This is a genomic window from Variovorax sp. LG9.2 (assembly GCF_035018885.1).
Lineage (GTDB): Bacteria > Pseudomonadota > Gammaproteobacteria > Burkholderiales > Burkholderiaceae_C > Variovorax.
In genome coordinates, this window is the sequence record NZ_JASJXB010000006.1 from 57,672 (window position 1) to 170,175 (window position 112,504).

At 63.6% G+C, this 112,504-nt stretch carries 111 protein-coding genes, 1 tRNA gene and 1 pseudogene (1 of these 113 running past the window's edge); 51 read left to right on the forward strand and 62 right to left on the reverse strand.

Features of this window, described 5'->3' with window-relative positions:
• Positions 1 to 229: 229 nt before the first annotated feature.
• The gene (locus tag QN413_RS08115; protein ID WP_323496119.1) at positions 230 to 778 is read left to right on the forward strand and encodes a TetR/AcrR family transcriptional regulator; all 549 of its coding nucleotides are present in this window, start codon (positions 230 to 232) and stop codon (positions 776 to 778) included.
• Positions 779 to 815: 37 nt separating this feature from the next.
• On the opposite strand, the gene QN413_RS08120 is transcribed toward QN413_RS08115, so the two are convergent.
• Complete coding sequence (locus QN413_RS08120) at positions 816 to 2,177, reverse strand: aspartate aminotransferase family protein (RefSeq protein ID WP_416352160.1); 1,362 nt, start codon at positions 2,175 to 2,177, stop codon at positions 816 to 818.
• Between the two features lie 132 nt (positions 2,178 to 2,309).
• Here QN413_RS08120 and QN413_RS08125 point away from each other — a divergent pair, with 132 nt between their 5' ends.
• From QN413_RS08125 to QN413_RS08135, 3 genes are all read left to right on the forward strand, one after another.
• The gene (locus QN413_RS08125) at positions 2,310 to 3,305 is read left to right on the forward strand and encodes a LysR family transcriptional regulator (RefSeq protein WP_323496121.1); all 996 of its coding nucleotides are present in this window, start codon (positions 2,310 to 2,312) and stop codon (positions 3,303 to 3,305) included.
• 85 nt (positions 3,306 to 3,390) lie between these two features.
• Complete coding sequence (locus QN413_RS08130) at positions 3,391 to 3,960, forward strand: hypothetical protein (RefSeq protein ID WP_323496122.1); 570 nt, start codon at positions 3,391 to 3,393, stop codon at positions 3,958 to 3,960.
• 24 nt (positions 3,961 to 3,984) lie between these two features.
• Complete coding sequence (locus QN413_RS08135) at positions 3,985 to 4,575, forward strand: hypothetical protein (protein WP_323496123.1); 591 nt, start codon at positions 3,985 to 3,987, stop codon at positions 4,573 to 4,575.
• 102 nt (positions 4,576 to 4,677) lie between these two features.
• On the opposite strand, the gene QN413_RS08140 is transcribed toward QN413_RS08135, so the two are convergent.
• The 4 genes from QN413_RS08140 to QN413_RS08155 form a co-directional block, all read right to left on the reverse strand.
• Positions 4,678 to 5,088 (reverse strand): hypothetical protein, encoded by a 411-nt coding sequence (locus QN413_RS08140; protein WP_323496280.1) that lies wholly within the window; start codon positions 5,086 to 5,088, stop codon positions 4,678 to 4,680.
• Positions 5,089 to 5,147: 59 nt separating this feature from the next.
• Positions 5,148 to 5,339 carry a hypothetical protein gene (locus QN413_RS08145; RefSeq protein ID WP_323496124.1) on the reverse strand — a complete coding sequence of 64 codons (192 nt, stop codon included), beginning with the start codon at positions 5,337 to 5,339 and terminating at the stop codon, positions 5,148 to 5,150.
• A gap of 98 nt (positions 5,340 to 5,437) precedes the next feature.
• On the reverse strand, positions 5,438 to 6,856 hold the full coding sequence (locus QN413_RS08150) for a sensor histidine kinase (protein ID WP_323496125.1): 1,419 nt from the start codon (positions 6,854 to 6,856) through the stop codon (positions 5,438 to 5,440).
• 3 nt (positions 6,857 to 6,859) lie between these two features.
• Entirely contained in the window at positions 6,860 to 7,534 is a 675-nt protein-coding gene (locus tag QN413_RS08155) for a response regulator (protein ID WP_323496126.1), read from the reverse strand.
• 133 nt (positions 7,535 to 7,667) lie between these two features.
• Here QN413_RS08155 and QN413_RS08160 point away from each other — a divergent pair, with 133 nt between their 5' ends.
• The 13 genes and pseudogenes from QN413_RS08160 to arsH all read left to right on the forward strand — a co-directional run bounded on the left by QN413_RS08160 (position 7,668) and on the right by arsH (position 21,682).
• Positions 7,668 to 8,693: an ABC transporter substrate-binding protein gene (locus tag QN413_RS08160; protein ID WP_416352156.1), complete on the forward strand. Its 1,026-nt coding sequence runs from the start codon at positions 7,668 to 7,670 to the stop codon at positions 8,691 to 8,693.
• 2 nt (positions 8,694 to 8,695) lie between these two features.
• On the forward strand, positions 8,696 to 9,481 hold the full coding sequence (locus QN413_RS08165; RefSeq protein WP_323496127.1) for an ABC transporter ATP-binding protein: 786 nt from the start codon (positions 8,696 to 8,698) through the stop codon (positions 9,479 to 9,481).
• Positions 9,482 to 9,524: 43 nt separating this feature from the next.
• The gene (locus QN413_RS08170) at positions 9,525 to 10,391 is read left to right on the forward strand and encodes an ABC transporter permease (protein ID WP_416352157.1); all 867 of its coding nucleotides are present in this window, start codon (positions 9,525 to 9,527) and stop codon (positions 10,389 to 10,391) included.
• Between the two features lie 77 nt (positions 10,392 to 10,468).
• Positions 10,469 to 11,459 (forward strand): annotated as a pseudogene (locus tag QN413_RS08175) (IS3 family transposase).
• Positions 11,460 to 11,670: 211 nt separating this feature from the next.
• Positions 11,671 to 12,588, forward strand: coding sequence for a GNAT family N-acetyltransferase (locus QN413_RS08180; protein WP_323496128.1), 918 nt, complete (start codon positions 11,671 to 11,673; stop codon positions 12,586 to 12,588).
• A 412-nt stretch (positions 12,589 to 13,000) separates the two neighbouring features.
• Complete coding sequence (locus QN413_RS08185) at positions 13,001 to 14,677, forward strand: ShlB/FhaC/HecB family hemolysin secretion/activation protein (RefSeq protein ID WP_323496129.1); 1,677 nt, start codon at positions 13,001 to 13,003, stop codon at positions 14,675 to 14,677.
• 15 nt (positions 14,678 to 14,692) lie between these two features.
• The gene (locus QN413_RS08190) at positions 14,693 to 17,953 is read left to right on the forward strand and encodes a filamentous hemagglutinin N-terminal domain-containing protein (protein ID WP_323496130.1); all 3,261 of its coding nucleotides are present in this window, start codon (positions 14,693 to 14,695) and stop codon (positions 17,951 to 17,953) included.
• A gap of 6 nt (positions 17,954 to 17,959) precedes the next feature.
• On the forward strand, positions 17,960 to 18,463 hold the full coding sequence (locus tag QN413_RS08195) for a hypothetical protein (RefSeq protein ID WP_323496131.1): 504 nt from the start codon (positions 17,960 to 17,962) through the stop codon (positions 18,461 to 18,463).
• Positions 18,460 to 18,849 (forward strand): hypothetical protein, encoded by a 390-nt coding sequence (locus QN413_RS08200; protein WP_323496132.1) that lies wholly within the window; start codon positions 18,460 to 18,462, stop codon positions 18,847 to 18,849. The genes QN413_RS08195 and QN413_RS08200 overlap by 4 nt, the downstream gene beginning before the upstream one ends.
• Before the next feature lie 70 nt (positions 18,850 to 18,919).
• Positions 18,920 to 19,243 carry a metalloregulator ArsR/SmtB family transcription factor gene (locus QN413_RS08205; protein ID WP_323496133.1) on the forward strand — a complete coding sequence of 108 codons (324 nt, stop codon included), beginning with the start codon at positions 18,920 to 18,922 and terminating at the stop codon, positions 19,241 to 19,243.
• On the forward strand, positions 19,237 to 20,517 hold the full coding sequence (locus tag QN413_RS08210; protein WP_323496134.1) for an arsenic transporter: 1,281 nt from the start codon (positions 19,237 to 19,239) through the stop codon (positions 20,515 to 20,517). The genes QN413_RS08205 and QN413_RS08210 overlap by 7 nt, the downstream gene beginning before the upstream one ends.
• Before the next feature lie 30 nt (positions 20,518 to 20,547).
• On the forward strand, positions 20,548 to 20,979 hold the full coding sequence (arsC, locus tag QN413_RS08215; protein WP_323496135.1) for an arsenate reductase (glutaredoxin): 432 nt from the start codon (positions 20,548 to 20,550) through the stop codon (positions 20,977 to 20,979).
• Positions 20,963 to 21,682: an arsenical resistance protein ArsH gene (gene arsH / locus QN413_RS08220; protein ID WP_323496136.1), complete on the forward strand. Its 720-nt coding sequence runs from the start codon at positions 20,963 to 20,965 to the stop codon at positions 21,680 to 21,682. Before arsC ends, arsH begins: the two co-directional genes overlap by 17 nt.
• Before the next feature lie 139 nt (positions 21,683 to 21,821).
• On the opposite strand, the gene QN413_RS08225 is transcribed toward arsH, so the two are convergent.
• Positions 21,822 to 25,448 (reverse strand): patatin-like phospholipase family protein, encoded by a 3,627-nt coding sequence (locus QN413_RS08225; RefSeq protein ID WP_323496137.1) that lies wholly within the window; start codon positions 25,446 to 25,448, stop codon positions 21,822 to 21,824.
• A 301-nt stretch (positions 25,449 to 25,749) separates the two neighbouring features.
• Between QN413_RS08225 and QN413_RS08230 the strand changes: the two genes are divergently transcribed.
• The 4 genes from QN413_RS08230 to QN413_RS08245 are packed head-to-tail and all read left to right on the forward strand — an operon-like array spanning position 25,750 to position 28,917.
• Entirely contained in the window at positions 25,750 to 26,805 is a 1,056-nt protein-coding gene (locus QN413_RS08230) for an acyl-CoA dehydrogenase (protein ID WP_323496138.1), read from the forward strand.
• Entirely contained in the window at positions 26,793 to 27,563 is a 771-nt protein-coding gene (locus QN413_RS08235) for a PIG-L family deacetylase (protein WP_323496139.1), read from the forward strand. The genes QN413_RS08230 and QN413_RS08235 overlap by 13 nt, the downstream gene beginning before the upstream one ends.
• Before the next feature lie 14 nt (positions 27,564 to 27,577).
• Positions 27,578 to 28,189 carry a class I SAM-dependent methyltransferase gene (locus tag QN413_RS08240; RefSeq protein WP_323496140.1) on the forward strand — a complete coding sequence of 204 codons (612 nt, stop codon included), beginning with the start codon at positions 27,578 to 27,580 and terminating at the stop codon, positions 28,187 to 28,189.
• Entirely contained in the window at positions 28,186 to 28,917 is a 732-nt protein-coding gene (locus QN413_RS08245) for a glycosyltransferase (protein WP_323496141.1), read from the forward strand. Before QN413_RS08240 ends, QN413_RS08245 begins: the two co-directional genes overlap by 4 nt.
• 68 nt (positions 28,918 to 28,985) lie before the next feature.
• Here the strand turns inward: QN413_RS08245 and QN413_RS08250 are convergent, their stop codons facing one another.
• From QN413_RS08250 to QN413_RS08265, 4 genes are read right to left on the reverse strand one after another with little or no spacing between them, the layout of a single operon-like run.
• Complete coding sequence (locus QN413_RS08250) at positions 28,986 to 29,162, reverse strand: hypothetical protein (protein WP_323496142.1); 177 nt, start codon at positions 29,160 to 29,162, stop codon at positions 28,986 to 28,988.
• Positions 29,163 to 29,184: 22 nt separating this feature from the next.
• Entirely contained in the window at positions 29,185 to 31,596 is a 2,412-nt protein-coding gene (gene parC / locus QN413_RS08255) for a DNA topoisomerase IV subunit A (protein ID WP_323496143.1), read from the reverse strand.
• A gap of 28 nt (positions 31,597 to 31,624) precedes the next feature.
• Positions 31,625 to 32,611 carry a lytic transglycosylase domain-containing protein gene (locus QN413_RS08260; protein ID WP_323496144.1) on the reverse strand — a complete coding sequence of 329 codons (987 nt, stop codon included), beginning with the start codon at positions 32,609 to 32,611 and terminating at the stop codon, positions 31,625 to 31,627.
• Positions 32,589 to 34,586 (reverse strand): DNA topoisomerase IV subunit B, encoded by a 1,998-nt coding sequence (locus QN413_RS08265; protein ID WP_323496145.1) that lies wholly within the window; start codon positions 34,584 to 34,586, stop codon positions 32,589 to 32,591. Before QN413_RS08265 ends, QN413_RS08260 begins: the two co-directional genes overlap by 23 nt.
• 83 nt (positions 34,587 to 34,669) lie before the next feature.
• On the opposite strand from QN413_RS08265, the gene QN413_RS08270 reads away from it, so the two are divergent.
• The 6 genes from QN413_RS08270 (at position 34,670) to QN413_RS08295 (ending at position 39,529) form a co-directional block, all read left to right on the forward strand.
• On the forward strand, positions 34,670 to 35,884 hold the full coding sequence (locus QN413_RS08270; protein WP_323496146.1) for an MFS transporter: 1,215 nt from the start codon (positions 34,670 to 34,672) through the stop codon (positions 35,882 to 35,884).
• A 5-nt stretch (positions 35,885 to 35,889) separates the two neighbouring features.
• On the forward strand, positions 35,890 to 36,030 hold the full coding sequence (locus QN413_RS08275; RefSeq protein WP_323496147.1) for a hypothetical protein: 141 nt from the start codon (positions 35,890 to 35,892) through the stop codon (positions 36,028 to 36,030).
• 29 nt (positions 36,031 to 36,059) lie between these two features.
• The gene (locus tag QN413_RS08280; RefSeq protein WP_323496148.1) at positions 36,060 to 36,605 is read left to right on the forward strand and encodes a class I SAM-dependent methyltransferase; all 546 of its coding nucleotides are present in this window, start codon (positions 36,060 to 36,062) and stop codon (positions 36,603 to 36,605) included.
• Between the two features lie 40 nt (positions 36,606 to 36,645).
• Complete coding sequence (gene dapA, locus QN413_RS08285; RefSeq protein WP_323496149.1) at positions 36,646 to 37,536, forward strand: 4-hydroxy-tetrahydrodipicolinate synthase; 891 nt, start codon at positions 36,646 to 36,648, stop codon at positions 37,534 to 37,536.
• Between the two features lie 119 nt (positions 37,537 to 37,655).
• The gene (bamC, locus tag QN413_RS08290) at positions 37,656 to 38,741 is read left to right on the forward strand and encodes an outer membrane protein assembly factor BamC (protein ID WP_323496150.1); all 1,086 of its coding nucleotides are present in this window, start codon (positions 37,656 to 37,658) and stop codon (positions 38,739 to 38,741) included.
• Between the two features lie 11 nt (positions 38,742 to 38,752).
• Positions 38,753 to 39,529: an MBL fold metallo-hydrolase gene (locus QN413_RS08295; protein WP_323496151.1), complete on the forward strand. Its 777-nt coding sequence runs from the start codon at positions 38,753 to 38,755 to the stop codon at positions 39,527 to 39,529.
• An 89-nt stretch (positions 39,530 to 39,618) separates the two neighbouring features.
• On the opposite strand, the gene QN413_RS08300 is transcribed toward QN413_RS08295, so the two are convergent.
• The 3 genes from QN413_RS08300 to QN413_RS08310 all read right to left on the reverse strand — a co-directional run bounded on the left by QN413_RS08300 (position 39,619) and on the right by QN413_RS08310 (position 41,619).
• Entirely contained in the window at positions 39,619 to 39,870 is a 252-nt protein-coding gene (locus QN413_RS08300) for a hypothetical protein (protein ID WP_323496152.1), read from the reverse strand.
• A 104-nt stretch (positions 39,871 to 39,974) separates the two neighbouring features.
• Positions 39,975 to 40,535, reverse strand: a complete 561-nt coding sequence (locus tag QN413_RS08305) for a hypothetical protein (RefSeq protein WP_323496284.1) — start codon at positions 40,533 to 40,535, stop codon at positions 39,975 to 39,977.
• A complete protein-coding gene (locus tag QN413_RS08310) occupies positions 40,480 to 41,619 on the reverse strand; it encodes a cupin domain-containing protein (RefSeq protein ID WP_323496153.1) in 1,140 nt (379 codons plus the stop codon). Before QN413_RS08310 ends, QN413_RS08305 begins: the two co-directional genes overlap by 56 nt.
• Positions 41,620 to 41,633: 14 nt before the next feature.
• Here QN413_RS08310 and QN413_RS08315 point away from each other — a divergent pair, with 14 nt between their 5' ends.
• Positions 41,634 to 42,158: an FKBP-type peptidyl-prolyl cis-trans isomerase gene (locus tag QN413_RS08315; RefSeq protein ID WP_323496154.1), complete on the forward strand. Its 525-nt coding sequence runs from the start codon at positions 41,634 to 41,636 to the stop codon at positions 42,156 to 42,158.
• Positions 42,159 to 42,229: 71 nt separating this feature from the next.
• Here the strand turns inward: QN413_RS08315 and QN413_RS08320 are convergent, their stop codons facing one another.
• From QN413_RS08320 to coaBC, 4 genes are all read right to left on the reverse strand, one after another.
• Complete coding sequence (locus QN413_RS08320) at positions 42,230 to 42,730, reverse strand: glycine zipper 2TM domain-containing protein (protein ID WP_323496155.1); 501 nt, start codon at positions 42,728 to 42,730, stop codon at positions 42,230 to 42,232.
• Positions 42,731 to 42,941: 211 nt separating this feature from the next.
• A complete protein-coding gene (gene dut, locus QN413_RS08325; protein WP_323496156.1) occupies positions 42,942 to 43,388 on the reverse strand; it encodes a dUTP diphosphatase in 447 nt (148 codons plus the stop codon).
• On the reverse strand, positions 43,385 to 43,879 hold the full coding sequence (locus QN413_RS08330) for a hypothetical protein (RefSeq protein ID WP_323496157.1): 495 nt from the start codon (positions 43,877 to 43,879) through the stop codon (positions 43,385 to 43,387). The genes dut and QN413_RS08330 overlap by 4 nt, the downstream gene beginning before the upstream one ends.
• A complete protein-coding gene (coaBC, locus tag QN413_RS08335; RefSeq protein ID WP_323496158.1) occupies positions 43,876 to 45,114 on the reverse strand; it encodes a bifunctional phosphopantothenoylcysteine decarboxylase/phosphopantothenate--cysteine ligase CoaBC in 1,239 nt (412 codons plus the stop codon). The genes QN413_RS08330 and coaBC overlap by 4 nt, the downstream gene beginning before the upstream one ends.
• A 91-nt stretch (positions 45,115 to 45,205) precedes the next feature.
• On the opposite strand from coaBC, the gene QN413_RS08340 reads away from it, so the two are divergent.
• From QN413_RS08340 to QN413_RS08375, 8 genes are read left to right on the forward strand one after another with little or no spacing between them, the layout of a single operon-like run.
• Positions 45,206 to 46,885: a CTP synthase gene (locus QN413_RS08340; protein WP_187051397.1), complete on the forward strand. Its 1,680-nt coding sequence runs from the start codon at positions 45,206 to 45,208 to the stop codon at positions 46,883 to 46,885.
• 10 nt (positions 46,886 to 46,895) lie between these two features.
• A complete protein-coding gene (gene kdsA / locus QN413_RS08345; RefSeq protein ID WP_323496159.1) occupies positions 46,896 to 47,753 on the forward strand; it encodes a 3-deoxy-8-phosphooctulonate synthase in 858 nt (285 codons plus the stop codon).
• On the forward strand, positions 47,750 to 48,037 hold the full coding sequence (locus QN413_RS08350) for a DUF1330 domain-containing protein (protein WP_323496160.1): 288 nt from the start codon (positions 47,750 to 47,752) through the stop codon (positions 48,035 to 48,037). Before kdsA ends, QN413_RS08350 begins: the two co-directional genes overlap by 4 nt.
• A 42-nt stretch (positions 48,038 to 48,079) precedes the next feature.
• Complete coding sequence (gene eno / locus QN413_RS08355) at positions 48,080 to 49,363, forward strand: phosphopyruvate hydratase (RefSeq protein WP_187051394.1); 1,284 nt, start codon at positions 48,080 to 48,082, stop codon at positions 49,361 to 49,363.
• A gap of 27 nt (positions 49,364 to 49,390) precedes the next feature.
• Positions 49,391 to 49,666, forward strand: coding sequence for a cell division protein FtsB (gene ftsB / locus QN413_RS08360; RefSeq protein WP_323496161.1), 276 nt, complete (start codon positions 49,391 to 49,393; stop codon positions 49,664 to 49,666).
• Positions 49,667 to 49,701: 35 nt separating this feature from the next.
• Positions 49,702 to 50,343, forward strand: coding sequence for a nicotinamide riboside transporter PnuC (pnuC, locus tag QN413_RS08365; RefSeq protein ID WP_323496162.1), 642 nt, complete (start codon positions 49,702 to 49,704; stop codon positions 50,341 to 50,343).
• Positions 50,340 to 51,089 carry an ATP-binding protein gene (locus tag QN413_RS08370; RefSeq protein WP_323496163.1) on the forward strand — a complete coding sequence of 250 codons (750 nt, stop codon included), beginning with the start codon at positions 50,340 to 50,342 and terminating at the stop codon, positions 51,087 to 51,089. Before pnuC ends, QN413_RS08370 begins: the two co-directional genes overlap by 4 nt.
• Positions 51,086 to 52,093, forward strand: coding sequence for a hypothetical protein (locus tag QN413_RS08375; RefSeq protein WP_323496164.1), 1,008 nt, complete (start codon positions 51,086 to 51,088; stop codon positions 52,091 to 52,093). Before QN413_RS08370 ends, QN413_RS08375 begins: the two co-directional genes overlap by 4 nt.
• A gap of 31 nt (positions 52,094 to 52,124) precedes the next feature.
• Here the strand turns inward: QN413_RS08375 and QN413_RS08380 are convergent, their stop codons facing one another.
• Both QN413_RS08380 and QN413_RS08385 read right to left on the reverse strand, forming a co-directional pair.
• Complete coding sequence (locus QN413_RS08380) at positions 52,125 to 53,123, reverse strand: Hsp33 family molecular chaperone HslO (RefSeq protein ID WP_323496165.1); 999 nt, start codon at positions 53,121 to 53,123, stop codon at positions 52,125 to 52,127.
• A 22-nt stretch (positions 53,124 to 53,145) separates the two neighbouring features.
• Positions 53,146 to 53,670, reverse strand: a complete 525-nt coding sequence (locus tag QN413_RS08385) for a gamma carbonic anhydrase family protein (RefSeq protein WP_323496166.1) — start codon at positions 53,668 to 53,670, stop codon at positions 53,146 to 53,148.
• 37 nt (positions 53,671 to 53,707) lie between these two features.
• Here QN413_RS08385 and QN413_RS08390 point away from each other — a divergent pair, with 37 nt between their 5' ends.
• Positions 53,708 to 54,538: a ferritin-like domain-containing protein gene (locus tag QN413_RS08390; RefSeq protein WP_323496167.1), complete on the forward strand. Its 831-nt coding sequence runs from the start codon at positions 53,708 to 53,710 to the stop codon at positions 54,536 to 54,538.
• A 98-nt stretch (positions 54,539 to 54,636) separates the two neighbouring features.
• Here QN413_RS08390 and xerD read toward each other — a convergent pair whose 3' ends face one another.
• From xerD to queG, 3 genes are all read right to left on the reverse strand, one after another.
• Complete coding sequence (gene xerD / locus QN413_RS08395) at positions 54,637 to 55,554, reverse strand: site-specific tyrosine recombinase XerD (protein WP_323496168.1); 918 nt, start codon at positions 55,552 to 55,554, stop codon at positions 54,637 to 54,639.
• A 35-nt stretch (positions 55,555 to 55,589) separates the two neighbouring features.
• Positions 55,590 to 56,585, reverse strand: a complete 996-nt coding sequence (locus tag QN413_RS08400) for a tripartite tricarboxylate transporter substrate binding protein BugE (protein ID WP_323496169.1) — start codon at positions 56,583 to 56,585, stop codon at positions 55,590 to 55,592.
• Positions 56,586 to 56,695: 110 nt separating this feature from the next.
• The gene (queG, locus tag QN413_RS08405; RefSeq protein WP_323496285.1) at positions 56,696 to 57,742 is read right to left on the reverse strand and encodes a tRNA epoxyqueuosine(34) reductase QueG; all 1,047 of its coding nucleotides are present in this window, start codon (positions 57,740 to 57,742) and stop codon (positions 56,696 to 56,698) included.
• A gap of 42 nt (positions 57,743 to 57,784) precedes the next feature.
• Between queG and tsaE the strand changes: the two genes are divergently transcribed.
• From tsaE to QN413_RS08420, 3 genes are all read left to right on the forward strand, one after another.
• Positions 57,785 to 58,354, forward strand: coding sequence for a tRNA (adenosine(37)-N6)-threonylcarbamoyltransferase complex ATPase subunit type 1 TsaE (gene tsaE, locus QN413_RS08410; protein ID WP_409053759.1), 570 nt, complete (start codon positions 57,785 to 57,787; stop codon positions 58,352 to 58,354).
• Positions 58,351 to 59,889, forward strand: a complete 1,539-nt coding sequence (locus tag QN413_RS08415) for an N-acetylmuramoyl-L-alanine amidase (protein ID WP_323496170.1) — start codon at positions 58,351 to 58,353, stop codon at positions 59,887 to 59,889. The genes tsaE and QN413_RS08415 overlap by 4 nt, the downstream gene beginning before the upstream one ends.
• Before the next feature lie 147 nt (positions 59,890 to 60,036).
• Positions 60,037 to 60,306, forward strand: a complete 270-nt coding sequence (locus QN413_RS08420; protein ID WP_323496171.1) for a glycine zipper 2TM domain-containing protein — start codon at positions 60,037 to 60,039, stop codon at positions 60,304 to 60,306.
• A gap of 24 nt (positions 60,307 to 60,330) precedes the next feature.
• Here the strand turns inward: QN413_RS08420 and QN413_RS08425 are convergent, their stop codons facing one another.
• The 8 genes from QN413_RS08425 to QN413_RS08460 form a co-directional block, all read right to left on the reverse strand.
• A complete protein-coding gene (locus tag QN413_RS08425) occupies positions 60,331 to 61,002 on the reverse strand; it encodes a DedA family protein (RefSeq protein WP_323496172.1) in 672 nt (223 codons plus the stop codon).
• A 52-nt stretch (positions 61,003 to 61,054) separates the two neighbouring features.
• A complete protein-coding gene (locus QN413_RS08430; RefSeq protein ID WP_323496173.1) occupies positions 61,055 to 61,786 on the reverse strand; it encodes an SDR family oxidoreductase in 732 nt (243 codons plus the stop codon).
• Between the two features lie 15 nt (positions 61,787 to 61,801).
• A complete protein-coding gene (locus tag QN413_RS08435; RefSeq protein ID WP_323496174.1) occupies positions 61,802 to 62,650 on the reverse strand; it encodes an ATP-binding cassette domain-containing protein in 849 nt (282 codons plus the stop codon).
• Positions 62,643 to 63,578 (reverse strand): ABC transporter ATP-binding protein, encoded by a 936-nt coding sequence (locus QN413_RS08440; protein ID WP_323496175.1) that lies wholly within the window; start codon positions 63,576 to 63,578, stop codon positions 62,643 to 62,645. The genes QN413_RS08435 and QN413_RS08440 overlap by 8 nt, the downstream gene beginning before the upstream one ends.
• A gap of 14 nt (positions 63,579 to 63,592) precedes the next feature.
• Positions 63,593 to 64,441 (reverse strand): ABC transporter permease, encoded by an 849-nt coding sequence (locus QN413_RS08445; RefSeq protein WP_323496176.1) that lies wholly within the window; start codon positions 64,439 to 64,441, stop codon positions 63,593 to 63,595.
• Positions 64,438 to 65,430 carry an ABC transporter permease gene (locus tag QN413_RS08450; RefSeq protein ID WP_323496177.1) on the reverse strand — a complete coding sequence of 331 codons (993 nt, stop codon included), beginning with the start codon at positions 65,428 to 65,430 and terminating at the stop codon, positions 64,438 to 64,440. Before QN413_RS08450 ends, QN413_RS08445 begins: the two co-directional genes overlap by 4 nt.
• Before the next feature lie 4 nt (positions 65,431 to 65,434).
• Positions 65,435 to 66,991 (reverse strand): ABC transporter substrate-binding protein, encoded by a 1,557-nt coding sequence (locus QN413_RS08455; protein ID WP_323496178.1) that lies wholly within the window; start codon positions 66,989 to 66,991, stop codon positions 65,435 to 65,437.
• Between the two features lie 76 nt (positions 66,992 to 67,067).
• Complete coding sequence (locus QN413_RS08460; protein WP_187051377.1) at positions 67,068 to 67,604, reverse strand: VOC family protein; 537 nt, start codon at positions 67,602 to 67,604, stop codon at positions 67,068 to 67,070.
• Positions 67,605 to 67,735: 131 nt separating this feature from the next.
• Between QN413_RS08460 and QN413_RS08465 the strand changes: the two genes are divergently transcribed.
• The 8 genes from QN413_RS08465 to QN413_RS08500 all read left to right on the forward strand — a co-directional run bounded on the left by QN413_RS08465 (position 67,736) and on the right by QN413_RS08500 (position 76,878).
• Positions 67,736 to 68,965 carry a dienelactone hydrolase family protein gene (locus QN413_RS08465; RefSeq protein WP_323496179.1) on the forward strand — a complete coding sequence of 410 codons (1,230 nt, stop codon included), beginning with the start codon at positions 67,736 to 67,738 and terminating at the stop codon, positions 68,963 to 68,965.
• A 36-nt stretch (positions 68,966 to 69,001) separates the two neighbouring features.
• Complete coding sequence (gene mutL, locus QN413_RS08470; RefSeq protein WP_323496180.1) at positions 69,002 to 70,882, forward strand: DNA mismatch repair endonuclease MutL; 1,881 nt, start codon at positions 69,002 to 69,004, stop codon at positions 70,880 to 70,882.
• Positions 70,883 to 71,019: 137 nt separating this feature from the next.
• A complete protein-coding gene (locus QN413_RS08475) occupies positions 71,020 to 71,904 on the forward strand; it encodes an alpha/beta hydrolase (RefSeq protein ID WP_187051374.1) in 885 nt (294 codons plus the stop codon).
• A 129-nt stretch (positions 71,905 to 72,033) separates the two neighbouring features.
• Positions 72,034 to 73,248 carry a multidrug effflux MFS transporter gene (locus QN413_RS08480; protein WP_323496181.1) on the forward strand — a complete coding sequence of 405 codons (1,215 nt, stop codon included), beginning with the start codon at positions 72,034 to 72,036 and terminating at the stop codon, positions 73,246 to 73,248.
• Positions 73,249 to 73,324: 76 nt separating this feature from the next.
• Positions 73,325 to 74,224: a tRNA (adenosine(37)-N6)-dimethylallyltransferase MiaA gene (gene miaA / locus QN413_RS08485; protein ID WP_416352161.1), complete on the forward strand. Its 900-nt coding sequence runs from the start codon at positions 73,325 to 73,327 to the stop codon at positions 74,222 to 74,224.
• Positions 74,221 to 74,886 carry an ABC transporter ATP-binding protein gene (locus QN413_RS08490; protein ID WP_323496183.1) on the forward strand — a complete coding sequence of 222 codons (666 nt, stop codon included), beginning with the start codon at positions 74,221 to 74,223 and terminating at the stop codon, positions 74,884 to 74,886. Before miaA ends, QN413_RS08490 begins: the two co-directional genes overlap by 4 nt.
• Before the next feature lie 7 nt (positions 74,887 to 74,893).
• A complete protein-coding gene (gene otnK / locus QN413_RS08495) occupies positions 74,894 to 76,183 on the forward strand; it encodes a 3-oxo-tetronate kinase (protein ID WP_323496184.1) in 1,290 nt (429 codons plus the stop codon).
• Between the two features lie 2 nt (positions 76,184 to 76,185).
• Positions 76,186 to 76,878: an aldolase gene (locus QN413_RS08500; protein ID WP_323496287.1), complete on the forward strand. Its 693-nt coding sequence runs from the start codon at positions 76,186 to 76,188 to the stop codon at positions 76,876 to 76,878.
• Between the two features lie 16 nt (positions 76,879 to 76,894).
• Here QN413_RS08500 and QN413_RS08505 read toward each other — a convergent pair whose 3' ends face one another.
• Entirely contained in the window at positions 76,895 to 77,869 is a 975-nt protein-coding gene (locus QN413_RS08505) for a threo-3-hydroxy-L-aspartate ammonia-lyase (RefSeq protein ID WP_323496185.1), read from the reverse strand.
• A 90-nt stretch (positions 77,870 to 77,959) separates the two neighbouring features.
• On the opposite strand from QN413_RS08505, the gene QN413_RS08510 reads away from it, so the two are divergent.
• On the forward strand, positions 77,960 to 80,602 hold the full coding sequence (locus QN413_RS08510; protein WP_323496186.1) for an FtsX-like permease family protein: 2,643 nt from the start codon (positions 77,960 to 77,962) through the stop codon (positions 80,600 to 80,602).
• Between the two features lie 122 nt (positions 80,603 to 80,724).
• Positions 80,725 to 81,738, forward strand: a complete 1,014-nt coding sequence (locus QN413_RS08515) for a carotenoid 1,2-hydratase (protein ID WP_323496187.1) — start codon at positions 80,725 to 80,727, stop codon at positions 81,736 to 81,738.
• A 17-nt stretch (positions 81,739 to 81,755) separates the two neighbouring features.
• Here QN413_RS08515 and QN413_RS08520 read toward each other — a convergent pair whose 3' ends face one another.
• From QN413_RS08520 to QN413_RS08565, 10 genes are all read right to left on the reverse strand, one after another.
• Positions 81,756 to 82,733, reverse strand: coding sequence for a branched-chain amino acid ABC transporter permease (locus QN413_RS08520; protein WP_187051367.1), 978 nt, complete (start codon positions 82,731 to 82,733; stop codon positions 81,756 to 81,758).
• A 10-nt stretch (positions 82,734 to 82,743) separates the two neighbouring features.
• Positions 82,744 to 83,619 (reverse strand): branched-chain amino acid ABC transporter permease, encoded by an 876-nt coding sequence (locus tag QN413_RS08525; protein WP_323496188.1) that lies wholly within the window; start codon positions 83,617 to 83,619, stop codon positions 82,744 to 82,746.
• Between the two features lie 45 nt (positions 83,620 to 83,664).
• Positions 83,665 to 84,864, reverse strand: coding sequence for an ABC transporter substrate-binding protein (locus tag QN413_RS08530; RefSeq protein WP_323496189.1), 1,200 nt, complete (start codon positions 84,862 to 84,864; stop codon positions 83,665 to 83,667).
• An 11-nt stretch (positions 84,865 to 84,875) separates the two neighbouring features.
• Positions 84,876 to 86,069 carry an ABC transporter substrate-binding protein gene (locus QN413_RS08535; protein WP_323496190.1) on the reverse strand — a complete coding sequence of 398 codons (1,194 nt, stop codon included), beginning with the start codon at positions 86,067 to 86,069 and terminating at the stop codon, positions 84,876 to 84,878.
• 36 nt (positions 86,070 to 86,105) lie between these two features.
• Positions 86,106 to 86,813, reverse strand: a complete 708-nt coding sequence (locus QN413_RS08540; protein WP_323496191.1) for an ABC transporter ATP-binding protein — start codon at positions 86,811 to 86,813, stop codon at positions 86,106 to 86,108.
• Positions 86,810 to 87,583 (reverse strand): ABC transporter ATP-binding protein, encoded by a 774-nt coding sequence (locus QN413_RS08545; RefSeq protein WP_187051363.1) that lies wholly within the window; start codon positions 87,581 to 87,583, stop codon positions 86,810 to 86,812. Before QN413_RS08545 ends, QN413_RS08540 begins: the two co-directional genes overlap by 4 nt.
• Before the next feature lie 184 nt (positions 87,584 to 87,767).
• Positions 87,768 to 89,333, reverse strand: a complete 1,566-nt coding sequence (locus tag QN413_RS08550; RefSeq protein ID WP_323496192.1) for a DHA2 family efflux MFS transporter permease subunit — start codon at positions 89,331 to 89,333, stop codon at positions 87,768 to 87,770.
• 63 nt (positions 89,334 to 89,396) lie between these two features.
• Positions 89,397 to 90,782 (reverse strand): efflux RND transporter periplasmic adaptor subunit, encoded by a 1,386-nt coding sequence (locus QN413_RS08555; RefSeq protein ID WP_323496193.1) that lies wholly within the window; start codon positions 90,780 to 90,782, stop codon positions 89,397 to 89,399.
• A gap of 55 nt (positions 90,783 to 90,837) precedes the next feature.
• A complete protein-coding gene (locus tag QN413_RS08560; RefSeq protein ID WP_323496288.1) occupies positions 90,838 to 92,250 on the reverse strand; it encodes an efflux transporter outer membrane subunit in 1,413 nt (470 codons plus the stop codon).
• Positions 92,251 to 92,305: 55 nt separating this feature from the next.
• Entirely contained in the window at positions 92,306 to 92,863 is a 558-nt protein-coding gene (locus tag QN413_RS08565) for a MarR family winged helix-turn-helix transcriptional regulator (protein ID WP_323496194.1), read from the reverse strand.
• A 77-nt stretch (positions 92,864 to 92,940) separates the two neighbouring features.
• Here QN413_RS08565 and QN413_RS08570 point away from each other — a divergent pair, with 77 nt between their 5' ends.
• Complete coding sequence (locus QN413_RS08570; RefSeq protein WP_323496195.1) at positions 92,941 to 94,794, forward strand: ABC transporter transmembrane domain-containing protein; 1,854 nt, start codon at positions 92,941 to 92,943, stop codon at positions 94,792 to 94,794.
• An 80-nt stretch (positions 94,795 to 94,874) separates the two neighbouring features.
• On the opposite strand, the gene QN413_RS08575 is transcribed toward QN413_RS08570, so the two are convergent.
• From QN413_RS08575 to QN413_RS08675, 21 genes are all read right to left on the reverse strand, one after another.
• Positions 94,875 to 95,321, reverse strand: a complete 447-nt coding sequence (locus QN413_RS08575) for a DUF1178 family protein (protein WP_323496196.1) — start codon at positions 95,319 to 95,321, stop codon at positions 94,875 to 94,877.
• An 8-nt stretch (positions 95,322 to 95,329) separates the two neighbouring features.
• Positions 95,330 to 95,923: an NUDIX hydrolase gene (locus QN413_RS08580; protein WP_323496197.1), complete on the reverse strand. Its 594-nt coding sequence runs from the start codon at positions 95,921 to 95,923 to the stop codon at positions 95,330 to 95,332.
• Positions 95,923 to 96,243 (reverse strand): DUF2818 family protein, encoded by a 321-nt coding sequence (locus tag QN413_RS08585; RefSeq protein ID WP_187051355.1) that lies wholly within the window; start codon positions 96,241 to 96,243, stop codon positions 95,923 to 95,925. The genes QN413_RS08580 and QN413_RS08585 overlap by 1 nt, the downstream gene beginning before the upstream one ends.
• Positions 96,244 to 96,252: 9 nt before the next feature.
• Positions 96,253 to 97,743 carry an NADH-quinone oxidoreductase subunit NuoN gene (nuoN, locus tag QN413_RS08590; RefSeq protein WP_323496198.1) on the reverse strand — a complete coding sequence of 497 codons (1,491 nt, stop codon included), beginning with the start codon at positions 97,741 to 97,743 and terminating at the stop codon, positions 96,253 to 96,255.
• Between the two features lie 13 nt (positions 97,744 to 97,756).
• Positions 97,757 to 99,235, reverse strand: a complete 1,479-nt coding sequence (locus QN413_RS08595; RefSeq protein ID WP_323496199.1) for an NADH-quinone oxidoreductase subunit M — start codon at positions 99,233 to 99,235, stop codon at positions 97,757 to 97,759.
• A 27-nt stretch (positions 99,236 to 99,262) separates the two neighbouring features.
• Positions 99,263 to 101,350 (reverse strand): NADH-quinone oxidoreductase subunit L, encoded by a 2,088-nt coding sequence (gene nuoL, locus QN413_RS08600; protein ID WP_323496200.1) that lies wholly within the window; start codon positions 101,348 to 101,350, stop codon positions 99,263 to 99,265.
• 11 nt (positions 101,351 to 101,361) lie between these two features.
• Positions 101,362 to 101,670 carry an NADH-quinone oxidoreductase subunit NuoK gene (nuoK, locus tag QN413_RS08605; protein ID WP_187051351.1) on the reverse strand — a complete coding sequence of 103 codons (309 nt, stop codon included), beginning with the start codon at positions 101,668 to 101,670 and terminating at the stop codon, positions 101,362 to 101,364.
• Positions 101,667 to 102,341, reverse strand: coding sequence for an NADH-quinone oxidoreductase subunit J (locus QN413_RS08610; RefSeq protein WP_323496201.1), 675 nt, complete (start codon positions 102,339 to 102,341; stop codon positions 101,667 to 101,669). Before QN413_RS08610 ends, nuoK begins: the two co-directional genes overlap by 4 nt.
• 36 nt (positions 102,342 to 102,377) lie before the next feature.
• Positions 102,378 to 102,920: an NADH-quinone oxidoreductase subunit NuoI gene (nuoI, locus tag QN413_RS08615; protein WP_187051349.1), complete on the reverse strand. Its 543-nt coding sequence runs from the start codon at positions 102,918 to 102,920 to the stop codon at positions 102,378 to 102,380.
• An 11-nt stretch (positions 102,921 to 102,931) separates the two neighbouring features.
• Entirely contained in the window at positions 102,932 to 104,008 is a 1,077-nt protein-coding gene (gene nuoH, locus QN413_RS08620; protein WP_323496202.1) for an NADH-quinone oxidoreductase subunit NuoH, read from the reverse strand.
• Positions 104,005 to 106,170 (reverse strand): NADH-quinone oxidoreductase subunit NuoG, encoded by a 2,166-nt coding sequence (gene nuoG / locus QN413_RS08625; protein ID WP_323496203.1) that lies wholly within the window; start codon positions 106,168 to 106,170, stop codon positions 104,005 to 104,007. Before nuoG ends, nuoH begins: the two co-directional genes overlap by 4 nt.
• Positions 106,171 to 106,186: 16 nt before the next feature.
• The gene (gene nuoF, locus QN413_RS08630; protein ID WP_323496204.1) at positions 106,187 to 107,527 is read right to left on the reverse strand and encodes an NADH-quinone oxidoreductase subunit NuoF; all 1,341 of its coding nucleotides are present in this window, start codon (positions 107,525 to 107,527) and stop codon (positions 106,187 to 106,189) included.
• Positions 107,527 to 108,057 carry an NAD(P)H-dependent oxidoreductase subunit E gene (nuoE, locus tag QN413_RS08635; RefSeq protein ID WP_323496205.1) on the reverse strand — a complete coding sequence of 177 codons (531 nt, stop codon included), beginning with the start codon at positions 108,055 to 108,057 and terminating at the stop codon, positions 107,527 to 107,529. The genes nuoF and nuoE overlap by 1 nt, the downstream gene beginning before the upstream one ends.
• A gap of 8 nt (positions 108,058 to 108,065) precedes the next feature.
• Positions 108,066 to 109,319 carry an NADH-quinone oxidoreductase subunit D gene (locus tag QN413_RS08640; protein WP_323496207.1) on the reverse strand — a complete coding sequence of 418 codons (1,254 nt, stop codon included), beginning with the start codon at positions 109,317 to 109,319 and terminating at the stop codon, positions 108,066 to 108,068.
• Positions 109,319 to 109,927 (reverse strand): NADH-quinone oxidoreductase subunit C, encoded by a 609-nt coding sequence (locus QN413_RS08645; protein ID WP_323496208.1) that lies wholly within the window; start codon positions 109,925 to 109,927, stop codon positions 109,319 to 109,321. The genes QN413_RS08640 and QN413_RS08645 overlap by 1 nt, the downstream gene beginning before the upstream one ends.
• Before the next feature lie 13 nt (positions 109,928 to 109,940).
• Positions 109,941 to 110,420 carry a NuoB/complex I 20 kDa subunit family protein gene (locus QN413_RS08650; RefSeq protein ID WP_012748606.1) on the reverse strand — a complete coding sequence of 160 codons (480 nt, stop codon included), beginning with the start codon at positions 110,418 to 110,420 and terminating at the stop codon, positions 109,941 to 109,943.
• Between the two features lie 15 nt (positions 110,421 to 110,435).
• The gene (locus QN413_RS08655; protein ID WP_187051342.1) at positions 110,436 to 110,795 is read right to left on the reverse strand and encodes an NADH-quinone oxidoreductase subunit A; all 360 of its coding nucleotides are present in this window, start codon (positions 110,793 to 110,795) and stop codon (positions 110,436 to 110,438) included.
• A 68-nt stretch (positions 110,796 to 110,863) separates the two neighbouring features.
• A tRNA-Leu gene (locus tag QN413_RS08660) sits at positions 110,864 to 110,948 on the reverse strand.
• 118 nt (positions 110,949 to 111,066) lie between these two features.
• On the reverse strand, positions 111,067 to 111,465 hold the full coding sequence (gene secG, locus QN413_RS08665) for a preprotein translocase subunit SecG (RefSeq protein ID WP_187051341.1): 399 nt from the start codon (positions 111,463 to 111,465) through the stop codon (positions 111,067 to 111,069).
• 29 nt (positions 111,466 to 111,494) lie between these two features.
• Positions 111,495 to 112,247: a triose-phosphate isomerase gene (gene tpiA / locus QN413_RS08670; RefSeq protein WP_323496209.1), complete on the reverse strand. Its 753-nt coding sequence runs from the start codon at positions 112,245 to 112,247 to the stop codon at positions 111,495 to 111,497.
• A 5-nt stretch (positions 112,248 to 112,252) separates the two neighbouring features.
• Positions 112,253 to 112,504 carry the 3' portion of an NAD(P)H-quinone oxidoreductase gene (locus tag QN413_RS08675; protein WP_323496210.1) on the reverse strand. 747 nt of this gene lie beyond the right edge of the window, so the window shows 252 of its 999 coding nt (coding positions 748-999); the start codon falls outside the window, past its right edge; the stop codon is at positions 112,253 to 112,255.

The window sequence follows — 112,504 nt, forward strand, 5'->3', positions numbered from 1 at the left end:
ACTACCTACGCAACAAACATGCCGGATTTAGGCGGACTTTGAAAGCCGTCGTGAGCGGCTTTGGTGCATTCCCCGCCGACATCGGCAACGACGCAGCCGATAACATCGGGACGCTATTCCAAGCGCTGCATGACCGGCGCTGCATCCACCGACGCTTCAGGACGCCCGCATGCCCCATCCCCTTGCCAAGCCTCGCGGTAGACCCCGTTCTGAACTCGCCGCCACGGCGGTGCTCGAAGCTGCGTACCGGCTGTGTGCATCGGGCGGCCTGCGCGGCGCGACCATCCAGGCGATCTGCGCTGAATCCGGCGTCTCGAAGATGACCATTTACAAGTGGTGGGACGGCCGGCTGCAACTGCTCATCGATGCCTACATGCGCCAGGCAACGCTGCTACTTCCCCTGTCGGAAACAGAGCCCCCGGCCAAGGCCATCAGGGCGCATGCGCAGAGTTATGTCACCGCCTTGCAGGGCGATTTGGGCCGCGTGCAAATGGCGGTGCTGGCCGAATGCATGGCGGAAAATGGGAACTCTGCCGTGTTCGTCGAACGGTATCTGAGCATCCGGCGCAAGCTGGGTGTCAGCGTGATCCGGCGCGGCCAAGCCGATGGCAGCATCTTGTCTCCGCGCCCGGCCGAGGCGTTATACGACCAGATCTACGGCACGATCTGGTACCGCTTCCAGTTTGGCCTCAGGGCATTGAACAAAGCTTTTGTCGATGGACTGGTTGAAGCGGTCCTGGCTGACGGCGCCGAAAAAAAACAGTCGAAGCCGGCCTGAATGTGGCGGCGCATCGGCAGCAAATTTCCAGAGCCGGTCAAGCCGTCTCGGCCAGGGCATCACCCAGCGCGTTGACCATGCGGTCGATCTCCGCCGGCTCGGCAACAAACGCCGGCGCCAATTGAATCGTGTCGCCGCCGTAGCGCACGTAGAAGCCCTTTTTCCAGCACGCCATGGCCACTTCATACGGCCGCCGCGCCGGCTCGCCGGGCAATGCCGCCAGCGTGAAGCCGGCCGCCAAGCCGTAGTTGCGGATGTCCACCACATGCTTGCTGCCCTTCAGGCTGTGCACCGCGTTCTCGAAGTACGGCGCGAGTGCCTGCACGCGCCCGACCATGTCTTCGGACACCAAAACGTCCAGCGCGGCGATGCCGGCAGCGCACGCCACGGGATGCGCCGAGTAGGTGTAGCCGTGCGGGAACTCGATCATGTACTCGAGCCCACCGGCGTCCATGAAGGTGTCGTATATCTCGGTCTTGGCGATGACGGCGCCCATCGGTTGCGCGCCGTTGGTGACCTGCTTGGCGATGTTCATGATGTCCGGCACGACGCCGAAAGCCTCGGCACCGGTCATCGCACCGCAGCGGCCGAAGCCGGTGATGACCTCGTCGAATATCAGCAGGATGTCGTGCGCCGTGCAGATGTCGCGCAAGCGTTGCAGGTAGCCCTGCGGCGGCACCACAACGCCGGCAGAGCCCGACATCGGCTCGACGATCACGGCGGCAATGTTCGACGCGTCGTGCAGCGTGATGAGGTCGAGCAGGCGGTCGGCCAGCTCGGCGCCTTGCGTCGGCATGCCGCGGCTGAAGGCATTGGAAGCCAGTTGCGTGTGCGGCAGGTGGTCGGCCTCTATGCCCTGTCCGAACAGCTTGCGATTGGCGCCGATGCCGCCGACCGAAATACCACCGTAGTTGACGCCGTGATAGCCCTTCTCGCGGCCGATCAGGCGTGTCTTGCTGGCCTTGCCCTTGGTGCGCCAGTAGGCGCGCGCCATCTTGAGCGAGGTGTCGGCCGCGTCCGATCCCGAGTTGGTGAAGAACACGCGATCCAGGCCAGCGGGCATCAGGCCCTTGATCTTGTTCGCCAGCTCGAAGGCCAGCGGATGCCCGAACTGGAACGGCGGCGCGTAATCGAGCTTGGCGATCTGGCGGCTCACCGCTTCGGTGATTTCCGGACGGCCGTGGCCCAGCCCGGTGCACCAAAGGCCGGACAACCCGTCGAACACCTTGCGCCCGTCGCCATCGGTGAAGTAGCAGCCCTTGGCCTCCACGATCATGCGCGGATCGGCCTTGAAGTTGCGGTTGCCGGTGTAAGGCATCCACCAGGCGTCGAGCGAGGTCGAGTCGGAATGCGTCCTGCTCTCGACCGCTGCGACAGCCGCAGTCGGAACATGTGAAATCACGGGGACGGCGGTGGATGCGGGCATTGGCAACTCCGCGCACGGCGCGGCCTCGGTGGATGGAGATGGCGCATTGTTCGGCCAGCCGTTAGTCTTGCAAATGGCCCGATATCACTGTTCACTTGGCAATTCATGAAAGTAAAGCAACCAACCGGCACTTCCGGCAAATTCCGCGCGGTGCTCGGCCAGCTGAGCGACATCGACCTGCGGCTGCTCAAGGTGTTCAAGAGCGTGGTCGAGTGCGGCGGCATGGCGGCGGCGGAGCTGGAGCTCAACATCGGCACCTCGACGGTGAGCCGCCACGTCAAGGATCTTGAAACCCGGCTGGCAATGGTCCTGTGCCGGCGTGGCCGGGCCGGCTTCGCGCTCACGCCCGACGGCCAGCGCGTCTACGACGAAACGCTGCGGCTGCTGGCATCGGTCGACGCCTTCCGCGACAGCATCGACGACATCCACCACCGCATGGGCGGCCAGCTCGAAGTGGCGATCTTCGACAAGACTGCGAGCAACCCGCAAGCGCACATCGGTGCGGCCATCGCGCTCTTCTCCGCCAAGGCACCGGACGTGGGTTTGAACATGCACGTCGCGAACATCAACACCATCGAGCGCGGCATCATCGACGGGCGCTTTCACATCGGCGTCATTCCGTCGCACCGTAGCTCGGGCAGCCTAGCGTATGCGGACCTCTTCGGCGAAACGATGCTGCTCTATTGCGGTGTTGGCCATCCGTTATTCGGCGCGTCACACGTCGGGCTGACATGGGAAAAGCTGCGCGCCCACGCTTTCGCCGGCCTGGGCTATCACTCGCCCAACATGGAACTGAGCCACCGTGCGCGGCTGCCGCGCAAGGCCACCGGCTTCGACCAGGAAGCGATCGCGACGCTCATCCTGTCAGGGCAGTACCTCGGTTTTTTACCGGACCACTACGCGGAGGCATTCGTGCAACGCGGGCAGATGCAGGCAGTGGCGCCGAAGCGCTTTCACTACGCGTGCCGTTTCGTCAGTCTGTTGCGCCGGTCGCCGACACCGTCCCGGGCGACGCAGCTGTTCGCGGAGTGCCTGGTGGTGGCGCATGCGGGCAAGGCGCTGCGCGGTGAAGATGCGGTGCGTCGGGTCGGGCGTTCCTGAACGCAAGGCAGTTGGGCGCAGTCACTACCGCTATTGCATCCAGCGCACTACACTCCGCGGCATAACGATTTCCGGGGAGGAAACAATGAAGACACTGCGTTTACATTGCGGGGCGATCTGCGCTCTTGCGATTTTCGCGACGGGGTGTGCGCAACTGAAAGCACCACCGTACGCAGCTGACTACGAAGCGCTTGACCGCCTTCATGCCAGCAAGCCCGGCACTGTTGCGGTAGCGACGACGCAGCCGACAGACCCCACCCAGGCCGTCAACAAGCTGTCACTGCGCGGCGCTGCGCTGCTGTCACCGAGTGGCAGCTTCGCCAAGTATTTCGAAGATGCGCTCATACGCGACCTCAAGGAGGTTTCGTCCTTCGACTCAAGCGCTGCTACACGCCTGGACTCGCGCATCCTGAAAAATGAAATCAGCGTTGGCGGCTTTGTGACCGGCACCGGCGTCATGGAGGTCGAGTTGACCGTGACGCGCAACGCACAGCAACGGCTGCACAAGATCTACCAGGTCAACACCACCTTCGACTCCAGCTTCGCGGGCATCGTCGCGATTCCTGCAGGTCAAGCGGCCTACCCTGATCTCGTTAGAACCATGTTGCGCGCGATCTATTCGGACCCGCTCTTCATCGCCGCTGTTGGCAAGTAATAACGCATAGCAAGAAACAACATCATGTCCATCATTCGAATTGGTCGCATCGTCGCCGCACTCGCATTCGTCGCAGTTCTGGCCGGCTGCGCGCACCCTATCGTCATGAACACCGACGGTGCTCCTGAGCGGATCGAGTCAAAGCTGCTTCAGAAGAAGGTGGCCTACGCCATGAACGACGCGGACCGAGCCAAGCAGGTCATCACGCCGGGTGGCGGAGGCGATCGTGTGAGCTACTACCCCTATCGTGATCTTGAAAAGTCGATCCGCGATGCACTGCGTTCCGTCTACCAAGACGTCGTCGTAGTCAAGACCGCGACCGATGCCAAGGCGATTGCAGACTCAGGTGCCGTCCTGGTGTTCACGCCTGAAATCAAGACCACCTCCAGTTCGCCGTCACCTTTCACATGGCCACCCACTGTCTTCTCGACCGAAATCTCGTGCCAGGTCACCGATGCCGCCGGTGTCGAAGTGACGCGCGTAAAGGCAACAGGAAATGGCATTGCCGAGTTCAGCGAATTCAAGGGCAACTTCGGTCTGTCTGCAAAGCGTGCAGCGGCGGATGTCACCGACAAGCTGGGTACTGCGATTTGGAAGAACGACAAGCTGCGGTGATCGGACGGCTTGCGGGCCAAACCCGGACACTCCCGTCTGTTGTCCGGCTTCCCCTGAGAGGAACGCCCTACGACATCAGACCAGAGGGGACCGCGCGCAGGCTCATTTTTCGAACAACTTGGTCACGCGCTGCCATGAGCGCAGCATCAGGCCCGCGCGTTCCACATCGGCCTGCGCGACCAGCGGGGTTTCTCCGACCTGTTTGCCATTCGAGCTCGCAACCACCTTGCCGATCACCGCGCCCTTGGTCACTGGCGCCTCCAGCCCAGGTTTGATCTGCACTGCGGTCTGCACCTTTTGACCGCGCGGCACGGTCACTGTCCATGGTGACCCCAGAACCGCGGGAACCGTGTCGGCCTTGCCGAAGTTGACCTTGGCAGCTGTCACCGCCGTGTTGGGCTGGATGGGCGTGGCCTGCTCGAAGTTGGCGAAGCCCCATCCGAGCAGCGAGCGCGTCTCGTCTGCACGTGCCTTTGCGCTGCTGGTGTTGAGGATCACCGTGATCAGACGCATCCCGTTGCGCTTGGACGACGTGACAAGACAGTAGCCCGCTTCCTCGGTGTGGCCGGTCTTCAGTCCGTCGACCGTGGGATCGGTGTAGAGCAGCGCAGGATGTCGATCACCGTCGCCTGGCTGTTGAGCGGCAGGTACATGCACGACTCGGTGCTCGATCCGCGGCACCAGGCGTACTCACTGACCGAAACAAGGTCTTCCTTCTTGAGCTTGCCCGATCGAAGCGCCTGCTCGACCAGGAAGCTGGTCATCATCTTGGTCAGTGACGCCGGCGGCAGCGCTTCATCGGGGTTGTCCGAGCGCGCTCTTGCCGTGACGGTGATCCACCAGAAGACAGCGCCGGTAAAACTCAGACCGTTGCTCGCCTGAACTGCACCGTCACCAACAGACCCTGCTTTTCAACAGGATGCGGACGCAACTGGACCGTGGCGTGAAACGCGCGGGCGATCTCCTGGACGATGGCAAGTCCCAGCCCTGTTCCATCGGGGCTGTCGGACGCTCGATAAAAGCGCTCGAACACGCGCCCTATCGCCTCGGCCGGAATTCCAGGTCCGTTGTCTTCCACCGACAGCTCGATGCCGTCCGCCGACTGCCGTACGCCGACCGTGACCCTGCCGCCTTCCTGCGTATAGCGCAGCGCGTTGTCGAGGAGGTTGGACACCAGCGCATCCAGGAGCGCGGGCTGGGCCATCACGTGCACGCCGTCGGCCGGCTCCGAAGCCTCCATGCCGAGATCGATCCGGCGGCGGTCTGCCAAAGCCGCCAGATGCTCGATAGCCCGCACCACAGTCGCGATCAGGTCCACCGTCTCCAGCTGCGTATGCGCATCGCCATGTTCGGCTTGTGCCAGCAACAGCAGTTTGTTGGTCACATCCACGAGTCGGCGGTTGCTCGTCTGCATGGCCAGCCACAGAGCGTCCATGTCTTCGCGACGCGTGCTCCAGTCGGTTCGGTGGCGCCGTGTGAAGCGGGCATATTCGATCTGAGTGGCCTGCATCATCAGGGGGGTGCGCAACTGGTGCGCCGCATCGGCGATGAAACGGCGCTGTGCCTGCGCATGCCGTCTCAGCTGGGCCACGAACCGATTGATCGTCTCGGCGACCGGGCGAAGCTCGCTGTGCAACTTTCCGGGGTCTACCACCAGATCGAAGTGCAGCGGATCGCTCGCAGCCAGCTGCTTGCTGAGACCGACGATCGGCCGCAACTCGAGCGTCAATGCCGCCGCACTCAACAAGACGGCGAGGAGCAATGCCACCAGCAGATACCCCATCGTCGGCCACCAGAGCGTGCGGATCATGTGATCCCTGCTGCGCGTGGTCTTTCCGACGGCGACGGTGATGCCTTGCGCTCCGGCAACGTCGTACATCGACCGCGTGGTCACGACGGCGCGCAATGCCAGTCCCTCGAAATGGGTGTCGTACCACTGTGCCTGGTCCACGCCTTCGGGCTTTCGTACCGACGGCAGCGGAAAGGCAGGCGAGCCCGCGAGCAGTTCGCCGTCTGCGCCCGAAACGCTCAGGACCACGCGGTCGCGATCGGGCGATACGAACAGGCTCAACGCCGACGGCGGAACGCTGGCCTGCACGGCATCGCCTTCCCAGATCAATCGGTCGGACAGCACCTTCGCGGACGCGAGAAGATCGTGGTCCTGCACGTAGTCCGCCACCTGCGCGGCGTTCTGCCAGCTGAGCAGGCCGCACACCGCGACGAACACGGACAGTGGCAGCAGCAACCAGACGGCCAGCCGGAGTCGCAGGCTGGCGAACACGCTTCAGCCCTCTTCGCGTTCACGCAGCAGATAGCCGATGCCGCGCAGTGTGATGATGGTGGCCCGGCTTCCTTCGAGCTTCTTCCGAAGGCGGTGGATGTAGATGTCGACTGCGTCGGCACTGGCCTCTTCGTCAAGGCTGAAGATGCCGTCCATCAACGACTGCTTCGATACCGTGCTCCCCACCTTGAGGATGAGCGTCTCGAGCAGCGCACGCTCGCGTGGCGGCAGCGTGAGCTCCTGGTCCAAAAGCAAAAAAAGGCGCGTGCGCAAATCGTATTTCAGGTCGCCGCAAGCCACATCATTGGCTTTGCCGGACATCTGACGCCGCACCAGCACCTTGATGCGCGCGACGAGTTCGCGGATCTCGAAAGGCTTCACCAGGTAGTCGTCGGCACCGATCTCCAGACACAGCACCTTCTGGTCGAGCGATGCCGTCGCGGTCAGCACAATGACCGGCACCGGATCCATGCGTTCGCGCAGCCGACGCAACACGCCTTTGCCCGACAGGCGTGGCACGTTCAAGTCGAGCAGCACGACGTCGTAGCGGGTCTGCTGCAGAAGCCGGTCGGCAGCGTCGCCGTCGTCCACGTGATCGACCAGAAAGTCTTGCTCCCGCAGCAGGCTGACGAGCCAAAGGGCAAGCTGGGCGTTGTCTTCGAGCAGGAGCAGTTTCATGGGGCGAACGGGCCTTCGATTTTAGGGAGAAGCCACTCGCGCTAGGGATAACCATGACAAAACAGACCAGCAAGCGAAAGCTCGCTGAAAGATCGCGCTTCCTAGACTGGGGCACATTCACAGGAGACGCTCCATGCTTCGTTCACGCTCAGTACTTCACCGCGCGCTGTTGGCGGCCACTTCAGGCGCCTTGGTGCTCATGGCGCCACTGGCCCAGGCGGCCGACGCGCCCATCACGATCATGGTGGGCGGCATCAACAAGATCATCTATCTGCCGGCCAAGCTGACCGAGGCGCTCGGTTACTTCAAGGACGAGGGCCTGAATGTCGAACTCCAGTCGCAACCTACCGGCGTCGATGCAGAAAACCAGCTGATCGCCGGTGCCGTACAAGGTGTGGTCGGCTTCTATGACCACACGATCGACCTGCAGAGCAAGGGCAAGGAGATCCAGGCGATTGCGGTGTTCTGCAAGGTGCCCGGCGAAGTGGAACTGGTCTCGACCAAGGCGGCCGCGGCCGGCTTCAAGAGCATGGCCAACGCCAAGGGAATGACGCTGGGTGTGACCGGGCTCGGATCCTCGACCGACTTCCTGACCAGGTACCTTGCCGACCGCCAGGGCATCGCGCAAAAAGACTATTCGTTGCTGCCCGTGGGTGCCGGCAACACTTTCGTTGCAGCCATGAAGCAGGACCGCATCCAGGCGGGCATGACCACCGAACCCACCATCTCCGAGATGCTGAAGAGCGGCGAGGCCAAGGTGCTGGTCGACCTGCGCACCGAGAAAGACACCGCCGCGGCATTGGGCGGGCTGTATCCGGCAGCCAGCTTCTACGTGCAGAACACATGGGCCGAGGCACACAAGGACCAGGCGACCAAGCTGGCCCACGCTTTTGCGCGCACCATGGAGTACCTGCACACCCACAGCGCGGAAGAAATCGCGGAGAAGGTGCCGCGCGACTACTACGGCAGCGACAAGGCCCTCTACGTCCAGGCGCTGGCTTCATCGCTGTCCATGTTCACGACCGACGGGAAGATGCCCGCCGGCGGCCCAGAGACGGTTCTCAAGGTGCTCGCCACCTACAAGCCACTGGTCAAAAGCAAGAACATCGATCTGTCCAAGACCTACACCAACGCCTACTTGGCAGCTGCGGCCAAGTGAGCATGGCAGACAATTCTCCCGCCATCGTCTTCAAGGACGTCTCGCTGCGGTTCATCTCCAATGACGGCAACGCGACGGTGGCACTGCGCAACTTCAACATGTCCGTGGCGCGCGGTGAGTTCGTTGCCATCGTGGGGCCGACCGGTTGCGGCAAATCGACCACGCTGAACATGATCACTGGCTTGCTTCGTCCCACCGTGGGCGAAGTCAAGGTGATGGGGCAACCGGTCCAGGGAATCGATCCGCGCATCGGTTTCGTCTTTCAGGCCGACGCCGTGTTTCCATGGCGCAGCGTGATCAACAACATCGCCGCCGGCCCGATGTTCCGCGGCATGGCCAAGAAAGAGGCGATGGAACTCGCCACGGAGTGGCTGCATCGCGTGGGCCTCGGCAAGTTCGGTGGCCACTATCCGCATCAACTGTCCGGTGGCATGCGCAAGCGCGTGGCGCTGGCGCAGACCTTCATCAACAACCCTGAAATTCTGTTGATGGACGAGCCTTTTTCTGCGCTCGACATGCAGACACGCACTTTGATGCAGGACGAGCTGCTCAAGCTCTGGTCGGGTACCGGCGGCTCGGTCGTGTTCGTCACGCACGACCTCGAGGAAGCCATCGCGCTGGCCGACCGCGTGTTCGTTCTGTCAGCGCGACCCGGCACGCTCAAGCGCGTGTACGAGATCGACCTGCCGCGACCGCGGGTGACCTCCGAGGTGCGCTACGACCCGCAATTCATCGAGCTCTCCAAGCACATCTGGGATGACTTACGCCAGGAAGTGGTGCTGACATGACAGCCAATACCCTTGTTTCCACACGTCTTGCGGAGCCCATTCGATGACTGAACTTGTTCTTCCCGCCGCGCTGCCAGCCATGCTGAGCGACGAGGCGCTCGCCCGCGAATCGGAGGCGGCCCAGCGCCGTATCCGCCAACGCCGCAGCATGATCATCGGCCTGCGCGTGCTGGTGCTGGTGATCGTGCTCGGCGGCTGGGAACTGGCCGCTCGCAACAAATGGATCGATCCGTTTTTCTACTCGATGCCCTCCATGATCTGGGACCAGATCGTCGAGTGGGCGCGCGACGGTACGTCGCAAGGCTCGCTATGGCGACAGGTCGCGGTCACGCTGGAGGAAACGGTGATCGGATTCCTGATCGGGTCCATTGCCGGGGTCATCTGCGGCATCCTGCTGGGCCGCAACAAGCTGCTGTCGGATGTGTTCAGCCTCTACATCCAGATCGCCAACTCGATCCCGCGTGTGGTGCTGGGCTCGATCTTCGTGATCGCGCTTGGTCTGGGCATGGCCTCCAAGGTGGCGCTGGCGGTCGTGATGGTCTTTTTCGTGGTGTTCGGCAACGCGTTCCAGGGTGTGCGCGAAGCGGACAAATACATGATCGCGAATGCCCAGATCCTGGGTGCCTCGCCCCGCCAGGTGACGATGTCGGTCGTTATTCCCTCGGCCATGTCGTGGATCCTCGCGAGCCTGCACGTGAGCTTCGGTTTCGCACTGGTCGGCGCAGTCGTCGGTGAATTTCTCGGCGCCAAAGAAGGCATCGGTCTCCTGATCTCGACGGCGCAAGGTGCGTTCAACGCCAGCGGCGTGTTCGCAGCCATGATCGTGCTCGCAGTGGTCGCACTGCTGGCGGACTTTCTGCTGACCTCACTTGAGAAACGCCTGCTCAAATGGCGACCCGCAGCGTTCTAGGAGGTGTTTATGTGTGACTTTGCCCCCGAAAAACGTACCCCTTGCTGAGTGTTTCAATTCAAGCAAGGAGAACGCAGATGACGAAGACGGCAAGAGCGCGCTACACGTTCGAATTCAAGCAGGAGGCGGTGCGGCTGGCCGAGGGTGGTCAGAGCATCGCGGTAGCGGCACGCACTTTGGGGCTGGTCGAGTAAACCCTGTTCAATTGGGTCAAGGCCAAGCGCGAAGGCAAGCTCAGCGGGGCTGACAGCAAGGCCATGAGCGCCGAGCAGATGGAGATCAGCTGGCTGCGAGCCGAGCTGGCGCGCGTGAAGATGGAGCGCGACATCCTGGAAAAAGCGACGCCGTACTTCGCGAAAGCGCAGCGGTGAAGTACGCCTTCATTTAACGCCAACACCCACGCCACCGACGCGTGTGGCCGATCTCGGTGCAATGCCGGGTGCTGCGGATTGGCTTGGCGGGATATTGGTGCAAAAGCTCATGCAACGTCATGGCATCCGGGCCCGAGGCAAGCGCCGCTTCAAGGTCACAACCGACAGCAGGCAGGATCTGCCGATCTCGCCCAACCTGCTGAACCGCGAGTTCACCGTGCACGAGCCCGACCGGGTCTGGGCAGGCGGCATCACCTACATCGCCACCGACGAAGGCTGGTTGTTCCTGGCGGTGGCCAGGTGATCGGTTGGTCGCTGCGAAGCGACATGACGCGAGACATCGTGATCGATTCATTGCGCATGGCGTGGTTCAAGCGTCATCCGGGTAAGGAGACCGGGCTGATCTTCCACAGCGACAGGGGCACCCAACGCCAGCCACGACTTCAGGGCGATGCTGGCCGAGTACGGCATCACCAGCTCGATGAGCCGAAAGGGCAACTGCTGGGACAACGCTTGCAGTGAGACGTTCTTCGGGTCGTTGAAGGTGGAGCGGCTGCACGGCAAACGGTTCAAGACCCGGCGTGAGGCGAAGGACGAAACCATCGATTGGCTGCTCTGGTACAACCGCGACCGGCTGCACTCGACGCTGGCATACGTCAGCCCGATGCAGTTCGAGCAGGACTGGCTTGCCAATTAGCCACAGCAAGCCAACTCATGAACTCGGCTATGGGGTACGGATTCCAGGGGCAAGGTCACTAGACCGTTGTGCTCCACCCCTGGTTGCGTACTGGGCCAAACCTTGAATGAGACCTCATGGCGCCTATCAGGCCATAACCGGACAACCAATGGAAAACCTTCAACCTGGCCTTTGCTTGCGGCCATTTGCCGGCGACGAGGATTTTCCAGCGATGGCCGATGTGGCCAACGCAGTGTTTGCAACCGACAACATGGGATGGGTCCGAACGCCTGAACACATACGTCAAGACTACGCCCGGTTCACTGACTTCGACCCCGTTCGCGACATCATCATGGCCGAGGTAGACGGCAAGTTGATGGGCTACGTGCGCACCTCGCACTGGATCGACGAAAACGGCTTGCTAGCTCAAGGGCAGGTTGGTTTCGTACATCCGGCCTTCAGACGTCGCGGCTTCGGCACGGAGTTGTTGCGCTGGGTCGAGGAGCGACAACGTAAGGTTGCGCGCCATCACGAAGCTGTATTCGTACATCACGTTTTCGTGACCGAAGGCGAAATAAGCCGCGTAGCAATGCTGCGTAGGGCTGGCTACGTATCCGTGCGCCACTTTCTGCTCATGGAGCGAGAAACGCTCGCTGACATACCTGATGTAGCACTGCCCGAGGGCTTCGAGGTGCGTCCGGTGCATCCGGATCATTTGCGCGCGATCTTCGATGCCCACATGGAAGCTTTGCAAGGACACTGGGGCGTCGCACCGCCAAAGCTAGGCGACTTTGAGCGCTGGACCACGCTGCCGACTTTCCAGCCGCACCTGTGGCAAGTGGCATGGCACGTTGAGAGCGGGCGGGTGGCCGGACAGGTCAAGCCCTTTATCAATGAAGAGCAGAACCTGACACAGAACCGTCGGCGCGGTGAAACTGAATTTATCAGTGTCGGCGCACCATGGCGTCGGCGTGGCTTGGCGCGCGCCCTTATCGCCAAGGCACTCCATGCACAACGCGATGCTGGCATGAGCGAGTCCGTGTTGGGCGTAGACGCCGACAACGCACACGACGCCGCACGACTCTATGAAAGCTGTGGCTTTCGCGTGACCCGGCGCAACATGGTCTTGCGCAAACCTTTGGTTGGATAACAAGGCGGCCATCGGCCAGAAACAGACGTTTTATCTGCCCTCGCAGGGCACGACGAGAAGCGGATCACGATCTCCCCAGGCTCTCTCAGCCCCATCAAATACCGGGCGAGTTTCGGACACGAGTGAGAAAAGTCGCCTGCATGAGCCACTGCACAACTTTCACCGCCCAGAACGAAGCGCCCGCATGTTACCGTTGGTAACTTTTGTCAGGTGCGCTGGTTCGCGCTGAAAACGGGTTTCGCACGTTCTCCTATCGAGCAAGGAAAGACGCCGACGGATTGGGGCCGGTTCTTTGAACGTGTCAGAAGGCGGGAGGCAAGGGTCGCGGCTCATGGTTGCTCCAGCGTTGGCTCTTGTGCGACTTCAACAATCACGGCGGCCGTCGTTCACGCCGCCATCCGTAAAAGATGCGATGAATTCATGCAGTTTCCCGTTGGCGTCGCGACTGACGACGCTGGCCCTTTGCGCGCTTGCCTGTTCTGCGGTCCAAGCGGCCGAACCGGCTCCTTCCGCTGCGGTACCAAGATTCGAGATCTCGCGCTATCTGGTCGAGGGCAACACGCTGGTCTCCAGCGAGTCAATCGCTCTCGCGCTGGCGCCCCTGACCGGCGCGCAACGTGAATTCAGCGACGTGCAGCGTGCCGTGGACGCCATCGAGGGCGTGTACATCCAGGCCGGCTACACCGCCGTGAAGGTGACTGTCCCCGAGCAGGAACTCGTCGGCGGAACCATCAGGATCAGCGTCGTCGAGGCCGTGGTGACCTCGGTCACCGTCGTCGGCAACGAGCACTTCACGACCGAAAACATCCGCGCGAGCATGAAGCTGAAGACCGGCGCGCCGCCGCGCCTGGGCGAGCTCTCGGAATCGATCCAGTTGGCCAACGACAACCCGGCCAAGCAGATCTCGGTGTCGATGGCGGAAGGCGCGTTGCCCGGCACGATCGACGCGAAGGTGTCCGTGGTCGACTACAACCCGCTGCGCATCATCGCCACGGTGGACAACACGGGCACGGCCAGCAGCGGCCAGTGGCGCACCGGCGTCGCGATCCAGCATGCCAACCTGTTTGGCCTCGACCATGTGGGCACGCTGGCCTACACGACTTCGCCCGACAGCCCGTCCGGCCAGAAACTGGGCGTGTATTCGGTGGGCTACCGGATCCCGCTGTACAACCTGGGCGACAGCCTGGACCTGGTTTACGGCCGGTCGAGCGTCAATTCGCCATCGAGCTCGCCCACGCTCGGCGGCGTGCTGGGCCTCACCGGAAAGGGCGAGACCGTCGGCATCCGCTACAACCATTTTCTCGGGCGCACCGGAGAAAGCACCGCCAAGATCGTCTTCGGCTTCGACCGCAGGAGCATCGACTCGCGCTGCGACGTCAACGGCCAGCCCATCAGCATCGCCGGTCCGACGCCGCCGGTGGCCTCGTGCGTGCCGTACACGACGACACCGCTCAGCGTCACGTACATCTCTCAGCGCGAGGGCGTGGACCAGTCGATCAACTACAACATCGGCCTGTCGCGCAACATGGCCAGCGGCCAGCGCTTCACCAACCTGGACGGCCGCACCGACCGCTACTCGTACCTGACGCCGGGCAACCGCGACACGCGCGACGGCTTCGTGGTCGCGCACGGCGCCGTCAACTTCCTGCAGGCCTTGCCGGGCGGGTGGCAAGTGCGTCTGGCCGGCAACGCCCAGCTGACCGACACGCCGCTGGTGGCCAGCGAACAATTCGGCCTCACCGGCGCGAACGCGGTGCGAGGCTTCGACGAGCGCGCGGTGGTTGCCGACAGTGGCCTGGTGCTCAGCGCCGAGCTCTACACACCCGAACTGAGCCCTCGACTTGGCCTGCCAGGCAACCTCCGCGGCCTGGCGTTCGTGGATGCCGGGTACGGCGCCAACCACAAGGCCGCGGGCACCTATTTGCCGAGCAGCACGAACGTCGCCAGCGCCGGCGTAGGCACGCGCTACAGCCTGAGTCGCGACTTCAGCGTCCGGCTGGACGTGGCCCGCGTGCTTGAGTCGGGCAGTTCTTTCATCGAGAAGCGCGGCGACTGGCGCACCCATCTGAGTGCGATGTTCGCGTTCTGAAAAGGAAGACAGCCAATGAATACCGAATCCTTCAAGCTCCGCTTCCTGCCGCTGGTGGTCGCGGCCATCTGTGCCGGCGGGGCCGGCGGCGCGCTGGCCCAGATCGCAGCGGGCGCACTGCCCACGGGCGGCACCGTCGTTGGCGGCCAAGCCTCCATCGTGCAGAACGGCACGACGCTCAACATCAACCAGACGACCAACCAGGCGCTGGTCAATTTCTCGACCTTCAACGTCGGCTCGGGCGCGCTGGTCGACATTCGCCAGCCGGGCGCCGCAGCAGCGCTGCTGGCGCGAGTGACCGGCGGTGACCCGTCGCAGATCTACGGGCAGATCCGGGCGAATGGCGCGCTCTGGCTGATCAACCCGTCGGGCATCCTGGTGGGGCAAGGCGCGCGCATCGACGTAGGCAGCTTCATTGCCAGCACGCTGGGCGTGAGCGACACGGATTTCCTGGCCGGACGCCTCAACTTCACGTCGCCAGCAAATGGTGGCGGTGCCGGCGCAGTGCGCAACGCCGGCACCATCAACGCCGCCAGCGGCGGCAGTATCTACCTGGTCGCGCCAAAGGTAGAGAACAGCGGCATGCTGAACGCGCCCAAGGGGGAAGTGATCCTCGCGGCCGCGCAGAACGTGCAGCTGATCGACACCGGCCATCCCGGTGTCACCGTGGAACTCACCGGCACCAAGGGCGACGTGAATAACCTCGGACGCATCGTCGCCGACGCCGGCCGCATCGGCCTGGCCGCGGGACTGGTGACCAACGCAGGCACGGTCAGCGCGAGCAGCGCCGAAAGCGTGGGCGGCCGCGTGTTCCTGCGCGCCACCGACCTGAAGACAACCTCGACGTCGGACATCAGCGCCAACGGAACCTCCGGGGGCAACGTGGTCCTGTCCGCGGACAACACCAACATCGACGGGCGCATCTCGGCCACGGGCAGCAACGGTCCCGGTGGATTTTTGGACACGTCTGGGCACCTCAGCCTGAACGTCAAGCACGCGCCGATCGTGGGCAAGGGCGGCGAATGGCTGATCGACCCTAGCAACCTGGTGGTCGTGGCGGGCGGCGGTGGGGCGGACCTGAACAACGGTGGTGTCGTCACGTCGACCGAGACGGGGACGACGGTCGGGGCCGACGTGATCACGGCGCAACTGAACCAGGGCACGAGCGTGTCGCTGGTAACCGGTGCCGGTGGCGCGGGCGTGGGCAACATCGTGGTCAACGCCGCTATCGCCAAGACCGCGGGCGACTACGCCCGGTTGACGCTGAGGGCGCACAACGACGTCACCGTCAACGCGCCCATCACCAGCACTTCGGGCGCGCTCGACCTCGACCTGAAGAACAATTTTTTCGGCGGCACCAGCGAGGGCGGCCACGTGGCCACAGTCAACGCCAATGTGAATCTGAATGGTGGTCGCCTCGACGTCTCGCAAGGCGAGGCCCTGGGCAACGGCACGCTGAACATCACCGGCGGCACCACGACGCTGGGCGCGGGTTCGTCCATCAACGCCGCGTCGGTGAATGTGCAAACGGGTGGCCGCGTGTCGATCGATTCCGAGCAGACCCTCAAGGGCGCCTGGAACAATGCCGGTCAGATTGACATCGTGAACAACGGCTCAATCAACCTGGTCAATCCGATGGAGCCGGCCACGAGCCTCACGAACACCGGCCGCATCACCCTGTCGGGCAGCAACGGTTTCGCATTGACCGGCGCCACCGATGGGGGGAGCCTGATCAACAACGGCGACATCGTCAAAACGTCGACCGGCGCCCAGCAGATCACGGGGTTGACCAACGGCCCGACAGGCCGCCTCATCGTCGACGCCGGCAAGCTCACTCTTGACCAAAGCACCCTGGGTGGCCACGCCACCGTGGCGCCGTCCTCCACGCTGGTGCTGAGCGACTCGAATGTGGCCGGCGGTGTCGACATCATTGGCGCGGGCGCCATGGTGTGGTCGGGCAACGTGACCCTGCTGGGCGACGTGACGCTGGGCGCGACCGCGCCGACGTTGAGCGACGACCCCGGTCGCTTTTTCACGTTCATCCGGGGCTCGGGCTACAAGCTCACGACATACGGCCTGGTGAACGTCGTCAAGAACCTGGTGCTGGACAGTGGCGCGACCTGGGAAAACTTTGGCACGGTCACCGTCGGCCCGGCTTCGCCAAGCGTGCTGGCCTTCAACCTGAGCGCGGTCTTCAACAACAAGTCGGGCGGCGTCGTGGACGTGCGGGACGGCTCGCGCCTCGAGCTCGCAACCACGACGGTGATCAACAACGAAGCCGGCGCGTTGCTGAAGGTCGACTCTACCGGCACCGGTGCGTTCAGCGGTGGAAACCAAGGCCAGTTGCTCAACGCGGGCACGCTCGTCAAGACCGGCAGCGGCACGACGCCGGCACCGCTCACGAACCTCGCCGGTGGCGTGCTGAAGATCGAAGGCGGCTCTTTCGGCGTCGCGTTCACTCAAGCCAACGCCAACGCCGGCACCATCGAGATCGCATCGAGCGCGACGCTGCTCAGCAACAACGGCGTGGACCTCTACAACGCAGGAACGATCCGCGGCACCGGCACGATCAACATCAACGGCGAAGGCGGCAAGCTGGTCAACAACGGCGTCGTTGCGCCTGGCGGTTCCGACCAGATCGGCACGCTGACCCTCAACGGCCAATACACGCAGGGCCCGATGGGTGCGTTGAACATCCGCCTGGCCGACGCCACGTCCGATCAATTCAATGTGAACGGTGCTGTGCAACTGGCGGGCGCGGTGAATGTCTCGACCCTGCGTGGCGGCATGCCGACCAACGGCGCTGTGGCCGACTTCCTGGTCGCCAGCTCAGGCCGCACCGGCACGTTTTCGCAAGTCAACACGACACCGGTAGTCACCCCGGAGACGACCGGCACGCTGTCGGTGATCTACCCCGCATCCGGAAGTACGGTGGCGCAGGTGAAGGCGACGACAGCACCGACAACGCCGGTGGTCACGACGCCGGTGGTCACGACACCTGTGACGCCAGTTGTTGAACAGCCGGTCAGCATCTGTTCGATCGCGCCTGATTCGGCGCTCTGCATCGTGCTGTCGCCGCCGTCGCCGTCAAAGCCGGTCGTGCCGGTCCTGCAGGTCATGAACGAGGTGATCAAGACCGTCGCACCGAACGCTTACGCCAACCTCGAGCCACAAACCGCCCAGGGCATTTCCACAAGCGTCGCCCAGGAAGTTGCAGCCGCAAACGACAAAACCGGCACGAAAAACGAGCCCGTCAAAAAGATGTACTGCAACTGAAGCCCTATGAAAAACACCGCCAAATTTTTCGCTGCGCGCTTAACAGCCATGTCTATCCTGGCCGCGGTCTGCTCGCAAGCGAGCATGGCCCAACCGTCCCAAGCCCAGTCCGTTCAAACCGCCGACAGCGCGCCGATCGTCGCCAGCATCACCACGCTGTCCGGTCTGGTGGTCGCGCGCGGCACCCAGGGCTCGACCAAGATGCTGGCCGTCGGCTCGACGGTGCGCGAGGGCGACACCCTCACGACGGAATCGAAGGGGTACGCGCTGGTGAAGTTCACCGACGGCGCCGAGATCCTGATGAAGCCGGACACCGTGATCTCGCTCAACCGCTTCGCCTACGACCCGGCGCAGCCGCAGCTGGACCGCTCGATCGTCGAACTGGTGCAGGGCGGCTTTATCAGCACGCCAGGGGCACTGGGCAAACGCAGCCCCGGCTCGACGGTGATCAAAACTTCCAAGGGCGACCTGCAAGGCGCCGGAACCCTCAACCTGATCCTGCAGCCATGAAAAAATCTCTCATCCTGATGGCACTGCTGTCGACCTTGGGTGCCGCCGCGCCGGCCATGGCCACTACGTTCGTAGGCCAGTACGCGCCACCCACGGCCACAGGCAGAACTACGGCTCCGTCACCAGCAGCGACGGGCGCTGCCATTCTTACGCCCGGTCTTTATCTCCAAGTGTTGGACGGACTCATCCATGTGACGAACCCTGCCGGTTCGCAGTCATTTTCCGCAGGGCAGTTCGGCTACACATCGAGCTTCCAGCAACCACCAGTCGTTCTCCCCCGCAATCCCGGCATGCAGTTCACGCCGCCACCGGCGTTCAATAGTTCTACGGGGCCCTCGACCCCCGCCGCTGTAAGAAGCAGCAGTGTCGATTGCGAAGTCCGTTGAATTTGAGCGGGCTCGCGCCGCGTCGCATAACCTTCATAAAACGATTCAATGGTTCAACTATCATTGAATAATGAATTCTGAAGCCGTTGTTCGCTCTCTTGCCGCCTTGGCCCAACCCGTGCGGTTGCAAGTTTTCCGTTGCCTGGTCGTCGCTGGTCCCGGAGGATTGACACCGGGGGCGCTTGTAGAGGCCATCGGAGTTCCGGCAACCGGCCTGTCGTTTCACCTCAAGGAGCTGACGCATGCCGGACTCGTTTCCCAAGAACGTCAGGGCCGCAACCTGATCTACCGCGCGGCCTTCGATCAGATGAGCGCACTGCTCGACTACCTGACCGATAACTGCTGTGAAGGCGAACCCTGCCTTCCATCGAGCACGGCTGTCTGCGCATGCTGACAGCGGTTCTTCTGTTCGTTTGCACTCTCACCCTGGTCATCTGGCAACCGAGGGGCTTGGGCATTGGTTGGAGCGCTTCGCTCGGGGCTGTGATCGCCCTGGTTCTGGGTGTTGTTCACCTCAGCGACATCGCCGTCGTATGGAGCATCGTCTGGAACGCCACCGCCACCTTCGTGGCTGTGATCATCATCAGCCTGCTACTCGACGAAGCCGGCTTCTTCGAATGGGCGGCGTTGCACGTCGCGCGCTGGGGAGGCGGCCGAGGGCGCCTTCTCTTCGCCTTGATCGTCTTGCTCGGCGCGGCGGTGTCGGCACTGTTCGCCAACGACGGCGCCGCGCTGATCCTGACGCCGATCGTCATGGCCATGCTCATCGCCCTGAGCTTCACGCCGGCCGCGACGCTTGCCTTCGTGATGGCCGCAGGCTTCATCGCCGACACCGCCAGCCTGCCGCTGATCGTCTCGAACTTGGTGAACATCGTCTCGGCCGATTTCTTCAAGATCGGCTTTGACGAATACGCTGCGGTGATGGTCCCGGTCAACGTGGCCTCGGTGCTGGCAAGCCTGGTCGTGCTGCTGCTGTACTTCCGCGGTGACATCCCCGCGACCTACGACGTGGTGCAGCTCAAGACGCCCTCCGCCGCGATCAAGGACCGGGCAACTTTCGGCGCTGGCTGGGTCGTGCTCGTCCTCCTGCTGGTCGGGTTTTTTGCCCTGGAGCCGCTGGGTGTGCCGGTGAGCGCAGTCGCCTCCGTCGCTGCTGCGCTGCTGCTTGCCGTGGCTGCGCGCGGTCACGTGATCAGCACGCGCAAAGTCCTGCGCAACGCGCCGTGGCAGATCGTGATCTTCTCGCTGGGCATGTACCTGGTGGTCTACGGCCTGCGCAACGCGGGCCTGACCGACCGCATCGCCGGCCTGCTGAACATCTTTGGGCAAGGCGGCATCTGGGGCGCGGCAATCGGCACCGGCTTCCTCACGGCGCTGCTGTCCTCGGTGATGAACAACATGCCAACCGTGCTGATTGGTGCCCTGTCGATCGAGGCCTCCACCGCTACCGGGGTGGTGAAAGAAGCCATGATCTATGCCAACGTCATCGGCTGCGACCTTGGCCCGAAGATCACGCCCATCGGCAGCCTGGCGACGCTGCTCTGGTTGCATGTGCTGGCCAAGAAAGGTACGACCATCTCCTGGGGCTACTACTTCAAGGTCGGCCTCGTGCTGACCGTGCCGGTGCTCTTTGTGACTTTGGCCGCACTCGCTCTGCGCCTGAGCTGAGCAATGCGCCCATCTTTTGCTCCCGACCCAATGACTCACATCACGATCTATCACAACCCCGATTGCGGTACTTCCCGCAACGTGCTCGCGCTCATCCGCAACTCCGGCGAGGAGCCAGAGGTGATCGAGTACCTCACGAATCCACCCGATCGAGCGACGCTTGATCAATTGTTGGCGGCGATGGACATGCCAGTGCGCGACGTGCTGCGACAGAAGGGCACGCCCTACGACGACCTCGGCCTGGGTGATTCGAAGTGGACTGATGCGCAGCTCGTCGGCTTCATGCTGCAGCACCCGATCCTTATCAACCGTCCCATCGTGGTCACGCCACTCGGCACCCGGCTGTGCCGTCCTTCGGAAGCGGTGCTCGACATCCTGCCGCAGCCGCAGCAGGCAGCGTTTGCCAAGGAAGACGGCGCCGCGGTGATCGACGCGAAGGGGCAGCGTGTCGACAAGGCCTGACCTCCCGAACATCGATGCAGAGCTGTTCCACAGAGCAGATCTGCAGCAGCTGCATCCAACCGAGCGCTCCATGCACGCACCGCGCATCCTTCTGCTCTACGGATCGCTGCGCGAGCGCTCCTACAGCCGGCTGCTGACCGAGGAAGCTGCACGTTTGCTGCAGGCCCTCGGCGCGGAAGCACGCATCTTCGACCCGCGGGGCTTGCCAATGCCGGACGACGCGCCAGAAGACCATCCGAAGGTGCAGGAGCTGCGCGACCTGGCGCAATGGTCCGAAGGCATGGTTTGGACCTCGCCCGAGCGACACGGTGCCATGACCGGCATCATGAAAGCACAGATCGACTGGATTCCTCTGGCCATCGGCGCGGTCCGGCCCACGCAAGGCAAGACGCTCGCGGTGGTGGAGGTATCGGGCGGATCACAGTCCTTCAATGCCGTCAACCAGCTGCGGGTGCTGGGGCGCTGGATGCGCATGATCACCATCCCGAACCAGTCGTCAGTCGCGAAGGCGTTCATGGAGTTTGACGATGCGGGCCGCATGAAGCCCTCTTCGTACTACGAGCGAGTCGTCGACGTAATGGAAGAATTGGTGAAGTTCACCCTGCTCACGCGCGACTCGGCTGCCTATCTGGTGGACCGCTACAGCGAACGAAGGGAGAGCGCCGAGCAACTTTCCAAGCGGGTCAACCAGCGATCGATCTGATGCCTCTGTCCAGCGGCTCTTCCGTCGCTGTTGCTTGCTCAGCTAAACACCATATGCCACCGTGGAGCGATCCCGGCCCTTGATGACGGCGAGGAACACACCTTGCGCAAGCGGCGATGGCAGACGCCTCGAAGAAGCGTCAACGCCCTGCCCCGCTCCCACCCGTCTGCGAATACAACGCCGGCCGTGGCAACCAGACCTCGATCGTCCCCGGTGCGCCATTCAGTCGACTCGGCAACGCCGCCACGCGCCACTTGCCCGACGGCGGCTTGGCGGTTTGCGCCAACGCATCTGCACACGCGCGCAGACTGGCGTCGTGATACAGGATGGTCGGGACAGGATGGCCTTCGGGGGGCGAGCGGCCAGCGGTGCGTGCGCTGGCGAGCACGTCTTCGATCGGCGGCACCGAAGCACCCAACGCGCGCCACGCAGGTCGGAAAGCACGGGCAGCATCGCGCGATTCAGGACCGAAGATCTGGATGTAGACCAGCGCGCCGCTGCACGCGGTCGATGACGGCGGTGGGCGTTGCGTCTCTCGTACGGCAGCGGTGATGGGTGGCGTCGCCGAGCCGACCGGCTCAGGCCCAGTCGCCGACGGGGTCGGTATCCGCGAAGGCAAAGGTAGCGGCTCAGGCGCCGCACCCGCCCCCCGAAACGCCACGCGCCGCGCATCGAACGGCGCCCGAAGCCGGGTCCATAACGCCTCGGCAAAAGAACCCGCGCCTGCGCCCAGGCCGCTGCAGTTCGACTGCGCCGGCGTCACGCCGGTGTAGTCGCGCGCCCAGTAGCGCGGTGCGCAGGCCGTCGACGGCGCGGGTTGCAGGCAACCGATGTCGTTGTCGGGGCTGAGCAATCGCGCGCACGCCGGGCTGACGCTCACTTTGTCTGGATCGACCGGTGTACCGATGCCGACGCCCGCGTTCTCCAGTTCTTGTGCGCAGGCCTTCTTTGCATCGTCGACGATGTGCACCGACAACCTGAAGTTCGCCAGAAAGTTGTCGCTGCCCGATCGGCACAACAGGTCGCCCGTGCGCAGCAGTTCGCCGGCCAACGACGAAGGCGCTTCGCCCGGCGGTGCGTTGATTCGAAGCTTGGCCCAGCGGTCGGTCAGGTCCTTGAACGCGGCTGCCTCTGCGCTTTGCTTTTGCGCGGCCTGCGTGCGCCAGCTGTCGATGCCCTGCCATGCCGCGACGCCGAAGGTGGCGGCAGTGCCGATACCGATCGATGCCGTCACCGCACCTGCTTTGAGCACGCGCGCCTGCAGCCGGCTGACGGTGGCGACGGCGCCATTCGCGCCACCGGCGCCGGTCGCTGCGGCCGCATTGGCCGCGTTCACCGCGCTGACGGCGTTCGCATGTGCCAGCGCCGGCCCGATCTGCCCGTCGTCGATCTTGAACAGGTCGTGCGTGCCGTGAGCGATGCGCGACAGCATCTCGCCATCGAGCCTGTTGCCGATTTCAGCACCGAGCCTGAAGTAGCTTTCCCACTGCGCTTCGTCGAAGAACTGATCGGTTGTGGGCTGTTGCGGAAAGAGCGGATTCGCCGCCTTGAAGTTGACGAGGTCGACCGGCAGCTCGGCCGACATGTTGGGCTTGACCAGGACCATGTGGCCGCGCAGGCCGCTCTCATAGTCGATGCGCGCCAGGGCGAGGCACGCTTGGCTGTTGGTAGATGCCAGGTCATTGAGCGAGCCGAACACGCCGACGTAGGGCCAGTCGGCATCGACGCACGGCTTCAACAGAACGATGTCGGCGCTGAGGTCGATGCGGGCGCGGCGGATGAGATTTTCAAGATCGTTGAAGCGGTAGTTGGGGTCGGCGCCGCAGTCGGCCACGACGATGAGTTCGGCCTCCTGCCGCAGCAGCGCATACACGCCGGTATTTTCGAAATGACCGCCGTCGCTCAGATACCAGTTGGCCGATCCGCTGCCCGGAAAAGCACCGAAGCATTCGAACAGCATGAAGCGCGTCTTCATCAGGAAGGTCGTCGCATGCCGCGCCGCACCAACCTGCAGAATGCCGGCCTTCGCGCTGTTCCACCAATAGCCCAGCCGCAGTCCCGCGAACACCGACAGTGCCGCGATGCCGCGCTTCGTCATGCGACCCAGTCCGGGTGCAAACGCCGCGCCGGAGATGGCAGTCCAGGCGCCTACCGTGAGCGCGGCCTCGCCCCGCGCCTTGGCCCAGGGCGCGCCGACCGCCTGCATCCAGCCCAGCGGGCCGATGGTCAACGGCAGGCTCTTGCGATCGCGGTTGAAGAGCTTCTGCTTGGGGTCGTGCGTCTGGTTGATGCACACGTTGATGAAGTGCACAGGTCCGCCGAAGCGGTGCGGCGCGTACTTGAGTTGCGCCAGATCGTCGTCGTCGTCGACCGAGCCGACCGGCACCTCCGGCGGCGACAACGCCGACAGCCCGTCGAGCGGATTGGCGCCCAGCCGATGCTTGTTGGCCGCACCCAGATAGCCGCGCACGATGCGCGCCTTGTAGAACATGTGCAGCGACGACAAATTGAGAAACGCGAAGTTGCGCCCCGTCATCCACGCATAGCCGAAGACGACGACGAATATCGTCGCAAGCCAGACCCAGCCCCGCGAAAACTCCAGCCCATCTTCAGTGAACACGGAGAGCAGCACGCCCGCGTAGAGCACCGCGATCCACCATGCGGCGAGGCAGAAAGCGACGATCAATCCGAACAAGCTTCCGAGCGTCATCAGCAGCTGACGGCCAACGCCGGGCAACTCGCTCTTGCCGCTGTAGAGCATGGGCAACACACCGCGCAGCGCGGCCGCGCCGATCAGCAGCACGCCGCCATAAGAGGCCCGCGTTTCGCGCGTTTCCGCGGCCAGCCACCAGGCACTGCGATCGAGTGCGCCGAGCAATCCGAGCACCAGCATCAGGTACAGCATCGAGGCCAGCGTGTCGGTGAGTTCATTGCGCATCGCGGCCGCCACGCATCCGCGCAGGGTGCGATAGAGCACCCATCCGAGCGCGATCACCCAGGTTGCCGCGAAGCCGCCGAAAGCCGGCACCAGCCACACCGGCGCGCTGTATTGCAGCTCCAGCGTCGGGCCGACATAGAACGCGGCGCCAAAGAGCGCGCACCACAGCGCCATCATGCCGACGATGGCCCAAACAGACGGCCGGTCGCGCACCGACCAGTACGCATCGGCCAGCACGATCGACAGCGCCCAGGGCACCAGCATCATCAGCCAAAGCGTGGGCAGTTGCGTGGCCCAGCGCACCGGCGCGATGACCGTCTCGGCGTTGTCGAGATCGACGGTGCGTGCCATCGCTTCCCACAGGCCCAGGTCGACACAGGCGAGCCCCAGGCCGATGAGGCACGCCGCAATCGCGATCTCGATGTGCGTGCCGAGCAGATTGCGCAGGTACAACGCGACAGCGAAGAGCGTGTCGCGCATGCCGCCCGGGATCAGGTAGCGCCCATTGCTGCGCAGCCACCAGCCGAAGCGCACGTTGTCGACTTCGGCAAAGGCGCCTTCTACCGCGCGCACTTCGTCCGGCGTGGTGGCGCGCGTGCACAGGCGGCCGAAGGTCGAGCCGATGTAGCCGCCGCCAGAAACCGTCGAAAGCAAATCGAATCTGAGGAGTTGTCTTCGCTGCGCAAGCGCCTTCAGCATGCCCAGGCAGAAGGTAGCGCTCCGGATGCCGCCGCCCGACAAGGCAAGACCCCACGGCCGGCGCCCGTCGTCGGTGCCTTCGAGTGCGACGCGGCGCTCCGCGACCAGCTGCTTGATGGTGTCGTCCATCCGGGTCCTCGTTGTCCAGCGCGGGATGTTTTCATGGGCCGCTCCAAGCGGCAATGCGTCGGACGGCCTATGACCAATGTGGGAGATTCGGCAACGTATCTACAGCCGTCGGCGCCAGGCGCATCGCATGGGCTAAGGACCTACGACATGGCCGATGCGCCGCCCTACAAACGGCGGCGCGCTGCGCCGACGGGACGCGTTCGAACGCACACGTACGGTCTTTCCACTTCGCGGGCAACTCAAAGCTCACGCCGCTGCGCAACACGACAACCAGACAACAAAGAGACCGAGGGACCACCCCATGCTTGCTCCCGTGACCGACGACCGATTCGAGCGCCTGCAAAAGCAATATGGCCACGATCTGACGCTGGCAGCGCTGGTCGAAGCTGGCGCAGATCGGCTGCCCCTGCCGGGCGCGGGCGAAACGTTGAAGCGGTGGCGAGCACTCGCGGCGGTCGCGGCGCACGATCTCTCTCTGGTCAAGCTGTTCGAAGGTCACACCGATGCGCTCGCCATCCTGGCGGAACTCGGAGGCGACGCGCCGGACGGCTCACTGTGGGCGACCTGGTGTGCCGAGCCACCGGACGCTCGCGTCGCTTTCGAAGCGCACGGTAGCTCTTCACGATCCCCCGCGACTTCGGCTTCGTCGCTGTCCCCGACAGATGCCGCTTCTCCGACTCTGCGCCTTCACGGAACCAAGGCGTGGTGCTCCGGTGCGGCAAGCGTCACGCACGCCGTCGTCAGCGGATGGAACGCTGCCGGCGAGCCCTGCGTCGCTGCGGTGTCCCTGCAGCAACCGGGCGTCACGGTGACAGAACAAGGCTGGCACGCCGTCGGCATGGCGGGCAGCGCGAGCGTCGATGTCCGCTTCGATGGCGCGCATGCCACGCAACTCGGCCAGCCCGGTGACTACACGCGACGTACCGGCTTTTGGCATGGCGGCGCCGGCATCGCTGCGTGCTGGTACGGCGGCGCCTGGGGCATTGCCCGAACCGTGCACGAGCGTTCAGGTGGCAGCAAGGCACCGCACCAGCTGGCGCACCTCGGCGCCATCGATGTGGCGCTGGCAGGTGCCGCGGCGGTACTGCGGGAATCGGCGGAGTGGATCGACACGCATCGCGATGCCGATGCACAGGCCGTCGCCATGCGTGCGCGGCTGGTGGTCGAGCATGCCGCCGAAGAAGTGATCCACCACGCGGGCCGCGCACTCGGCGCCGGGCCGCTGTGCCGCGACGCTCGCTTCGCCCGCGCCATGGCCGACTTGCCGGTGTTCCTGCGACAAAGCCACGCTGAGCGCGATCTGGCCTCGCTCGGCGCGCTGGCGCTGGAATCGAAAGCCGCGTCATGGATGCTGTGATCTCCGTGCCAAACGACCGCGCCATCGAAGGCGTCGGCACCACTGAAGCCGAATGGCTGGGCTGGCCGCGCCTGACGCAACTGCCCGCCCTGACGGCCAGCGAGATGGTGCCGCACGGCGCACGTGCAGTGGTGGTGGCGCCGCATCCGGACGACGAAATCCTGGCGGTTGGCGGGCTGCTCGCGCAGCTCGCCCGGCTCGGCACACCCGTGTTGATCGTCGCCGTCACCGACGGCACTGCGAGCCATGTCGGCTCTACCGAATGGCCGGTAGAACGGCTGGTGCGCGAGCGGCCGCATGAAAGCCGGATCGCATTGAATCGGCTCGGCATCGCTACCGAGCCCGTGCGACTCGGCCTGCCCGATGGCCAGATCGAGGGCTATCGCGATTTGCTCGCTGAACGGCTTGCGCCGCTGCTCACGGCCGACGACGTGCTCTTCACCACCTGGCGCCGCGACGGCCATCCGGACCATGAAGCCACCGGCGATGCCTGTTCCGTGGCATCGCTGCACAGCGGTGCACGCCTGATCGAGGTGCCGGTGTGGGCGTGGCATTGGGCCAAGCCCGCCGACACGCGTCTCCCCTGGAGTCGGGCGCGCCGCATCGTGCTCGATGCCGATGCTGCCGAGCGCAAACGCCATGCCGTGCAGGCCTTCAGGAGCCAGCTCTTGCCCGACGCGTCGACCGGAGCCGGACCGATCCTTCGCAGCACGACGGTCGCACGCGCGGCTCGCCCGTTCGAGGTGGTCTTCGAATGACCGCGCCTGCCCCCATGACCGACAAGACCGACAAGACCGCGTACTTCGACGCGATGTACGGCCACAGCGCCGACCCGTACGCGTTGCGCACGCGCTGGTACGAGCAGCGCAAGCGGGCCGTGCTGATGGCCGCGTTGCCGCACCCACGCTACGGCCTCGCCTACGAGCCTGGCTGCGGGGCGGCCGAGCTGACGGTCGAACTCGCCTCGCGCTGCGACCATGTGCTGGCAAGCGACTTCTCCGACAACGCCGTGACAGCCGCACGCGAGCGCACCGAAGCGCTCGACAACGTGCGCGTCGACAAACACGTGCTGCCGCGCGACTGGCCTGCTGCCGACGCGCCCTTCGACCTCATCGTGTTGAGCGAAGTCGGCTACTTTCTCGACGCCGCGGCCATGCACCGTGTGGCGCGTTGCTGCGCCGCATCGCTCTCTGCAGAAGGGGTGCTTGTCGCTTGCGATTGGCGGCCCGACTTTTCGGAGCGCGCTCTTTCCACGGAAGCGGTGCACGCCGCGCTGGCCGACATCGGCCTCCCGCAATGCGTGCGCCACGACGAAGACGATTTCCTGTTGCGGGTGTGGTCCCGCGACAGCCGTTCGGTGGCACAACTGGAAGGCATTCGATGATTGGTATCGTCATCCCCGCACACAACGAGGCCGATCACATCGGCGCCACGCTGGCTGCCGTGACGCAGGCGGCCACTCATCCGGCACTGAACTGCGAGCCGGTGCGCGTGATGGTGGTGCTCGACAGCTGCGACGACGCCACCGGCGCCATCGTCGAAACCTACGGCGCAGCGCACGATGTCACGACCTTGCCGCTGTCTGTCCGCAACGTCGGCATGGCACGCGCGGCCGGTGCCACCCGGATGATGGAAGACGGCGCGCGATGGCTCGCTTTTACCGATGCAGACACCATCGTTTCGCCCGACTGGCTGGTGAAGCAACTGGCGCAGGAGGCGGACGCAGTGTGCGGCTCGATCGGCATCGACGACTGGAGCGCACACGGCGCTCACAGTGAGTTCATTCGCGACCATTTCGCCCGCACCTACACGGACGCCGACGGGCACCGTCATATTCACGGGGCCAACCTGGGCGTGTCGGCCGAAGCGTACCGCCGCGTGGGTGGCTTCAGGCCGCTGGCGTGCAGCGAAGACGTGGCGCTGGTCGAAGCGCTTCAGGCGGCGGGTGCCCGCATCGCGTGGAGCGCGGCCCCGCGCGTGAGCACCAGTGCGCGTCGGAATGCCCGCGCGCGCGGCGGCTTCGGCGACACATTGCTGGCTGTGATCGCGGCTGGCATGTCGGCGGTAGACGCACCTATGACCGGCGGCAACGGACCGCTGATGTCCGCCTGAGACGCCTCGGACGCCTGACATGTCGGCGGCTCTGCCGACTGCGACTTTGCCAGCCAACCGCGCGGTTTCTAGCCGCCGCGCCGTTGCCGCGCGCGACGAACCTGGCGACTCTGCACCGCCTCGCTGGCGAGGCGCTCGCGGTTGCGCCGGTCTGCACGACGGCGCTTGCTGAGCCAACGCGACAGCGCGAAGCTGCCGATGCACGCCACCAGAAAAAACGAGATGCCGACGACGCCGAATTCCATGGCCGTTTCTTTCTTGCCGTGCTTATAAGACGCGGACGACGCTGGTCGGCTTGAAGCCGAGGTCCGCCGCCTTGCCCTTGCGGCCACGGCTGCTGCGCGCATTGTTGAGGGTACGAATCTCCAGGGTCTCGTCGCGTTCCTTGCCGCCGCGGCCGATGCCTTCGATTTTTACGCTGCGCGTGTAGGCGGCCGCACCGGCCAGCGTGTCTTTGGCTTCGAGGTCGATCAGGGTCAGTCCGCGGCCGCCCTTCGGCAGGTTCTTCATCTCGGCGATCTCGAAGGTCAGGATGCGTCCGCCGGTCGATGCGCAGGCCACGTGCGTGGCGGCGGGTATCGCTTCGCCCCCAAGAGCGCTTTTTTCGCCGATGTGCACCAGCGAAGGACGGCAGAGCTGCTCACCCTCGCCGACGTCGAAGAAGGCCTTGCCGCCGCGCTGCCGCGACATCATGTTGTCCACCGTCGCGATGAAGCCATAGCCGCCGGTGTTGGAGAGCAACAGGCTGGCGCTGGCCGGGCCCGCGAAATAGTGCGCGACCTGGGTGCCGCTGTCGAGCTCGATCAGCGTCGTCACGGGTTGTCCGTCGCCGCGGCCGCCGGGCAGCGATGCCACCGCCACGGTGTAGACGCGGACGCCTTTCTCCTTGGCCGTGCCGAACACGAGCAGCGTGTCGACCGTTCGGCATTCGAAGACGGCGTAGAGCGCATCACCGGACTTGAATGCGTACTCCGCAGGCGTCGTGCCCGCGACCACCTTCTCGCTGGCCCAGCCCTTCTGCGCGCGGACCCAGCCCTTCTGCGACACGATCACGGTAACCGGCTCATCGATCACCTTCACCTCGGCAATGGCACGTTTTTCGGCCTGGATCAAAGTGCGGCGCGGGTCTTCGAATAGCTTGGCGTCGGCTTCGATTTCTTTCACCAGCAAGCGACGCAATGCAGTCGGGCTGCCAAGAATGTCGTCGAGCTTTTTCTGCTCTTCCTTCAGGCCCTTGAGCTCCTGCTCGATCTTTATCGCTTCGAGCCGCGCCAGCTGACGCAAGCGGATTTCGAGGATGTCCTCGGCCTGACGCTCGCTCAGGGCGAAGCGCGCGATCAACGCCGCTTTCGGGTCGTCGGCTGCGCGAATGATCGCGATCACTTCGTCGATGTTCAGCAGCACCAGCTGCCGGCCTTCGAGAATGTGGATGCGGTCCAGTACCTTGCTCAGGCGATGGCGCGAGCGCTTCTCGACGGTGATCTCGCGGAAGGCGATCCACTCGTTGAGCATCTGCCTGAGCGACTTCTGAGTCGGCTTGCCATCGATGCCGACCATCGTCATGTTGATCGACGACGAGGTTTCCAGCGACGTCTGCGCCAGCAGCGTGGTCACGAAATCTTCCTGGCTGATGCGTGACGTCTTGGGCTCGAACACCAGTCGCACCGCCGCGTCCTTGTTCGACTCGTCGCGCACCACGTCCAGCACCGACAGCAACGCGGCCTTGAGCTGCGTCTGGTCGGCGCTCAGCGCTTTCTTGCCGGCCTTGATCTTCGGATTGGTGAGCTCCTCGATTTCCTCGAGCACCTTCTGCGTACTGACGCCGGGCGGCAGCTCGTTGACGACCAGCTGCCACTGGCCGCGCGCCAGCTCTTCGATCTTCCAGCGCGCGCGGACCTTGAGCGAGCCGCGGCCGGTGCGGTACGCCTCGGCGATGTCGCTGGCGGGGCTGATGATCTGCGCGCCACCTGGGTAGTCGGGGCCAGGCACGATCGCCAGCAACTCTTCTTCGCTCAGCTTGCCGTTCGTCTTGATGAGCGCCACGCAGGCGTCGGCGATCTCGCGCAGGTTGTGGCTCGGGATCTCGGTGGCCAGGCCGACCGCGATGCCGCTCGCTCCGTTGAGCAGCGTGAACGGCAGGCGTGCGGGCAGCAGGCGCGGCTCTTCCGTGCTGCCGTCGTAGTTGGGGATGAAGTCGACCGTGCCTTCGTCGATCTCGTCGAGCAACAGGCTGGTGATGCGCGCCAACCGTGCCTCGGTGTAGCGCATGGCCGCGGCGCCGTCGCCGTCGCGGCTGCCGAAGTTGCCCTGGCCGTCGACCAGCGGATAGCGCTGCGAGAAGTTTTGCGCCATGCGCACCAGCGCGTCGTAGGCGGCCTGGTCGCTGTGCGGATGAAAGCGGCCGAGCACGTCGCCCACCACACGCGCGCACTTGACCGGTTTTGCGCCCACTGCCCCATTCGTGCCGCCGAAACCGAGCCCCATGCGGGACATCGAATAGAGGATGCGCCGCTGCACCGGCTTCTGGCCATCGGACACATCGGGCAGCGCGCGGCCCTTGACCACGCTGAGCGCGTATTCGAGGTAGGCGGTCTGGGCGTAGTCGGCCAGGGTCAGCGTGGTGCCGTCGCCATCGCTGTCAGGCGGGCTCGTGAGGTCGAGCGGAGGTTGGGAGTCCATCGTCACAGTCGGTTCGAAGAAAAAAAGGTTACTGGGTGGCCGGCGGTGCCGTCACGGGCACCTCGGGCATGTAGGGCGAGGTCGGCGGCGGTGTCATGGGCAAGGCCGCACGGGGCAGAGAAGGCGCAGGGACAGACGAAGGCAAAGCCAAAGACGTCGAAGGCTCGGCCGACGTTTGCGGCGCGTAGGGCATGGTCGGCATCTGCGCGCGTTGCGCCGGCGGCATGTTGCCGCGTCCCAGCGCCCCGCCGATTTCCATGCGCACCCGACCGGGCACTTTGCCGCCACGAGCGCCGTACGTGGCGCCGGCATCCGGCTTCAGATAAGCATAGAGCTGCAGCACCGTCTTCACGTAATTCTGCGTCTCCTTGTAATTGGGAATCTTGTTGCCGGCACGCTGCACCGCGCCCTCGCCCGCGTTGTAGGCCGCAATGGCCAGGTCGAGCTCGCCCGGGAACATCGAGATCAAATCGCGCAGATAACGCGAGCCGGCCGCGATGTTCACCCGCGGATCGAACAGCTTGGTCTCGACGCTGCTCTTCTTGTCGGATTGCACACCGTACCGCTGCGCGGTCGCGGGCATCAATTGCATGAGGCCGATGGCGCCCTTCGGCGAGACCGCTTGCGCATCGAAACCCGACTCGGCCGCGATCAACGCCTGCAGCAGCTCGTAGTCGATTGCGTGGCGCTGCGACGCGTCGCGCAAGGCGGTCTTCGCGGTCTTGTAAGTCGGCGATGCCTCGAACAGCGCGATCAACGTTTGCGAAGCGGGCGGCACCATGCCGCTCGACGCATCCGGCCTCCCGCGCCGGCCCAGGCCATTGGCCGTGTCGAAACTCTGGCCGCCCTTGAAGAAGATCTGGTAGCGCGAGTCGAGCTTCTCGGCCGCGAAATGCGCCACGCCCTTTTCGTCGATGTAGCCGAAGATGTCGGCCGCCATCGCGGCGTGCTGGCCCAGCGCCAACAGCAGAGCGACTGCCGCGGTCCGAAAGCTAAACGTCGATCTCGACGTCATCGGCCCGCAACTCCATCAGCTCGCGTCTGGCGGCGGCCTCGCCCTTGCCCATCAGCTTGGTGATCTCGCCCTGTGTGTCGGCGAAGCTGAGCCGCCCCAGCCGCACCTGCATCAGGCGCCTCGTGTCCGGGTTGAGCGTGGTTTCCCACAGCTGTTCGGCGTTCATTTCACCCAGCCCCTTGAAGCGGCTGATGCTCCAGGCGCCTTCGCGCACGCCGTCCTTGCGCAGCTTGTCGAGGATGGCAACCAACTCGCCTTCGTCCAGCGCATAGACCTTCGAAGCCGGCTTCTTGGCACGCGCCGGCGCGTCGACGCGAAACAGCGGCGGCTTGGCGACGTACACGTGACCGGCGTCGATGAGCTTGGGAAAGTGACGAAAGAAAAGCGTCAGCAGCAGCACCTGGATGTGCGAACCATCGACGTCGGCATCGCTCAGGATGCAGACCTTGCCGTAGCGCAGGCCGCTCATGTCCGGCGTGTCGTCGGGTCCGTGCGGATCGACGCCGATGGCGACCGAGATATCGTGAATTTCGTTGTTGGCGAAGAGCCGGTCGCGCTCCACTTCCCAGGTGTTCAACACCTTGCCGCGCAACGGCAGGATGGCTTGCGATTCCTTGTCGCGGCCCATCTTGGCGCTGCCACCGGCCGAGTCGCCCTCGACCAGAAAAACTTCGTTGTGGCTGATGTCCTTGCTCTCGCAATCGGTCAGTTTGCCGGGCAGAACCGCGACGCCGGAGCCCTTGCGCTTCTCGACTTTCTGGCCCGCCTTCTGGCGCGACTGCGCGGCCTTGATCGCCAGTTCGGCCAGTCTTTTTCCATAGTCGACATGCTGGTTGAGCCACAGTTCCAGCGCGGGCCGCACGAAGCTCGACACCAGCCGCACCGCGTCACGCGAGTTGAGCCGTTCCTTGATCTGGCCCTGGAATTGCGGATCGAGCACCTTGGCGCTCAGCACATAGGAGGCACGCGCGAACACGTCTTCGGGCAGCAGCTTGACGCCCTTGGGCAGCAGCGAATGCAGCTCGATGAATCCCTTCACCGCGGTGAACAGCCCGTCGCGCAGTCCGCTTTCATGCGTGCCTCCGGCGCTGGTAGGAATCAGGTTGACGTAGCTCTCGCGCACCGGAGCGCCGTCTTCGGTGAAGGCCACGCACCATTCGGCCCCCTCGCCTTCGGCGAAGTTATCGGCGTTTTTGTCGGCATGACCGGCGCCTTCGAACAAGGGAATGACCGGGTCTCCGTGCAGGCTCTGCATCAGGTAGTCGCGCAGGCCTCCCTTGTAGAGCCACTGCTGGGTCTCCTTGGTCTTTTCGATGACCAGCGTCACGGTGACGCCCGGCATCAGCACCGCCTTGCTGCGCAACAGGTGCGTCAGCTCGGCCATCGGCAACACAGCTGTCTCGAAATACTTGGCGTCGGGCCAGGCGCGCACGCTGGTGCCCTGGCGGCGCTCGCCGGCCTCGAGCGGACGGATGACCAACGGCTCGATCACGTCGCCAGCGCTGAAGGTCAAGCGCGCCGACGAGCCTTCGCGGTGCGAGCTCACTTCGAGCCGCGTCGACAGGGCATTGGTCACCGACACGCCCACGCCGTGCAGGCCACCGGAAAAGCTGTAAGCGCCGCCCGATCCCTTGTCGAACTTGCCGCCGGCATGCAGCCGCGTGAACACCAGCTCGACCACCGGCGCTTTTTCTTCCGGGTGCATGCCGAACGGAATGCCGCGGCCATCGTCTTCGATGCCGACCGAGCCATCGGCGTGCATCGTGACCTTGATCTTCTTGCCATGGCCGGCGAGTGCCTCGTCGGCCGCGTTGTCGAGCACTTCCTGAATGATGTGCAGCGGGTTGTCGGTGCGGGTGTACATGCCCGGCCGCTGCTTGACGGGCTCGAGGCCTTTCAGGACGCGGATGGAGCCTTCTGAGTAGGCGGGCGGCGTGGACTTGCTGGAGGAAGCGGATGAAACTGGGGTAGCCATGGCCGCGGATTGTATGCGTCCACTCACGTAAAGCTGGATGGACATACAGATGTCGACCTTGCGCTTGCGGCTACATTTTCCGGATGAATGCCACCGCCCGCCCCCTCTCGATGTTCCAGGTCCTGCTGTGTGGCGCCATGATCGTCACTCTCTCCATGGGCATTCGCCACGGCTTTGGCCTTTGGTTGCAGCCGATCACTCAGGAACAGGGATGGACGCGCCAGACCTTCTCGCTCGCCATCGCGATCCAGAACCTCTCGTGGGGCGTGATCGGTGTTTTCGCCGGCATGCTGGCCGACAAGCTGGGCGCCTTCAGGGTGCTGCTGATCGGCGCGGTCCTCTACGCGGTCGGGCTGGCCGGTATGGCGCTCTCGCCCACGCCGCTGCTGTTCGCGATGACCGCCGGGGTGCTGATCGGCGCAGCGCAGGCCGGCACCACCTACGCGGTGATCTACGGCGTCATCGGGCGGCAGATTCCGGCCGAGCGCCGCTCCTGGGCGATGGGCGTAGCCGCAGCGGCCGGTTCGTTCGGACAGTTTTTGATGGTGCCGATCGAAGGGCAACTCATCGCGCAACTCGGCTGGCATACGGCGCTGCTGGTGCTGGCCGCGCTGGTGCTGCTGGTCGTGCCGCTGGCCTTCGGCTTGCGCGAACCGGCACGCATGGTTGTCGCCGGACACCGGGAGCAAACCATCGCGCAGGCGGTGATGGAAGCTTTTCGTTATCCGAGCTTCGGCCTGCTGATGGCGGGGTACTTCGTGTGCGGCTTCCAGGTGGTGTTCATCGGCGTGCACATGCCGAGCTATCTGCGCGACAAAGGTCTGTCGCCCGAGGTAGCAAGTTATTCGCTCGCTCTCATCGGGCTCTTCAATGTGTTTGGCACATACGTCGCCGGTTCGCTCGGCCAGAAGCTGGCCAAGCGGAAGATCCTGGCGGCCATCTACTTCGGCAGGGCCATCGCGATAACGCTGTTCTTGCTCGTGCCGGTGTCACCACTGTCTGTCTACGTCTTCGCTGCCGTCATCGGCTTCTTGTGGCTGTCGACGGTGCCGGTGACCAATGCGCTGGTGGCGCAAATCTTTGGCGTGACGCACTTGTCGATGCTGAGCGGCTTCGTGTTTCTGGGCCATCAGGTCGGCTCGTTCCTCGGCGTCTGGCTGGGTGGTTTTCTGTACGACCGCACCGGCAGCTACGACGTCGTCTGGTACATCGCGATCGCACTGGGGGTGTTCGCTGCGCTGATCAATTTGCCGGTCAAGGAAAACGCCATCGCGCGGCCGATGCCGCAGCTCGCCTGAACTGCATGAAACGCTTGCAGCATCCTCGTCTCATTACCGCTCTGGCCTGGGCGATCGCACTGGTCGCGCTGGGCGCCGTGTTCATGCTCTATGCGCGGCCAGCGTTCATGGTGACGTTGATCGATCAGCTTTGGGCATGCTTTTGAGCACGGCGCCGAACGCCATCGATAGCGCGATGTCACAGCCGTCCGCGTGGATCGTGCGTTGGTCGCGCCTTGTCCCTGCAGGCGGCCGCGTGTTGGACGTGGCATGCGGCGCGGGCCGGCATCTGCGGTGGTTTGCGGATCGCGGCCATGCAGTGACAGGCGTGGACCGCGCACCCGACGCCGTCGCATCGGCAGCACGCTGGGGCCGCGCCCTGCAGGCAGACATCGAAGCCGGACCGTGGCCCTTCGCCGGAGAAAACTTCGACGTGGTCGTCGTCACCAACTACCTCTGGCGACCCCGGCTGCCCGACATCGTTGCGGCTGTCGCTCCCGGCGGCGTGCTTCTGTACGAGACCTTCGCGGCCGGCAACGAAACGATCGGCAAGCCGTCGCGGCCCGACTTTTTGCTGCAGCCGGGTGAACTGATCGCGGCCTGCGCCGGACTGCGCGTCGTGGCCTACGAACATGGCTACGAGGCGACGCCGCCACGATTCGTTCAACGCATCGCGGCCGTGCGGCTGGACGGGTCGGGAATCCCACTACGCCAACTGCTCGGGGCACCGCCTAGCCCTTAAGTAGAATGCCAGTTTTCGTCCAACCGACAAAGAGACCCCCTTGGAGCAACTGACAGGCAGCATCGTCGCGCTCGTTACGCCGATGCACGACGACGGCAGTGTCGATTACCCCGCACTGCGTCGCATCATCGACTGGCACATCGACGAAGGCACGGATTGCCTCGGCGTGGTCGGCACCACCGGCGAATCGCCGACGGTCGACGTCGAAGAGCACTGCGAAATCATTCGTGTATCGGTCGAGCAAGCCAAAGGCCGCGTGCCTGTCATGGCTGGCTGCGGCGCCAATTCGACCAAAGAAGCCATCGAGCTCGCCAAGTTCGCCCGAGGCGTTGGCGCCGATTCGCAACTGCAGGTCGTTCCTTACTACAACAAGCCGACACAAGAAGGCCAGTACCGGCATTTCAGGGCCATCGCCGAAGCCGTCGGCGATTTGCCCGTTGTGCTCTACAACGTACCTGGCCGCTCCGTCGCCGATATGGCGCACGACACCGTGCTTCGGCTCGCTCAGGTGCCGGGCATCATCGGCATCAAGGAAGCCACCGGCAACATCGAGCGCGCCCAGTGGCTGATTCGCGATCTGCCAAAAAGCTTTGCCGTGTATTCCGGCGACGACCCGACCGCAGTGGCACTCATGCTGTGCGGCGGTCAAGGCAACATCAGCGTCACTGCCAACCTGGCACCGCGCAAGATGCACGAGCTTTGCGTGGCGGCGATCGCCGGCGACGTCAAGCGTGCGATGCAGCTGCAATTCGAGCTCATGCCGCTGCATCGCAACCTGTTCGTCGAGCCCAACCCGATTCCTGTGAAGTGGGCGATGGCGCGACTCGGTTTGTGTGGTGGCGCGCTGCGTCTGCCGCTGACCGAGCTCGACGAGGCCAGTCGCCCGGCAGTCGAAAGCGCATTGCGCGCGACCGGCCTGCTCAAGGACTGAATTCATCTTTACTCCCGCAGATCGAAGTCGCCGGCAACCTTTTGGCCGGAACCTGCTCTGAAGCTGTGGTCGCTGCGACCCATCGATTTGATCGAAACATTCCAACAAGGAAGACCACGTTGAAGAACTTTTTTACGCGCTTTGCACTGCTGGCCCTGGTGGCCAGTCTCGCGGCCTGCTCCGTGCTCGAAAGCGACAAGATCGACTACAAGAGCGCCGGCAAGGCGCCCAGCCTCTCGGTGCCGCCCGACCTGTCACAGCTCTCGCGCGAAAACCGGTACGCGGTTCCAGGCGGCGCGGTTTCTGCCAACTCGTATCAGACCGGCATGGCCAACGCACCGGGCCTGCCGACTTCGGTCAACGCCATCGGCGACGTGCGCATGGAGCGCTCGGGCACGCAGCGCTGGATCGTAGTCAACCGCACGCCTGAACAGCTTTGGGACCCGGTCAAGGACTTCTGGCAGGAGAGCGGATTTTTGCTGACCACTGAGCAGCGCAACGTCGGCATCATGGAAACCGACTGGGCAGAAAACCGCGCCAAGCTGCCGCAGGACATCATCCGTGGCGCCCTCGGCAAGCTGGTCGATTCGGTCTACTCGACCGGCGAACTCGATCGCTTCCGCACGCGCCTGGAGCGCACCCCCACCGGCACCGAAATCTTTGTCTCGCACCGCGGCATGGTCGAGGTCTATAACAACCAGCGCCAGGACCAGACTGTGTGGCAGACACGCCCGGTCGATCCTGAACTCGAAACCGAATTCCTGCGACGCCTGATGGTGAAGCTCGGTGTGACACAAGAGCAATCGAAGCTGCTCGCCGCGACGGCTGCGCCGGCACAAACCGCACGCATCGTGTCGGTCGCGGGTCAACCGACGGTCCAGATCAACGAAGGCTTCGAGCGCGCATGGCGTCGTGTCGGCCTGGCGCTCGATCGCACCGGCTTCACCGTGGAAGACCGGGATCGCAGCGCCGGTATCTACTTCGTGCGCTACGTGCCACCGAACGCCAACAAAGAACCCGGCTTCTTCGCAAAGATCATTACTTTCGGCCAGGCAGGCAAGGCCGACGCACCGCTCAAGTTCCGCATTCTGGTCAAGGGCCAGGGCGAAGCCAGCACGGTGTCGGTCATGAACGACGCCGGTGCGCCTGAAACCTCGGCGAATGCGCAACGCATCGTTCAGGTTATTGCCGACGATTTGAAGTAAGGCGCGAGGCGATGCTGCGTTTCCGCAGTCTCGGCAGCGGGAGCACCGGCAACGCCACGCTGGTCGAGGCGACCAGTGCGGGGCGGACCTCTCGTCTGCTCGTCGACTGCGGCTTTGCGCTGAGGCACCTCGACGCACGGCTGGCCCGCGCCGGTCTCGCTGCTGCCGACATCGACGGCGTGTTCGTGACCCACGAGCATGGCGACCATATCGGTTGCGCTCATGCATTGTCGCGGCGCAACCGCATCCCCGTCTGGATGAGCGAAGGCACATGGCTCGCCACCGGCGCGCGCGATTTCGAAGGTCGCCTGCACTTCGCGCTGGATGGCAACGACATCGCGATCGGCGAGATCCATGTGCAGCCGTTCACCGTGCCGCACGATGCCAAGGAACCGCTCCAATTGCGCTGCAGCGATGGCGCCCGGCACCTTGGCGTGCTGACTGATCTGGGCCATGCAACGCCGCATGTGATGCAGCGGCTCATCGGTCTGCATGCAATGCTGCTCGAGTTCAATCACGACAGCGACTTGCTGGCGGGCTCGGCCTATCCGCCGTTTCTGAAGCATCGCGTGGGCGGCAACTACGGCCACCTCTCGAACGCCGCAGCGGCCGCCATCGCACGCGCTGTTCATCACGATGGCTTGCGTCATGTCTTGGCGGCGCATCTGAGCGAGCAGAACAACCGGCCCGACATCGTGCGACGTGTGCTGGCCGAAGCGCTCGGCGCCCAAGAGCACGAGATGCTCACGGCGACTGCGGTTGAGGGCAGTGGCTGGCTCGACGTCTGACGGAGCGCTACGCACCTTCAGCTATAAAAAAAGCCGCCTTCGAAGGCGGCTTTTTTATTCACGCGGCAACGTGGTACCACATGAATGCATCACTTAGGTGCGGCAGGATCAGTCGGCTTGGTTGGATCGGCGGGCGTCATCGTGGACGTGTCCGCAGGTGCCGAAGCAGCCGGTGCAGGTGTCGCGGTCGCGTCGGGTGCCGGCGTCGCCGCAGGTGCCGCAGGTGGGGTCACCACGACCGGTGCGGGGATCACGACTACGGGAGCAGCATCTTCTTTTTTACTGCAGGCGGTGAGAGCGGCGGCGGCCATCAAGGCGGCGATCAGAACTGACTTATTCATGAGATTCCTTTTTTTAAAGCGACGATGAAAGCAATTGTCTAAGACAAAATTCTAGTGCCGCAACCTTTCGAAAAGATGTCGATGCACCAATTCAGGCCATTGCCTTACAGGCCCAGCGTCGATGCCGGAAAGCCGGGCCTGCCCTGACGTAAACATTCGTCCAAAAGTTCTCTTAAGCCGCCGCGTCGCTCGCGATCCCGACCGCACACTCCCCGCCCCTTGTCGATGTCGATACGTTGCAGAAACCACGTCGGCGTCCAGATGGCACTGGGTACCGCCGGCGCGCCCGCCACATTGCAAATACGGCATTCGATGATGTGGCTCCAGGTCTGGCGCCATTGCACAAAACGCGCGTGATGGCGCGCGAACACGTCGAAGTTTTTGGCAAGTACCACGCAGCTTCGGCCGGTAGCCGACCACGCCTGCAGCGCCGCGACGGTCGATCGATCGCCCAGTGGCCAATCGCTGAAATCGGGATCGCTCAACACGATCTCACGCCAGCCCTGCGCGGCCGCGGCGTCGAGCGCAAGACGCAGGCTGGACTCGAAGGCTTCGCGGCCGTCGAAGGCGCCCTCAGGCAACGGAGGCAACTTAGGCGAATCAGCCAGATCAGCTGGCATGCAACCACCCCGCTTCGCACCAGTCGCCGAGGAGCGCCAAGGCATCGTCACTGGCACGCGCCAGGTCTCTGGTTTCGAGCGTGCGTCGATCGGCCAGCCGACGCATCAAGGTCGCGTCGCGGCCACCTGCGCGGAAGCTCTCGCCGTTGATGTAGAGATGCCGCGCGTCGTAAAGCATGCGCGTGCGACGGTCGAGCGCCACCGATTGCATATCGCTCGGCACCGCACCCGCGTCGAACCACACGTTGGCCTTCGGCTCGGTCATCGATTCGCCGAGCGCGCGGTCGATGGCGTCGACATCGAGAAGTGCGCGTTGCACTGCCGCGCGCGCAAAAGCCTGAAGCGCGGCAGGCACGGCAGCAGGCGTATCGACTGCAGACTGCGACGGATCGCGATAGTGGATTTGCGAGTGGGCCGGCGCGTCTTCCAGTTCGTCGGCGCTAGCCTCGGCGATGCGCGCCAGCAGGTCGGCACCGAGGCCAGCCGCAGCAGGCGCCCTGAGGCCGATCGAATAGGTCATGCAATCGCCGCCAACCGCCACGCCATCGTGCGCATAGCGCGGCGGCAGATACAGCATGTCGCCGGCGTCCAGCACGAACGTTGTCTCGGGCTCGAAGGTCTGCAGGATCTTGAGCGGCACGTTTTCTTGCAGCGAGAGATCGCGTTGGCGTCCTATCGACCAGCGCCGTTGGCCGCTCGCCTGCAGCAAAAACACGTCGTAACTGTCGAAATGCGCGCCGACGCCACCGGTGTCGCTGGCATAGCTGATCATCAAGTCGTCGAGCCTCGCATCGGGCAGGAAACGGAACGACTGCATCAACTCATGAGCAGCGTCGCGGTGCAGATCGACGCCTTGCACCAGGAGCGTCCAGCCCGGCTGCGCGCGCGGAGGCAGACTGCGTTTGCCGAAGGGACCGTGGCGCAGTTTCCAACCACCGGCCGCATGCCGAATCAGGCGCGATTCGACGTCGTCCTGGCTCGCCAGCGCAAAGAGCGCATCGCGATCGACCGGGGGTTGAAAGCCGGGAATGGCCTGGCGCACGAGCAGCGGCTTCTTCTGCCAGTGGCGTCGCATGAATTGCTGCGCGGTGAGTCCGCCGAGCAGCGGCAAGGGTTGTGTTGTCTCCATGGGAGAATTCTGCAATGGAAATCTCTGAACAATGTGTGGTCGGGCTTACCTGGACCATGAAAGACACGCTGGGTGAAGTGCTCGACGTGCTCGACGATCCGGTGGAGTTTTTGGTGGGTGGCGACGATCTGTTCGACGCCATCGAGCAAGCGCTGCAGGGCCATGAGCCCGGCGCCAAGGTGCAACTTCAGCTGGAGCCTGAACAGGCTTTCGGCGACTTCAACGACCAGCTTCTTTTTCTGGAGCCGCGTGCGCTGTTCCCCAAGGAAATCGAAGAAGGCATGACCTTCGACGGCGCCGCCCTGCCGGCGGGCGTGAGCGATGGGATTCCGAAGGCTGCGATCTACGTCGTCACCGAGGTGTATCCGGATCATGTGGTGCTAGACGGCAACCACCCCCTTGCCGGCATTGCGCTCAGGCTCGACATCTCCGTGCGATCGGTGCGCGAGGCGACGGAGGACGAGGTCGGTCGAGGGACGGCCGGCACAAGCTTTTTCAAGCTGTCGCCCACGGCGCCAGGCAGCGACTTGCTGCACTGACAAATCCTCATCCGCAAAAAAGCCGGGCATGCCCGGCTCTTTCAATTCGCCAGTGGCGAAAGGCCTCTGGATCAGTAGCGCGATATTTGCCCGTTGTCGATGCGCACGCGGTCGCCGATACGCAGGTCGCCCGGACTGCTCACATCGAAAGCACGGTAGCCGCCATTTTCGGTCTGGACCGACACGCGGTAGCTTTCGTAAGCACGCGGGCCATTGTTATTGGCCTCGATGCCGTTGCCCAGCAGGGCGCCGCCAACGACGCCCAGGACCGTTGCCGCAGTGCGCCCGTTACCGCGCCCGATCTGGTTGCCGAGGACACCACCTACGACACCACCGGCTACTGCACCGCCGCCACTGGTCCCGGTGCCACTGGTCTGGCTGCGGAGCACTTCGATGTTGGCAACACGGCCGTACTCGACGTAAGGGGCTGGCACTGCCGCATAGGGCTGCGGTGGCGCCTGGTACGGATAGCGACTGGTCTGATAGACCGGCGCAGGTGCTACGCATGCAGTGAGCGTGGCCAATGCAAGCACCGAGGCACTCACCGACAGGAAACGTAAATTGGTCTTCATGGTCTGACTCCTCAAAAACGCGCAACGGCGCGACAACTTGACAGGTATTCAACGCGTCAGCGACGTACCGCGCTGACGTCCGAGTACATCTTGAAACTTCAGAGCGCACAACGCGACCGCGGTTCCAGTCTTTACGTGTGAGCGCGCGAAGCGCGGTCTCGAAGGACCGCGCCTACACCCGCGCCGCAACCCACTTAACGTCAGCTGGCGGTCAGTGCTTGCCCGTCGAGCCGTAACCACCGACACCTCGCTGCGTTGCAGTGAAGTCGGCGACGACGTTGAATTGCGCCTGTATCACCGGCACGATCACCAGCTGCGCCAGGCGCTCCATCGGCTGCAATACGAACGGTGTTTCGCTTCGGTTCCAGGCGCTGATTTTCAGCTCACCCTGGTAGTCGCTGTCGATCAAGCCGACAAGGTTGCCGAGCACGATGCCATGTTTGTGACCGAGCCCGGAGCGCGGAAGAATCAGCGCCGCGTAACCCGCGTCGGCCAAGTGGATAGCAATGCCCGTCCCGACAAGTTGCCAGGCGTTGGGTTCCAGCGTGATGGGCTCATCGAGGCAGGCCCGAAGGTCGAGTCCCGCACTGCCGGGCGTGGCGTAAGTGGGCAGCGCATCGGCCATGCGCGAATCGAGAATGCGAACATCGACCTTCACTTGCTGCGCCCCTGTTGCTGGCTTTGCTTGCCCGCCTGCTGCTGCTTGAGCGCCGCGTCCTGCAGCATCTTTTGCCACTGCGCCGCGTTCTGCGGCAGCTTGAGACCACGCAGCTTGAAGGCGATCCAGAGGGCGCCTGCAAGCAGCGCCAACAGCGACGGGATCGGCACGCCTGCCTGCCACATCAGAAACAACGCGAAGAAGCCGACAGCGCTCGCGATCTTGGCCACCATCGCGCCGGTTGGCGATGTGCCGACGCCAGCCGGCACATCGGCGTTCGATGACATGCGCCGCTGCGCTGCCGCGGCGGCCGTCGCTGCGGCGCTTCCCGCCGCCCCGGCGCCATGCGGCTCCGAGTGCGGCGTCATGCCGACATCGAGCCCGTGCTCGCCCTCCTGGTGTTGCCGCTTGGGCAGGGCGGATTGGGCCGTGAGCCGCTCCACATAGCTCGCGAAGTCGCCATTCGGCGGCGTGTTCCATTCAGGATTCATCGTGCACTCCAGCCCGGCAGGCGCGCGGCTATTTCAGTCACGAGCTCACGCGCCAACGCGAGCTTGGGTGCGCGCGGCAGTTCGCGCAGGCCATTGGCGTCGACCAGCAGCAAGGCGTTGTCGTCTTGCCCAAAAGTCAACGGTCCGATGTTGCCGACCAGCAGTGGAATGCCCTTGCGCTCCCGCTTGGCCTTGGCATGTTCCACCAGGTTCTCGCTTTCGGCCGCAAAGCCGACGCAAAACAACTTGCCGCTTTGCGCTCTTGCGCTCTGTGCAACGGTCAGCAGGATGTCGGTGTTCTCGACGAAATGCAGCACCGGCGGCTGGCCGGAGCCGTCCTTCTTGATCTTGTGCGCGCTGTGGGCTGCAGGACGCCAATCGGCCACTGCGGCGGTCGCGATGAATACCGTGGCACGCGGTGCCGCCATCAAGGTTGCATCCAGCATTTCAGCAGCCGAAGTGACGTCGATGCGGGCGACGCCACGCGGCGTCGGCAAGTGGACCGGGCCCGCCACAAGCGTGACCTCCGCCCCGGCGTCGCGTGCCGCACGGGCAATGGAGAAACCCATCTTCCCGGACGAATGGTTGGTGATGCCGCGGATGGGGTCGAGCGCTTCGAAAGTCGGCCCGGCCGTCACCAGTACATGCTGACCCGCAAGCAACTTCGGCTGGAAGAATGCGGTGACGTCGTCGAGCAATTGCGCCGGCTCCAGCATGCGGCCATCACCGGTTTCGCCGCATGCCTGCCAGCCGCTGCCCACGCCGAGCACATGCGCGCCGTCGGCTGCCACCTGCATCAGGTTGCGCTGCGTGGCCGGATGCGACCACATCTCCCGATTCATGGCGGGCGCCAGCAGCAAGGGAACGCGATCGGCCGGGCGCGCGAGGCACAGCAAGCTCAGCAGTTCGTCCGAACGACCTTGCACCAGCCGCGCGATGAAATCGGCGCTGGCCGGCGCCAGCACGATGGCGTCGGCCTCGCGGCTCAGGTTGATGTGCGGCATGGCGTTGGGCTCGCGAGCGTCCCACTGCGAGCCGTAAACCGGGCGCCCCGACAGCGCCTGCATCGTGACCGGCGTAATGAACTGCTCCGCGGCCTCGGTCATGACGACCTGCACCGTGGCGCCGGCCTTGATGAAAAGACGACAGAGTTCGGCCGACTTATAGCAGGCGATACCCCCCGTAAGCCCGAGGAGGATGTGCTTGCCGGAGAGATCTTGCGTAACGTGCTGCATAGGGTGCATCGGGGAAGTTTAAGTGGCTGCTCAAGTGGTCGCACCTATAATTCCGATTTCCCACTGTCCGGGCGCAAAGCCCGGTAATGGCATGACCAAATTTGTCTTCGTCACTGGTGGTGTGGTGTCTTCCCTCGGCAAGGGAATCGCCTCCGCCTCGCTCGCCGCGATTCTCGAATCGCGGGGTCTTAAAGTCACCCTCATCAAGCTCGATCCGTACATCAATGTCGACCCCGGCACGATGTCGCCTTTTCAGCATGGCGAAGTGTTCGTTACCGACGACGGGGCCGAAACCGACCTCGACCTCGGCCACTACGAGCGCTTCATCAACACGCGCATGCGCAAGGCCAACAACTTCACCACGGGCCAGATCTACAAGAGCGTGCTCGAAAAAGAACGCCGCGGCGACTATCTCGGCAAAACGGTGCAGGTGATCCCGCACATCACCAACGAAATCCAGGAATATGTGAAACGCGGCGCCGGCATCGGCACCGCCCATGAAGTCGACGTGGCCATCGTCGAAATCGGTGGCACCGTGGGAGACATCGAATCGCTGCCGTTTCTCGAAGCGGTGCGCCAGATGAGTCTGCGCATGGGTCCGAACAACACAGCCTTCGTTCATCTGTCGTACGTGCCGTGGATCGCCGCAGCCGGCGAACTCAAGACCAAGCCGACTCAGCACACTGCCAAGGAACTGCGCGCCATCGGCATCCAGGCCGACGCGCTCATTTGTCGCGCCGACCGGCCCATTCCCAACGACGAGCGCGCCAAGATCTCGCTGTTCTCCAACGTCGCCGAGTGGGGTGTTATTTCGATGTGGGACGTCGACACCATCTACAAAGTGCCGCGCATGCTGCACGAACAAGGGCTGGACGGCCTGATCTGCGACAAGCTGCGCCTGAATACGCCGCCTGCCAAGCTCAAACGTTGGGACGATCTGGTCTACGAAGTCGAGCATCCGCAGCACGAAGTGACCATTGCCATGGTGGGCAAGTACGTCGAACTGTCCGACAGCTATAAATCGCTCAACGAAGCGCTGCGGCATGCCGGAATGAAGAACCATGCGCGCGTGAAGATCGACTACATCGATTCCGAAACCATCACGCCGCAAGACGTCGCCCGCCTCGCCAAATACGATGCCATCCTGGTGCCGGGCGGTTTCGGTCAACGCGGCGTCGAGGGCAAGATTTCAGCCGCCCGCTTCGCCCGCGAAACCAAGGTGCCGTACCTCGGTATCTGCCTCGGCATGCAGGTTGCGACCATCGAATACGCACGCAACGTCGCCGGCCTCAAAAACGCCAATAGCACCGAGTTCGATCCCGGTACGCCCTGCCCCGTCATCGCGCTCATCACCGAGTGGAAAGACACCGACGGTACCGTCAAGACGCGCGATGAAAAATCCGATCTCGGCGGCACGATGCGGCTGGGCGCGCAAAGCTCCGACGTCGCACCGAACACACTGGCCCACAGCATCTACGGCGACGTCGTCACCGAGCGCCACCGGCACCGCTACGAAGCCAACGTCAACTTCCTGGACGACCTGCGCCGCGCCGGGCTGGTGATTTCTGCGTTGACGCAACGCGAACACCTGACCGAAATTGTGGAGTTGCCGCAAGACGTGCATCCCTGGTTCATCGGCGTGCAGTTTCATCCCGAGTTCAAATCGACGCCGTGGGGCGGCCATCCGCTGTTCAACGCGTTCATCAAAGCAGCGCTGGAACATCAGGCAGCGGGCCAGGGAACCAAGCCGCTGATGAAGGTCGTCGCATGAAAGTGCAGTCATGAAGCTTTGCGGATTCGACATCGGACTCGACAAGCCGTTCTTTCTCATCGCGGGTCCGTGCGTGATCGAGTCGGAACAGCTGCAGATGGACACCGCCGGCACGCTGAAGGAAATCACGCAGGCGCTCGGTATTCCGTTCATTTTCAAGAGCAGCTTCGACAAGGCCAACCGTTCGTCGGGCACCACCTTTCGCGGCCCGGGTCGTGACAAGGGGCTGGAAATTCTGGCCAAGGTCAGGCGCGACCTCGGCGTGCCGGTGCTGACCGACGTGCACACCAACGAAGACATCGTAGAAGCGGCCAAGGTGGTCGACGTGTTGCAGACGCCCGCCTTCCTGTGCCGCCAGACCGACTTCATCCGTGCAGTCGCCCAGTCGGGCAAGCCGGTGAACATCAAGAAGGGTCAGTTCCTCGCGCCGCACGACATGAAGAACGTCATCGACAAGGCGCGCGCCGCGGCCAAAGAAATCGGTCTCGACGAAGACAGCTTCATGGCTTGCGAACGCGGCGCCAGTTTCGGCTACAACAATCTGGTGTCGGACATGCGATCGCTGGCGATCATGCGCGAGACCCTGGCGCCTGTGGTGTTCGACGCCACGCACTCGGTACAGTTGCCGGGTGGCCAGGGCACGAGCTCGGGCGGCCAGCGCGAGATGGTCCCGGTGCTGGCGCGCGCGGCCATTGCGGTCGGCGTTGCCGGCGTGTTCATGGAAACGCACCCCGACCCGGCCAAGGCGCTGAGCGATGGTCCCAATGCGGTGCCTTTGAAGCACATGAAAGCGCTGCTCGAGACGCTGCTGGCGCTCGATGCGGTCACCAAGAAAAACGGCTATCTGGAAGACAGGTTTCAAGCATGAGTGGTTACGTCATTGCACACGTCGAAGTCACGAACCCGACGCAATACGAAGAGTATAAAAAGTGGTCGAGCGCCGCCATGCAGGCGAGCGGTGCCGAGGTGTGCATTCGCGGTGGTCAGATCACGGTACTCGAAGGCGACTGGGCACCGACCCGCGTGGTGCTGCTGAAGTTTCCGACTTTCGAGCAAGCCAAAGCTTTCTACGACACGCCCGAATACCTGAAGGCCCGTGAAGCCCGCGCCGGTGCCGCGGTGATGCGCATGATCGCGGTCGAAGGCCTGTAGCCTCCCGTCAAAAATTTTCAACTTCATCCTTCAATAAAAATCATGAGTGCAATCGTTGACATCGTCGGCCGCGAAATTCTCGACAGCCGCGGCAATCCCACAGTCGAATGCGACGTGCTGCTGGAAAGCGGCACCATGGGTCGGGCGGCCGTGCCGTCGGGTGCGTCGACCGGCTCGCGCGAAGCGATCGAACTTCGCGACAACGACAAGGCTCGTTACGGTGGCAAGGGCGTGTTGAAAGCGGTAGAAAACATCAACACCGAAATCTCCGAAGCCGTGCTCGGCCTCGACGCCACCGAGCAGGCCTTTCTCGACCGCACGCTGAACGACCTGGACGGCACCGACAACAAGGCACGCCTGGGCGCCAACGCCACGTTGGCGGTGTCGATGGCCGTGGCCCGCGCTGCTGCCGAAGAATCGGGCTTGCCGCTGTACCGCTACTTCGGCGGCATGGGCGGCATGCAATTGCCCGTGCCGATGATGAACGTCATCAACGGTGGGGCGCACGCCAACAACAGCCTGGACATCCAGGAGTTCATGATCATTCCGGTCGGCGCCAAGAGCTTCCGCGAAGCGGTCCGCTATGGTGCCGAAACCTTTCACGCGCTGAAAAAAATCCTGAGCGACCGCGGCATCAGCACGGCTGTCGGCGACGAAGGCGGCTTCGCACCGAGCGTCGCGAGTCACGAAGAAGCCATCCTGCTCATCCTCGAAGCGATCGACAAGGCGGGCTATGTGGCCGGCGAACAAATCGCGCTCGGCCTGGACTGCGCTGCCAGCGAGTTCTACAAAGATGGCAAGTACGTCCTCGGCGCAGAGAACCTCACGCTGTCGCCCGAAAACTGGACCGACATGCTTGCGACCTGGGTCGACAAATACCCGATCATCAGCATCGAAGACGGCATGCACGAAGGCGACTGGGATGGCTGGAAGCACCTGACCGAACGTCTCGGCAAACGCGTGCAACTGGTGGGCGACGATTTGTTCGTCACCAACACCAAGATCCTTCAAGAAGGCATCGACAAGGGCATCGCCAATTCGATTCTGATCAAGATCAATCAGATCGGCACGCTGACCGAGACCTTCGCCGCCATCGAAATGGCAAAACGCGCTGGCTACACCGCCGTCATTTCGCACCGTTCGGGCGAGACCGAAGACTCGACCATCGCCGATATCGCGGTCGGCACCAACGCCGGCCAGATCAAGACGGGTTCGCTGTCGCGCTCCGACCGCACCGCCAAGTACAACCAGCTGCTGCGCATCGAAGAAGACCTGGGCGACGTTGCCAGCTACCCCGGCCGCGCCGCGTTCTACAACCTGAAGTAAACGGCCAGGAACCGGGTGCCCGAAGGCATGCGCTCACGCATTGTTCCCATCGTGCTGGTTTTGCTGCTCGCCGTTCTTCAGTGGCAGCTGTGGACCGGTCGCGGGAGCGTGCGCGACGTGGCGCAGCTGCGCGACAAGCTCATGACGCAGCAAGAGGCCAACGCGCGTGCGTCATTGGCCAACGAGAGGCTGTCTTCCGAGGTCAACGACCTGAAGGAAGGCCTCGAAATGGTCGAAGAGCGTGCCCGCGCCGAGCTCGGCATGGTGAAGCCGAACGAGGTGTTCGTGCAGATGACGCACTGACACTCCGCCCTGCCCGCGGAACCACCAAACCACCGATGCCGGAGTTCTTCTCGGCCCCCGCCTTCGTGTTGTGGGGCGCACCGACCAGTTGGCTCGAAGTGGTCGCCGCGGCCATAGCGCTGGTCATGGTCGGCTGCAACATGCGCGAGATCCACTGGGGCTGGCCGCTCGCCATCGTGAGCTCGTTGCTCTACGTCTTCGTCTTTGCCGAAGCACGCATCTACGGCGACGCTACGCTGCAGATCTTTTTCGCCATCGTCGCGCTCTGGGGCTGGTTTCAATGGCTGCGTGGGCACCGGGCCGACGGCAGCGAGCTGCACGTAAGCCGCCTCACGATGCGCGGCGCGTTGTGGTCGCTGGTCGCCTGCGCAGTCGCGTGGCCGCTCGTCGCACTTTTTCTGATTCGATTCACCGACACCGACGTGCCCTGGTTCGACGGATTCGCGACTGGACTCAGCCTGGTCGGGCAGTTCCTGCTCGGCCGCAAGTTCATCGAAAACTGGATCGTGTGGCTGGCCGTCAACGCGGTCAGCATCGGCCTGTTCATCCACAAGGGCCTGTGGCTCACGGTCGGCCTCTACGCGGTCTTCGCGGTGCTCAGCATCGCCGGCTACTTCGCATGGCGCCATCGATTGCGCCCAACCGCAGCCGCGGCATCGGCGCTGGAACACGCATGACTCCTTCGTTGCCCATCGGCTGCGTGATCGCCGTGCTCGGCGCCGAGAGCACCGGCAAGACCGAGTTGGCGCGCGCCCTGGCCCAACGCCTCAATGATCGCGGCATCGCGACCACGCTGGTCGACGAATACCTGCGCGAGTGGTGCGACTGCGAAGGTCGCACGCCACGGCCCGACGAGCAGGCCGCAATCGGCGACGAGCAGACGCGCCGCATCGACGACGCTGCCTCACGCGGCGTTGTCGTGACCGATACCACCGCCGTGATGACCGCGGTGTACAGCGACATGCTGTTCGACGACGCCTCGCTCTTTGCATCGGCATTGGCGGCACAACGCCGCTGCGCCATCACCTTGCTCACCGCACTCGATCTGCCATGGGTGGCCGATGGCCTGCAACGCGACGGCCCCCATGTTCGCGAGCCGGTGGATTCACGCGTGCGTGCGGCGCTGGCCGGTGCAAATCTGCCGTACACCGTCGTGCATGGTCGCGGCGCCGTACGGATCGCGAATGCCTGGAACGCGATCAATTCGATCGCGGAGCGTGCAGGCGACGAAGGCAGAGATGGTCGCAACGTACGCGGCGGCAGCAGCGAAGCTGGCGGCCGCCCCACGACATCGACCTGGACGTGGCCGTGCGAAAAATGCTCCGATCCAGCTTGCGAGCATCGGTTGTTCACGGATCTGCTGGCGGAGCGGGCGGCGCCTTTGCCGACGCCAGTCTCGACTTCTATTCCGAAGGCTCGATGACACGCGCCGGTCGCCACCGTTTGATCGGCGCATGCGCTGCGGCCGCCGTGATGACGCTGACGTGTTTGCTCGCCGGCATGGCACGGCCAGCATTCGCTGCCGGCAACCTGATCGCAATCGACGTCGAGAACAACCTGACGCCGACCACCTGCGCAGAGGAAGACAACGTCTCCCTGAAGCTGAGCGGCACCGACGTTGCGCGCTTTGCCGTCGAAGCGCTGCCGCCACCGTATCTCGCATCGCTGCAAGCCGATCGTTCTGCATCCGACTTTTCAGGATGCAGTTTCAACGGCGGCGTGCACCCGACCGATCCGCGCCATGCATTCAAAGCCGCGACCCGCGTGCTGTTCGATGGCGCGCAGTGGCGCATCGTCGGCATCACGCAGTCGAGCTTCTGGCGGTCTCAGAGCGTGCCGGTGACACTCGGGTCGCGCACCTTTCGCGGTATCCACCTGCTGCAGGTGTTCAAGAAGGTCGACGGCAAGCCGCGCGAAGTGGCTGTGATGTATCCATCCGATGGCAATTGGCGGATCAAGCCGTTGCCGGAGGCGCGCCTCGGCGACGGCGCTTACGGTTCGTCGATGCTCATCGGGCCGATCGAGACTCATCAGCGGCCGGTGGTCGATATCTCGTCGATCGTCGTCACCACATTGCCTCTGTCGTTGCATCTGAAGTTCAAGGCGGGCGGCTCCGCAACGGTCACCCTCGGCGAGGTCAGCACGCTCCGCACCGCGCTCGACGTGAGACTGTCGCCCCTCACATCGCTCACTTCATCGAGGCGCGACCGTCGGCCGTTCGCCATGCTGCGCTCGATGTATGTCGCGCCCGACAACGCCGACGTGAGCGAAGTGACATGGAGGGCACCGGGGGACACATCGCCGCGTACCGAAGCACTGCCGAACGTAACCGCGCTTCAGGCCAGGCAAGTGCGCTTCGGCCGAAGCGTGCCGTCGCGCCACAACAGCAGCGCACCTGACCTGCGCTTCAGCAACTTCAGAAACTGAAGCGCCCTTTGCAGCACGCCGCGCGAGCGACCTACTGCACCACCGGGCTGGCCGGCAACTGATCCCCCGGCTCCCGAAAAATCTGCGCTGCATCGACCGCATCGAAGCGATATTGCTTGCCGCAAAAGTCGCATCCCACCTCGATGTCGCCGCGCTCGGCCAGGATGCTGTCGGCCTCTTCGACGCCGAGGCTGCGGATCATGTTGGCGACCCGCTCGCGCCCGCAGGTGCACGCGAAGTGCGGGCCGAGCAAGCCGGCCTGCGGCTCGAAGCGCAACAGCTTCTCTTCCCAGAACAGGCGGCGCAGGATGGTGTCGATATCGAGCGTCAGCAACTCATCGCGCGTCAGACTCGACGCGAGAATCGAGATGCGGTTGTAGTCTTCGTTCAAACCGATCTGGTCTTCATTGCTCTGGTCTTGGTCACGCTGCGACGTTCCCTCCAGATTGCCCTCCCCCTTCACCGGCAAGCGCTGGATCAACAGGCCTGCCGCCACCTTGTCGTCGGCCGCCAGCACCAGCGTGGTGTCGAGCTGTTCGCTCTGCAGCATGTAGTGCTGCAACACGTCGCTCAGCTTGTCGAGCTTTTCGTACTGATCTCCGAAGAGCGGCACCACGCCCTGATACGGCTGCTGTCCCGGTACGCGGCTCTTGGGGTCGAGCGTGATGGCGCAGCGGCCTTTGTTGGTGACGTTGACCATGTCGGGCAAGCGCGCGTCGGCGGCCAGCTCGCCCACCACCTTGGCGGTGGCGCGCAGGCTCAGGTCGGGCATGACCTCGGCCACCGCGATCTTGACCGGCCCGTCACCGAAGATTTGCAGGATCAACGCGCCGTTGAACTTGATGTTCGACTGCATCAAGGTCGCCGCCGCAGTCATTTCACCGAGCAACTCCGCCACGGGTGGCGGATAGGCGCCGGTCGCGCTGTTGCCGGCGCGTCGCGCCAGGATTTCCTGCCACGAATCGGTCAGGCGGACGATCATGCAGCGCACCGGCATGCCGTCGAACAGGAACTTGTGCAACTCGCTCAAAACGCTCTTCTTTCCGACGCCCTCAGGCGATCTTCTTGAGGCCCTTCGCATAGCGACGGGCGTTGTCTACATAGTGCTCGGCGCTTTGGCGGAGCTTGGCGGCAGCCGCATCGTCGAGCGTGCGAACCACCTTGGCCGGCGAACCGATGATGAGCGAGTTGTCCGGAAATTCCTTGCCCTCGGTCACCACGCTGCCGGCACCAACGATCGAGTTGCGGCCGATCTTCGCGTTATTCAAGATCACCGCCTGGATGCCGATCAGCGAGTTGTCTCCGATGGTGCAGCCATGCAGCATGACCTGATGACCGATCGTCACGTTGTCGCCGATCGTCGTGGGCGAACCATGGTCGCTGTGCACCACCGACAGATCCTGCACGTTGCTGTTGCGCCCGATGGTCAGCGTCTCGTTGTCGCCCCGCAGCACCGCGCCGAACCAGATGCTGGCATCTTCACCCAGCACCACCTTGCCGATCACCTCGGCACTGTCGGCCACCCAGGCACCAGGTGCCAGTTTCGGCGCTTCGCCGTCGAGTTCATAGAGGGCCATCGCGGGTCTCCAGGGGTCAAAAACTAGAATTGTAGGGATGCACATCCGATCGACCGCGCTGGCCGCGCTGCGCCTTGCCGACCCTGAGCAAAAGGTGGCGGCGACGCGCGCGCTGGCAGCGCTTATCGCGGGCAACCCGGAATCGCTTTCACTCGATTTCGATCGCAGCATGACGAATGCGAAAACCGGCGTTCCGGGCCGGCCCGACCGCCCGCTTCGCGTTTCCGCGATGGATGTCGGAAGACGCTCGCCCTTCACCACCGAAGGACGCGCTGCGCTCATCCATTCGATATGCCATATCGAGTTCAACGCGATCAACCTCGCGCTCGACGCCGTGTGGCGCTTCGACGGCATGCCCGAGGCCTACTACCGCGACTGGCTGCGCGTGGCCGATGAAGAGGCGCAGCACTTCACGCTGCTGCATGCGCATTTGCAGACGATGGGCTGGCGCTATGGCGACTTCACCGGCCACGACGGCCTCTGGGCGATGTGCGAGAAAACGAAGGACGACGTTGTCGGGCGCATGGCGCTGGTACCGCGAACGCTCGAGGCACGCGGGCTCGACGCGACCCCGCTGATCCAGGCCAAGTTGCGCAGAGTGAATACGCCCGATGCGCTCGGCGCGATCGCCATCCTCGACATCATCCTGCGCGACGAAGTCGGCCATGTCGCCATCGGCAACCACTGGTACCGGTGGCTGTGCGAGCGTGACGGCCTCGACCCGATCGCGCATTACCGCGTGCTTTATCGCAAGCACGAGGCACCGCGGCTTCGAGCGCCGTTCAACCTCGAAGCGCGAGCGCTCGCCGGCTTCACAGACGAAGAGCTGAAGGCGCTCGATGAGCCCGATGCGCTGGCACGAAGCTGATGCGCTGCAGCGCCCCGGGCGAGCGGCGCGTCAGTCCGCCTTGATCGCCGCCGCCCAGCGAAGAGCATGGCGCGCACGTCGTTCGGAGGTGGTGTCAATCAGCCGCGTGGATGGTGCTGCCCGTGCAATTGCTTCAGGCGCTCGCGAGCCACGTGCGTGTAGATCGTGGTGGTCGAGATGTCCGCATGACCGAGCAGCAGTTGCACCGCCCTCAGGTCCGCGCCGTGGTTGAGCAGGTGGGTGGCAAATGCATGACGTAACGTGTGCGGCGACAGCGGCACATGTATGCCGGCGGCGGTCGCCTGCTTCTTGACGATGATCCAGAACATCACGCGCGTCATCCCGGCACCGCGCGCCGTCACGAACAGGTCCGGCGTCTGTTGCCCGTCGAGGATCGCAGGCCGCGACTCTTTCAGATACCGCTCGATCCAGCGGCGCGCTTCTCCGCCGAACGGCACGAGCCGCTCCTTGTTGCCCTTGCCGAGCACCCGCAGCACGCCGTCGTTCAGGCTCATGTCGATCGCCTTCAGCGTCACCAACTCGCTCACCCGCAGGCCGCTGGCGTACATCAATTCGAGCATGGCGCGATCGCGCAGGCCGAGCGGCGTGTCGACATCGGGCGCACCGAGCAGGTCGTCGACCTGCTTTTCGGAAAGCGTCTTGGGCACGCGCATGGCCTGCCGCGCCGGCACCAGTCGCAGCGTCGGGTCGGCGGCGATGCGACGTTCGCGCAAGGCCCAGCGGTAGTAGCGCTTGAAGACCGTCAGGCGACGATTGGCGGACGTCGCCTTGCCTTTGTCGGCCAGCTTGGCTCCCATGTAGGCCTGCAGATCGTGCTCCTGCACGGTGTCGAGTGCGTTGCTGCGCGTGGCGAGCCAGCGCGCGAACAACTCGAGGTCCTGCCGGTAAGCCGCGAGCGTGTTCTTGGCGAGCCCGTGCTCCAGCCAGAGCGCGTCGATGAACTCGTCGATCTCGGGCGTATCGAAGTCAGGGGTTTCTTCTTGCAGCGCGGTCATGGCCTGCAAGATAACAAACCGCGCGCCGCGTTCGATCAATCGAGCGTGAGCTTCTGCTTGATCACGACCTGCTTGTAGACCTCGAACTCGGCCTTGATCTGCGCGGCGAACTGCTCGGGCGTGTTGGCGACGATGAGCGAGCCGGTGTCTTCGATGCGCTTTCGCACCACCGGATCCTCGACCGACTTTTTCACCGCAGCCGCCACCTTGTCGACCACTTCTTTCGGCAGGTTCTTCGGGCCGAGGATGCCGTAGTACGCCATGCGGTTGACCGGCTCCAGCCCGACCTCCTTGAAGGTCGGAACGTTCGGCAAGTCCTTCAACCGCTGCGGCGCCGACACCACGATCGGTACCAGCTGGCCGCTCTTGATGAAGGGCAATGCCGAAGGAATGTTGTCGAACATGATTGCCACCTGGCCCGCCACCACGTCGTTCAGCGCCGGGCCGGCGCCGCGGTAAGGGATGTGCGTGACGAAGGTATTCGTCAAGCTCTTGTACAGCTCCATCAGCAGATGCCCGATGCCGCCGGTGCCCGACGATGCATACGAATATTTGCCTGGATTCTTCTTGAGCTCGGCCACGAATTCGGCGTAGTTCTTTGCCGGGAACTTCGGGTTGACCGCGATGATGTTGGGCGTCGCGGCGATGTTGGTGATCGGCGTGAAGTCGTTGATCGGGTCGTACGGCGTCTTGGGGTTGATCGCCGGGTTGGCTGCCGTGCTCGACACGGTGGCGACGCCCAGTTTGTAGCCGTCGGGCGCTGCGCGTGCGGTTTCGGCTGCACCCACGATGCCGCCGCCGCCCGCGCGGTTGATGACGATGACCGGCTGACCCAATGCCTTGCCCAGCGGCTCGGAGATCACGCGCGCCACGATGTCGGTCGTGCCACCGGGTGCGAACGGCACGCTCAACTCGATCGGCTTGGTCGGGTAGCCCTGCGCTGAGGCGGGCGAAGCGAGCAAGGCGGCGAGCACGGCAAGCCCGGTGACTTCAGCGAGACGGACAAAAGTGCTCAATGGGCGGCGTGGCATCAGCGAACTCCTGGTAGTCATCAACAAAACGATCGAACGAAACGGGAAGCCGAAATGCTACCGGCATGCCGGCGCCCACAGTGCTGTGGAATACCCCGCAAACACGGGATTCACACGAAAGGTGCGCTTTGCGCCAACGCCCACTCGACGTGCTCGCGCACCAGCGCACTCGGGTGCAATGCACGCGTTGCGAGCGCGGCCGCGGCCCGCGTATCGCCCGCACGCAGCGCGTTGCCCAAACCGACAGCCACGTTGCGCAGCCAGCGCTCATGGCCGATACGGCGAATAGGGCTGCCTTCGGTAAAGCGGAGAAACGCTTCTTCCGTCCACGCGAAGAGTTCGGCGAGATGCTGTCCGCTCAAGCCGTCGCGTTCATCGAAGTCGGGCAGCGCACTCTTCTTCGCGAACTTGTTCCAGGGGCAGATCAGCTGGCAATCGTCGCAGCCGTAGATGCGGTTGCCGATGGCCGCGCGCAGTTCGACCGGAATCGGGCCCGCATGCTCGATCGTCAGATATGAGATGCAGCGCCGCGCGTCGAGCCGATGCGGCGCGATGATCGCCTGCGTCGGGCAGATGTCGATGCAGGCGCTGCAACTGCCGCAATGCGCGGTAACGGGTTCGCTCGGCGGCAGCGCGATGTCGACGTAGATCTCGCCGAGAAAAAACATCGAGCCCGCATCGCGGTCGAGCACCAGCGTGTGCTTGCCGCGCCAGCCCTGGCCGCTGCGTGAAGCCAGCTCGGCCTCGAGTACCGGCGCTGAATCGGTGAAGACGCGGTGCCCGAAAGGTCCCAGCGTTTCGGCGATGCGGTCGGCCAGTTTCTGCAGGCGTGAGCGAAGCACTTTGTGATAGTCCCTGCCCCTTGCGTAGACCGAAACAATGCCTTCGCCGGTCCGTTCGAGCCGTTCGAATTCAATGCCCTGCCAGCCTTCCGGCGTCGCCCGGGGCAGGTAGTCCATGCGCGCGGTGATCACGCTCACCGTGCCGGGCACCAACTCCGCAGGCCGCGCCCGACGCAATCCGTGCGCGGCCATGTAGGCCATTTCGCCGTGAAAGCCGTTGTGAAGCCAGTGCCCGAGTCCGGCCTCGGCATCGGCGAGGTCGATGCCCGCAATACCGATTTGGGAGAATCCCAACTCACGCGCCCACTCTTGTATGCGCGCCACGACATCCAGCGTCACCAAATCACGAGCCACGAGTTGAGTACCGACCACACGCCGATTGTAGAAACGCCCTTGCAGGCGGCACCGTTGCCATCGCTGGCAACGGAACTGCCAGCGGTGCTGCAATGGCACACCGAGGCCGATACCGACGCCTTTGCGCGCTGCATGGCCACGGCACCAATGTTGCGGGATGCCTTCATCGCGCTGCATGGCGAGCTCGGCGCGGGCAAGACGACCTTCGTCCGGCACCTGCTGCGTGCGCTCGGCATCGAAGGCCGCATCAAGAGCCCGACCTACGCCGTCGTCGAGCCGCACGAAGCACCCGATGGGCTGTCGATCTATCACTTCGACTTCTACCGTTTCAACGACCCTCGCGAATGGGACGATGCCGGATTCAGAGACATCTTCGCGGGCCCCGGACTGAAGCTCGCCGAATGGCCCGACAACGCTGCAGGCCGCATTCCGGTTGCAGACCTCGCTCTTAAAATGGAAGCAATGACAGACGACTCACGTACCGTGACACTGCTCGCGGGCACGGCCCGCGGTTTCGCCTTGTTGGCGCATCTCGACAGCGCCAGGCCAAACTCAGGACCCATCGCCGCATGAAGCGCCGCGATCTTCTTCAAGGGGGCACCCTGGCCCTGCTGCTCGGCGTGCAGCAAATCGCACGTGGGGCGACCATCGTGGCGGTGCGCGTCTGGCCCGCCGCCGACTACACCCGCGTCACGATCGAATCCAATGCGCGCCTGCAAACGCAGCAGCTCACCGTGGGCAGCCCGCCGCGGCTGGCGGTCGACATCACCGGCATCGAGCTCAATCCGCAACTGCGCGAGCTGGTCGGCAAGATCAAGCCGGGTGATCCGTACATCAACGGTTTGCGCGTCGGGCAGTTCGCTCCCAACGTCGTGCGCATCGTGTTCGACCTGAAGCAGGCGGTGATCCCCCAGGTGTTTTCGCTGGCGCCGGTGGCGGCCTATCGCGACCGGCTGGTGCTCGACCTGCATCCCCAGGAGCCGCTCGACCCGATGGAAGCGCTGATTGCCGAGCGCCTGCGCGACGCGCCTTCTTCCACTGCCAAGGGCGATGCCGATACCAACGTGGCCGGTTTCTCGCCGCATGAGCCATCGCGTTTTCCGCCGCATTTGCCGACTGCACCCGGCGCGCCGGTGCCATCGGCGCCTGTAAGGCCCGGCACGGCCGCGGTCGATCCGCTCGGCGAACTCATGGCTCAGCAAGCCGGGCGACCCGGGCCTGCCGTCTCTGCGCCGCCGGCCGCGCCCGGTCGCTCTCCGGGCGCGCCATCGCCCCTGCCGCCCACGCTACCGCCCTTGGTCGGCTCGATCCCGCTCAAACCAGTGCCTGCAGCGCCGCCATCGGTGGTCGCGCGCAGCGGCACAGCCACTGCCAACCGCACCGACCGCCTCATCATCGTCGCCCTCGATCCGGGGCACGGCGGCGAAGATCCGGGCGCCACCGGACCGGCCGGCACGCGCGAAAAAGACATCGTGTTGCAGGTCGCTTTCAAGCTGCGCGACCGCATCAACGCCAGCAGCGTCAACGGCAATCCGATGCGCGCGTTTTTGACGCGCGATGCCGACTTCTTCGTGCCCCTCGGCACGCGCGTTCAAAAGGCGCGTCGTGTTCAGGCCGACCTGTTCGTGAGCATCCATGCCGACGCGTTCACGACGCCGGCAGCCCGCGGAGCCAGTGTGTTTGCACTGAGCCAGCATGGCGCATCCAGCAGCGCGGCGCGCTACATGGCCAACAAGGAAAACGAATCCGACAAGGTCGGCGGCATCAACGTGGGCGACCATGAAATCCAGGTTCAACGCGCCTTGCTCGACATGAGTACGACGGCGCAGATCAACGACAGCCTGAAGCTCGGCAGCGCGATGCTGGGCGAGATCAAGAACGTCGGTGCGCGGCTGCATAAGGGCGAAGTCGAACAGGCAGGCTTCGCGGTGCTGAAGGCGCCGGATATCCCGAGCGTGCTGGTCGAAACCGCCTTCATCAGCAACCCTGAAGAAGAAGCGAACCTCCGCAGCGTTGCATACCAGGACAGCTTGGCGGAGGCCCTGATGCGCGGCATTCAGCGCTACTTCGCGCAAAACCCGCCGTTGGCACGCAGCCGGCAGCTGTAATTTTTCGCACAGTCAGCGCTAGGTGCAGCGGGTCGTTATCGCGCATCGATCGGTCGCTGTTGCGCGCAACCTTGCGGGGCGGTCACCTACAGCCCGCATGCACGCGGCTGCCTAAGTTGAGTGCACTACTACTCTAAGGTGGACATCATGCAAACACGTATCTGGATCGCGGCGGCCGTCGCAACGTCGGTGATGGCTTTGTCTGGCTGTGCTGGCACAGGCCCCAATCAGCAGTTGGGCGTTGCAGGCGGCGCGGTGGGTGGCGCATTGCTAGGCAACGTTCTCGGTGGCAACGCCGCCAGCACGGTCGGTGGTGCAGCCATCGGCGGCCTGATCGGCAATGAGGTGGGCAAGAACTCGGACCAACGCAATAACGCCAATCGCGGGTACTACCCGAACAACGGCCCCCGCTACTGAGGCACTACCGGCTGCACGGCCCGCTCAGGCCTCGGCCTGAGCACCAGCGGCCCGCGCCTTCTCTGCACGGCCGGCGCGCCACGCGCCGAAGATCGCCAGCAGTCCCGGCACGAAGATCAAGGCCCAGATGATCTTGTCGAGATGTTCACGCACCCACGGCAAGTTGCCAAAAAAGTAACCCGCCGTGGTGATGCTGAGCACCCAGATCAGCGCGCCGACGACGTTGAACATGGTGAAACTTCCACGCTTCATTTCAGCCACGCCTGCAACGAAGGGCGCAAAAGTGCGAATGAACGGCATGAAGCGCGCAAGGATGATCGTGATGCCACCGTACCGCTCATAAAAACCGTGCGCCTGGTCGAAGGCTTTGCGGTTGAAGAAGCGTGAACTCTCCCACTGAAAAACCTTGGGACCGATGTAGCGCCCGATGCTGAAATTGCACTGGTCGCCAAGGATGGCCGCAGCGACCAGCACCCCGCACGCCAGGGGATAGCTCATCAAGCCGATGCCACACAACGCGCCGACGATGAACAGCAATGAATCGCCTGGCAAAAACGGCATGACTACCGCGCCCGTCTCCACGAACACGATGACGAAGAGCAATGCGTACACCCACGGCCCGTAGGCGACGACGAAGGTCTCGAGGTGCTTGTCGACATGCAGAACGAAGTCGACGAGGTAGCTGATGAATTCCATGGCGGCCGATTATCCGTTGCGCGCCGCGGCGCCCGCCTAACGGGCAGCAAATTCAGGCCGGGAGGTACTTGGCGAGTTCGCGCTCGATGCTTTTTGGGTCGGCTCCGATGACGCCGTTGATCCAAGCGGCCATGTCGCCGTGATGGACCTCCTCGTCACCACGACGAAGGCCTTCGATCACCTCGTTCGCAACCTCGGCCGTAGACGATTTTGGCCCCTGAAAATCGCGGCTCATGTCGGTATCGACTGGGCCGGTCATCACCGCCATCACATGCGTGCCTTGCGCCGCGAGTTCCGCGCGGACGCCTTCGGTCATGCGCAGCCCCGCGGCCTTGGAGGCGCACAACGAACCCATCGCCGGCAGAGTCACCTTCGCCAGGATCGACAGCACGTTGACGATGGCGCCGCCCTTCGCCAGCTGCGGCGCGAAGGCGCGGCACATCGCGAGCGTGCCGAAGTAGTTGGTCGCCATCTCGGCCTGCGCATGGTCGAGCGATTGGGCCGCGATCAACCCCTGCCCGCGGTTGACCCCTGCGTTGTTGATGAGCAAGTTCACGTCGCCGCAGTGCGCCCGCACCGCCTCGACTTGCTCGGCATTGGTGATGTCGAGGGTTATCACTTCCAGCTTGCCGGGATGCGCCGCCACGAGGTCGGCGAGCGCGCCCGTGTCGCGCGCCGCGGCATAGACCTTGGGTGCACCGGCCGCCAGCAGCTTTTGAACGAGTTCGCGGCCGAGGCCCCGGTTGGCGCCTGTGACGAGGGCGGTTGCTTGATGCAGATCCATGGACGGTTCCTTTGGTTAATTGACGACAAATTCGGTGCGAGCCAGCCAGCTCGCATCGATTTCCGGCAGCGGAATCGCTTCGAGCAGTGCTTGCGTGTACGGATGCTGCGGGTTCGCAAAAACGTCGGCCGTTGGTCCTTCTTCGACGATACGGCCTTCGCACATCACGACCACGCGATCGCACAGCACCCGCACCACGGAGAGATCATGGGTGACGAAGATCATGCCCATGCCGAGTCGCGTGCGCAACTCACGCAGCAGCAACAGGATGCGGGCTTGCGTCGACACGTCGAGGCCCGAAACGATCTCGTCGGCGACGATCAGATCGGGCTCCAGCGCAATGGCGCGTGCAATGCCGACCCGCTGACGCTGCCCGCCCGACAACTCATGCGGAAAGCGCGTCGCGAACTCCGGCGGCAAGCTCACCTGTTGCAGCAATGCGCGCGCCTTTTCTTTCAGTGCCGCCGCCGTCGGCGCTGCGCCGAGGCGGCCATAACTCAACAAAGGCTGCACTACGATCTCGCCGACGCGCCGTCGCGGATTCAGCGCCGAGAGTGGGTCCTGAAAGATCATCTGCATGCGCGCGCGCAGCGGTCGCAACTCGAGCTCGCTCATGTGCGTTGTCTCTCGGCCTGCAAAAACGATGTCACCTTGCTGAGGTTCATAGAGTCGCAGCACCGTGCGTGCCAGCGTCGTCTTGCCCGAACCGGACTCGCCGACCAGCGCTACGCATTCGCCGGGCGCCACCTGCAAGTCGATGTCGTGAAGAATCTGCCGAAGCGGCGGCTTGCCGAACGCGCGACGGCTCGACCGGTCGGGTAACGACAAGCTCAGCCCGCGAACATCGAGCAGTGGCTCAGACATGTGGCGTCTCCGCGCGACGGGCTGCCGGATTCGCTGTGTCGCGCGCCGCGAACCAGCTCTGGTCATAGCTGTGCGCCGAGGCCCAGAGCGTATCCGTCACCTCTTCGGCGATCGGCTTCAACGTGTCTGCCGGCCGGTCGTAGCGCGGCGTCGCCGCGAACAGCGAGCGCGTGTAGGGCGTGCGCGGGGTCTCGATGATGCTGCGTACATCGCCGCATTCGACGATGCGACCCGAATGGATCACGCTGACCGAGTCGCACAGCTTGGCAACCAGCCCGAGGTTGTGCGTGATGAAAAGAACGGCAGCGCCTTCGTCGCGCTGCAGGTCGCGCAGCAGACGCAACACCTCGCGCTGCACCGTGACGTCGAGGGCGGTGGTCGGCTCGTCGGCAATGATGAGCTTCGGCTTGCACGAGAACGCGATAGCGATCAGCACGCGTTGCCGCATGCCACCGGACAACTCGTGCGGGTACTGCCGCACGACCGTGGCCGGCGAGCGCACCTGCACGGAGTCGAGCAGTTCGATGGCGCGCGCCGTCGCCTGCTTGTCATCGAGACCGAGGTGCAGTCGCAGCACGTCGTTGATCTGCGTACCGATGGTGTGACCAGGATTCAACGCGGTCAGCGGGTCTTGCGGAATCAACGCGATGTCGCGGCCCAGATGGACGCGGCGTTGCGCTGCCGTCAGCCCCAGCCAGTCGAGCCCCTGGAAGCGCACGCTGCCGGCCACCACCTCGATACCCGGTGGCGTGATGCCGAGCACGGTGCGCCCGACCATGCTCTTGCCAGCGCCCGATTCGCCGACCAGCGCATGCACCTCACCCGCCGCGATGTGCAGGTCGATGCCCCGCAGGATCAGGCGCGCCGCGCGCTTGCGGCCTGCGCGCAATGTCAGATGAAGACTGTCGATTTCGAGGCAGGCGGCCATGTCGCTTGTCGTTCTTATTTAGACAGCAGGGGATCGAGCGATTCGCGCAATCCATCGCCCAGCGCATTGCACGCCAGCACCGTCACCGCGATGGCGCCGATCGGCAGGCCGAGCAGCCATGGCGTCTGGTTGACGTACAGGCGACCTTCCTGCACCAGTCCGCCCCAGGTCGGCATATCGCTCGACACCGAGAGCCCGACGAACGACAGGATGGCCTCGATGACCACCGCGATGCCCATCTCCAGCGTGAACAGCGTGAGCAGCAAGGGCACCACGTTAGGCAGCACTTCGCGCCACAACGCAGACGCGCGCGACTGGCCGATGGTGCGCGCCGAGGTCACGTAGTCGAGGCTGGCCTGCACTTGCGCCTCGGCCCGCACGACGCGGCAAAAACGCGTCCAGTCGATGATGGCGATCGCCAGCACCACGGAGGTCAGCCCGGTACCGATGACGGCCACCAGCACGATCGACAGCAGCACCGCCGGGAACGACATCCAGACATCGACCAGCCGTGACACCACCGTGTCGATCACGCCGCCGTAGAAGCCCGCCCAAAGCCCGAGCACCGTGCCGATGAGCGCCGCCAGCGTGGCGCCGGCCAGCGCCACCGTCATGGCCGGCCGCGCGCCGTAGATGAGCCGCGACAAGATATCGCGCCCGAGACTGTCAGTTCCGAACCAGTGCGCCGCATCACCGTCGGCGCTCCACGCGGGCGGCAGGCTCGACGCCATCAGGTCTTGCTCCAAGGGATCGTGCGGTGCGATCCAGTGGGCGAACACGGCGCACACCAGCATCAGCAGGAGCAGACTCGCGCCGACCCACACGCGCTTTTGAAAATGAGGCATCGCTACGTGCAAGCTCATGTGCGCAGCTTGGGGTTGATGCGGGTGTTGAGTACGTCGACCGCCAGATTGACGGCGATGAACAGCACCGCGAAGGTGAGCACGATGCCCTGGATCAAGGGCAAATCGCGGTTGATGACGGCATCGATCGCCATGTTGCCGAGGCCGGGCAAGCCAAAGAGCCGCTCGATGAGCACCGTACCGCCGATGAGAAAGGTGAACTGCACGCCTGTGAGCGTCAGCGCCGGGCCCAGCGCATTGCGCAGCGCCTCGCGCCACAGCACTTGCCACGGGCTGAAGCCCTTGACCTGCGCGACCAGGATGTAGTCTTGCGCCAGCACTTCGAGCAGCGACGCTTTCAGCACGCGCGCGATCATCGCGGCCAGCGGCAAGGCCAACGACAGCGCCGGCCACAGCATGTGATACAGGGCAGAGCCCAATACATCGAAGCGTCCGCGCACCAGACTCTCGAGCAATACGAAGCCGGTCACCGAATCGAAGCGCAGGCTTGAATCGAGCAAGCCGAAGACGGGTAGCACCGGCAGCAGCACGCCCAGAAAAAGAATGCCGGCCAGGCCCCATAAAAAGTCAGGGATGGCGGTGATGAACCCCGTCGCGACGTCGATGCCGCGCTCCAGCAAGCTACCGCGAAACGACACCGCCGCCAATGCCGCCGCACCGCCGAGCAACACGGCGATGCCGAGCGCGAGCGCCGACAACTCGAGCGTCAGCGGCAGGTGCACCATCACCAGATCGAGCACGTCCTGCTTGAGCGTGATCGACTGGCCGAAGTGGCCGAGGGCCGCCTGGCCGAGGTAGATGAAGAACTGCGCCGACAGGCTCTTGTCGAAGCCGTACAGCGCACGCAGGGCGAGGATGTCGTCGGGCGTCGCACCCGGACCGATCATCATCGCGATCGGGTCGCCCGGCGCCACCCGAAGCAACACGAACACCACCACCAGCACGCCCAAAAGCGTGGGCAGCGCCCACAACAGGCGCTTCAGCGGCATGCCGTCAAGCCTTGGCTGCCTTGCCGACCGACTGCGCGAGCAGGTAACCCGCCATATGCGGCTTCACTGCCAGCGTCTTCTTGAAGAGAATGGTCTGCACCTGCTGATAGAGCGGCAACACGAGCGCGTTATCGGCGATGTACTTGTCGACCTTCTTCCAGCCGGCGATGCGCTTGGCTTCATCTTTCTCGCCCCACAGCGGGCCGATCATGGCGTCGACTTCCTTGGACTTCCAGCCGGAGTGCGGGCTCGGGCCGAACATGGCGAAGCCGGTCGAATCATTGGGGTCGCCGATGGCGTCTCCCCAGTTGTAGAAGGCCATCGGCGCCAGCTTGTGGCTCAGGCGCAGCTCGAAATGCTTGGCGATTTCGTAAACCTCGATCTCGGCCTCGATGCCGACCTTGCGCCACATGCCGACGATGGCCTGCACCGTCTCGTAGTCCTTCGGCAGATAGCCGCGCGTCGTCTGGATCTTGAACTTGACCGGCTTGGCCACGCTGTAGCCCGATTTGGCCAGCAGGCTCTTGGCCAGTTCGGGGTCGTACTTGACCTTGGTGGTCGCATCGAAGGCGGCGTACTGCGGCGCCTGCAAGGTATCGATGACCACGCCGTATCCGCGCAGCAGTCGCTTCACGATGGCCTGCTTGTCGACCGCGAACACCGCCGCCTTGCGCACGTTCTCGTCGAGCATCGGCTCGACGTCGGTGATGAAGAGCATGGCGATGTCGGTGATGGGCGAGCTCACGCCAGTGAGGTGCGGCAGCGCCTTCAGGCGGTCGAACTCTTCGAAAGGCACGCCGAGCGTGATGTCTGATTTTCCGGTTTCGATTTCGGCCACGCGCGCGCTCGGGTCGGTCACGAACTTGATCGTCACGTTCTTGAACGCGGGCTTGGCGCCCCAGTACTTGTCGAAAGCCTTGAGCTTGACGAACGAGCCCTGCACGAACTCCTCGATCATGTACGGGCCCGAGCCGATGGGCTTCTTTTCGAAGCCGGCGGCGCCGGCCTTCTCGTAGTAAGCCTGCGGGATCATGAAGCCCGTCAAGAAGGCCATCCACTTGAAATAGTCGGCGACGTATTGCTTGACGTCGGCGGTGATCTTGTTGCCGGTGATCTGGAAGTTGTCCACGCTCGACCAGATGATCCCGGCAACCGGATTGCCCGACTTGGGGTCGCCTGCGCGCTTCAGGTTCCAGACCACGTCGGCGGCAGTGACGGGGGTGCCGTCGTGCCACAGCGCGCCCTGGCGCAGTTCGATTTCGATCTTGGTCTTGTCGGCGTTCCAGCCCCACTTGCTGATGAGGCCGGGCTTGAAAGACAGGTCTGCAGCCTGGTCGATGTACTGGTCGAACACCGACTTCCAGATGCCCTGAATCGACGGGTTGACGGCCGACGGACCGGTGGTCGGATCCCAACTCGGCAAGCCCACGTTGTAGGCGATGGTGAGCGTGTCCGCTTGCTGGGCTTCGGCGGATGTCAGCAACAGCCCGCTCAATGAGCCCGCTGCAAGCGCGGCACTGCCTCCAGCCTGCAGAAAACGGCGGCGATCGAATTCGGACATGAGATTCCCCGGTAGTAGAAGTGAGACGAGAGGTGAGACGAGAAGCGAAAGGCGAGAGGCTAAAACTGAAACGAAACTATTGGGCAGGTGATTTCGGCGACCACAGCACGGTCGGCGAAGTGGCTTCGTAGGCCATGCCTTTGGGGTAGCTGATCAGCTCGAGCTGCAAGCCCCACGGCGCCAGGAAATAGTTGATGGTCTGGCCGGCAGCCGGTCCTTCGGTCACCGCGAGTGGCCCGGCCAGCACGCGCACGCCGCGCTCCTTCAGGTAGGCGACAGCAGCGTCGATGTCGTCGACATAGAAGGCGATGTGGTGGCCGCCGATGTCGCTGTTCTTCGGCAGGTCTTGCCGCTGGTCGGGGGCGCTGTACTGGAACAGCTCGATGTTCGAGCCCATGCCGCAACGCAGCAAAGCGATTTGCTCGACCACGGCGCGCGGGTGCACGTTGAGCGTGTCGGCCATGAAGCTGCCGGTGTCGTCCCGAAACGGGCCGAAAGTGGTGGCCAGTTCGCAGCCGATGACGTCGACGAAAAAGTCGATAGCGGCCTGCAGGTCGGGTACGGTGATGCCCGTATGGTCCTGCCCGCGCAAGCTCGGAATGCCTCGTTTCATATTCTTTTGAAATCGTGTTGATCGATGGACAATCTACAAGCAGCTTTCGCGCCACCAAACTACTTTACGCCTAAACTATCTGTGCGTAAAGCTTCAAACCAGAGCTCGTTCACACCCCTACGGAGAATCAAATGGCAGGTCAATACATCGACATGAAAGCCGGCGACGGCAGTGGCAGTTTTCGTGGCTATCTGGCGTTGCCCGCCGGTGGCAGTGGCCCCGGCCTGGTGCTCGCTCAAGAGATCTTCGGCATCAACAGCACCATGCGAGACGTTGCCGACTACTACGCAGAAGAAGGCTACGTGGTGCTGGTGCCCGACATCTTCTGGCGCCAGGAACCCAACGTCGAGTTGGGCTACACCGAAGCCGACTGGCAGCGCGCCTTCGGCTACTTTCAGGGATTCGACGAAGCCAAGGGCATGCAAGACATCCAGACCGCCATCACCACCCTGCGCGCCCGCGCCGAGGTGACCGGCAAGGTCGGCGTGCTGGGGTTCTGCCTCGGCGGCAAGCTGGCCTATCTGGCAGCCTGCCGCACCGATGCCGACGTGGCCGTGGGCTACTACGGCGTGGGCATCGACGCCGCGCTCGGCGAGGCTGACAGCATCAAATCGCCGCTGGTGCTGCACATCGCCGAGCTCGACAAGTTTTGCCCGCCTGAAGCGCGCGACAAGATCGTGCAGACGCTCAAGGGACGCCCCAACATCGCGCTGCATGTCTATCCCGGCATGGACCACGCGTTCGCGCGGCTTGGCGGCGAGCACTACGACAAGGCTTCGGCGCTGATGGCCCACGAACGCACCATCGGCGCGCTCAAGGCCGCGATGGGCCCGCACTACGATTTGTCGGCGCTGTGGGACAAGCATTGCGAATACGAGTTCGGCACCCGCAACGTCGACGACACGATGAGTACGATGGTTGCCGAGCCTTACGTGAACCACATCCCGACCATGACGGGCGGCGTGGGCTACAAGCAGCTGCATCATTTTTACAGCGACCACTTCGTCAACAGCAACCCACCCGACACGGCGCTGACACCGATCTCCCGCACCGTCGGCGCCACGCAGGTGGTGGACGAAATGCTGTTCACCTTCACCCACACCACGGAGATCCCGTGGATGCTCCCCGGCATCGCACCGACGGGCAAGCGGGTCGAAGTGCCGCTGCTCGCGGTCATCAAGTTCCGCGGCAACAAGCTCTATCACGAGCACATTTACTGGGACCAGGCCAGCGTGCTGGTGCAGGTCGGTTTGCTCGACCCCAAACTGCTGCCGGTGGCCGGGGTTGAGACGGCGCGCAAGCTGCTCGACGAAACGCTGCCATCGAACGCGTTGATGCCTGGCTGGAAAGACGTCGCCTAGCGGAACACCGACGAAGGGCGCTCCTAGAATGACTGCGTGAGCGCCCTTCCCATCACTCCGCCCCCCCGCCGTCCCATCCGCGAACTCCCCGACGAGCTGATCAGCCAGATCGCCGCAGGTGAAGTGGTGGAGCGGCCCGCCTCGGTGGTGCGCGAGTTGCTGGACAACGCGCTGGACGCCGGCGCGACGCAAATCACCGTGCGCCTGTCGGCCGGCGGCGTGCGTTTGATCGCCGTCGAAGATGATGGCCAGGGCATTCCGCGCGATGAACTGACGGTGGCTCTGCGACGCCACGCCACCAGCAAGATTGCGAGCCTGGGCGATCTCGAAACCGTCGGCACGATGGGCTTTCGCGGCGAGGCGCTGGCGGCCATCAACGCGATCGCCGACATGACGATCCAGTCGCGCGATGCCGATGGCGCCAGCGCCTGGGCACTCGACGGCCGCACCGGCGAACTGCGACCGGTGGCGCGCGCAATCGGCACCACGCTGGAGGTGCGCGAGCTGTTCTTCGCCACGCCGGCGCGCCGCAAGTTTTTAAAGACCGACGCCACCGAACTCGCACACTGCGTCGAGGCCGTGCGGCGCCATGCCCTTGCGCGGCCCGATGTCGGCTTCGCGGTCTGGCACGACGGCAGGCTGGTCGAACAGTGGCGCGCCGCCACCAGCCGGGAGCAGCGACTGGGCGATGCGCTGAGCGATGACTTCGTGGCCCGCAGCGTGGCGGTCGATCACACGGGCGGCGTTGTGCACGTGGCGGGCCGTGCGGGCATTCCCGATGCGGCGCGGTCCCGTGGCGACCAGCAATTCTTCTACGTCAACGGCCGCTTCGTACGAGACAAGGTGCTCGCACACGCCGTGCGCAGTGCCTACGAAGACGTGCTTCACGGCCAGCGCCAGCCGGTGTATGCGCTGTACCTGCAGATCGATCCGTCGCGGGTCGACGTCAATGTGCATCCGACGAAGATCGAAGTGCGCTTCAGGGATGGGCGGGAAGTACACCAGGCGGTGCGCCACGCCATCGAGAATGCGCTGGCCGCACCGCGTGCGGGTGAGGCGGCAACGACGGTGAATGCCCCGTTTTTCCGGCAGGTTGCACCGGCCGCCCCGGCGCAATGGGCGCAATCGGGCATGCACTTCGCCGCGGAAAGGGGCGCCGGCGACGCCTTCGCGATGTGGCCGAAAAGCGCAGCCCAGCCAGCGCCGGCCGAAGACTCTTATTCTGCAATTGCGCCCTGGCTGCAATCGTCATCGCCGGATCGCACCGCAGATGCTTCGGCGAGCACTTCTGCGAGCGCCGTCCCGATGATCGGCGCCGCCTCCACCGACGAGGCCTGGCCGCTCGGCCGCGCCCTCGCCCAACTTCAGGGCATCTACATCCTGGCCGAGAACCGGCAAGGCTTGGTCATCGTGGACATGCATGCGGCGCACGAGCGCATCGTCTACGAGCGGCTCAAGACGCAGCTCGACGGCGCAGCGATCACCAGCCAGCCGCTGCTGATTCCGGCGACTTTTGCCGCCACGCCGCAAGAAGTCGCGACGGCCGAGGCCTGTGCCGCGATATTGCCGACGCTGGGGCTTGAAATCACGCCGTTTTCGCCGCGCACGCTGGCGGTTCGCGCCGTGCCGGGCACCTTGGCCGATGGCGATCCGGTCGAACTGGCGCGCAGCGTGCTGGCCGAACTGGCGCAGCACGACGCCAGCACGGTGGTGCAACGCGCCCAAAACGAGCTTTTGTCGACCATGGCGTGCCACGGCGCGGTGCGCGCCAACCGCAAGCTGACGATCGATGAAATGAACGCCTTGTTACGTCAAATGGAAGCGACCGAGCGTTCCGATCAGTGCAACCACGGCCGCCCGACCTGGCGGCAGCTCTCGGTGCGCGAGCTCGACGGGCTGTTTCTGCGCGGTCGCTGACCCTTTCCGACAAGTTCCTGCTGGTTTCTCAGGGTTTTCCAGCGTCATCCGAAAGTCGGGCACGGGCGTTGCATGGCTTCCCCCGTGCAACCTTTCGTTGAACTTTTGGCCCCCGAGGCCAGTCTGCTAACGACCCCATGAAGCGTTGGTCTCTTTTTGCTGCCGTCATCACCCTGTTCGCCCTGTTGGCCGGCGGGTGCGCGACGCTCGACGAGCGTCAGCGCGAATGGATTTTTCAGCCTAGCGACTTGAGTTGGGGCAACAGCGCCGCCATGACAGAAGGCATGACCGACGTCTGGATCGACTTCAAATCGAATATCACGTCAGAGCCCGCCCGCCTGCATGGTCTTTGGCTCGGCGGCGCGCCCGAATCGGTCGACACCCCCGTTTTGCTTTTTTTGCACGGCGCCCGTTACAACGTCGCCGGCTCTGCGCCCCGCATTCGCCGCATGCACGAACTGGGTTTTTCGGTACTCGCCATCGACTATCGCGGCTTCGGCAAGAGTTCAGCCGGCCTGCCATCTGAAGCAACGGCGCGCGAGGACGCCCGCGCGGCCTGGGAATGGCTGGCCGCAGCGCACCCGCAGCAACGTCGCTACATCTTCGGCCACTCGCTCGGCGGCGCCATCGGAATCGACTTGGCCGCGCACGTCAGCGACGAGAGCGGCACCATCGTAGAGAGCACCTTCACATCGATTGCCGATGTGGCGAGCAGCTTCAAGTGGGGCTGGCTGCCGTTCGGCCCTTTCATCACGCAGCGCTTCGACGCGATCGACAGCGTAAAGAACATCGGTGCGCCGCTGCTGGTGGTGCACGGCTCGGCCGACAGCCTTATCAACCCGACGCTCGGTCGCAAGCTGTACGACGCGGCCACCGTGCCGAAGATGTTCGTGCTGGTCAAAGGCGGCTCGCACCACGACACCAACTCCATCGGCGAATCGCAGTACCGCGCGGCGCTGGCGCAGTTGTTTCGCATGAAGCCGCCATTGACGATGGCGAGCCTGCACGAGCCGCAGAGCTGACGCGCGGCGCTCAAGCGAAAGCTTGACCTCAAACAGCGCCGAAGTGGCGCGTTTGTTACCCTCGGGCCAATGCAGTCCACCGCCGTTCCGGCCGATTCAAAACCCGCGACGGTCGTCGAAGCTCCAGCGATGAAAAGCGCGGCTTCGTTGCCGATGTCGCCCGCGCTGGCCGTCGTCACGCTGGCCTTCCTCCTGGGCATTCAGCCGGTCACCACCGATCTCTATCTCCCGGCCCTCCCTGCGCTGACCACCGGTTTCGGCGCGCAGATGAAGCACGCGCAACTCACCTTGAGCGCCCTGCTGCTGGCGTTCGGCTGCTCGCAACTGGTGCTCGGCCCGCTGTCGGACCGCTTCGGCAGGCGGCCAATATTGCTGTGGGGTCTGGCGGCCTACGTCCTCGCCGCCATCGGCGCGATGCTGGCGCCGTCGATGCTGCTGCTGATCGTCTGGCGCACCGTGCAGGGCGCAGCGATGGGTGCCGCGGTGATGTCGGCGCGCGCCATCGTGCGCGACCTCTATCCGCCGGCAGAAGGTGCCCGCATGATGTCGCGCGCGCTCACCGGCCTGGGCATCATCGCCTGCCTGTGCGCGCCGCTCGGCGGCGTGGTGTCCGACGGTTTCGGCTGGCGCTTCGCACTGCTTTTACCCGCGTTGTTCGGCGCTGCGACGCTGGCACTGATCGCACTGCGCTTCAACGAAACGCTGACGCGGCGCAACCCCGATGCACTGCGGCCAGCCACGCTCGTCAGTACCTGGTCGACCGTCGTGCGCAACCCGACCTTTCTGTCGTTCACCGCGCTGACGACCGCGGCCTATGCCGTGCTCTTCACTTTCCTGGCCTCGTCGTCGTTCGTCTTCATCCAGGTGCTCGGCCTGACGAAGACGCAGTACGGGCTGGTGATGCTCTGGAACTCGCTGGCCTACATCGCCGGCACCTTTTTGTGCCGCCGTTGGCTGACCCGCTATGGCCTGCGCGGCTGCATTGCGAGGGGCGGCGTGCTCACGCTGACCGGCGGCACAATCATGGGCGCGCTCGCCCTCGGCGGTGTGCAGTCCACCTTTGCCATCGTGCTGCCGCTGACACTGGTGATGCTCGGCCACGGCATCCATCAGCCATGTGGCCAGACGGGTGCCGTCGGGCCCTTTCCGCAAGCGGCCGGCGCCGCGTCGGCACTCAACGGCTTCGTAATGATGCTTGCCGCCTTCTTTATAGGCGGCTGGCTCGGCACGCACATGGACGGCACCGTGCGGCCGCTGGCTTACGGCATGTGGTTTTGGTGCGCCTGCATCGCAGCCATCGCCTGGACGCTGGTGCAGAAGTTCGGGGAACCGCGTGGCGGGTGATGTCGACCTGGTTGCTGGCGACATTGCCTACATCGCCATCGCAGGGCCGACGGCCAGCGGCAAGACAGCCGCCGCCATGGCCATCGCACGCACGCGCCCGGTCGAGATCGTCAGCGTCGATTCGGCGCTGGTCTACCGCGGCATGGACATCGGCACCGCCAAGCCAAGCGCGACTGAGCGGGCGGAAGTGCCTCACCATTTGATCGACATTCGCGACCCTGCCGAGCGCTACAGCGCGGCCGCCTTCGTCGAGGATGCGCAGCGCGCCATCGCCGACATCCGCGCGCGCGGCAAGCTGCCTCTGCTCGTCGGCGGAACGATGCTGTACTTCAAGGCACTGATCGATGGCCTCGACGCGATGCCGTCGGCCGATGCCGCCCTGCGCGCGAAGCTCGCAGCCGAAGCTGCCGACGTCGGCTGGCCCGCCATGCACGCGAAGCTCGCCGAGGTCGACCCCATCACTGCGGCGCGACTCGCTCCGGCCGACAGCCAGCGCATCCAGCGCGCGCTCGAGGTCTGGCACGCCAGCGGGTTGCCGCTCTCGCACTTTCATGCAGTCAAAGTGGACAACGAAAACTCGATGACAGACGACCACACGAAGATCGCCACCGGCATCCTCTTCTCAATCGAGACAGAAGACCGCGCGTGGCTGCACACCCGCATCGCGCAGCGCTTCGACACCATGCTTGCCGACGGGTTCATGGATGAAGTCAACACCCTGCGCGCTCGCGGCGACCTGACGCCCGACCTGCCCTCGATGCGCTGCGTCGGCTATCGGCAAGCCTGGCAAGCACTCGACGGCGGCTGGCCGATGGCCGAGTTGCGTGAGCGCGGCATCGCGGCGACGCGCCAACTCGCCAAGCGGCAGATGACGTGGCTGCGCAGCATGCCGAAGCGCCGCATCGTCGCCTGCGATGCACCGGGCGCAGTCGCCGAGATCGTGCGCCAGGTCGGTCGGATCGCAGGACGTGCATGACCTTGCGCATCGACAACCTCGGCAAGCACTACGGCGAAGCGGCGGTCTTCGAGCACGTCACGCTCGAAGTGGCGAGCGGCGAGTTCGTCGCCATCGTCGGCGAATCCGGCGTCGGCAAGTCGACCCTGCTCAACTGCATGGCCGGGCTCGACAGCTGGGACGCCGGCAGCGTCACGCACGACGGCACCGACATCGGCAAGCTCGACGACACCGCCCGTGCCTTGTGGCGCCGCGCGAACGTCGGCTTCGTGTTCCAGGCCTTCCACGTGCTGCCGCATCTCGACGTGACGCAGAACGTGGCCCTGCCCTTGATGCTGATGGGACGCAACGACCCGGTGCGGGTCGAACGCATGCTCGACGTGGTCGGACTTGCCGGGCTCGGCGCCCGCTTGCCGCAGCAGCTTTCGGGCGGCCAGTTGCAACGCGTTGCCATCGCGCGCGCGCTGGTGCACCGGCCGGCATTGCTGCTGGCCGACGAGCCGACCGGCAACCTCGACCCGACGACCGCGGCCCGCGTCATGGACGTGCTCTTCGCGCAAACGCGCGAGCACGGCGCGTCGCTGGTGCTGGTGACGCATTCGGTCGCCGCGGCGGCGCGGGCCGATCGGGTGCTGCACCTGCGGGTCGACGGCATCTACACAGAAGCCCGTGCCGATGTTTAATTCGGATATGAACAAACTCACACTCGGCTGCATCGCCGACGACTTCACCGGCGCAACCGACCTCGCCAACAACCTGGTGCGCGCCGGCATGCGCGTGGTGCAAACCATCGGCGTGCCCAACGAGGCGTTCAGCGACGAGGTCGATGCCATTGTGGTCGCGCTCAAGACGCGGACCTTGCCCGCGGCCGATGCTGTGTCGCAATCACTGGCGGCATTGACCTGGCTGCAGGCGCAAGGCGCGCAGCAGATCTACTTTAAATACTGTTCGACCTTCGACTCGACGGCCAAGGGCAACATCGGCCCGGTGACCGACGCGTTGATGGACGCGCTGCACACCGACTTCACCATCGCCTGCCCCGCCTTCCCGGAGAACGGCCGGACGGTCTTCAAAGGTTACCTCTTCGTCGGCGACGAGTTGCTGCACGAGTCGGGCATGCGCAACCATCCGCTGACGCCGATGACCGACTCGAATCTCGTGCGCGTGCTGCAAGCACAGACCTCGCGTCGCGTCGGGCTCATCGACTACCGCACCGTGGCGCGTGGCGTCGACGCCATCAAGGCGCGCATCGAGACACTGCGCCGTGAAGACGTTTCGATGGCCATCGTCGATGCCACCAGCAACGACGATTTGATGCGCATGGGCGAGGCGTTTCGCGCCATGCCGCTGCTCACCGCCGGCTCCGGCGTGGCGATCGGCCTGCCGCAGAACTTTGGCATTTCCCCACAACCGCAAGCGGCCGAGTTGCCACCGGCACGCGGCCTGCGCGCCATCGTGTCGGGCAGTTGTTCGACCGCCACCAACGCGCAGGTGGCCGACTTCATAGGCCGCGGCGGCGCAGCCTTTGCGATCGACCCGTTGCGCCTGGCCGAAGGTATCGATGTCGCGAGCCAGGCGCTGCGCTGGGCAGAGCCCCTCCTGAAAGCCGGGCCGGTGCTGGTCTATGCAACCGCGGCACCCGATGCGGTGCGCGCAGTGCAGGCGCAACTGGGCGTGCAGCGCGCTGGCGAAATGGTCGAGCACACGTTGGCCGCCGTAGCGCGAGGGCTGGTCGAACGCGGCGTCGGGCAACTGGTGGTAGCGGGCGGCGAAACATCGGGCGCCTGTGTGCAGGCGCTCGATATCGCCATGTTGCGCATCGGTCCGCAGATCGCGCCCGGTGTGCCGTGGTGCCATGCGCCTTCCACGCACTCCGCGAGTGGCGCCGTGCACGTCGCGCTCAAGTCGGGCAACTTCGGCGCAGTCGACTTCTTCGCTCACGCGTTCTCATTGCTTTCACCTGAACCTGGAATGCTATGACGCTGGACGAAGCGACTGCCCGCGACGAGATCTGCCGCATTGGCCGCAGCCTCTTCGAGCGTGGCTACGTGCACGCGACCGCGGGCAACATCAGCGTGCGATTCAATAGCTCGGAGGGAGGCGGCTTTCTGATCACACCGACCGATGCCTGCCTCGGTTTTCTGGAGCCGGCGCGACTGGCGCTGCTCGACGAAGACGGCGTGCAGCAGAGCGGCGACCGCGCGAGCAAGACCATCGCGCTGCATCGGCGCATCTACGGCGCCAGCCTCGCCACCGCCGCGCCGGCGCATTGCATCGTTCACACGCACAGCACGCATTGCGTCGGTCTGACGCTCGACGGGGCCATGTGCGACGCGCCGCAAGGCCGCGAGTTGCTGCCCGCACTCACGCCCTATTTCGTGATGAAGGTCGGCCGCGTGCCGTTGATCGGCTACGCACGGCCGGGCGCGACTGAAGCCGCGGACGAAGTCGAAAACACCATCGTGCGCTACCACGCTGCAGGCACGGCGATCCGCGCCGTCATGCTGGAGCGGCTCGGCCCCACCGTGTGGCACGACACGCCGGCTGCTGCGATGGCGACGCTCGAAGAACTGGAAGAAACCGCGCGACTCTGGACCATGCGGCCCGCGAAGCCGGCACCACTCGATGAAGCGCAAATCGAAGAACTGCGCGAGCGCTTTGGCGCGATTTGGTAGAGCGCAGCGCTAAAGATCAGTCGCCAGCCAGCAGCACGGCATAGCGCGCCAGGTCGACATTCCCGCCGCTGACCACGATACCCACTCGCTGTCCGGCGATGGCCGCACCCGCAGCGCATGCAGCCGCGAACGACAGGCACCCCGTCGGTTCAACCACCATCTTCATGCGCTCGGCGAAGAAGCGCATCGCTTCGACCAGTTGCACATCGCTCACGGTCAAGATGTCGTCGACATCCCGCTTGATGATCGCGAAGGTGTATTGGCCGAGGTGCTGGGTCTGCGCGCCATCGGCGATGGTGCGGGGCGTTTCGATATGGACGATCTTCCCCGAACGAAACGACTGCTGACCATCGTTACCTGCCTCCGGCTCCACGCCGTAGACCTTGCAACCCGGCGCCAGCGCGCGTGCTGACAACGCGGAGCCGCTGCTCAGGCCACCGCCGCCGAGACAGATGTACAGCGCGTCGAGCGGGCCATCGGCGGCCGTGTCTTCGATCAGTTCCTTGACGGCCGTGCCCTGCCCGGCGATGACATCGGGATGGTCATAAGGCGGAATCAACGTCATGCCGCGTTCTTCTGCGAGTTGCCGCGTCACTGCCTCGCGGTCTTCGGTGAAGCGGTTGTACTGCACGACCTCGGCACCGTACTCGCGCGTGGCGGCGAGCTTGGCCGCCGGCGCGTCGTTGGGCATGACGATGACGGCCGGCATGCCGAGCAAGCGGGCCGACAGCGCCACCGCCTGGGCATGGTTGCCGGACGAGAACGCGATGGCGCCGGCCTTGCGCTGGGCCGCGTCGAACTTCGACAATGCGTTGAAGGCACCCCGAAACTTGAAGGCGCCCATGCGCTGGAAGTTCTCGCACTTGAAAAAGAACTGCGCGCCGTAGCGTGCGTCTGCCGTAGCAGAGCGAAGCACGGGGGTGCGGTGGGCGTGGCCTTCGAGCCGCGCGGCGGCGTCGATCACGTCTGCATAAGTCGGGAGCTGGAGCATTTGGCGAGCATATCGGACCGAGCGACGCACCGGAAGCCCTCGGTAAACCGCGCCCGTGCAAGCCTGATATCGGACCGGCACAATTGCGTGATGCGGGCCCTGCTCATCACTTTCTCCTGGCAGGAACTGCGACATCACCCGTGGCGCAATGCAGCCGCGGTGCTGGCCGTCATGCTCGGCGTGGCGCTGGCCTTTTCGGTACAGCTCATCAACGCTTCGGCGCTCGATGAATTTTCCAGTGCGGTGCGCTCGGTCAACGGGCAGCCCGATCTTGAATTGCGCGCGGCGCAGGGTGGATTCGACGAGGCGGTGTACGCGCGCGCGGCGCGGCAACCGCAGGTCCTTCTCGCGAGCCCTGTTCTGGAGCTTCAAACCGTGGCCTTCGCAGGAACAGGCGGGTCCGACCGGGCCGGTCAATCCAAAGAACAGCGTGTCCCGCTGCGCATCGTCGGCATCGATGCGCTGGCGCTCCCGACCATCGCCCCCGCGCTGCTGCCGCGACCTTCAGCCAACAGCGCGCGGTTTGCATTGTTCGCGCCGGCCACTGTCTTTCTCAACGCCGCCGCGCGTGCTGCACTCGGCGAAGGCACTGCGGCATTGCGCCTCTCCGTCAACGGCGCATGGCGCGACGTGCAGGTTGCCGGCACCGTCGCAGCGGGCGGCAGCGCACTGGCGGTGATGGACATCGGTGCCGCGCAAGACCTGTTCGGCCGCGCCGGACAACTCACTCGCATCGACTTGCGGCTCGCAGCCGGCACCGATCGCACCGCCTTCATCCGCTCACTGGAAAGCTCGCCGGACTGGCCGGCTGGCATCCGCATCGCCGAGCCGGGCGATGCGGCCGAACGTGTGAGCAACCTGTCGCGCGCCTACCGCGTCAACCTCACGGTGCTGGCGCTGGTCGCGCTTTTCACAGGCGCGTTTCTGGTCTTCTCGGTGCTCGCTCTCAGCGTGGCCAAACGCGCGCAGCAGTTCGCGCTGCTCGGCGTGCTGGGGCTGACGCCGCGCGGCCGCTTGCAACTGGTGCTGATCGAATCGCTGGTGCTGGGCGTGATCGGCAGCGTCGCCGGCATCGCGCTCGGCGCTGCCCTCGCCGCCTTCGCACTGCGTGTGCTGGGCGGTGATCTCGGCGGCGGGTACTTCGACGGCGTTGCGCCGACCCTGCACTGGAGCACGCCTTCTGCGCTGCTCTACGGCGGCCTCGGCGTGATCGCTGCACTGGTCGGCGGCTGGTGGCCGGCACGGGCTGCCATGTTGTTGCCGGAAGCGCAGACGCTGAAGGGGCTCGGTGCAGCGCCGGCGGCTGGCAACGGCCACTGGCTGGCGATCGCGCTCGTCGCGCTCGGCATCGCCTTGGCCACCGCGCCCGCCATCTTCGGCATCCCGATCGCCGCGTACCTTTCGGTCGCGTGCCTGCTGGTCGGCGGCATCACCGCGCTGCCCTGGTTGATCGCGCTGTTGTACGACCGCATCGCACCGCTGTTCGCGCAACACGTGCTGCCGATGCTCGCCATCGAGCGCGCTCGACGCATGCGCGGCACTGCCGCGGTCGCGGTGAGCGGCGTGGTCGCCAGCCTGAGTCTTGCCGTCGCGCTGACGGTGATGGTGGCGAGCTTTCGCGACTCGGTCACGCGCTGGCTCGATGTCGTGCTGCCGGCGGATCTCTATGTGCGAAGTGCGTCGGCTGGCAATTCCGGCAGTGGCGATCTGGCGCCGTTCATGCCCAGCTTCGTGCAGGCGCTGGCGCAGGTACCGGGCGTGGCGCGCACCGGCACGCTGCGCACGCGACCGTTGCTGCTCGATGCCACGCGGCCCGCCGTGACGCTGATTGCCCGCGACCTGGACGACGACGTCTCGCGCTCGCTGCCGCTGATGACGGCGGCATTGCCGGTGCCGGTGGGGCAGATCGGCATCTACGTCAGCGAGGCGATGGTCGAGTTGTACGGGGCGAGGCCCGGAGATGTCTTCGCGCCGCTGTCGAAGGCGTTTGGCACGAGCACGACGAATGCGCCGGGTGCTGGGAGTCCCGCGAACGCGTCACAGGCAATGCCACCGATCTTCTTCGTCGCCGGCATCTGGCGGGACTACGTGCGGCAGTTCGGCGCCATCACATTGGGCGCGCGCGATTTTGAGAAGCTGACGGGCGACCGCAACGTCAGCGACATCGCGCTGTGGCTCGCACCCGGCGCGGACGAAGCATCGGTGCAGGCAGCAGTGCGTGCATCGGCAGCGCGCAGCATCGCGGCCGGTGGGGCGGGCGGAGAGCCGATCGAGATCTCGTCGGTTAGTCAGATTCGCGCGACCTCGTTGCGCATCTTCGACCGCAGCTTTGCCGTCACCTACTGGCTGCAAGCAGTTGCGATCGCCATCGGGCTGTTCGGCATTGCCGCGAGCTTCAGCGCGCAGGTGCTGGCGCGCCGCAAGGAATTCGGTTTGCTCGCGCACCTCGGCTTCACGCGACGACAGGTGCTGGCGATCGTCGCCGGCGAAGGCGCGGCGTGGACCGGCATCGGCGCGGTGGCCGGCCTGGTGCTCGGGCTGGCGGTATCGGTGGTGCTGGTGAAAGTGGTGAACCCGCAAAGCTTTCACTGGACCATGGATCTGCTGCTGCCATGGCTGCGCTTGATCGCGTTGTGTGCGGCAGTGGTCGCCGCCGGCACTGTGACCGCCTGGCTCGCAGGGCGTGCGGCGGCCGGGCGGGATGCGGTGTTGGCGGTGAAGGAGGATTGGTGATGGCGACACGACGGGAAAGTCCTCCGAGGCCGGCAAATTCGGCAGCGCAATCAGGCGCATCGAGCCCCTCGCGTCGAACGCTGCTGCGAACTGCACTGGCCGCGCTCGCTGTTCCTTTCGCGATGCCTCTCTGGGCGTTGCCGCCCCGCACACTGCAGTTCCCACGCGACTTCGGCAGCCATCCCGATCTCGCGACAGAGTGGTGGTACGTCACCGGCCATGCACGCTCGCAGGACGGTCGCGAGTTCGGCTACCAGGTCACGTTTTTTCGCTCGCGGATCGATGCTGCAAAGCCGTTGAATTCGGCCTTCGCCGCCAAGCAGATCGTGTTCGCACATGCCGCCATCACCGATCTGGAGGGCAAGAAGCTCTTGCACGACCAGCGCATTGCGCGCGAGGGGTTCGGCGTCGCTTCGGCAAGTCAGAGCGACACCGACGTCAAGCTGCGCGACTGGTCGCTGGTGCGTCGACCTGACTCGCAAGGCATCTATGAAGCGCATGTCGCAGCTACAGGATTCGCCGTCGACCTGAGCTTTGCGCCAACGCAGCCGGTGCTGTTGCAGGGCGATGCCGGCCTCTCGCGCAAGGGGCCCTCGCCCGATCAGGCCAGCTACTACTACAGCGAGCCTCAGCTCGCCGCGCAAGGCCGGCTGACGCTGCAAGGCCGCGCCTTCGATGTCACCGGAACGGCCTGGCTCGACCACGAGGTCAGCGAAGCGCTGCTGCATCCGGACGCGGTGGGTTGGGACTGGATCGGCATGAACCTGGACGATGGCAGCGCCCTCACCGCCTTTCATCTGCGGCGTCGCGACGGCAGTGCGTTGTGGGCCGGCGGCTCGATGCGCCAAAAGGGCGGCGCGTCGCGTTCGTTCAGCGAGAACGAGGTTCGGTTCCAAGCCGAAAGCACATGGACCAGCCCGCGCACAAAGGCGATCTACCCGACGCGCTGGCGCGTGCAGACTTCTGCTGGCACGTTTACCGTGCGCGCCTTGCTCGACGATCAGGAACTGGACGGTAGCGGTGCGACCGGCGGCGTGTACTGGGAAGGCCTGAGCGAACTGCTCGACGCGCAGGGCAAGCGCGTGGGCAGGGGCTACCTGGAGATGACGGGCTACGCCGCGCCGCTCCAGCTGTGACCCGCTGATTCGCTGCGCTACTTGCGCTTGATCAGCGCGATGATCTCGCCCATGATCCCGCGTCGGAATGCCAGCACGCAGATCACGAAGATCAAGCCGGTGACCATCGTCACCGACTCGCCCAGCGTGTTGAACCACTCGATGGACGTGAGGCGGGCCAGCAGGTTGCCGAACTCGCCGATCTTGTTCTCGAGCAGCTCGACCACGGCCGCGCCGACGATCGGGCCCGACAGCGTACCGAGACCACCGACCAGTGTCATCAAAACGACCTGACCCGATGCGGTCCAGTGCACGTCGCTCAATGTCGCGAAGCCGAGCACCAAGGTCTTGAGCGAGCCGGCCAGACCCGACAATGCGGCAGAGATCACGAACGCCAGCAGCTTGAATCGCGCGACGTCGTAACCCAGCGAGAGCGCACGCGGCTCGTTTTCCTTGATGCCTTTCAGCACCTGGCCAAACGGCGAATGGATGGTTCGCGCGATCAGCAGGAATCCCGCCACCACCACCGCGAGCGCGACGTAGTACATCGTGAGGTCGCTCGACAAATCGAGCAGGCCAAACAGCTTGCCACGCGGCACGCCTTGCAGGCCGTCTTCGCCGCCGGTGAATTTGGCCTGCAGCGCAACGAAGAACATCATCTGCGCCAGCGCCAGCGTGATCATCGCAAAGTAGATGCCCTGACGACGAATCGCCAACACCCCGAACAACCAGCCGAGCAGTCCACCGGTGACGGTGCCAAGAAGAAGCCCCAGCTCAGGCGTCAGGCCCCAGGCCTTCATCGAGTAGCCGGCAACGTAAGCCGAGCCGCCCAGAAACGCAGCGTGGCCGAACGACAGCAAGCCGGTGTAGCCCAACAGCAAGTTGAAGGCCGCGGCGAACAGCGCGAAGCACATCAGCTTCATCACGAACACCGGATAGGCACCGAAGAACGGCGCGAACAGCAATGCGATGAACAACAGTCCGTAGACGATCGTGGATATCTTTTTCATGTTCATGCCGGTCGCCTTACTTTTCTTTGCCGAACAGGCCGGCGGGGCGAATCAACAGCACGATGACCATGATCAGGAAAACGACGGTGGACGATGCCTCCGGGTAGAACACTTTGGTAAAGCCTTCGACGATGCCGAGCCCGAGGCCGGTGAGGATCGATCCCATGATCGAACCCATGCCGCCAATGACCACCACCGCGAACACCACGATGATGAGGTTTTGCCCCATCAGCGGCGTGACCTGAATCACGGGTGCCGCCAGCACGCCCGCGAAGGCCGCCAGCGCGGCGCCGAAGGCGTAAGTCAGCGTCACCATCAACGGCACGTTGACGCCGAACGCTTCGACCAGCCGCGGGTTCTCGGTGCCGGCCCGCAGGTACGCGCCGAGCTTGGTCCGCTCGATGACGAACCACGTTGCGAAACACACGACCAGCGACACGACAACGACCCAGGCCCGGTAGTTGGGCAGCACCATGAATCCGAGGTTGGTCGCGCCGTCGAGCAGCTCCGGTGCGTCGTAGCCGAGGCCCGACACCCCGTAGACCGAGCGAAAAGCGCCCTCGATGAGCAAGGTGAGCCCAAGCGTGAGCAGCAGGCCGTACAAATGATCGAGCTTGTAGATCCAGCGCAGCAACAGGCGCTCGATAAGCACCCCGAAAATGCCGACCACCACAGGCGCGATGAAGAGCATGGGCCAGTAGCCCAGCCCGAGGTAGTTCAGGGCCATCCATGTCAGCAGCGCACCCATCATGAACAAGGCGCCGTGCGCGAAGTTGATGACGTTGAGCAGGCCGAAGATCACGGCCAAGCCGAGACTCAACATGGCGTAAAACGAGCCGTTCACCAGCCCCAGGAGGAGCTGGCTCAACAGGCCGGGCAAGGAGATGGTCATGGAAGCGTTCGGAGCGTCACAGCGTCAAGATGTTGGTCGCGGGCTCTATTTCCAGAGAGCGCACTTGCTCTCAGCCTTGGTGGTGAACACCTGGTCGCCGGGGAGCTTGGTCACGACCTTGTAGTAGTCCCATGGCTGCTTCGATTCGGCCGGCGACTTCACTTGCACCAGGTACATGTCGTGCACGAAGCGGCCGTCGGGGCGGACCGTGCCCTGCGCATAGAAGTCTTTGATGGGCGTGCTCTTCAGATGCGCCATGACCTTGTCCGAGTCGGTCGACTTGAGGGCTTGCACAGCCTTCAGGTATGTCATTGTGGCCGAGTAGTCGGCGGCCTGGATGTCGGTCGGCATGCGCTTCATCTTTTCGAAGTAGCGGTTGCCGAACTTGCGCGACTCGTCGTTCAGGTTCCAGTCCCAGCTGGTCGTCAGCAGCAGGCCCTCGGTGTTCTTCAGTCCGAGGCTGTGGATATCGCTGATGAAGACGAGCAGGCCTGCCATCTTCATCGTCTTGGTGATGCCGAACTCGCGGGCCGCCTTGATCGCGTTGACGGTGTCGCCACCCGCGTTTGCGAGGCCGAGGATCTGCGCCTTCGAGTTTTGCGCCTGCAGCAAAAACGACGAGAAGTCGGAGGCATTGAGCGGGTGACGAACCGAGCCCACGACGGTACCGCCCTTCTCCTTGATGACCTTGGCCGTATCGGCTTCGAGCGCTTGCCCGAACGCGTAGTCGGCCGTCAGAAAGAACCAGCTCTTGCCGCCCTGATCGACCACCGCGCCGCCGGTGCCTTTGGCCAGTGCGACCGTATCGTAGGCATAGTGAACGGTGTACGGGCTGCACTGCTCGTTGGTGAGGGCCGACGAGCCTGCACCGATGGCGATGAAAGTGCGCTTCTTCTCTTGCGCGACCTTCGCCATGGCGAGGCCGGTGCCGGAGTTGGTACCGCCGATCAGCATCGACAGACCCTGCGTGTCCATCCATTCGCGCGCCTTGGACGCTGCGATATCCGCTTTGTTCTGATGGTCGGCGGTCAGCAGCTCGATCGGCATACCGTTGACCTTGCCGCCGAAGTCGTCGATCGCCATCTGGATGGCGGTGACGCCACCCTTGCCGTCGACGTCAGAGTACAGGCTGGACATATCTGTGATGAAACCGATACGCACTTTGTCGTTGGCCTGGGCTTGCGCCGCACCATTCGAAAGTGCCATGGCCGCAGCCACCAGGGAGAGAGCGAATGCCTTTTTCATCGTCGACCTCTTCACTTCCAGGTGGCGCACTTCGTTTCCGCCTTGGTCGTGAAGACCTGCTCACCCGGCATCACCTTGATCACTTTCAGGTAGTCCCAAGGCTGCTTCGACTCCGCCGGCGACTTGGCTTGCACCAGCAACATGTCGTGGATGTACTGGCCGTCCGCGCGAATCTGGCCCTTGCCGTAGAAGTCGTCGATCTTCATGCTCTTGAGCTGTGCCATGACCTTGTCGGCATCGGTCGTCTTCGCGGCTTCGATGGCCTTTAGGTAGTTCGTGGTGAACGAGTAATCGGCGGCCTGCACGTCGGTCGGCATGCGCTTGGTCTTGTCGAAGAACTTCTTCGACCAGGCGCGTGTCTTGTCGTTCAGGTCCCAGTAGAAACTGGTGGTGTGCAACAGGCCTTCGGTGTTCTTCAGACCCAAGCTGTGGACGTCCGAAAGGAACACCAGCAGACCGGCGATCTTCATGGTCTTGTTGATGCCGAACTCTTTCGCGGCCTTGATCGAGTTGATGGTGTCACCGCCAGCGTTCGCCAGACCGAGAATCTGCGCCTTGGAGTTTTGTGCCTGCAGCAGGAACGACGAGAAGTCGGACGCGTTGAGTGGGTGCCGGACCGAACCCAGCACAGTGCCACCCTTGGCCTTGACGATGGCGGTGGTGTCGGCTTCCAGCGCCTGACCGAAGGCGTAGTCGGCCGTCAGAAAAAACCAGCTCTTGCCGCCCTGGTCCACTACGGCACCGCCGGTACCCTTGGCCAGCGCCACGGTGTCGTACGCGTAGTGGATGGTGTAGGGGCTGCACTGCTCGTTAGTGAGTGCCGAAGTACCCGCGCCGTTGTTGATGTAGACACGCTTCTTCTCTTGCGCCACCTTGGCCATCGCGAGCGCGGTGCCGGAGTTGGTGCCGCCGAAAAGCAGCGTGACGCCTTGCGTGTCAATCCACTCGCGAGCCTTCGATGCGGCGATGTCGGGCTTGTTCTGGTGGTCAGCCGACATGAGTTCGATCGGCTGGCCCAACACCTTGCCGCCGAAGTCGTCGATCGCCATCTGGATGGCCGTCACGCCACCCTTGCCTTCGACGTCGGAGTACAAACTCGACATGTCGGTGATGAAGCCGATCTTGACCTTCTCTTGCGCCTGAGCGGCGGTGACGAGCGTGAGGGCACCGATGGCGAGTGCGAGCGCGGTAAGTTTCTTGTTCATTGCGAAATCTCCGAAAGAAAATGGATTGGAAAAAGGTCAGACGCCGAGCAATTCGTTGAGCACCGGCATCTTGGCTTCGAGCTCGGCGGCGCCGAACTTCTCCACGATGCGGCCGTGCTCCATCACATAGAAGCGGTCGGCCAACGGCGCAGCAAAGCGAAAGTTCTGCTCCACCATGACCACCGTGTAGCCCTTGCTACGCAGCATGTGAATCATGCGTGCGAGGGCTTGAACAATGACGGGCGCGAGCCCTTCAGATATCTCGTCGAGAAGCAGCAGCTTGGCTCCCGTGCGCAGGATGCGCGCGACCGCGAGCATCTGCTGCTCGCCGCCCGAGAGACGCGTACCCTGGCTGTGGCGGCGCTCGGCCAGGTTGGGGAACATGTCGTAGATTTCTTCGACCGACATGCCCGGTCCCGAACCCTTGAGCTGCGGTGGCAGCATCAGGTTTTCTTCGCACGACAGGCTGGCGAAAATGCCACGCTCCTCCGGGCAATAGCCGATGCCATGGTGCGCAATACGGTAGGTCGCCATCGAAATGGTTTCGACGCCGTTGACCTGGATGCTGCCCTTGCGCGCACCGGTGAGGCCCATGATGGCGCGCAGCGTGGTCGTGCGCCCTGCCCCGTTGCGGCCCAGCAGTGTGACGACTTCGCCGGGCTGCACGACCATGTCGACACCGTGCAGCACGTGCGACTCGCCGTACCAGGCTTCCAGGCCCTTGATCTCCAGTGCGGCGGTCATGAATGAGCGCCGGCGAGCTGTCCGTCGGTGGTGCCCATGTAGGCCTCCATCACCAGCGGGTTCTTCGAGACTTCAGCGTAGGGTCCTTCGGCCAGCACGGCGCCGCGCTGCAGCACGGTGATGGTGTCGGCGATGGTCGACACCACGCTCATGTTGTGCTCGACCATCAGGATGGTGCGGCCTGCGGCCACGCGTTTGATCAGTTCGGCCACGCGGTGCACGTCTTCGTGGCCCATGCCCTGCGTCGGCTCGTCGAGCAACATCAGCTCGGGCTCCATCGCCAGCGTGGTGGCGATCTCGAGGGCGCGCTTGCTGCCGTACGGCAGGTTTACCGTCTGCTCCTCAGCCAGGTCCTCCAGCCCGACCTCGGCCAGCAAAGCGCGAGCGCGATCGTCGAGCGGCTTCAGCGAATTTTCGCTTTTCCAGAAGTGGTAAGAGGTGCCGAGTGAACGCTGCAATCCGAGGCGCACGTTTTCGAGCAACGTGAGGTGCGGGAACACTGCGGAAATCTGGAACGAGCGAATGATGCCGCGGCGCGCGATTTGCGCCGGCCGCTCGCTCGTGATGTCATGGCCGTTGAAGAGGATCGTGCCGGACGTCGGCTCGAGGAATTTGGTCAGGAGGTTGAAGCAGGTCGTCTTGCCGGCGCCGTTGGGGCCGATCAGGGCGTGGATCGATCCGCGCTTGACTGCCAGATCGACCTTGCTGACCGCGGTGAAACCTTTGAATTCCTTGGTGAGCTGACGTGTTTCGAGAATGACGTCGCTCATCTCGCGCGGTCGTCCGGTTGCTGGAAGGAAATTTCGATCATGCGGTCCATTCGAGCGCGCCACCATGGCTGCGCGGACGCATGTTATCTCGCGGTTCGGTGCTTTCTACTGGGGCAAATGCCTATGCTGCACTGCAACCCGGCGCTCTCCTACGCGGCCGGAAGCGCGTCCGGCCGCGCAGGATTCAGTGCGCACCAGCCGCAGCATCGGAACCCGCGCCGCCCTTGGCCGGTTTGGCAAGCCAGACCAGCGGAATCAGGAAAATGAACAAGACAGCCGACGCGTAGAAAACATCGTTGGCCGCCAGCATGAAGGATTGCTGGTCGATCAGCCGGTTGATCTGCGCCAGTACCTGATCGGCACTGAAGCCGTTGCTTTGCAATCCGGAGATCATGCCGGTTGCTGCAGAGTTGCCCTGGTTGATCGACTCGGCCAGTTGCGCGTGGTGCGTCGTCGCGCGGTTGTCCCAAACGGTCGTGACGATCGAGGTGCCCATGGCGCCCGCGGTGATCCGTAAAAAATTCGACAGGCCCGACGCCGCCGGGATCCGATCGGGCGTCAGGCCCGACAGCGTAATCGTCACCAGCGGGATAAAGAAGAACGCCATCGCCACGCCCTGAATGATCGTCGGCACCATGATGGTGGCGATGTCGGCAGAGGTATTGAACCGCGAACGCATCCACAGCACGAGCGCGAACACCAGGAACGAGAAGGTGACGTAACGCCGTGGATCGACTTTGGCCACGGTGAGCCCGACCAGCGGAGACAGCACGATGGCCAGTGCGCCGACGGGCGCCAGCACCATGCCGGCCTGCGTCGCGGTGTAGCCCATGTACTGCTGCAGCCAGAGCGGCAGCAACACGACGTTGCCAAAGAACAGCCCATACCCCACGGCGGTGGCCAGGGCACCCGACCAGAAGTTGCGGCGTTTGAACAGTGAAAGGTCGACGACCGGATGCTCTTCAGTCAGCTCCCAGATGATGAAGAAGGCGAACCCCACGACGGCCACAACGGCCATCGTCACCACCTCAGGCGAATGAAACCAATCGAGCTCCTTGCCCTTGTCGAGCATGAGCTGCATCGAGCCCACCCAAAGCACCAGCAGCGTCAACCCCACCGAATCGATCGGCGCCTTCACGATGGTCGAATCACGCTTGCGGTAGAGCACCCAGGTAATCGACGCCGCGAGCACGCCCACCGGGATGTTGATATAGAAAATCCACGGCCACGAGATGTTGTCGGTAATCCAACCGCCGAGCAGCGGGCCCATCACCGGCGCGACCAGCGTCGTCATCGCCCACATAGCCATCGCGAGGCCGGCGAGCGCCCGCGGATAGCTGGCGAGAAGCAAGGTCTGCGACAGCGGAATCATCGGCCCGGCGCAAAAGCCCTGCAGCGCGCGGAACAGAATCAGCGTGGTCATGTTCGGCGCGATACCGCACAAGAACGAGGCGAACATGAACAGGATCACGCTGGCCATGAAGAGCTTGACCTGACCGAACCGCTGCGAAAGCCAGCCGGTGAGAGGCACCGCGATGGCGTTGGCCACCGCGAAGCTGGTGATGACCCAGGTGCCCTGCGTCGAACTGACGCCGAGGTCGCCGGAAATTGCGGGGAGCGACACGTTCGCGATCGACGAATCGAGCACGTTCATGAAGGTCGCGGCCGAGAGCGCGATCGTGCCCCAGACGCGCGCAGCGCCTTCGAGCGGCGCGTGGACAATGTGAGCGGATGCGGGAGCAGTGGCCATCGCGTGCGTATGCGGCTGTGCGTGTAAACGAGAACGTGGGAGCGTGCGGATCGGGGCCGGCGACTAGCCGTGGTTGCCCGACATGGCGACGGCCGCGGGCCGCGCGACGCTGGCCTGCGGCGGCACGGCCGACACGGCAACGCCGGGTGCTGTCGCCTTGGCCGCGGGCGCAGCCGTGCCCTTCGCGCCGCTCGCCAGCGCAGGCACCGCACCGGCGAGATTGGCCGCGATAATGCGTTGCACGACCGCGTCGGAGCCGTTGTCTTCCGAGCTGTAGACCTGGGTCTGCGACAACGCTGAAGCGCGGGGCGCGTCGGCCAGCATCTTTCCGTCCTTAGCGCTGACATCAATCTCCGCGTCCATCGACAAACCGACGCGCAACGGGCTGGTCTTCAATTGCTCCGGGTCGAGCGTGATGCGCACCGGCACACGCTGCACCACCTTGATCCAGTTGCCGGTCGCGTTTTGTGCAGGCAAGAGCGCAAAGGCTGCACCGGTACCCACGCCCAAGCCCGCGACCTTGCCGTTGTATTCGATCTTTTTGCCATACAGGTCGGCGGTGAGTTTTACGGGCTGACCGAGACGGATGTTGCGCAGCTGCACTTCCTTGAAATTGGCATCGACCCACACTTGGTTGAGCGGCACGATCGACATCATCGGCGTGCCGGCAGCGACGCGCTGGCCAAGCTGCACCGTGCGCTTGGCAACGTAGCCGTCGACCGGTGCGGGCATCGCGACGCGCTGCGTGGCGAGGTAGGCCTCGCGCACCTTGGCCGCGGCGGACAGCACGCTCGGGTGGTCTGCGACGCTGGTGCCATCGGTCAACGACTGGTTGCTCAACAGCTGTTCACGTGCAGTGACAACGCCTGCCTGAGCAGCCGCCAGCGCGCTCTTGGCGTTGGCAAGAGCGGTTTCGGAATGGTTCAGTTCTTCTTTCGACACCGCCCCGTTGCCCGAGAGCGCTTGTCGGCGTTGCAGATCGTCTTGCGCCCGCGCGATGTCGCTCTGTGCCCTGACGATGTCCGACTGGCGCAGCGTGACCTGTGCCGCCAGCGAGCCGTTGTTGGCATACAGCGTGCGCACCTGGCGCACGGCTTGCGCCAGAGCGGCTTCGGACTGGTCGAGCGCGACCTTGGCGTCCGCCGGATCGAGCTGCACCAGCGGCTGGCCGGCTTTCACGAAGTCGGTGTCGTCGGCCATGATGGACATGACGGTGCCGCTGATCTGCGGTGTGATCTGGATGACGTTGCCTTGCACGTAAGCGTTGTCGGTGTCTTCGTAGTGGCTTGCAACCAGCCATTCGTAGACGCCCCAACCGCCACCCACGACGATGACGACCGCTGCCAGAGCGGTCAGTGCGCGACGGCGCTTGCCGTTGCTGGCCGCAGGCGCTTCAGAAGAGACGGAGGCTGCAGGAGCTGCCGTTGGCGGAGTGTTGTTGTCGTTCATGGTGATGCGTCTTCTTGATCGATAAATTCAGCGAAGTATTGGGGTCGACAGTTCGTCAGTTGATCGCTGCCGAGGCAGTGTTCACCGGCGGCTGGTAGCCGCCGCCGAGGGCACGCGCCAACGACACCTGCGTGTCGAGTGCGCGCGCCGCCAGGTCGACCGCGAGCCGGCGCTGCGCCAGCACAGTCGTTTCGGCCGTCAGCACCTGCAGGTAGTTGCCAAGGCCGGCGCGGTAACGCTGCACCGCGATGTCATAGGCGCCTTCGGCAGCGACTTCGGCATTGCGTTGTTCTGTTTGCTGCCGCGCGATCGACTGTGCGCTGGCGACCTGATCGGCCACGTCGCGTACCGCGTCGATAACGGTGGCGTTGTAGGTTTCGATCGCAGCGTCGAGGTCCGATGCCTTGCCGCGCAGGTTGGCGCGCAGACGGCCACCTTCGAAGATAGGCAAGCGGATGGCGGGGCCCACGCCCCACTGCTGGCTGCCACTCTTTACGAGGTTGCTGAAGCCGATCGACTGGAAGCCCGCAAACGCGGTCAGATTGATGTTCGGATAGAACTGCGTGCGCGCGTTGGCCACGTCGCTCGTGGCCGCTTCGACGCGCCATCGCGCTGCCGCGATGTCGGCGCGGCGGCCCAGCAGGTCGACCGGAATGTTCGACCGCAGCGCGATCGCCTTGACCGAGTCCAGCGAAGGTGGCACCAGGCTTTGCGTGACATTCGGCTTGGCGACGAGCGCATCGAGCGCGTGCTGTGCAAGGGCGACCTGCTCGTTGAGCGATTCGATCTGCTGGCGCGCTTCTGGCAGACCGCCTTCGCTCTGGCGCAGCTCGAGGCGCGTATCGAGGCCGGCGGACACCCGGTCGCGCACCAGCTTCAAGGTTTCGTCGCGCTGCGCCAAGGTGCGTTGTGCAACCGCGAGCTGGCCGGTCAAGCGTGCCCACTGAAAGTATCCACGCGCCACATTGGCCGCGAGCATGACGCGCGACGCTTGCTCATCGGCAGCTGCAGCATTGGCCGAACCGATGGAGGCGTCGAGCGCAGTGCGGTTCTTGCCGAAGAAGTCGAGTTCCCAGCTGCCATTGAGCTGCAGAGTGCCGATCTCCTGAATCGATCCACCCAGCGGCGACGGGTAGATGTAGTTCTTGCTGAACTTGGTGCGGTTGGCATCGAACTGGCCATTGAGCTGCGGCTTGTCGGCGGCGCCGATGACATCGACCGAAGCCTGCGCGCGAGCCAGCCGGGCGCGGGCCACTTGCAGGTTCGGATTGCCCTCGACCGCTTGATCGATCAGCGTATTGAGTTGCGCGTCGCCGAAAGCGGTCCACCAGCGCGGATCGACACCTTCCGATGGGTTGAGGGTTGCAGTGCCGTTTGAAGGTACTGCAGCAGTAAAACCAAGCGAATCGGCATCGCGCAGCTTGGCGTGCCCGCCGATGCCGGCCATATCGGCGCAACCGGCCAACATCAGTGCAGATGCGAGCGCCAGCGCACCTAATGCGAAGGTGCTGGAAGCGGAAGACTCAAGGGGACGAGGAAGTGTTTTCATTTTTTTCTCCACGAGCCGACAGGGCTTGTGCGTTGTCGAGGATGCGGCGCAGGTAGCCTTTGAGCTGTTCCCACTCTTCATGGCTGAAACCGGCGAGATGTTCGTTTTGCACACGACTCAACACGTGCGGTACTTGTTCTGCGGCAGAGCGGCCCTCATCGGTCAGCTCGATGTTGACGACGCGGCGATCGGTCAGTGAACGCACGCGCTTGCAAAGTCCTTTACTCTCAAGACGGTCGAGCAGGCGTGTCATGGCGCCGGTATCGAGCTCGCATTCGCGCGCCAATTCGGCCACTGTGGTTGCCTTGCCCATCTGCAATTTGTGTAGCGGAATCCACTGCGGATAAGTCGGATTGCCGGGGCCGCACATCTTGGATTCCACCGACTGGCCCACCGCGGTCATGATCCGCCGCATCAGATAGCCCACGCTCTCCTCAGCGCGGTAAGTCTCCGCTTTATAGAAAGCAGGCACCGATTCGACTGGGGTTTCCCCTAGCGAAGACGCTGTTTCTTGGCTTTTTGACTCGTTCATGATGAATAAATATTAGCTGCCGCGGCAATTACTGTCAAGGCGACCTTTGTAACGACAGCATTCGTTAGAATCATCCGATGCCTCTTCCTGCTGTGCCGTCTGCACCTTCCGCCGCAGCCCCTGCTGCGTCTTCCCCTGTGTCGTCTACTGCCGCTTCCGGTACCTCCGCTGGCGCCAAAGGCGAGCCCAAGTCACTGTCTGGGTTGCGGCCCTTCCTCCGGCCCTACAGGGTCCAGATCGGCATGGCAGCGCTGTTTCTGGTCTTGGCCGCCGTGACGACGCTGGTATTTCCGTTGGCGTTACGCAGCTTGATCGATGGCGGGCTCGTCTCGACCGACAAAGGCGCGCAGACGATGGCCCTGCGCGACCATTTTCTGGAACTGTTTGGCGTCGCCGTGGCGCTGGGCCTCTTCTCGGCGTTGCGCTTCTATACGGTGAGTTGGCTCGGCGAGCGCGTCACGGCCGACTTGCGCAACGCGGTGTACGCGCACGTGTTGCGCCAGAGCCCCGTGTTCTTCGAATCGACTCAGACCGGCGAGGTGCTGTCACGCCTTACCGCCGATACGACGCTGGTGCAAACGGTGGTCGGCTCGTCGCTCAGCATGGGCCTGCGCAATGCGGTGATGGGCATCGGCGCGCTGGCGATGCTGGTGTGGACGAATCCGTACGTGATGACGCAAGTGCTGCTCATCCTCGTGCTGGTGGTGCTCCCGAGCATGTGGTTCGGTCGGCGCGTGCGGAAGCTGTCGCGGGCCAGCCAGGACCGTGTCGCCGATTCGAGCGCCATTGCTGCGGAGGTGCTCAACGCCATTCCCGTGGTGCAGAGCTACACCGCAGAGAAGCGGGAGGCCGAGCGCTTCGACGCATCGACCAACGCGGCCTTCAACACTGCCATACGTCGAACCAAAGCGCGATCGGTGCTCGTGGCATTCATCATCATCGCCACATCGGCGGCGCTGCTCTGGGGCCTTTACCAAGGCACGCAAGCCGTGCTGCACGGCGAGATCACCGCCGGCCACCTGGGCCAGACGGTCGTGTACGTGATCATTCTGGCCAGCGCGGCCGCGGTGCTCGGCGAGGTCTACGGCGACTTGCTGCGTGCAGCCGGCGCCACCGAGCGTTTGATGGAATTGCTCCACGCGGTGCCCGCCATCGTGTCGCCCGTGCGGCCGGTCGCTGCGCCGGTGCCGCCCTCCGGCAGCGCGGTGAGCTTCGACGCGGTGACCTTTCACTACCCTTCGCGCCCCGGCACCCCGGCGCTGCGCGATTTCAGCCTCGCCGTCGCGCCGGGCGAAACCGTGGCGCTGGTCGGCTCCAGTGGTGCCGGCAAGAGCACGGTGTTCCAGTTGCTGCTGCGCTACTACGACCCGCAGTCGGGTCAGCTGTTGCTGGACGGCGTACCGCTGGCTGATTTGTCACTCGATCATTTGCGTCATCGCATTGGTTTGGTGCCCCAGGATGCGGTGATCTTTTCGACCAGCGCATTCGAGAACATCCGCTACGGTCGGCCCGAAGCCAGCGCGGATGAGGTTCATGCCGCCGCACGCGCCGCCTTTGCGCACGACTTTTTAACCGCGCTGCCTGAGGGCTACGAAACCTTTCTCGGCGAGCGCGGCGTGCGGCTGTCAGGCGGCCAGCGGCAACGCATCGCCATCGCGCGCGCCATGCTGAAGAACCCTCCTCTGTTGCTGCTGGATGAAGCGACAAGCGCGCTGGATGCCGAAAGCGAACGCATGGTGCAGGCAGCTCTTGAAACCGCGATGGCGGGCCGAACGACGATCGTGATCGCGCACCGATTGGCGACCGTGCAAAAGGCAGATCGCATCATCGTGCTCGACCATGGCGCCATTGTCGAACAGGGCACGCATGCGGCGCTGGTGGCGCAAGGCGGCATCTACGCGAGACTCGCAGCGTTGCAGTTCACAGCTTGAGGCCGGGCCTGAGACTCGGTTCGGGTGCAGCGCAACAAGTGCGCTGATCGACGGGCACAGGTGCCGACGATGGCAATCGATTACTGCAGCGTCTCTTTGAGCGCCGGCGGCAACGGCAATGGCATCACCGCGATGCCTTCGTCGAGTAACGCTTCGGCTTGCTCGCGCGTCGCCTGACCGCGAATGCTGCGCTCTTCGGCTTCGCCATAGTGCATCTTGCGTGCCTCGTCGGCAAACCGATCGCCGACGTTTTCAGTGTTGGCCATGACCTCGCGGACAGCACGCATCCAACGCGCCTCCGGTGTGGTCGGTGCCGAGACTTCGCGCGATGAAGACGGCTCGGATTCAGGCGCTCTGGAGTTGCCGAGATTCAGACGAGGCGCCGTCAAGAGCTTGACGATGCCAGTGTCGCCGCACATCGGGCATTCGACCAGACCACCAGCATGTTGCATGTCGAAGGCTTCGTTCGACGCGAACCACCCCTCGAAGCCGTGGCCCTGTGCGCATTGGAGGTTGAGGACCTTCATGCGACCGATTATCGGTTGGCGGCTGCGTGGGTGGCCATCTGCCAATCGAGCGTCCAGGCACCGGAGAGGACATTTTGCAGCCACAGCGCACAAGTCAACGTCTTGGCATCGGTCAGGGTACCGTCGCGGCACCATGAGAGCAGCTCAGCGGGAGTGGCGGTGAAAACATCGAGAAACTCGCCATGGTCCAGCTGACGCTCCCCCAAAGACAAGCCCCGCGCAAAGTAGATGTGAATGATTTCGGTCGAATAGGCCACGGCAAGGTGCATCGCACCCGCATGGGCCCACTCGATGGCCGTGTAACCGGTTTCTTCCAGCAGTTCTCGCTGTCCGCATACCAGCGGCGCTTCACCGGCATCGAGCTTGCCGGCAGGAAACTCGATCATCACCTGCCCGATCGGGTAGCGATATTGCCGCTCGAGCACGATGCGGCCGTCGTCGAGCATCGGAATCACCACCACGGCGCCGGGATGAACGACGTACTCACGCGTGGCACTTGCACCGTCAGGCAACCGCACGGTGTCGCGCCTTGCGTGCAGGAAGTTGCCGTCGAGCAGCACTTCACTGCCGATGGCTTCTTCTCTAAGGTGCGCGTCGGTCATCAGCCAGCCCGGTGTTTGCGGTGTTTTAGCAAATAGCGCCAGGTGAATCCCGGGAAAGCCAGCACGATAAAGAGCGCGCCGGTCACCGCGTAGAACTCCCAGCCTTGCGGCGAGATCTGGCCGAGTCGGCGCTCGAAGAGCAAACCGACACCGCCCACCAAGAAATACAGCAGCACCAGTTCACCGAATCGTGCGGCGAGCGGTTTGCTGGCGCGCTTCCAGAGCGGCACCAGTGCCAGCAGGCGCTCGTTGGCGAACGGCAGGTTGGCCGCAATCAGCGCCACGATGAGCACCAGCCAGACCGAAGCGCTCTGCGACACCCGGCGCGCTCAGCTCGTCAGCGTGGCGATGATCGCCTTGGCACACAGCGTCATCAAGCCGCCCGGCACGATGCCGAGGATCAGGATCAACGCGCCGTTGAGCGTCAGCACGAAGCGCACGTCGATGCTGGCGGAGACTGTGCTGGCAGTGACCGGCTTGTCGAAGTACATCACCTTGACAATGCGCAGGTAATAGAAAGCGCCGACGAGCGACATGATCACCGCGAAGACCGCGAGGCCGATGTAGATGGCCTGCCCCGAGGCGATGAGGGCCTGCAATACCGCCAGCTTGGCGTAAAAGCCGACCAGCGGCGGCAACCCGGCCAGCGAGAACATCGCGACCGCCATGACGCCGGCATACAGCGGGCTACGTTGGTTGAGGCCCGCCAGATCGACGATCTCTTCGCTCTCGAAACCTTCGCGCGCGAGCAGCAGGATGATGCCGAAGCTCGCCAGAGTCGTAAGCACGTAGGTCACGATGTAGAACATCGACGCGCTGTAGGCAAACTGTGCGTTGTACGTGTTGCCGTTGACCACGCCTGCGACCAGGCCCAGCAGCATGAAGCCCATCTGCGAGATGGTCGAGTACGCCAGCATCCGCTTCAGGTTGGTCTGCGCGATGGCGGCCAGATTACCGACCAGCAGCGACGCGATGGCCAACAAGGCGAGCATCTGTTGCCAATCGATCGCAAGTGGCAACAAGCCTTCGACCAGCAAGCGAATGATGATGGCGAAAGCCGCCAGTTCAGGCGCGGCACCGATCAGCAAAGTGACGGCGGTCGGCGCACCCTGGTACACGTCGGGTACCCACATATGGAACGGTGCGGCACCGACCTTGAAGCCGAGACCGGCCACGATGAAGACCAGACCGAACACCAGCACCTGGTGATTGACCTTGTGCGTCGATATCGCCTTGAAGACTTCGTTGACATCGAGTGAGCCGGTCGCGCCGTACATCATCGACAAGCCATAGAGCAAGAAGCCGCTCGCCATCGCGCCGAGCACGAAGTACTTCATGGCGGCTTCGCTGGCAACCGCGTTGTCGCGTCGCAGCGCGACCAGCGCATAGCTCGCCAAGGTGAGCAGCTCCAGCCCGAGGTAGATCAACAGAAAATTACTGCCGGACATCATGACGAAGATGCCGAGCAACGCGAACATGCTGATCGTGAACATCTCGCCACCGCGGAGCATGTCGCGATCCGCCGCATAAGGCCGGCCATAGATCAGCGTCACCATCAAGGCGATCGTCGCGAAGCACTTGAGCCAGTTGCCCATCGGGTCACTCACGACCATGCCGCCGAAGCCGTAGATCGTCTTGCCGTCAGCCGCGTTCAGGCCAGTCAGCACTGCGACCACCGCCAGCGTGGCAAGCGTCAGTACATAGGTGCGCGTGCGGCGTGCGCCGGGCTCGCCCGACAGGTCGACGAGCGCAATGATGCAGGCCATGACCAGGAGGACGACCTCTGGGTAAATCGTGATCCAGCTGAGTTTGTCAATCATCTCGTTCTCTTCTTCAGCGGGGAATCTTGGACACGGCGACGTGCTTAAGCAAACCGTCGACCGACGCGTTCATCGCGTCGGTGAACGGCTTGGGATACAGGCCCATCCACAGCACGGCGATGGCGAGCAGCGACAGCATCACGAACTCGCGTGCATTGATGTCCTTCAGCTCCTTGACGTGATGGTTGCCGACCGGGCCGAGGTAGACGCGCTTGTACATCCAGAGTGTGTAGGCAGCACCGAAGATCAACGCCGTAGCGGCACCGAAGCCGATCCAGAAGTTGTATTTGACTGCGCCCAAAATGACCATCCATTCGCCGACGAAACCGGCCGTGCCCGGCAGACCGCAATTGGCCATGGCGAACAACAGCGCGAAGGCGGCAAATTTGGGCATGGTGTTGACGACGCCACCGTAGTCGGCGATCTGGCGCGAATGCACCCGGTCGTACAACACGCCGATGCCGAGGAACATGGCGCCTGAAACAAAGCCGTGCGCGATCATCTGAACGATCCCGCCCGACACGCCGAGTTCGCTGAAGATGAAGAAGCCCAGCGTGACGAAGCCCATGTGCGCCACCGACGAATACGCCACCAGCTTCTTCATGTCCTGCTGCACAAGGGCGACCAGGCCGACATAGATCACTGCGATCAGAGACAGCGTGATCATCAACCACGCCCACTCGTGCGAGGCGTCGGGAGCGATCGGCATCGAGAAACGCAGGAAGCCATAGGCGCCGAGCTTCAGCATGATGGCCGCCAGCACGGCAGAGCCGCCGGTGGGCGCCTCGACGTGCACGTCGGGCAACCACGTGTGGACCGGCCACATCGGCACCTTGACAGCGAATGCAGCGAAGAAGGCGAAGAACAGGAAGGTCTGCACGCTGCCCGTCAGAGGCAACTGGTGCCACGTCAGGATGTCGAAACTGCCGCCGGACTTGTTGTACAGAAAAATCAGCGCGACAAGCATCAGCAGCGAGCCGAGCAGCGTGTACAGAAAGAACTTGAAGGCCGCGTAGATCTTGTTCGGCCCGCCCCAGATTCCGATGATGAGGTACATCGGAATCAGCGTGGCTTCGAAGAAGACGTAGAAAAGCAGCCCGTCTAGCGCGGAGAACACGCCGATCATGAAGCCCGACAAGATCAGGAACGCACCCATGTACTGGTTCACCCGCTCGGTGATCACCTCCCAAGCCGAGATCACCACGACGACGGTGATGAACGACGTCAGCAGCACCAGCCACATCGAGATGCCATCGATGCCCAGGTGGTAATTGACGTGGAAGCGATCGATCCAGCCCTCTTTTTCGACGAACTGCATCGCGGCGCTGCCGTTCTGGAAGCGCGTGAAAAGCGGAATCGTGACGATGAAGCTCAGGATGGAGCCAATCAAAGCGATCCAGCGCACAGCCGTCGCATGCTCGTCACGACCAAAAGCCAGCAACACGGCGCCGAATGCAATTGGCACCCAAATGGCAAGGCTCAACAAACCCATTTTTATTTTTCTCCAGCGCTCGGCAATTTAGCGGTTGAACCAGACGAAGTACGTCATCAAAACGAAGATGCCCAACAGCATCGCGAAAGCGTAGTGGTAGATGTAGCCGGACTGCAGCCAGCGCACCGCACCGGAAATGCGACCGACCAGCTTCCATGAGCCATTGACGAGGGCGCCATCGATGATGGCTTGGTCGCCGCCCTTCCACAGACCGGTGCCGAGTGCCCGCGCACCGCGCGCGACGATGTTTTCGTTGATCCAGTCGAGGTAATACTTGTTCTCGAGCAGACGGTAGACCGGACCGCACGTGCGCTTGATCGCCGCCGGCAAGGCCGGATTGATCATGTACATGTACCAGGACAACACGACGCCCGCCAGCGCGAGCCAGAACGGCAGCGCGGTGAAACCGTGCAGGGCCATGCCGACGGCTGAACCGGCGTGCTCGAAGCCTTGCGCCAATTCCTCCATCGCCGGATGCTTTTCCGCATTGATCAGGATCGCGTCCTTGAAGAAGCCGCCGTACAACATTGGCTTGATCGTGAGGAAGCCGATCACCACGGATGGGATGGCCAGCAACACGAGCGGCAGCCAAACCACCCAGGGCGACTCGTGCGGCTTGGCGTGCGGATCGTGGCCGTGGGCGTCGTGCGACACGTTGGGCTCGTCGTGGCTTGCGTGTTCGTCGTGCGCGTCATGCGTCGCATGGGCATCATGGTGCGCGTCCGGATTCTGGTCGTAGCGCTCCTTGCCGTGGAACACCAGAAAGTAGAGCCGGAACGAATAGAACGCGGTGATGAATACACCGGCCAGCACGGCAAAGTAGGCAAAGCCGGAACCCCACAAATGGCTCTCGTGCACCACTTCAATGATGCTGTCCTTGGAGTAGAAGCCGGCGAAGAACGGCGTGCCAATCAGCGCCAGCGAGCCGAGCAGGAAGGTGATCCAGGTGATCGGCATGTACTTGCGCACGCCGCCCATCCAGCGGATGTCCTGGTTGTGGTGCATGCCGATGATGACCGAGCCGGCGCCGAGAAACAGCAGTGCCTTGAAGAAGGCGTGCGTCATCAGGTGAAACACCGCGACCGAATAGGCCGAGGCGCCGAGCGCGACCGTCATGTAGCCGAGCTGCGACAGCGTCGAGTACGCGATGACGCGCTTGATGTCGTTCTGGATGATTCCGAGGAACCCCATGAACAGCGCGGTGATAGCGCCGATCACCATGATGAAACTCAACGCGGTGTCGCTCAACTCGAACAGCGGCGACATGCGCGCCACCATGAAAATGCCGGCCGTCACCATGGTTGCCGCGTGGATCAGTGCCGAGATCGGGGTCGGGCCTTCCATCGAATCGGGCAGCCAGACGTGCAGCGGAAACTGCGCACTCTTGCCCATCGCGCCGATGAACAGGCAGATGCAGATCACGGTGATCAGCATCCAGTCGGTACCGGGAAAGGTGAGCGTGGCCAAGCTATCGGCCTTGAGGAAGGCTTCACCGTAGTTCAGCGTGCCTGCATAAGCCGCGACCAGGCCGATGCCGAGGATGAAGCCGAAGTCGCCGACCCGGTTCACCAGAAACGCCTTCATGTTCGCGAAGATGGCTGTCGGCTTGTTGAACCAGAAGCCGATCAACAGATACGACACCAGACCCACCGCCTCCCAGCCGAAAAACAACTGCAGCATGTTGTTGCTCATGACAAGCATCAGCATCGAGAAGGTGAAGAGCGAGATGTACGAGAAGAAGCGGTTGTAGCCTTCGTCTTCTTCCATGTAGCCGATGGTGTAGATGTGCACCATGAGCGAGACGAAGGTGACGACGCACATCATCATCGCGGTCAGGCCGTCGACCAGAAAGCCGACTTCCATCTTCAGGCCGCCGACCACCATCCATTCGTACAACGTCGCGTTGAAACGAGCGCCGTCGACGACGACGCTTTTGAGCGTCTGGGCCGAAATAACGAAAGCCACCAGGACGCCGAGGATGGTCAGCCAATGCGTGACTTTGCGGCCGATGTGATTGCCGCCGAACTTCGTGCCGAAAAGACCGGCGATGACGGAGCCGACCAGCGGCGCCAGGGGAACCGCCAGCAGGGTGGATGCAGAAAGCGTTGCGCTCATGGTTGAAACTCTTAGCCCTTGAGCGAGTTGAGCTCGTCGACGTTGATGCTCGACTTGTTGCGAAACAGCAGCACCAGTAGCGCCAGGCCGATAGCCGACTCTGCCGCCGCCACCGTCAGAATGAAGAACACGAAAATCTGACCATGCATGTCGCCGAGGTAGTACGAGAACGCGACGAAGTTAGTGTTGACCGCAAGAAGCATCAGCTCGATGCACATCAAGAGAACGATCAGGTTCTTACGGTTCAGAAAGATACCGATGACAGACAACGCGAAGAGCATCGCACCCAGCGATAGAAAGTGTCCGAGCGAAAGTGTCATGCCTTTGTGCCCCCTGTCGCAGATGTCGTGGGTGCTGCGGTTGCGGCAGATGTGACCGGCACGACCGGTTGTGCCGGCCGCGTGACGCCCATTTGCACGACGCGCACGCGGTCGCGCGCCTTGACGCGGACCTGATCCGACGGGTTCATGTGCTTGCTGTCCTTGCGTGTGCGCAACGTCAGCGCAATAGCGGCAATGATGGCGACCAGCAAGATGACGGCCGCAATTTCAAGCGGATAGAGATACTCTTTGTACAGCAGCTTGCCGAGTTCGAGCGTGTTCGAACTGTCGGCAGCCGAAGACATGGCATGCGGCGACTCGTTGAGGCGGAAACCGCCCATCAACACGCCGGCCATCTCGAGCGCGATGATCGCGCCGACCGCCGCCGCCAACGGAAAGTGCTTCCAAAAGCCCTCACGCAAGCTGTCGACATTGATGTCGAGCATCATCACGACGAACAGAAACAAAACCATCACCGCGCCGACGTAAACCAACACCAGCGCGATGGCCAGAAACTCGGCGCGCAGCAACAGCCAGATAGCAGACGCCTGGAAAAATGCAAGCACCAAATACAGCGCCGCATACACGGGATTGCGCGATGTGATGACGCGGAAGGATGCAAACAGCAGCACCGCGGCAAATAGATAAAACAGACCGGTCTTGACGTCCATGGAGCGAGTTCGTTGCGAGTTTCGGGCCAGTCCGCGTTAGCGGTATTTGGCGTCGGCAGCCTTGTTGGCCGCGATCTCTTTTTCGTAGCGATCGCCCACGGCCAGCAACATGTCTTTGGTGAAGTACAGGTCGCCGCGTTTCTCACCGTGGTATTCGAAGATGTGCGTTTCGACAATCGAATCGACCGGGCAACTCTCTTCGCAGAAGCCGCAAAAGATGCACTTGGTCAGGTCGATGTCATAGCGCGTGGTGCGGCGCGAGCCGTCGTCACGCACATCGGTTTCGATTGTGATCGCCAGCGCGGGGCAGACGGCCTCGCACAGCTTGCAGCCGATGCATCGCTCTTCCCCGTTCTCATAGCGGCGAAGTGCATGCAGCCCACGAAAGCGCGGCGACTGCGGCGTCTTTTCTTCTGGGAACTGGACCGTGATCTTGCGGGCGAAAGCATATTTCCCGGTGATCGCCAGGCCCTTGAACAACTCGAACAGCATGAAACTGCCGAGAAAGTCTTTCAAGGAGAAAGGCGCGGACGGGATCGTAGAAGAGCGCGCAATCGCGCTGGCGGTGGGCGCAGTCATGGCAGTTCTGTTTATTTCCAAATGTTGAAAGGGGTCTGCATCCAGGCGCCGACCACGACCAGCCACACGAGCGTGATCGGAATGAAGATCTTCCAACCGAGCCGCATGATCTGGTCATAGCGAAAGCGCGGGAAGGTCGAGCGAACCCACAGGAACATCGTGACCACGCAGAAGGTCTTGATGCCCAGCCAGATCCAGCCCGGAATGAAGCTGAGGAACTCGAACGGCGGCAACCAGCCGCCCAGGAACAGGATGACGGTCAGGATCGAAACCAGCCACATGTTGGCGTATTCGGCCAGAAAGAACATGGCGAAGCTCATGCCCGAGTACTCGATCATGTGGCCCGCGACGATCTCGGACTCACCTTCGACCACGTCGAACGGGTGACGGTTGGTCTCTGCCAGGCCGGAGATGAAGTAGACGACGAAGATTGGCAGCAAGGACAACCAGTTCCACGACAGCAAACCGACGCCCATCGATGCGAAGGTACCCCTGCCCTGCCCCATCACGATGTCGGTCATGTTGAGACTGGCCGACACCATCAGCACGACGACGAAGCAGAAGCCCATCGCGATTTCGTAGCTGACCATTTGCGCCGATGCGCGAAGTGCACCAAGGAACGCGTACTTCGAATTTGAAGCCCAACCAGCAATGATCACGCCATAGACCTCCAGCGAGGTGATGGCCATGACGAACAGCAGCCCGGCATTGATGTTGGCCAACGCGACTTCAGGCCCAAACGGAATCACGGCCCAAGCCGCCAGCGCCGGCATGATCGTCATGATCGGGCCGAGCAGGAACAGGCCCTTGTTGGCGACCGTCGGAATGATGATTTCCTTGGTCATCAATTTGAGCGCGTCCGCGATGGGCTGCAGCAAGCCGAACGGGCCGGTGCGGTTTGGACCAATACGGATTTGCGTGAAGCCGATCGCCTTGCGTTCCCACAGCGTGAGGTAGGCCACGGCGCCCATCAACGGCAGCACCACCACGACGATCTTGATGAGCGTCCAGACGATTGGCCAGACCACGGCGGTCCACCAGCCAGCCCCGATCAGGCCATGGCCGAAGCCAAAAATCGCGTCGATCATGATGCCAGCGCCTCTGCGGCCGGGACTGCTTGGTGCCGGTCGTAGGTGCTGCGAGCATCAGCGGTGAGTTGCAGCGACGGCGCGCGCCGGACGATGGAGTCGAGCTGATAGATGCTGGCCACCACGGGTGCCGCAGCAGCTTCGTTCGACGCTGCTGCAACGGCTTGCGTAGCATTGCTCAGCTTGTCGGCCGACACCTGCGTGCCCTCGCCAATACTGCGAAGCACGTCTGCCGTCGACTCGAATGCGAAGCCTTGAAGACCGAGCAAATTGGCAAGCACGCGCAACACTTTCCACGCCGGACGCGCTTCGCCGAGCGGCTTGACCACCGCATGGAAACTTTGCAGCCGTCCTTCGGCGTTGACGAACGTACCCGGTGTTTCTGTGAACGGCGCGATGGGCAACAGCACATCGCTGAATTCCAGATTGGCCTTGAACGGGCTCAACGTCACGACCATCTGAGCATTGAACAGAGCATCGGATGCCGCAGCGCCGATGGCGGAATCGAACACCGGTTCGTTGTTGAGAATCAACGCCGCCTTGAGGCCGCCCGCCATCATTTGCGCGGCGTTCAGGCCATTGCTCTTCGGCATCGCGCCGACGAGTTGGGCGCCGACGGTATTGGCCGCTTCGGTGAGGTAACCGACGCTCGCGCCGGTTTGTGCGCCAATCCACTGGGCCAGCGCAAGCAGCGCTCCCGCGTCGGCGTGGTGTGCGGCGGCGTTGCCTAGCAGGATGGCTTTGCGCTCGCCGCTGAGCAGCGACTTTGCAATGGCTTGCGCCACATCGCTCGGTGCGTCTTTGCTTTCGACTGGCGAGGTAGTGCCAGCGCTTTGCCCGATGGCGGAAGCGATGCCTGCCAATGCGGCGAACCATTGTTCGGCGCCAACGCGCACAACGCTGCCCGCCTTCATAGCCCACGCGTCGTCATCGGCCATCAACGTGGACGACGTGATGACGCTGAGCGCCCCGCCCTTGCGCACCGATTGACGAATGCGCTGTGCAAACAGCGGGTGCTCTTTACGCAGGTTCGAACCGATGACCAGCACGCGCTGTAGTTGCGACAACGATGCGATCGATGTGCCGAGCCAACGAATACCTTCGAACGCGCCGAACTCTGCATTGCGCAGGCGGTAGTCGATGTTGTCGCTGCCGAGTTGGCGTGTCAGCAGGGTCGCTAGCTGCAGTTCTTCGAGCGTGCTGTGCGGGCTGACCAGCGTACCGATGCTTTGCGGGCCGTGATCGGTCTTGATCTGCTTCAACCCGTTGGCGACGTATTCGAGCGCGGTTTGCCAGTCGACTTGCTGCCATTGGCCACCCTGCTTCAGCATGGGCTGCGTCAGGCGCTCAGGGCCGTTGAGCGCTTCATACGAGAAACGGTCGCGGTCGGCGATCCAGCATTCGTTGACATCTTCGTTCTCCAGCGGAACGACGCGCATCACCTTGTTGTTCTTGACCTGAACGATCAGGTTGGCACCGGTCGAGTCGTGCGGACTCACCGACTTGCGGCGCGACAGTTCCCACGTGCGGGCACTGTACCGAAACGGCTTGCTGGTCAGTGCGCCGACCGGACAGATGTCGATCATGTTGCCGGACAGTTCGGAGTCGACAGAGTCACCGACGAAGGTTTCGATCTCGGCGTGCTCGCCACGGTGCGACATGCCGAGCTCCATCACGCCTGCCACCTCCTGGCCGAAGCGGACACAGCGCGTGCAATGGATGCAGCGGCTCATCTCTTCCATGCTGATCAGCGGGCCGACGTCCTTGTGAAAGACCACGCGCTTTTCTTCTTCGTAGCGCGAGCTCGATCCACCGTAGCCGACCGCCAGGTCCTGCAACTGGCATTCGCCGCCCTGGTCGCAGATCGGGCAGTCGAGCGGATGGTTGATGAGCAAAAACTCCATCACGGACTGCTGCGCCTTGATGGCCTTGTCGCTTTTGGTGCGAACGATCATGCCTTGCGTCACAGGCGTGGCGCAGGCCGGCATCGGCTTGGGCGCCTTCTCGACGTCGACCAGGCACATGCGGCAGTTGGCCGCGATGCTGAGCTTCTTGTGATAGCAGAAGTGCGGGATGTACGTCCCCGCCTTGTCGGCCGCATGCATGATCATGCTGCCCTCGATGATGTCGACCTTCTTGCCGTCGAGTTCGATTTCAACCATTTTTGTTTACCGGGCCTCAGGCTTTGGCAGCCGCTTTGGGCGCGTAGCCCGGAATCAGTGCCTCGAACTCGTGGCGGAAGTGCTTGATCATGGCGCGCACCGGCATTGCGGCGGCGTCGCCCAATGCGCAAATCGTGCGACCCTGGATGTTGTCGGCGACGGAGTTGAGCAGGTCCATGTCGGTCTGCTTGCCGAGTCCGTTGTGGATGCGGTCGACCACCCGCCAGAGCCAGCCCGTGCCTTCGCGACACGGCGTGCATTGACCGCACGACTCGTGCATGTAGAAGTACGACAAGCGGCGTAGCGACTCGACCATCGAACGGCTGTCGTCCATGACGATGACCGCGCCCGAGCCGAGCATCGAGCCGGCCTTGGCAATGGAGTCGTAGTCCATCGTGCAATCCATCATGATTGCCGCCGGCAGCACCGGTGATGACGAACCACCGGGGATCACCGCCTTGAGCGTGCGGCCCTTGCGAACGCCGCCTGCCAGTTCCAGAAGCTTGCTGAACGGCGTGCCCATTGGCACTTCATAGTTGCCGGGCAACTCGACATCGCCGCTGACCGAATAGATCTTGGTACCGCCGTTGTTCGGCTTGCCGCATTCGAGGTAAGCCGGCCCGCCGTTGCGGATGATCCACGGCACGGCTGCAAACGTCTCGGTGTTGTTGATCGTCGTCGGCTTGCCGTAGAGACCAAAGCTAGCCGGGAACGGCGGCTTGAAGCGCGGCTGACCCTTCTTGCCTTCGAGCGATTCGAGCAAGGCGGTTTCTTCACCGCAGATGTACGCGCCAAAACCATGCGCTGCGTGCAACTGGAAGTTGTACGTGCTGCCCATGATGCCGTCGCCAAGGTAGCCGGCAGCGCGTGCCTCTTCCAGCGCTTCTTCGAAGCGGTCGTAGCTCGTGAAGATCTCGCCGTGGATGTAGTTGTAGCCGACACTGATACCCATCGCGAATGCGGCGATCGCCATGCCTTCGATCACGATGTGCGGATTGAACTGGAGGATGTCGCGGTCTTTGCAGGTTCCGGGCTCGCCCTCGTCCGAGTTGCAGACAAGATACTTCTGGCCCGGAAACTGGCGCGGCATGAAGCTCCACTTGAGCCCCGTCGGAAAGCCGGCGCCGCCGCGGCCACGCAAGCCCGATGCCTTGACTTCGGCGATCACCTGGTCAGAGGTCATGCCCTCGCCCAGGATTTTGCGCAATGCTGCGTAGCCGCCGCGCGCTTCGTAGTCGGATAGGCGCCAATTGGTGCCATCGAGCCCGGCGTAGATCTGTGCGCCGATATGTCGGTCATGGAAACAGGTCTGAACGCCCGTTGCCTGAAACTGTGAAAGCACTTGATCGGGCGACATCAGGAAGCCTCTCCGGTGGTTGCACCGCGCAAACCGTCAATGAGTTGATCGAGCTTTTCGTTGCTCATGAAGCTGCACATCGTGCGGTCGTTGACCAGCATGACCGGCGAGTCTGCGCAGGCGCCCAGACACTCGCTTTGCTGCAGCGTGAAGAAACCGTCGGCCGTGGTGCCGCCCATCACGATACCCAGCTTCTTTTCGAGATGCGCCAGCGCCTTGGCGCCATCGCGCAGCAGGCACGGCAGGTTGGTGCACACGTTGAGCTTGTACTTGCCCACCGGATGCTGGTTGTACATGTTGTAGAAGGTCGTCACCTCATGCACCGCAATCGGCGCCATGCTGAGGTACTCAGCTACATCACGCTCGCGCCGCAGGCTCACGAAGCCTTCTTCCTGCTGGATAAACGCCAGGCAGGCCATCACTGCAGAGTCTTTGCCTGCAGGCGGGTACTTGGCAACTTCTCGCGCGAACTTGTCTAGCATCTCTTGCGACAGAGGCGCCGACGCATGCTTCAGGGTGTCTGAATTCATAGGTTGAATCACCTGTCAATTTCGCCGAACACGATGTCCATCGTGCCGATCACGGCGACGGCATCGGCAATCATGTGACCACGCGCCATCTCGTCGAGCGCAGCCAAATGCGGAAAACCTGGCGGCCGGATCTTGAGGCGGTATGGCTTGTTGGCACCGTCGCTCACCAAGTAGATGCCGAACTCGCCCTTGGGGTGCTCGACAGCGGCATAAGCCTCGCCTTCGGGCACATGAAACCCTTCGGTGAAAAGCTTGAAGTGGTGGATCAACTCCTCCATGTTCGCCTTCATCGATTCGCGCGCCGGTGCTGCCACCTTATGGTTAGCGGTTATCACCGGGCCATCGTTCGTGCGCAACCAGGCAGAGCACTGCTGGATGATCCGATTGGCTTGGCGCATCTCTTCGATGCGAACCAGGTAGCGGTCATAGCAGTCGCCAGTCTTGCCGATGGCAATGTCGAAATCCATCTGGTCGTAGACGTCGTAAGGCTGCTTCTTGCGCAGATCCCATTCGATGCCGGAACCACGCAACATCGGACCCGTAAAGCCGAGGTTCAACGCGCGCTCCGGCGTCACGACGCCGATACCTACCGTGCGTTGTTTCCAGATGCGGTTGTCGGTGAGAAGTGTTTCGTACTCGTCGACCATCTTCGGAAAGCGCTTGCTGAAATCGTCGATGAAGTCAAGCAACGATCCCTGGCGATTTTCGTTCAGCCGATCAATCGCCTTGGCGTTCTTGATCTTGCTGACCTTGTATTGCGGCATCGCATCCGGCAAGTCGCGATACACGCCGCCAGGACGGAAATAAGCGGCATGCATGCGGGCGCCTGACACCGCTTCATACATGTCGAACAGGTCTTCACGCTCGCGGAAGCAGTAGATAAGCACGTTCATGGCACCGCAGTCCAGACCATGCGCACCCAGCCACAGCAGGTGGTTCAGCAACCGCGTAATCTCAGCGAACATGACACGGATGTACTGCGCCCGGATGGGCACATCGAGGTCAAGAAGCTTCTCGATGGCAAGGCAATACGCGTGCTCGTTGCTCATCATCGACACGTAGTCGAGGCGGTCCATGTAGGGCAGCGACTGAATGAACGTGCGCGACTCGGCGAGTTTTTCAGTCGCGCGGTGCAGCAGACCGATGTGCGGATCGGCGCGCTGTATGACTTCGCCGTCGAGCTCGAGCACGAGGCGCAGCACACCGTGCGCCGCCGGATGCTGCGGGCCGAAATTCAGCGTGTAATTCTTGATTTCGGCCATCAGTGCAGTCCGCCGTAGTTGTCTTCGCGAATCACGCGTGGAGTGACCTCTCGCGGCTCGATCGAGACGGGCTGATAGACGACTCGCTTCTGCTCGGCGTCATAGCGCATTTCGACGTGGCCCGACACCGGGAAGTCTTTGCGGAACGGATGGCCGATGAATCCGTAGTCGGTCAGGATGCGGCGCAAGTCGTCATGCCCTTCGAACACGATGCCGTACAGGTCGAAGGCCTCGCGCTCAAACCAGGTCGCGGCACTCCATACAGGCTGCAAAGAATCGACCACCGGCAAATCTTCGTTGGGCGCGAACACCTTGAGTCGCACACGCTGATTCAGGCTGACCGAAAGCAGATGCGTCACGACGCAAAACCGTTCGCCCTGCCATTCCCCGTCGCGGTACTCGGAGTAGTCGAGCCCGCACAAATCGATGAGCTGCTCGAAGCGGCAGGCAGGCGCATCGCGCAGCATGACTGCCGCTTCAATGTAATCGGTGGCGTCGACCACCACAGTCACTTCACCCAAAGCCAGCTTGATGCTCTTGGCCTTGACGCCCAGCGTCTCGGTGATGTTCGCCAGAAGCGCGTCGGGCGAAATTGCAAAGTCCGTCATCGTGTGCAATTCCTCAAGCGCGGGCAATGGTGTTGGTGCGGCGAATTTTTTGCTGCAACTGGATCACTCCGTACAGCAGTGCCTCGGCGGTGGGCGGGCAGCCCGGCACATACACGTCGACAGGGACGATGCGGTCGCAACCACGCACGACGGAATAGCTGTAATGGTAGTAACCGCCGCCATTGGCACACGATCCCATCGAGAGCACCCAACGCGGCTCGGGCATCTGGTCGTAGACTTTGCGCAAGGCAGGCGCCATCTTGTTGCAGAGCGTGCCCGCAACGATCATCAGATCGGACTGACGCGGACTCGGCCGAAACAACATGCCGAAGCGGTCGATGTCGTATCGGGCCGCGCCTGCATGCATCATTTCAACTGCGCAGCAGGCCAGACCGAATGTCATCGGCCACAGTGATCCGGTCTTCGCCCAATTCACCACTGAGTCGTATGTGGTGGTGACGAAGCCTTCTTTCATGACGCCTTCAATGGCCATTGCGCAAATTCCTTTTCATTCCCAATCCAGGGCGCCTTTTTTCCACTCGTAGGCGAAGCCCACGACGAGGATGGCGAGAAAGATCATCATTGCCCAGAAGCCAACGGCCCCGATCTCCTTGAGGGCAATAGCCCATGGAAACAGGAAGGCAATTTCCAGATCGAACAAGATAAAGAGAATAGCGACCAGGTAATAGCGCACATCGAATTTCATGCGTGCATCCTCGAAGGCTTCGAAACCGCACTCGTAGGGCGCGTTTTTTGCGGCGTCAGGGCGGTTGGGACCGAGGACGTAACCGATAGCTTGGGGGAGGATGCCGACGCCGACGCCGACCAGGATGAACAGCAGGACTGGAAGGTAGGAATCGAGATTCATCGGATGTTTTTATCACCGCTTGCCACCGACACACCGCAACGTGGTCGTTGCTGCGTGTCGGTGAGATTTGGTGCGGTCGGCGAGACTCGAACTCGCACAGCTTTCGCCACTACCCCCTCAAGATAGCGTGTCTACCAATTTCACCACGACCGCGGTTTTTTCTGTCCGGATGGCATGAGGAACCCGTGAAGGTTTGGCTTTCCAGACAGCTTAAGAGTTTACCCTCAAATGCAGCGTTTTCTGTTGGCACGTCGCACCGAAAGCAACATCATTACTTCGACGGAATCTGCGCAGCTCCCGATGCCGGTGCGGCCGGTGCCGATGCTGGTGCAGGCGCACTGCTCGACGGGATCTGCGACGCTGCGCCCGCCGCCGGTGCAGCAGGTGCGCCGATCGCAGCGCGCTCCAGCAAACTATCACCGCCAGTGGGACGCGCGTGGCTGAAATAGGCCAACAGCAAGGTGCACACGAAGAAGACCGCAGCAAGCACAGCCGTGGTGCGCGAAAGAAAGTTCGCACTCCCGCTGGCGCCGAAGAGGCTACCGGCACTGCCGCTGCCAAACGCCGCGCCCATGTCGGCGCCCTTGCCATGCTGAATCAGGATCAGGCCGATCATCACGAGCGCCGACAGCATCTGCACGCCGACCAAAAGATTGAGGACTATGTTCATTCGTTTTTACTCCAGGGGTTGCAGCGCGCTCAGGCGGCTGCGGCAATGATTTGCAAAAAGTCAGAGGCCTTGAGCGATGCGCCGCCAATGAGGCCGCCGTCGATGTCAGCTTGCGCGAGCAGTTCTGCAGCGTTCGCTGCGTTCATGCTGCCGCCGTAAAGGATGCGGATGCCGGCAGCGTGTTCACTGGCCGCGTGGTGCAACTGCGCACGCAACACCGCATGTACCGCCTGCGCTTGTTGGGGCGTCGCCGTCTTGCCTGTACCGATAGCCCATACGGGCTCGTACGCTACGACGATTTCGCTGATGCAATGCCCGTTCACATGGATCACTGCGGCCAGCTGCCGCTTGACGACTTCCTCGGTTTGGCCTGCTTCGCGCTGCGTCAATGTTTCGCCGACGCAGATGATCGGCGTGATGCCGTTGGCCAACGCTGCCGCGGCCTTTGCGGCAACGACTTCGTCAGTTTCACCGTGGTATTGCCGACGCTCCGAGTGGCCGACGATCGCATAGCGAACGCCGAACTCTTTCAGCATCGCGGCCGATTGCTCACCGGTGAAAGCGCCCTGAGGATGCGCAGAGATGTCTTGCGCGCCCAAAGCGAGCTTGGAGTAGGCGATCAACGACTGCACTTGCGCGAAGTATGGCGCCGGAGCGCAAAGCGCCACATCGCATTCAATATTGCCAAGGCCTTGCAGAAGCGCGCGCACCAACGTCTCGTTGACATCGAGGCCACCGTTCATCTTCCAATTACCGGCAATCAACTTGGCGTGTTTCGTCATCGCATTTACCACGTCAACACGATCTTGCCGATGTGCTGGTTCGATTCCATCAACGTATGAGCCTGCGCAGCGCCACTCGGTTCGCCAACAGCTGCAAAAGTGCTGTGAATGACAGGCTTGATCGCGCCAGATTCGAGCAACGGCCAGACCTTTTCGCGCAGCGACTTGGCGATGGCACCCTTGAAGGCGATCGGCCTCGGTCGCAATGTCGAACCGGTCACGGTGAGCCGACGGCGCAGCACGAGCCCTGCATTGAA

Excerpts from the sequence above, each read along its gene's own strand:
- QN413_RS08125 (WP_323496121.1), top strand. The coding sequence starts at position 2,310 with ATGAAAGTAAAGCAACCAACCGGCACTTCCGGCAAATTCCGCGCGGTG.
- QN413_RS08130 (WP_323496122.1), top strand. The coding sequence starts at position 3,391 with ATGAAGACACTGCGTTTACATTGCGGGGCGATCTGCGCTCTTGCGATT.
- QN413_RS08135 (WP_323496123.1), top strand. The coding sequence starts at position 3,985 with ATGTCCATCATTCGAATTGGTCGCATCGTCGCCGCACTCGCATTCGTC.
- QN413_RS08140 (WP_323496280.1), bottom strand. The coding sequence starts at position 5,088 with ATGCGTCTGATCACGGTGATCCTCAACACCAGCAGCGCAAAGGCACGT.
- QN413_RS08145 (WP_323496124.1), bottom strand. The coding sequence starts at position 5,339 with ATGACCAGCTTCCTGGTCGAGCAGGCGCTTCGATCGGGCAAGCTCAAG.
- QN413_RS08155 (WP_323496126.1), bottom strand. The coding sequence starts at position 7,534 with ATGAAACTGCTCCTGCTCGAAGACAACGCCCAGCTTGCCCTTTGGCTC.
- QN413_RS08160 (WP_416352156.1), top strand. The coding sequence starts at position 7,668 with ATGCTTCGTTCACGCTCAGTACTTCACCGCGCGCTGTTGGCGGCCACT.
- QN413_RS08165 (WP_323496127.1), top strand. The coding sequence starts at position 8,696 with ATGGCAGACAATTCTCCCGCCATCGTCTTCAAGGACGTCTCGCTGCGG.
- QN413_RS08170 (WP_416352157.1), top strand. The coding sequence starts at position 9,525 with ATGACTGAACTTGTTCTTCCCGCCGCGCTGCCAGCCATGCTGAGCGAC.
- QN413_RS08180 (WP_323496128.1), top strand. The coding sequence starts at position 11,671 with ATGGCCGATGTGGCCAACGCAGTGTTTGCAACCGACAACATGGGATGG.
- QN413_RS08185 (WP_323496129.1), top strand. The coding sequence starts at position 13,001 with ATGAATTCATGCAGTTTCCCGTTGGCGTCGCGACTGACGACGCTGGCC.
- QN413_RS08190 (WP_323496130.1), top strand. The coding sequence starts at position 14,693 with ATGAATACCGAATCCTTCAAGCTCCGCTTCCTGCCGCTGGTGGTCGCG.
- QN413_RS08195 (WP_323496131.1), top strand. The coding sequence starts at position 17,960 with ATGAAAAACACCGCCAAATTTTTCGCTGCGCGCTTAACAGCCATGTCT.
- QN413_RS08200 (WP_323496132.1), top strand. The coding sequence starts at position 18,460 with ATGAAAAAATCTCTCATCCTGATGGCACTGCTGTCGACCTTGGGTGCC.
- QN413_RS08205 (WP_323496133.1), top strand. The coding sequence starts at position 18,920 with ATGAATTCTGAAGCCGTTGTTCGCTCTCTTGCCGCCTTGGCCCAACCC.
- QN413_RS08210 (WP_323496134.1), top strand. The coding sequence starts at position 19,237 with ATGCTGACAGCGGTTCTTCTGTTCGTTTGCACTCTCACCCTGGTCATC.
- arsC (WP_323496135.1), top strand. The coding sequence starts at position 20,548 with ATGACTCACATCACGATCTATCACAACCCCGATTGCGGTACTTCCCGC.
- QN413_RS08225 (WP_323496137.1), bottom strand. The coding sequence starts at position 25,448 with ATGGACGACACCATCAAGCAGCTGGTCGCGGAGCGCCGCGTCGCACTC.
- QN413_RS08230 (WP_323496138.1), top strand. The coding sequence starts at position 25,750 with ATGCTTGCTCCCGTGACCGACGACCGATTCGAGCGCCTGCAAAAGCAA.
- QN413_RS08235 (WP_323496139.1), top strand. The coding sequence starts at position 26,793 with ATGGATGCTGTGATCTCCGTGCCAAACGACCGCGCCATCGAAGGCGTC.
- QN413_RS08240 (WP_323496140.1), top strand. The coding sequence starts at position 27,578 with ATGACCGACAAGACCGACAAGACCGCGTACTTCGACGCGATGTACGGC.
- QN413_RS08245 (WP_323496141.1), top strand. The coding sequence starts at position 28,186 with ATGATTGGTATCGTCATCCCCGCACACAACGAGGCCGATCACATCGGC.
- QN413_RS08250 (WP_323496142.1), bottom strand. The coding sequence starts at position 29,162 with ATGGAATTCGGCGTCGTCGGCATCTCGTTTTTTCTGGTGGCGTGCATC.
- parC (WP_323496143.1), bottom strand. The coding sequence starts at position 31,596 with ATGGACTCCCAACCTCCGCTCGACCTCACGAGCCCGCCTGACAGCGAT.
- QN413_RS08260 (WP_323496144.1), bottom strand. The coding sequence starts at position 32,611 with ATGACGTCGAGATCGACGTTTAGCTTTCGGACCGCGGCAGTCGCTCTG.
- QN413_RS08265 (WP_323496145.1), bottom strand. The coding sequence starts at position 34,586 with ATGGCTACCCCAGTTTCATCCGCTTCCTCCAGCAAGTCCACGCCGCCC.
- QN413_RS08270 (WP_323496146.1), top strand. The coding sequence starts at position 34,670 with ATGAATGCCACCGCCCGCCCCCTCTCGATGTTCCAGGTCCTGCTGTGT.
- QN413_RS08275 (WP_323496147.1), top strand. The coding sequence starts at position 35,890 with ATGAAACGCTTGCAGCATCCTCGTCTCATTACCGCTCTGGCCTGGGCG.
- QN413_RS08280 (WP_323496148.1), top strand. The coding sequence starts at position 36,060 with ATGTCACAGCCGTCCGCGTGGATCGTGCGTTGGTCGCGCCTTGTCCCT.
- QN413_RS08295 (WP_323496151.1), top strand. The coding sequence starts at position 38,753 with ATGCTGCGTTTCCGCAGTCTCGGCAGCGGGAGCACCGGCAACGCCACG.
- QN413_RS08300 (WP_323496152.1), bottom strand. The coding sequence starts at position 39,870 with ATGAATAAGTCAGTTCTGATCGCCGCCTTGATGGCCGCCGCCGCTCTC.
- QN413_RS08305 (WP_323496284.1), bottom strand. The coding sequence starts at position 40,535 with ATGCCTTGGCGCTCCTCGGCGACTGGTGCGAAGCGGGGTGGTTGCATG.
- QN413_RS08310 (WP_323496153.1), bottom strand. The coding sequence starts at position 41,619 with ATGGAGACAACACAACCCTTGCCGCTGCTCGGCGGACTCACCGCGCAG.
- QN413_RS08315 (WP_323496154.1), top strand. The coding sequence starts at position 41,634 with ATGGAAATCTCTGAACAATGTGTGGTCGGGCTTACCTGGACCATGAAA.
- QN413_RS08320 (WP_323496155.1), bottom strand. The coding sequence starts at position 42,730 with ATGAAGACCAATTTACGTTTCCTGTCGGTGAGTGCCTCGGTGCTTGCA.
- QN413_RS08330 (WP_323496157.1), bottom strand. The coding sequence starts at position 43,879 with ATGAATCCTGAATGGAACACGCCGCCGAATGGCGACTTCGCGAGCTAT.
- coaBC (WP_323496158.1), bottom strand. The coding sequence starts at position 45,114 with ATGCAGCACGTTACGCAAGATCTCTCCGGCAAGCACATCCTCCTCGGG.
- QN413_RS08340 (WP_187051397.1), top strand. The coding sequence starts at position 45,206 with ATGACCAAATTTGTCTTCGTCACTGGTGGTGTGGTGTCTTCCCTCGGC.
- kdsA (WP_323496159.1), top strand. The coding sequence starts at position 46,896 with ATGAAGCTTTGCGGATTCGACATCGGACTCGACAAGCCGTTCTTTCTC.
- QN413_RS08350 (WP_323496160.1), top strand. The coding sequence starts at position 47,750 with ATGAGTGGTTACGTCATTGCACACGTCGAAGTCACGAACCCGACGCAA.
- eno (WP_187051394.1), top strand. The coding sequence starts at position 48,080 with ATGAGTGCAATCGTTGACATCGTCGGCCGCGAAATTCTCGACAGCCGC.
- ftsB (WP_323496161.1), top strand. The coding sequence starts at position 49,391 with ATGCGCTCACGCATTGTTCCCATCGTGCTGGTTTTGCTGCTCGCCGTT.
- pnuC (WP_323496162.1), top strand. The coding sequence starts at position 49,702 with ATGCCGGAGTTCTTCTCGGCCCCCGCCTTCGTGTTGTGGGGCGCACCG.
- QN413_RS08370 (WP_323496163.1), top strand. The coding sequence starts at position 50,340 with ATGACTCCTTCGTTGCCCATCGGCTGCGTGATCGCCGTGCTCGGCGCC.
- QN413_RS08375 (WP_323496164.1), top strand. The coding sequence starts at position 51,086 with ATGACACGCGCCGGTCGCCACCGTTTGATCGGCGCATGCGCTGCGGCC.
- QN413_RS08385 (WP_323496166.1), bottom strand. The coding sequence starts at position 53,670 with ATGGCCCTCTATGAACTCGACGGCGAAGCGCCGAAACTGGCACCTGGT.
- QN413_RS08390 (WP_323496167.1), top strand. The coding sequence starts at position 53,708 with ATGCACATCCGATCGACCGCGCTGGCCGCGCTGCGCCTTGCCGACCCT.
- xerD (WP_323496168.1), bottom strand. The coding sequence starts at position 55,554 with ATGACCGCGCTGCAAGAAGAAACCCCTGACTTCGATACGCCCGAGATC.
- QN413_RS08400 (WP_323496169.1), bottom strand. The coding sequence starts at position 56,585 with ATGCCACGCCGCCCATTGAGCACTTTTGTCCGTCTCGCTGAAGTCACC.
- QN413_RS08415 (WP_323496170.1), top strand. The coding sequence starts at position 58,351 with ATGAAGCGCCGCGATCTTCTTCAAGGGGGCACCCTGGCCCTGCTGCTC.
- QN413_RS08420 (WP_323496171.1), top strand. The coding sequence starts at position 60,037 with ATGCAAACACGTATCTGGATCGCGGCGGCCGTCGCAACGTCGGTGATG.
- QN413_RS08425 (WP_323496172.1), bottom strand. The coding sequence starts at position 61,002 with ATGGAATTCATCAGCTACCTCGTCGACTTCGTTCTGCATGTCGACAAG.
- QN413_RS08430 (WP_323496173.1), bottom strand. The coding sequence starts at position 61,786 with ATGGATCTGCATCAAGCAACCGCCCTCGTCACAGGCGCCAACCGGGGC.
- QN413_RS08435 (WP_323496174.1), bottom strand. The coding sequence starts at position 62,650 with ATGTCTGAGCCACTGCTCGATGTTCGCGGGCTGAGCTTGTCGTTACCC.
- QN413_RS08440 (WP_323496175.1), bottom strand. The coding sequence starts at position 63,578 with ATGGCCGCCTGCCTCGAAATCGACAGTCTTCATCTGACATTGCGCGCA.
- QN413_RS08445 (WP_323496176.1), bottom strand. The coding sequence starts at position 64,441 with ATGAGCTTGCACGTAGCGATGCCTCATTTTCAAAAGCGCGTGTGGGTC.
- QN413_RS08450 (WP_323496177.1), bottom strand. The coding sequence starts at position 65,430 with ATGCCGCTGAAGCGCCTGTTGTGGGCGCTGCCCACGCTTTTGGGCGTG.
- QN413_RS08455 (WP_323496178.1), bottom strand. The coding sequence starts at position 66,991 with ATGTCCGAATTCGATCGCCGCCGTTTTCTGCAGGCTGGAGGCAGTGCC.
- QN413_RS08460 (WP_187051377.1), bottom strand. The coding sequence starts at position 67,604 with ATGAAACGAGGCATTCCGAGCTTGCGCGGGCAGGACCATACGGGCATC.
- QN413_RS08465 (WP_323496179.1), top strand. The coding sequence starts at position 67,736 with ATGGCAGGTCAATACATCGACATGAAAGCCGGCGACGGCAGTGGCAGT.
- QN413_RS08475 (WP_187051374.1), top strand. The coding sequence starts at position 71,020 with ATGAAGCGTTGGTCTCTTTTTGCTGCCGTCATCACCCTGTTCGCCCTG.
- QN413_RS08480 (WP_323496181.1), top strand. The coding sequence starts at position 72,034 with ATGAAAAGCGCGGCTTCGTTGCCGATGTCGCCCGCGCTGGCCGTCGTC.
- miaA (WP_416352161.1), top strand. The coding sequence starts at position 73,325 with ATGGCCATCGCACGCACGCGCCCGGTCGAGATCGTCAGCGTCGATTCG.
- QN413_RS08490 (WP_323496183.1), top strand. The coding sequence starts at position 74,221 with ATGACCTTGCGCATCGACAACCTCGGCAAGCACTACGGCGAAGCGGCG.
- otnK (WP_323496184.1), top strand. The coding sequence starts at position 74,894 with ATGAACAAACTCACACTCGGCTGCATCGCCGACGACTTCACCGGCGCA.
- QN413_RS08505 (WP_323496185.1), bottom strand. The coding sequence starts at position 77,869 with ATGCTCCAGCTCCCGACTTATGCAGACGTGATCGACGCCGCCGCGCGG.
- QN413_RS08510 (WP_323496186.1), top strand. The coding sequence starts at position 77,960 with ATGCGGGCCCTGCTCATCACTTTCTCCTGGCAGGAACTGCGACATCAC.
- QN413_RS08515 (WP_323496187.1), top strand. The coding sequence starts at position 80,725 with ATGCCTCTCTGGGCGTTGCCGCCCCGCACACTGCAGTTCCCACGCGAC.
- QN413_RS08520 (WP_187051367.1), bottom strand. The coding sequence starts at position 82,733 with ATGAACATGAAAAAGATATCCACGATCGTCTACGGACTGTTGTTCATC.
- QN413_RS08525 (WP_323496188.1), bottom strand. The coding sequence starts at position 83,619 with ATGACCATCTCCTTGCCCGGCCTGTTGAGCCAGCTCCTCCTGGGGCTG.
- QN413_RS08530 (WP_323496189.1), bottom strand. The coding sequence starts at position 84,864 with ATGAAAAAGGCATTCGCTCTCTCCCTGGTGGCTGCGGCCATGGCACTT.
- QN413_RS08535 (WP_323496190.1), bottom strand. The coding sequence starts at position 86,069 with ATGAACAAGAAACTTACCGCGCTCGCACTCGCCATCGGTGCCCTCACG.
- QN413_RS08540 (WP_323496191.1), bottom strand. The coding sequence starts at position 86,813 with ATGACCGCCGCACTGGAGATCAAGGGCCTGGAAGCCTGGTACGGCGAG.
- QN413_RS08545 (WP_187051363.1), bottom strand. The coding sequence starts at position 87,583 with ATGAGCGACGTCATTCTCGAAACACGTCAGCTCACCAAGGAATTCAAA.
- QN413_RS08550 (WP_323496192.1), bottom strand. The coding sequence starts at position 89,333 with ATGGCCACTGCTCCCGCATCCGCTCACATTGTCCACGCGCCGCTCGAA.
- QN413_RS08555 (WP_323496193.1), bottom strand. The coding sequence starts at position 90,782 with ATGAACGACAACAACACTCCGCCAACGGCAGCTCCTGCAGCCTCCGTC.
- QN413_RS08560 (WP_323496288.1), bottom strand. The coding sequence starts at position 92,250 with ATGTTGGCCGGTTGCGCCGATATGGCCGGCATCGGCGGGCACGCCAAG.
- QN413_RS08565 (WP_323496194.1), bottom strand. The coding sequence starts at position 92,863 with ATGAACGAGTCAAAAAGCCAAGAAACAGCGTCTTCGCTAGGGGAAACC.
- QN413_RS08570 (WP_323496195.1), top strand. The coding sequence starts at position 92,941 with ATGCCTCTTCCTGCTGTGCCGTCTGCACCTTCCGCCGCAGCCCCTGCT.
- QN413_RS08575 (WP_323496196.1), bottom strand. The coding sequence starts at position 95,321 with ATGAAGGTCCTCAACCTCCAATGCGCACAGGGCCACGGCTTCGAGGGG.
- QN413_RS08580 (WP_323496197.1), bottom strand. The coding sequence starts at position 95,923 with ATGACCGACGCGCACCTTAGAGAAGAAGCCATCGGCAGTGAAGTGCTG.
- nuoN (WP_323496198.1), bottom strand. The coding sequence starts at position 97,743 with ATGATTGACAAACTCAGCTGGATCACGATTTACCCAGAGGTCGTCCTC.
- QN413_RS08595 (WP_323496199.1), bottom strand. The coding sequence starts at position 99,235 with ATGGGTTTGTTGAGCCTTGCCATTTGGGTGCCAATTGCATTCGGCGCC.
- nuoL (WP_323496200.1), bottom strand. The coding sequence starts at position 101,350 with ATGAGCGCAACGCTTTCTGCATCCACCCTGCTGGCGGTTCCCCTGGCG.
- nuoK (WP_187051351.1), bottom strand. The coding sequence starts at position 101,670 with ATGACACTTTCGCTCGGACACTTTCTATCGCTGGGTGCGATGCTCTTC.
- QN413_RS08610 (WP_323496201.1), bottom strand. The coding sequence starts at position 102,341 with ATGGACGTCAAGACCGGTCTGTTTTATCTATTTGCCGCGGTGCTGCTG.
- nuoI (WP_187051349.1), bottom strand. The coding sequence starts at position 102,920 with ATGACTGCGCCCACCGCCAGCGCGATTGCGCGCTCTTCTACGATCCCG.
- nuoH (WP_323496202.1), bottom strand. The coding sequence starts at position 104,008 with ATGATCGACGCGATTTTTGGCTTCGGCCATGGCCTGATCGGGGCTGGC.
- nuoG (WP_323496203.1), bottom strand. The coding sequence starts at position 106,170 with ATGGTTGAAATCGAACTCGACGGCAAGAAGGTCGACATCATCGAGGGC.
- nuoF (WP_323496204.1), bottom strand. The coding sequence starts at position 107,527 with ATGTCGCCCGATCAAGTGCTTTCACAGTTTCAGGCAACGGGCGTTCAG.
- nuoE (WP_323496205.1), bottom strand. The coding sequence starts at position 108,057 with ATGAATTCAGACACCCTGAAGCATGCGTCGGCGCCTCTGTCGCAAGAG.
- QN413_RS08640 (WP_323496207.1), bottom strand. The coding sequence starts at position 109,319 with ATGGCCGAAATCAAGAATTACACGCTGAATTTCGGCCCGCAGCATCCG.
- QN413_RS08645 (WP_323496208.1), bottom strand. The coding sequence starts at position 109,927 with ATGACGGACTTTGCAATTTCGCCCGACGCGCTTCTGGCGAACATCACC.
- QN413_RS08650 (WP_012748606.1), bottom strand. The coding sequence starts at position 110,420 with ATGGCCATTGAAGGCGTCATGAAAGAAGGCTTCGTCACCACCACATAC.
- QN413_RS08655 (WP_187051342.1), bottom strand. The coding sequence starts at position 110,795 with ATGAATCTCGATTCCTACCTTCCAGTCCTGCTGTTCATCCTGGTCGGC.
- secG (WP_187051341.1), bottom strand. The coding sequence starts at position 111,465 with ATGAACATAGTCCTCAATCTTTTGGTCGGCGTGCAGATGCTGTCGGCG.
- tpiA (WP_323496209.1), bottom strand. The coding sequence starts at position 112,247 with ATGACGAAACACGCCAAGTTGATTGCCGGTAATTGGAAGATGAACGGT.